The organism is Shimazuella soli (assembly GCF_022511585.1).
Taxonomy (GTDB): domain Bacteria; phylum Bacillota; class Bacilli; order Thermoactinomycetales; family Thermoactinomycetaceae; genus Shimazuella; species Shimazuella soli.
Map to the genome: position 1 here is coordinate 288,358 of NZ_JAKWBN010000002.1, position 115,343 is coordinate 403,700.

Below are 115,343 nucleotides of genomic sequence, written 5' to 3' on the forward strand. Positions count from 1 at the left end.
CGAAGAAATAAAGTCTTTTTTGATCAAACAATTGCTGGAAAAAAGCTACATGTTAAAATTGTCTTTCGAAGATCAGTTCCAAGGACAAAAACACGACCGTCTTGTTGTAGTTGAAAAAGAGATTGATGATCTCAAAAACAAAGCAACAAAGCTGATTGACCTGCACTTAGAACAAATGATTAGTAAAGAAGAGTTTAAACAAAAACGTAATGAAATAGATTGGAAAATCAACAACCTAGAAAATGAAAAGATTGAGTTGTCCAGACAGGAGTATACAACGAAGAAAATTGAGAGTATAAAACAGGCGTTTGATGTGTTGAGTAGCGATAGTCAAAACTTACATCATGCGTTTAGAACACTGCTTGATAGAGTAGTGGTACATCCTCAAGGGGAAATGGATATTTACTATACATTTAATGTTGTGTAGTTTTTTTATTCTTTTGGAATGCATTGTGAGCTATCTTTTAATGTCTCCTTTCGGGACATTGTGGGAAAAATACCCACTATGGTATAATATTTTGACAATATCCAACTGGGCTCTAGGAGTGAAGGATGCCTCAGGATTCTGTTGATAAATTGGTCGAGCTTTGGGAGAAAGGGGATGCAGCCGCAATAAAAGCTGCAGCTACCGGAGACCGGACGGAACTCGAAGAGTTCTCAAGGAGATCAGGGATCTGAAGGAGTAGTAGTCCCTCCCTAACAGGGAACCCAAGCTCTCTGGTGATAGATAGAGAAACTCTACCACCAGAGAGCATCACAGGAATGACGAACAATTTAAATATAAGTTAGTAATGGAGAAAATATGAGACTAACGTTTCCCGCCTATACCTGATGACAATAAGAAAAACTATTTTAGTAATCTCTAAAATGTCCGTTTTAGAGATTACTTTTCATTTAAGGGGGTTGGGGATAGTGGATAAAAGATTGGAATTTGTCAAGACTTCGACCAAGATCAGTTGGTGTTTAGATGAATTTATTAATGGTGATGATCGTTATCTTGCTTATGTAGAAACATCTTTTGAAATAAAGGGGGACTTTCTAGAAATAAAATCAGTTAGTAGTGCTTTCTATGAGGGTGATCATACTAAACGAATTCGATTGAAAGACATTTCAACCGTGACTACGAGCAGCGGGGGGCTAAATCCAAATCAAGATCCTAACATAAAGAATCCAGTAGCAAGAGCACACTTTACCCTCAATATTATTGGTGCTGGAATTATGCTTACGAGCTATAGTTCTCATTTTGGGTTTAGACGAAGAAATTCTGTTGAAGATCCCGCATTAAGTATGGAACATAAAAGACGAAATGCTGCATTAAAAAAAATATTCGATATAATGATCAATGAATTGCCAATGTTTATTTTAACTGCGGCGGATGCTAAAAAGTAATAGCGGTTATTATTTGCAATTGGTACGCATAGCAAATGTCATGCAGAAGTTGGCAGTAAAAGGTCGTTCTCAAGCAGTCGTGGAATTAGTCCGTTTAGGAGAGCTCAAAATATAAGGAAAAATCCCTACCCCCAATTTGTTTGGAAGGTAGGGTTTTTATTGTAGGTACTTCGTCATTTGTCAATATACTGCTGCCGGTACTCGTGTTTCAGTATGCTCATGATAATGGAGTCATGATAATAGTGATCATAAAACAATGCTTCTCGTTGAATACCTTCCTTTTTGAATCCCAATTTTTCGTATACATGTACTGCTTTTTGATTATAAGTAAAAACATTTAGTTCAACTCGATGTAAATTCAAAATACCGAAGGCATAATCAAGCATGAGTTTCATTGCTTCTGTTCCATAGCCTTTTCCTTGATTTTCATTGTTGTCAATGGAAATGCGAATATAGCAATTTCGATTGATTGTATCAATATCGAGTAATTGGATGTCACCTATGATTTGATCCTTTTCTTGTAATCCAATTAGTAAAAGAATACTTGACTGATCTCGTGATTTGGATTCGATGTAATGTCGTACACTTTCTCTTGTGAAACATTTTTGGGTGCCTGTAAGCCTTCTCGTTTCAGAATGAAAGAGCATGGAAAAGTAAGTGTCTGTATCATTTGCATCGATTGGGCGAAGATAAACTTTGCTTCCTTGTAGGAATTTCATGTTTCTATGTCCTTTCATCCAGCAGATTTCAAGTCGTATTCTGTTTTAGGTGCATTATGTTTTGGTTACTTCTGTTTCAGTTTCTTGGTACTCTTTCGAAATAAGACCAAGTTTCTCTAACCGAGACCGGATGCCACCATTTTGTCTCCCTAGTGTCTGCGCGATCTGGGCAATATCTAAACCTTGTTGAAACAAAGTTTCTAACTCCTCTTCTTCCTCTTTTGTCCAAGGTGTATATGCTTTAGGATGTGTTTTTTGAATTTCCGCTAATGTGGAAGTAGTTTTTGATTTATATTGTTGTAATAATTCCAGAAATGCATCACCAAAACGGTTTTGTCTACTTTCACCCCAGCCTTTTATCCGTAACATCCCGGCTTCATCTTGTGGAATGTAGGTAGTCATTTCGCGGAGAGTAGCATCGTTGCAGATAACATAAGGCGGAACATTTTCTTCTTCAGCTATTTTTCTGCGCAGTTGTCGCAATGCATCAAAGATCGGATTATCAACGCTAGTGTTATCTTTTGCAGGTACAGGTTCTTCTGCTAGATGCAATGTTACTTTTTCTTCCCCTTTCAACACAGCAACTGCGGATACATCCAATTTTGCTACAGGATACATTCCTTCAGATAATGGTTCTAGCCTTATGTATCCTTCATCTACTAACGATTTGCATATCTGCATTACTCTTTTTTCACTCTGTTCTTTCATTAATCCGTATGTAGAGAGACGATCATAACGAAAGTCCGTAATTTTTTTACTCTTTGAGCCTCTTAATATTTTGGTGAGAAAAGTTAGACCTACTTTTTCGTTTACTCTGCGTATACAGGAGAAAATCATTTGTGCTTCTGTAGTGACATCAACAGTATTTTTGGCTTTATTTGGGTCACAGTTATCACACATTTGGCAGGGTTTGCTATCTAATTCGCCAAAGTATTGTACAATTGTATGAGAACGGCATTGATTTGTTCGGCAATAATTGATCATGGCTTGTAATTTTTTGTTGTCTAATGCCTGTCGATCAGGATTGGATTGTTCGATGAAGTATTTTTGCAGGTAGATATCACTAGGTTCATAGAGTAGAACGCAATTGCTGTTTTCACCATCTCTGCCAGCGCGACCCGCTTCTTGGTAGTAAGCTTCTAGATTTTTTGGTAGATTATAATGAATAACAAACCGAACATCGGATTTATCAATACCCATACCAAAAGCATTTGTCGCTACAATGATAGGAGTACGATCATAAGAAAAAGCTTCTTGTGCTGTATTGCGTTCTTCTTCGCTCATTCCAGCATGATATTTGCCCACTTTGTATTTTTGCTTATGTAAAAATTGATGGAGCATATCGACATCTTTTCGAGTACCAGCATATATGATACCTGACTGATTGGGATGAGTACGCAAATATTGGATGATGAAATCTTTTTTATTTACATTTTTTTGCACCGTAAAATGTAAGTTTTCCCGCCGAAATGTAGTACGGTAGGTGTTCTCAACAGGAATATGCAACAGATGGAGAATATCGTCTTGTACTTGTTTCGTAGCTGTAGCAGTCAAAGCTAAAATGATAGGCTTTTTTGAGAGAGTATGAATTGCTCGCGGTATCAATTGATAACTAGGTCGAAAATCATGTCCCCATGTAGAAATACAATGGGCTTCATCAATTGCAAGTAATGCTACTGGCAGTTGGCGAAACAGCGATAAAAAATACTCCGTTTCCAGTCGTTCTGGTGCTACATAAATAATTTTATATGCATGGTTATGTATCTCTGAGATTCTTTCGCGTAATTCTGTAGCTGTCAATGAACTGTTAATATAAGTAGCAGGAATTCCTGTTTGTTTGAGTGAGTCTACTTGATCTTTCATCAATGAAATAAGCGGGGAAACAACAACAGTTATTCCATCAAGTAGTAAAGCAGGTATCTGATAACAAATCGACTTACCTCCACCTGTAGGTAAAATACCAAATGTATCAAGACCAGCTAATACACTTTCTACAATTTGCTGTTGTCCGTTGCGAAAGGTAGAATAGCCAAAATATTTTTGTAAATAGGTTTGAGCTTGTGAGATATTCATAGAAACCTCCTGACAAGCTCTATTGTAATCGAACTATAAGGGAATAGGAAGAGATTAGGAGAGGACTACTCATGATTGTAGAGATGAAAAATGTTTCGTGGCGTCGTGATCAGCGGCTGATCTTAGATCAAATTAACTGGGAGATCCACAAAGGTGAGCATTGGTGTCTTGTCGGCTTAAATGGTTCTGGTAAAACGAGTATTCTCGATTTGATCAACGGCTACCATTGGCCAACAAGTGGAGAGATAACAGTATTGGATCAACGTTTTGGTGAAACAGACCTAAGGGAGTTACGAAAAAAAATTGGTTGGGTAAGTACATCTATGCAGCAAAGATTACATGGATATGAAACAATTGAAAACGTTGTACTAAGTGGCAAATTTGCATCTGTAGGAGTTTATGAGAAACCAATAGAAGATGATTATGAACAAGTAAACACATTGCTCCAAGAATGGAGATGTGGTCATTTACAAGGAAGAATCTATCAAACATTGTCCCAAGGAGAAAAACAAAAAGTGTTGATAGGAAGGGCATTGATGGCTTCTCCAGAGCTGCTGATTTTAGATGAACCTTGTACAGGATTGGATATTTTTGCCAGGGAGCAAGTTCTTCACATGATTGATCAAATTGCAAAAAGTCCTAACGCCCCTACTCTTATTTATGTAACACACCATATCGAAGAAATACTTCCATGCTTTACCCATACGCTTTTGTTGAAACAAGGACAGGTTGCACAAAAAGGATGGACCAAGGATGTGCTAACAGAGCAAAATTTAAGTGAATTCTTTCAAACCTCCTTATCAGTGGAGCAAAAAAATGGACGAAGTTGGTTAATGCTGACTTGACAATTCAAGAACAAGTAAATCTCAAAAGAAAAGAGGCTTCATATCGTGATCGATCAAAAATTCCAATTACAAGATGTAATCGATAATCTTTCCAGAACACCAAAAGTATTACGTTCCATGTTAGAAGGACTGCCCCAAGAATGGATACACAACAACGAAGGAGAAAATACTTGGTCAGCTTATGATGTTGTGGGGCACCTGATTCATGGGGAAAAAACGGACTGGATGACTCGAATTCAAACGATACTCGATTATGGAGATACAAAGGAATTTGAACCTTTCGACCGGCAAGCCCATTTAAAAGCGAACCACCACAAATCACTTGATCTGCTGCTAGATGAATTTGAAACGATCCGGCAAGAGAATATAAAGCTTTTATCTGCATTAGTAACGGAAAATGATCTGGATCGCAAGGGACAGCATCCAGACTTTGGAAGCGTGACACTTCAAGAGTTACTAGCTACTTGGATGGTACATGATTTCAATCATATCGGTCAAATCTCCAGAGTGTTAGCCAAATACTGCCAAGATGAAGTAGGACCGTGGAAAGCTTATCTTGGAATTCTCCAGCCTAGAAAATAAAAATCTGCGTACTCTATATTTTCTTGATTCAAACCTTGATCAGAAAGATAAGCAATATCTTGATTAGAAGATACACATATGAGAGGCTATGGATAGGACAGTGCTGATAGAAGGAGTAGAAATATGAAACAAACTGCAACTTACACGGTAGAGGTTACTGCTGAATTTGCCTTTGAATGGTTATTGCACGGCAACTTCCTGCTTGCAGGATTAGACCTCCAATCCTTTCAGTTTGATGAACTGGACGAGGGCGGCAGGTTTCTCGCATACGAGGAGATTAACGATCATAAATTTGTCCCGATAAAAGGGAAGTTTTTAGCTCTAAAAAAGCCACATCAGTTTCAGCTGGAAGTGTATTTTCCTGGAGGAGAGCAGATTGTAGACTATCGTATCTTCGAAGAAGAGCGTACTTCTAAAATACAAGTATCATATACAAACCGATACCGTTCTTTGATGGCTGGCTGGTGGAGCAAAGCTTTTCCAAAGAAATCAGAAGCCCTTTTTTCGCAGGCTTTGGAAACAGAAAAGACTAAGTTGCAAGAGTCGTTTCATCTTAATCGCCTAAATACGAGAATTTCAGGAGTGAAGATAGATCAATATGAGATGGAGGAGAAATGGAAAGTGTTCTCCCCGAGTAATCCTTATTTGAGATGGGTTCGACCAGAGGTTTAGATAATTAGTAGGATTGTTATAGAAGAGGGGAACAAGCAGTTTCTCTCTAATTTTTATTTTAGTCTCGCTTACTAAAAAATACATAATGGAGTCGATATCTCATGATCTCTTTTCGAAAATTAAGTGATTGTACTTGGAATGAGATGACTACTATTTGGAACAAAGGATTCGAAGGGTATTTTGTTCCTCTCCATTTTAATGAAGCACAATTAAATATCCATCTGGTAAAAGGAGATATCTCTCCGAAACATTCTTTCATTGCTTTTTATAATAACGAACCTGCTGGGTTCGTATTAAATGGGTTTCGTCAAGTCGGTGACAAGAAAGTAGCATGGAATGGGGGGACTGGTGTAGCAAAAGAATTTCGTGGATTTGGGATTGGAAAAGCTATGATGCAAAAATGTATGGCTATTTATAAAGATGAACAAGTAGATATTGCAACACTAGAAGCCATTGAACGAAATGAACCAGCAATTAGACTCTACGAGAAATTCGGTTACTCTATCACAAATCAGCTTTATTTTTATGATACAAAAAAAGTTCCAACTTCTTTACCAGTGAGGAAAACGGATTATCGGTTAGAAAGAATTAGTAGCAAAGCAGTCAAAAAGCTTCCATTTTGGAACAAATGGACCCCATGGCAAAATCAAATAACAAACCAACCAGATGATAGCCAAGCAATTATAGTAAGTGATATAAATGGCAACCCGATAGGATATGCCCACATTCGAGACATTTTTGATAGCAACGGAGAAAAAATACAAACCATCTTATGTCATTGTGAAATAAAACCTGGGTTTAATAAAAAAGAAACATTGGAACAACTATTATTAGAGGTGTTTGCTTTTGAAAGAGTTTCATTAAATAAAAATCCATTTACGTTTTCCACCTATAATCTTTTGCTAGATGATTGTGTAAAGGAAGTACTAGAAAGTTGGAACTTTGAGAAAAAAATGGGTCAAGTTTGGATGCAGCAAACTTTTCATTAAAAAGATGCTTTTTTAGGAGAATAGCAGCAAAAATGTAAGTTTTAAGTTTGAAAGGAGCTGCTTTTTCCGTCAGGAAAGTGTAGGATGCTTTTTTCTTCAGGGCATCGACAAGATATTTTACACATCTTTGTTATGGAAAAATAAAACAAGAGAGAAACATTGAGTAATGAGAAATTGTTTCTCTCTTGTTTTCATTTATTCGTTTTTAAATTCCGCATGCATAGTAGATGAACTGGAGGAAGAAGGGATCACGATCGAACTCAATTCTGCTGCTCCTATTATATTCTACAAGTAATTTCAAGAGAATAAGCCTATGTTACGACCGTAGGCTTGTGTAGCAAGGGATTAACTATTTCTTATAATTTACTTTCTTCTCCATTCGATTCAACTAGGTTCCATTTTCAATTTCCTCTCAATAAACTGAATGATCATTCAAGTTGTTATAAAATAGCAAAATCATACATAATGAGGTATAATAAAAAGAACAAACGTGCTACTTTTATATTGAAAATGACACAGCAATTTTTTTCAATATATTTTTTCAGTAGTTTTTTCGGTCTTAAGGAGTTAGGGAATTATTTGAATTATACTTATATTTGTAGGTTCCTTCATTAGAGAACGATAGATATTTTTGAGCTGAAATATAAAAGCAAGGAGTCAAAAAAAGTCGTATGATCAAGATGAAGCATTTTATTGGAAGAGGTGTACAAATGAAAGGGTTGGAAGAAAAAAAATACCGCTTAAATCTTCTGAAGTTTGTTGGAGAAAATAAGCGAATGATGATGCTTAGTATGATAGTCATGCTGATTACGACAGGACTAGGTGTGATTACGCCTTGGCTGATGTCCTTTTTGGTTGACAAAGCACTACCTAAACGAGATGTAAACTTGCTAATCCTTTGTGTCGCTGGGATTGCAGTTATTCCGATTTTAAATATGTTGATTTCTGCTTTAGAAAATGTATATAAAAGTAATGTACAGACTCAAATAACTGTAAAATTGCGATTTCAATTATTAGAAAAGTTACTAAAACTTTCTCCCATTACGTTGAGTAAATATCAACAGGGAGATATCACTGGTAGATTGGTACGAACTTGCGATGATATTTCCGGGTTTGTTACAAAATTGCTCAATGGATTTGACAACGTGATCTCGTTTTTGTTTGTTGGTGTAGTTATGTTGACGATGAACTGGAAATTATCGGCCATTGTTCTGTTTTTTGCACCATTGATGGTTTATTTTTATTATCGTCGAATTCGTTTTTGGCGGACAACTTACAAAGATATTAGCGTAGCCCAAAAAGAATACGATGTTTTTATTACCGAAGTTGTCCCTGGGTTAAAAACAGTTCAGACTTATCAACAAGAAAAACATGAAATAGCTCATGGTGAAGAGCTCAATCGAAAGTATCGAGAATTGCAAAATCAACTGCAAAAACAGCGCAGTTTTCAAGGGCGGTTATTTTGGGAATTACAAGACTCTTTGAGCACTAGTCTCGTTTATGCAGCTGGGATCTATTTTATTTTTCATCAACAGATGACTATTGGACAATTATTAGCATTTGCAGTTTATGTGCCTCGGTTTTACGGGGCGATTAATTCATTGTTTATGCTTTATATGGATCGAGATCAATTGAAACCAGAAATTGAACGATATGAAGAGATGATGGAGTTTCCAGATGAGAATATTGATGATGAAAAGGCAATTGTTTTGGAACAAACGAATGGAAAAATTGAATTTCAACATGTTTCTTTTGGGTACTCAGATGAAAGAGAAATCTTGCAAGATGTCTCGTTTTCTATCCAGCCTGGTGAATTTATTGGAGTTGTAGGAGCAACAGGTGGTGGAAAATCTACTATTATCGATCTGCTGCTCCGATTTGGAAAACCTCGCTCCGGCCAAATACTTTTAGACGGACTTCCTTTATCTTCGTATCGTTTAGAAGATTATCGCAAACATGTAGGTTTGGTTCCCCAAGATATCTTTTTGTGGAATCGAACCATTCGGGAAAACTTGCTCTATGTCAATCCACAAGCTTCGGAAGAGGAAATGCTGAAAGCAGCGGAACAAGCACAAATGATGAATTTGATTGAAAATTTACCTGAAGGATGGGATACCTTAATCGGTGACCGTGGTGTTCGCTTGTCTGGTGGAGAAAAGCAACGGTTGGCAATTGCTCGAACATTATTACGGAAACCATCTATTTTATTGTTAGACGAACCAACTTCTGCATTAGATGCGAAAACGGAATTTTTACTGCAAGCGTGTTTGGAAGAAGTGTATATAGATAAGACGATTATTGTAGTTGCCCATCGTTTGGCGACTATTCGCAATGCGGATCGCATTTTGGTGGTGAACAAAGGTCGGATAGAAGAAGCAGGTTCGCATGAAGAACTGATGTCTAAGCGAGGTTATTATTATGAGTTGGCCAAACAACAATTGGAAGTGTCTACTTTGGTAGGATAAGTATGATAATAGTTAAAAGCGAAGGTCTTTCGATTGCACTAAACAGAAACAGTCTCTGTTTCCAACAGGGTAGCAGTACCAAAGAATTCATGAATTCGTTCTTGTTTTACCCAAATAGCTTCTAATGAATCCTTAACGCATCGCATAAAAGGAACAGGTCCACAGAAGTATATATCAGCTTCTTGTGTTGGGAGTATTTGTTTCAGCCAAGGTAAATCAATAAATCCTTCCTTATCAAACCTTTTTTGCTCATAGTCTGTTTGAGTTGGCCGTTCATAACAGATATAAGATTTTAGTTGTGGAAACTGTAAATAGACATCTAAGGAAAAATTCCTAGGAGAAAAGACAATAGACACCGTAATGATGTCATGATATAGTGAATTTCCTTATATAATCGTCCAACCATGAACTTACTGCAAGCCAGCTGTAATCATGGTTTATTTTTTTGGAAAGAGATGGGGGTGCATCTCATGGATTCGATGGAATTTGAAGAGAAAAGATTAAAGCAGACATTAGAAAAATTGGAGAATATACGAGTCTCCCTGCAAAAAATACCTCGTTATTTTGGCAAAGATATTGTGGAACAACTTCTGGATGATCAGCGCCAGCAACAGTTAAAAAACATGGAAATCGCTCAAGTAGAGCCTTATTTTGGACGGCTTGATTTTGAAGAAGCAGGAAATAAACCGATTACTCCGCTTTATATTGGCAAGGCAGGTATTCAAGATGAAAATACGAATGAGCTTATTGTCATAGACTGGCGGGCTCCTGTTTCTAGCATGTTTTATTCTTTTACTGGATCAGATGATCCAATCTCGTATGAATCTCCAGATGGGGAAGTGTGGGGTAAAATACATCTGAAACGAAATATCGCTATCCGCAATCAAGTGTTACAGCGTGTGGTAGATAGTTATGTTCGAGGTGTAGAGAACTTGGGGGTAACAGATGAGTTTCTCCTTTATCGGTTGAGTGATAGCAAAGACAGCAGGTTGCGTGACATTGTTTCCACGATCCAACAAGAACAAGATTTGATTATTCGAGCTGACTATGATCGGGTACTCCTAATTCAAGGTGTTGCTGGCAGTGGGAAAACGACAGTAGCACTTCATCGATTAGCGTATTTATTGTATCAATATCAAAATAAAATCAATCCACAAAAAATCATCATTTTTGCTCCCAACCACATGTTTTTGGATTACATATCAGAAGTCCTTCCTGAACTGGGTGTAGGAGAAATCCAGCAAACAACTTTTGAAGAATGGGCTTTGACAATACTGAAAGAAAATATCACCTTAAAAGACCGTCATCATGAACTGGTAGAGTGGTTTGACCCTGACATGGATCATCAAACCATAAACCCGAAAGGGAGATATTTATTTTTGCAAGAGATAGAAGACGAACTAAAAAGATATGAGACCAATTTTTTCCCAGACAAAGGCTTTGCTGCATGGGATAACAAATTTCTTTCTGCTGAGGAAATAGGCCATTGGTTTTATGAAGAGTATAAACATTATCCGTTGATGAAAAGAAAAGAACGTGTAATGGCACGGATAAAACGATGGATTGAAATGGAACACAAAGAAATTCGCGAGCGTGATCCGAAAGGATTAAAGAAGAAACAAGCAAACAAGCTGTTTACAGCTTACAAAAAAACATGGCCCAATCACTCGGTGCTTGAATGGTATCGTCTATTTATCCAAAAATCCAAACTTTTAACAGGAAAACTACAAGAAAAAGGAAAAAAGCGGGAAGTTGCTTATGAGGATTTAGCACCATTGGTTTATATTCATGATCGTTTATATGGCATAGAAGGAGACCAGAAGTATGATCATATTGTGATCGATGAAGCACAAGATTTTTCTCCTGTACAAGTAGCAGTATTGCAAAAACATTGTCCTAGTAATTCTTTCACTATTTTGGGTGATATATTGCAAAATATATATTCTTTTCAAGGAATAGGGCAGTGGGATGATTTTTCCACTTTGTTTGACAGCCAAAAACTCCGTTTCCATCAATTAGAAAGAAGTTATCGTTCCACGATGGAGATCATTCACTTTGCAAATGGGGTATTAGGTCAGTATGCAGGAGACGTAAAACAAGCAGAACCTGTTTTTCGCAGTGGGCAAGCAGTTCAAATTGTGCAAGTGGTAAAAGAGAAGAGAATGGATTGGATCAAAGAAACCATCGAGAAGTTAGAAAGGGATCAAGTAAAAACGATTGCTTTGGTTACAAGAGATGAAGAGACATGCTCTATCATCCATGAAGCGCTTCAAAACATTGGGGTTTCTGCCAATCGGATAACGTTTGACCAGAAAGAATACTTAGGAGGTATTTCCATTGCCCCTGTATATTTGACGAAGGGAATGGAGTTTGACGCTGTTATTTTATTGGATGTCGATAAAGAACAATACCTCGATGATGCCCTGCATGCGAAATTATTATATGTAGGTTGCACACGTGCGCTGCATCAGCTCATTCTCACTTATAGCAAGTCCATGTCTTCTCTTGTAGAAAGAGTTTCGCCGGAGTTATATCAGGCAAAAGCCTATGTTACATAAGAAGAAACACGCGCGCCCCAGAGAGATGCCTCCCTGGGGCGCTTGATTCTGAAGCAGAGTTTTACTGTTTGTAAAAGGTTAGATAAAGAAAATCTTATAAGTATAGTAGGGATCATCGTTTTATCTTATAAAATAAAAAACTAATCACAAGTGAAATGAGAGAAAATAACACAGCTATACTAGAAAAAGCGAGTAGATATGCATTATATTCCGTAAACTGCTTGATCATGCTATACGTATCTACTTGATACAGTGGGGTAATCAAGTTAATCAGGATGAGAACAGATAAAAGGCTGAGTAAACCTTGGGACGAATTTTCAATGTCTGGTTTGCTTAATGCAATATGAGAAGAGATGCAAATTGCCAAAATCACAAAAATCCAAAATGTGGGTTGAGTGAAATTCTCAGTGGTAAATAAACTCTCACCCATCAGAACTACAGCTTTACCTAGTGATTGAAACATTTGTAAGTCTAGCGTTTGATTGGTTGCAGAGTTTTGATGGATTTGGTTTTGCAGCGTAGCAAAAGATTGAGGTACAAGCAGGTACATCGCTAATATAATGGTTCCTACTCCACTGATAATCGGTCCGATACCAATGAAAAAATTACCAATTCGTTGATATACGCTGTTGGGGTTATATTGATGTTCGACATATCCCAATACTCCATTAAGATCTTTTGTTTGTAATAATTTGACCGACTTTACTTTATGTAACCAGATGACACACTGAATCCAGTGTCCTATTTCATGAATTGGAGTTCCAATCCAAGCAGTAATCAAAATTCCCCGTCTTCCAAACGTTTTGGTCAGATAGATTTGGGATTGCTTCTCCAAAACTCCTAAAATAAACCCGATTACAATTAATACACCGACCAAATAAATCAATTCTACTACACTTACAAATAAAGCATTCCATAGAAATGTGATCAATGCCATTTATGATGTCCTTTCATGATCTTACTTTTTAGTTGTTAGTTTGATTTTACATCATTTCGTTTGTTTATAACGAAAGGCATAGAGAAAATTCTATTCATTAGCTTATTAAAAAAAGGATAATGGCGGAGGTTTGTTGCTTATTATCTAAAATTCTACATTTTTAAATTGATAAATGAAATGAATATATTTAAAATGGGTATAATTATTATGAAGTTGAAATCCATAAAACAATTGAAAGGAAGAGGTCTCTTGCAAAAGCGATTACTGATTATTTTAACTAGTCTTGTTCTCTTAGTATCTGGATTTGTATCTGGCATTTTTTTCGTTCAAAGGTCTGATGCAGACACTTATCAAAATCCTCAAAAGTCTCGGCTGGATCAAATTATTGCCCAAGGTAAAATTCGTGTGGGAACGACAGGGGACTACAAGCCATTTACTTACTGGAATCCGACTACAAAACAATATGAAGGCTATGATATCGATGCAGCTAAGATGTTAGCAAATGATCTAGGCGTGAAAGTAGAATTCGTCAAAACTACTTGGTCAACGATGATGCAAGATTTACAAAATAATAAATTTGATATTGCAATGGGTGGAATCACAAGAACGTTGTTGCGTCAAAAGACAGCTAACCTTTCAGATCCTTACATCCAAGATGGGAAATCACCATTGATTCGAAGTAGTGATAAAGATAAATTCAAAACATTAGCTGATATCGATAAGCCTGATGTGAAAATAGCTGTAAATCCTGGAGGTACGAACGAAAAATTTGTGAAAGAAAATATCAAAAATGCACAAATTATTACTGTCCAAAATAATTTGGAAATTCCGAAGATGGTAGCCGAAGGGCAAGTAGATGTAATGATTACGGATACAACAGAAGCTCGATACTATGCTAATCAAGACAATCGACTACTTGCCATCTTAACGGAAAACCCTTTCAACCTTCATGAAAATGGATACTTGATGCAAAGAGGAGACCTCGATTTTCAAAATTGGATTAACTTGTGGATGGATGAGATGAAGTTGCATGGCAAATTTAAAGAATTAGAGAAAAAGTGGATTTCGGGTTAAGCACTCACTTAAGAGCAAACATAAAAAACGCTTGATCCTTGAATCATAGGATCAAGCGTTTTATCTAATAATTTATTTTACACGGACTGAGGACACTACATCATTCCATGTTCCGTTTCCTAGTTTACGTTTCGTAAAGTCTGGATAATTCCCTGGTGCCAAGTTCCATTGATGTCCTTTGTAGTTGATATGTTCATAAAGAACAGCACCGCCACCTCTGGATACTTTGGCAGATGATGCGATATCGTTCCAATTATTGTTAACCAAAGTGCTGTCGTTCGAACAAATCTTGATGTGCTTCCCTTTGAAGTTAACATGCTCATACAGTGTCACACAAGATTTTTGGTGAGCTGCAAAAGCCGAGACTGGAATCAAAGCAATCGCAACTGCAAAAGCAAATAACATAGCGAAACACTTCTTCATCAAAACATCTCCCATGGTTTATTGGGGTAATACCCCTTTTGTAAGTATATGCATCCAATAGGAACTAGTATGATACACTTAGAAATAAATAAACTTTTTTATATTATTATCCACCATGCAACTTACCCAGTTTTTTTGCAGACAGTAATCCATCCTTGAACTACATTACCCCCATGCCCCCGGTGATTTATCCCATATACTGTAAACCGATGAGCGAGATTACGACAGAGTTTTTCATAATCATACGTACTTCGAAACTTTCCATGGAGTACGACAAGCGAAGGTCCTTTTCCAACAACACGACAAGGAATATTAGTTCCGTTCAGAGATACTACATTATTTTTTTCCACCATACTGTATGTTTTTCGTTCCAAGTTGTGATATGTTCTTTGCTTTATCAATCGATATCCTCCCTATCAATTGGTTGCTTTTTTGATGTGTACAGAACAAACTTTCTTATTTATTTTATCTATTTGCCGAACAAAAATCAAACATACGTTTCCTGTTCGTAGGCACATTTGCTCTCTAATATTCGTCTATTCCTTTACCGAAAAATGCAAATATGAGACAAAGATTGTATCTTGAATGACAAGGTAATACTTAGTATTAGACTAATTTGCTACATATTGAGGAATATATATTCGCATAAAGTCGATCGTTTGATAAAATAGAACTAATATTTTTTCATTTGGTTAATAGAGGAGCACATAGGGATGAAATTTGTATCCTGGAATGTAAATGGATTGCGATCCGTCATGAAAAAAGGAGATTTTAGGCAATACTTGGAAGAAGCAGATGCAGATATTGTTTGTCTGCAAGAAACCAAGATACAGGAAGGACAAGTGGATCTTGATCTAAAAGGTTATCATACATATTGGAATTATGCGGAGAAAAAAGGATACTCTGGAACTGCTATTTTCACCAAACAAGAACCACTTGCTGTTACCTATGGATTAGACTTAGAGGAATATGACCAAGAAGGCAGAGTTATCACCATGGTCTTTGAAAACTTTTATTTGTTAACTGTTTATACACCAAACTCGAAACGCGGTTTGATCCGATTAGATTACCGGATGAAGTGGGAAGAGGTCTTTTTGGACTACATCGAACGACTAGATAAACATAAACCTGTTATCTTTTGTGGCGATCTCAATGTAGCCCATCAAGAAATCGATATCAAAAATCCAAAAACAAATCGAAAAAGTGCTGGTTTTTCAGATGAAGAAAGAGAGAAATTCAGCATTTTGTTGTCAAAAGGTTTTATTGATACTTATCGTTATCTCTATCCAGATCAAGAAGGTGCTTATACATGGTGGTCGAACTTTTCCAATGCACGAGCAAAAAATAGTGGCTGGCGTCTTGATTATTTTGTTGTGTCAGAACGACTGAAAAATAAGATCAAAGAGGCGGGAATCTGTAACCAGGTCATGGGTTCCGATCACTGTCCGATAGAGTTAGAGATAGATATATAAAAGAATGTCCCTTAAAACGATACTCGTTATAGGGGACTTTTTATTAGGTCTATCGTTAAGTTTGATTAGATATGGTATATTAGTTAATGACTAATTAATTTAGGTTATACCTAATAAAAAAGGTGATTATTATGCTCATATGGATGTTACGAAAACTCATGGCAGATCGTGGGATATGGAAAGGCTCTGAATTAGGACGATTATTGAAAGAAAAGGCAGGATATCAGCTATCAGCTCCATCCATCAGTGCATTACTCAATGGTGAACCAAAGCAGATGAAGATGGAGACATTAGATGCGTTATGCACAGCATTAGAATGTACTCCCAATGATCTATGGATGCACCAGATTTCAGAAGAGAGATAGGAGCGGGATGAAAGTATGGCTGAAAGAACTATTTTACCATTTGGGGAAGCAGTCCTCCGTAAAGTTGCAAAGCCAGTAACTCGTTTTGACGAACGCACTTGGAGGTTACTGGATGACATGGCAGATACGTTGCAAGCTGATGAAGGACGTGCAGGATTAGCAGCACCTCAAATCGGAATATTGCGCCGTGCGATTGTGATGGTAAGTGAAGATGGCATCTTAGAGTTAATTAATCCAGAAATTTTGGAAATGAGTGGAGAACAAGTTGGACCTGAAGCTTGTCTATCCTTTCTGGGCTATGCAGGTATTGTAAAACGTGCAAAGTATGTAAAAATAAAAACACAAGATAGAAATGGAAAAGAACATATTTTAGAGGGAAAAGGTCATTTAGCTCGATGTATTCAGCATGAAATCGATCATTTAAATGGCATTCTATTTATCGATCATGTTAAAGAAGATCACCTTTATCATCAGAGGACAAAGAAAACCATCAGTCTACTGGATGTGATTCGTTTGTCCAATAGTCAGACATAATAGAAAAATACAAAAAGCTGATTCCGGTCATCAGAATCAGCTTCATCTCCTCTAATAAAAATCCCAATCTGCCTGTTGCTTGTTATTTCTCCTTACTTTTGGCATCCTTACCTCCAAAACTCCATCATGATAGGAAGTTTTCATCCCTTCATGAGACACAGGGCTAGGCAGTGGTAAAGAACGGTGAAAACGTCCTGCATAACGCTCTCGACGAAACATATTTTCTTCCCTGATATCTACCATTTTGTTGATGGAAGCCCTGATCATTAAGAGATCATTTTCGATCTGAATGTTCACATCTTCTTTTCTTGTCAGGCCAGGAATTTTACAAGTGGCGATAACCTCTTTTTCTGTTTCCTGCACATCAACCTGCATCTCGCCAAATTGCTGCTCTTTGCCAAGGATGGAAGGGAAGTCAGAAAACAATCGATCAAACTGTTTGCTAAGTTGTCGAAATGGGTCATAAGGTAGCAATGACATATTACATCTCTAGCCTCCTCTGTATGATTTTTGTCTTTTTATACAGTGATATTCAAAATAAAGGGAAAAGTGCATTCCTTATAGGATATGTAGAAGGAAACTACAAACTTGTAGTATACTTGTCTTATAAATCGATTAATTCAGCTATTTTTCCGAACACCTTATGCGTCGGATTTTCCCCTAGGGGTCGTCGGAAACGTCAAACTCTAGGGATAATAAGGGATTTGATCATTGTCAGAATTCGATTTTGGTAATTTTATTCCAGTTATTAGGGGGTGGCTCCGGGGTGTTCGGAAATTCTATTTTGGAGCTAGATATACCAAGGGATTTGAGCCACGCGATTACAAAGCAAAACACTTCAGTAAGAAGATTGAAACTTGATTAAGTGATCTAACAGATACATTCCAATTAGTTACAAAGCAAAACACTTCAGTAAGAAGATTGAAACTTGATTAAGTGATCTAACAGATACATTTCAATTAGTTACAAAGTGAAACACTTCATTAAGAAGATTGAAACAAGTGTTCCTTGGAATGCTGGTTATTTTTATAAAACCGTTACAAAGCGAAACACTTTTTACGAAGATTGAAACTGTATCAGACCATATTTAACTATTTCTTCCATATGAAGTTACAATGTGAGACATTTCAATTGGAGACCGAAACAAGTCAAATCTTCAACTAGATATATAGCATAAAAAAACACCAACTCGTTACAGTTGGTGTTTGAAAAATCGGCAAATTTGTTGCCAAATTAATCGTTAATATCTTCATCATCATTTGGACCCATTATTAGATTATGCAATAACATAAATATCGTCATCACCTTTCCAATCCATTTCCTTTTGCAAATAAAACAGTTCTTTGTTTAAATGGATAAAATCTTGCTCATTTTTTAGTATATCATGGCATTCTAACAAGTGAAATAAAGCCTTAAACTGCCTATGTTTAAAGCGATTTGCTTTTGCAAGGGAGTATGCTTCTATATACAATGGGATTGCCTCAATAGTTTGATGCTGGGATTGATAAAAGTATCCGTTAACAATAAGTGCTTTTGTTAAACGATAAATATCTTTCGTTTCTCTTCCAATTTTAATAGCTTTGGTAACATAATCATTAGCCAAATCCCAGTTTTGTTGACTATTATAAAGAATAGCTAGATTGGTGTAAGCATCAACATGTCTACGAGGAAATTCCATGTTTTTATCTAAACAAATAACAGTGTGGAAATATTCACTTGCTGCATCATAATTTTTTTGTCGTAGATAAATCAAACCCAAAATCATTAAAAAGTCAAAAGTGAAGCGATTCCAAGGATTGCTTTGCGCAATTTCAAATCCTTCCAAAGCAAAATGAATTGCTTCCTCTAACTGGTTTCCTTTTAATAAAAGATTAGCTTTTGATTTATAAAGGTTAAGTTTTACCGGATGACTTTCTACATTGTGAATGGAGTTCCAAACCTCATGAACTAACTGAAGTGCTTGAGCATTTTCACCTTGTTTTTCTAGAAAAATAATTTTGTTTCCTAGTAACATGTACTTTACTTTATTATGGGAGATAGATTCATTTAATTGAGTTAATCCTTGTTCTGCTAAGATCAGAGCCTTTTCTATATCGTTTTGTTTATAACTGCTAGAGCTTAATAGGCAAAAACAATCAGATAGAAAATTAGGTTTTGGATTCAGATGATATTGCTTACAAATACTCATCGCATGGTGAAGGGTCTGCTCAGCAGTTTCATATTTTCGTTTGTAATAGTAATAATATGCTTGAAAATAGAGAACAAGTGGGTGTAAGGGATGGTATTCGGCTAAGGTAAACTGATCGATTTTAGCCTTTGCCTCAGATAAGCTCTGTCCATTTAACATCGCTTCGATTAATTTAAGAGAGTTTTGATATTTGTGGATTGCCTTCATTTCTGCTTCTATGCGTTTTGGCAGTTCTTTTTTGCTGATCCCGAGTTTCTCTAAGATGTGGATAATTTTAATCTCTTTTACAGGTGCCGTTTGGTTCTCGATATTGGAGATCGTACTTAACGATACCGTTTTATCTGCTAAATCTTCCAGCCTCCAACCTCGTAAACTTCTTTCTGTCCGTATTAGATAGCTGATCAAATCAGCATGTTCCTCAAAGTAGGTTTTCATGTCTCACACTCCGCATACTCTGTTTGAGCAATAGCGTACAAGATCATGGAAAAATAATCAAATGATTTCCATTTTAATTTTTATTTTGAAATGGAGTTTTGATGTAAGCTAGCCACAAAGTCAAACATAGATAGTAATATCTATTAATAATAAGAAGGTATAAACAATAGCTAAGAAGAGATTACTAACTTTCTTTTCATGCTCAGAAAAGAAATCGAGAAAATAAACAATAGCAAGCATACCAAATAAAATAGTGCGTAAATAATGGCTGTACATCGAGTTTTCATTATCGAAAAACAGAAAGTAAATGAGACCTAAAGCTAACCCTACAGCCGTAATTCTGATGATTCTTCTGACTTCTTTCAAAGGTATTCCTCCATTTCATCAATACTTTTCTATCATGGCTGGAGTGAAGAAAGGAAGACAATAACAAGATTTCATTCGTATTTATGTTTGCTTGTGCTTATTTAACTAGAGAACTGGAGAGTTATTTTAATCCGCGAATTGAAATGCAAAAAGTGATTATATTAACATTTTTTGGTTTATAATTTCAGCAAACACAGAGGAGGTTTGATTCATGAAACAAGAAACAGGCAAAATCAGTAACCCTTTACTCCCCTCGATCCTGCCAGATGAAGTTGTTCAACTTACTGTCGCAGGTACTGGGAAGAAAGTAAAAGGATTTTGGGAATTTATGAATCATTGTCCGTACTATCAGGTGGATAGCGATTTACATAAAGTTTTTGATACTCGAGATCACAAAGAAAAGATGCATATTGTGATGCAGCTTACGGAAACTGCTGATCATGCAGCAAGTCAAGACAGGACGATGAGCAAAGTACAGATACGAAGTCAAAATGGACAAGATATTATGTTTACCTTACTCGATGCGAAGATCATTGAGATGTTAGATGGCATTGTTTATATCCATGGGGCGAACTTCGATATTTTTGCATGTCCAACTTATACGGGACAAAAAGATAGAGAAGTGGTGGAGATAGAGGAGATTAACACAATCAGCGAACAGTAATTGATATTTTAATAGAATATAAAGTTAATGGAAATTGTAGTATACTTAATTTTAGAAAATAACGAATGATTACTCTTCTTCCGAACACCCAAAGCGTCGGATTTTCCCCTAGAGGTCGTCGGAAACGGCAAATCCTATGAGTACCAAGGGATATGACTATTGTCAGAATTTGTTTCTGGTCATTTTAACCCAGATATTAGGGGCTTGAAATGAGGTGTTCGGAAATAGTATTTTGGGATTAGTGATACCAAGGGATTTGAGCCGCGCGATTACAAAGCGAAACACTTCATTAAGAAGATTGGAACCTTGTTAGATAACTGAAATCAAAGAACTAATCACTTAAAAATTACAAAGCGAAATACTTCAAAAAGAAGATTGAAACCTCCAATGTCCAAATAGCACTTCATTCATTCGATTCACATTACAAAGTGAAACACTTCATTAAGAAGATTGAAACCTGGTAATAACATTGCGAACCTTGTTAATACGCCATATTACAAAGCGAAACACTTCATTAAGAGGATTGAAACAATATGAGAACTAGGGTTATCTTCATAATAAATTGAATTACAAAGTGTAACACTTCATCAAGAGGATTGAAACATTTGTCCGCTGTAGATAGCTTTGATAACGTGGATTACAAAGATACACTCAATAACAGTTATTATTGTGGTTTTGTGAGTTGATAGAGAAAATGAAATGAAAAGAGATACCATGTACACGTTAACCCTAACTCTAAAACTTCTTAGAAAAAAAGAAATTACCGGCGTCCATTACCGTCGTCTGCATGCTTTTGTACTTGGATTAATCAAGCTGAGTGATCCTGCATTATCAAAAGAAATCCATGGGAGAAAGGATCGGCAAATTTTTTCTATCTCTTATGAGAAAGAGAAAATAAGGATTTACACCCCTAGTAAGCGGATTATATCTTGCTTACAACAAGCATTACTCGACCGCCATCAAGTAGATTTGTTTGATTGGCAGGCAAAAATTTTACAGGTCGCTGCTAATTTCACTACTCCAGAGGAGATACAAAATAAATTTTGTGAAAAGTTCATCCTCCGCTTTATTACCCCAACAACTTTTTATCAGTATGGCAACTACTATCCACTGCCTGAACTTAACAGATTATTATCTAGTGCTAGTAAAGTAATGGAGATTGTAGAAGGAGTAGAAATAGACAAACATCAATTGGAAACGATGGTAAGAATGATTCGAATTGAATCAGCAAATATAAAAACAGAGCGTGTGTCGTTTGGTAAATTTAACATCATCGGGTTTTGTGGAGACATTACGTTGCAATGCAAAGTATTTCCAAAAGAAGATCAATATGTGGTGTGGAAATTGGTAAACTATGGAGCAATGATGGGATTTGGCTACAAAACAGCATGGGGACTGGGACGGGCAAATCTTATCTCTACATCATCAGCAAGTGTAAGCTTTCTTTAGCTTTCATTTTTCTTTTACTCAAAAGGTTTAGGGAGATAGTAGTGAAGAGAAATTCGTAGTATACTGGAATTCAAGATGACAAACAATTCAATCATTCTTATTGCTTTTCCGAACACCCCATGCGTCGGAATAAACCCCGTAGGTCGTCGGAAAAGCGAAACTCCTTTAAAATCAAGGGATACAACAGTTGTCTGGATTTGGTTAGTTTCTGTGATTACCAGAAATTAGGCTCTGATCAGGAGGTGTTCGGAAAAGTTAATTTGAGGCAAGGGATAGCAAGGGGTTTGACCTGCGCGGTATCAAAGGAAAACACTTCATTAAGAGGATTGAAACTGATCTTTTTACTGTATGCTTTTTTCTCTTTTGCGTATCAAAGGTAAACACTTTCATTAAGAGGATTGAAACAATCCTATGTTAGACAATGAGGAACTCAGCCTGGAAGGTATCAAAGGAAAACACTTCATTAGGGAGATTGAAACCGATGACTTTTCTCGGAATGGTAACCCACTCTAACCGTTTCAAACATAAACATGCTTATGGGGTTTAAAATTTCTTGAATTTTCATAATTCCCGATTAGCGAGAGTTCCAATCATGGTTCTGATTTTTGTCCAATAAAGTTGGAGATGATATATAAGTCGTAGTGGTTTTAGTTATCACACAATCCAAACGAAATACAAAGAGGTGAGACTTAATTGAATAAAATCCAAGAAAGACGTACATTTGTTGCTCTTCCATTGCCGACATCTTTTCGAGAACAGCTAGGAGAATGGATAAAAGAAACTCAAAAAGAGCTGCCTTTCCGCAAATGGATACATCCACAAGACATACATATTACGCTTCACTTTTTGGGGAGTACTTCGCAAGAACAATTGGAAGAGACGATACAAGCTTTAAGGAGGGTATGTCAGCAGCAGGTTCCATTTGAGCTGTCTATTGATGGTTTGGGGACTTTTGGTAAATCGGATCAACCTCGTATTTTTTGGGCGGGTGTCAGGGGGCAATTAGATGAGCTTCGACAACTGCAAAAAAAGGTTACAACTGCCTTAACGCCTATTGGTTTTCCTCCAGAAAGTCGTCCTTACAATCCCCATATCACCTTAGCTCGAAAATACACTTCCAGTGACTTTGATCGTAGTCAATTAGCTTCGCTGCATATTGGAAATTTCAAGTGGGTAGTGGATCGTGCTGTACTATATGAGACGATTTTGGGACAAGGGCCAATGTATCACGAAATAGGTACTTTTTCTTTTGTAGATTGAGGATTTAAGGAATACGAAGAGGAACATTAACTTCTTAAGAGCGAAGGACAAAATCTTGTGGACTAGAGCAGGGAGCAGATCCTCTTCAACAGAAAGGAAAGTTTTATGTTTATGATGTTAGTAATGATATTACCGTTGGCTGTTATTACATCGTTAATAGGTATGATATCGTATAAATTTTATGTTCAACAAAAAACGATAGAAACAGTTTACACTCCATTTGATTATATAACTGGGCAAACCTCGACTGAATTTCATGAAGAAAAAGAAGAGAAGGAAGAAAATCAAGATAACGGAGACGACAAAGACAAAGGGCTATAGCGTAATCCAAAGTAAAGTTTTTTTGCTTGATAAAAGCATCCAAAGGAAAAAGAGCTGAAATTCATACCATCAGCTCTTTTAAACTACTTCCACACTATTACCATTCATTACGAACACTTCTTGAAGAAAAGTACTGACTTCCTCTTCATATCGCTTTTTATTTCGCCGGAAGGCATCACCATGACCAGCTCCTTCTGCGATGTATAAACGTTTTAATCCTCTTTGTTTTGCTTCGTATAAATTTTTGCTCATGTAGGCAGGAATATAGTGATCGCGGTTACCATGAATAAAGAAAATAGGGACATCGCTATTTGCAACTGCTGAAATAGGTCGGACGTCTGCAAGTCGGAAGCGGGCGAATATTTTCACAAGCAGGCCAATTGTATGATAAAAGATGAAAGTAGGAGCCTTGTAGATATGTTTTATTTGATATCGGATAAGTTCTGCGAGGTCAGAGTAGGGACAGTCTGCTATGATGAATTTGGCGTGTTGGTTGATATGAAGGTATTCGAGCGCTGTTCCGCCGCCTAAGGATATACCGTGGAGTCCGATGAGGGTATCAACTCCGATATGCTCTCGAATCCAGTTTACCCAGCTATCAATATCATATTTTTCATAGTAACCATAGCTGGTATGTTTTCCTTCACTCTCTCCATGAGCACGATGATCAATCGCTAGTAAATTAAATCCATGTTTGATATACAGTTCAGTAAATTGCATAGACATCGGATATGCCCTTGTATATCCATGTAGTAAAATCATTACTTTTTTCGAAAGTGGATTTGTTTCAATATAGTAGCTATGAAGCTTTAATCCATCTTTATTTTCTATCACAATTTCTTGTTTAGACAGTTTTTCAAACTGTGTTTTTGTAAATAGTCCTCGTTTTTCCACCACTTCAAAACATTCTTCTGATGTGAATTTTTTCTTTTGAGTTATGTTCCGGTAGCCAAATAGTGAAATACCAGAGATTCCGATAAAAACCAGTAAAAATATAGCAGCAAGAACCCACCAACCGATCATTACGATGCCTCCTTTGTTTCATTCAATATTATAAGATTATAAGCAATATTAAAAATGGTTTTATACTAATATTAAAATATATTTTGACAAGATGCTTCAAGTGTAATTTGGATAAGTTTATAAAAACTTTAAGATTAGAAAGTTGATATAAATTTCCCATTAATATGATTTAAATTCGTTTTGAAACCTGATTAAAAATATAACAACGCTATATTTGTCTGGGAATCAATCAGAATTGAATGTTTATTCGGTGATAAATTATTAATTATTTAAAAATTATAATGGAGATTAGTTTCTAAAGGATCATAAGGGAAAAAGGAAACAAAGGATAAAGAGAAGCAAAAATGCACATCATGAAATTATTACTCAAAGGTAAAGGAAAGTGCATATGGTGCGATATTTTCATTTATTTACAGCGTTACTATTAGCTAGTGTTTCCACTCTAATGGGTTTTTCTAACTCTCCTCCGTCCACAAAACGAGTTGCTATTATTATTGATGATTTGGGCAATGGCTTAAAAGGAACAGATAAAATTTTTTCTATAAAGGCTCCATTGACAGTAGCAATCATGCCATTACTCAGAACCTCAAAAGAAGATGCGATTCGAGCAAGGAAGGCTGGTTTTGAAGTAATACTCCACTTGCCAATGGAGTTTTATCACGGGAAAAAATCTTGGCTTGGTCCAGGTGCGATCACTACTGACATGTCGACGGAAGCGATCAAAAAGCAAGTCCGTGCTGATCTTGATAGTGTGCCATATGCCAAGGGGATCAATAATCATATGGGTTCTAAAGCGACAGCAGATGAGAGGGTCGTCCGTGCTGTGTTGGAGGTAGTGAAGGAAAGGAATTTGTTTTTTGTGGATAGTGCAACAAGCTCAGACTCTAAGATTATTCGTGTAGCAAGAGAATTGGGAGTGCCTGTTACCAAGCGGGATATTTTTTTAGATAATATCAATAGCAGACATGATATAAATCGACAGTTAAACCGTCTGATCAAAAGAACAGTGGAAAAGGGCGATAGTATTGCCATTGGTCATGTTGGGATTCAGGGCGACAATACTTCCCGTGCAATAGAATCTTTTTTGCCGGCCATTCAACATGCAGGTATTCAAATTGTTCCGGTGTCTTCACTTCTGACCATAGGAGATAAAAATAAATAGAATCGAATAATGATTTGTTGTAAAATTATTCGATGTATTGATATTATAATATCGATAAGAAGGCTCGTATTGGATAGAATAAGAAAAAAGGGAGAAAAATCCAAAATAATCAATCCGTTTTTTCTAGATATTTAAAGGCTAAATGCACATATGTATGCATTTTCCAAAAGATTACAGTTTACAGATGCTTTATCTTTATTTTAAAATAACAAATAGAGCTTTAATATATTTGTGAATGACCATTCATTCAGAAAATTTCCGAGTTTAAGACCATTTGGTCTTGACTATATAATCCAGCAGTACTAATTCGAGGAGGATAAGGAATGAGCAAGAAGAAATGGTCTTTATTTACTGCCATTATCTTGGTTCTTAGTATGGTATTAGCCGCTTGTGGCGGAGGTGGCACAGATGAAGCTTCCAAAAATACGTTAGTATTGACGGATAAATCAGAGCCGCCAAATTTAGATAGTGCGAAATCGACTGACCAAGTATCCTTTCAAATCTTGACGAACTCGCTTGAAGGATTAATGAGACTGGATAAAAATCTAAAACCAGCACCTGGTATTGCGAAAAGTTATGAAGTAAGTTCAGATAAATTAACCTATACGTTCCACCTTCGTGATGCAAAATGGAGTGATGGAAAAGCCGTAACAGCAAATGATTTTGAATACGCATGGAAACGCGCATTAGATCCAAAAACAGCTTCTGAATATGCTTATATTCTCGAACCTGTAAAAAATGCTATGGAATACAATGCAGGTAAAGCAAAAGCAGAAGATGTAGGAGTAAAAGCACTGGATGCGAAAACGCTTCAAGTTACATTAAAAGCGCCATCACCCTATTTCTTGGAATTAACAACATTTTCCACCTTTATGCCACAACGTGAAGATATCGTTAAGAAATATGGCGATAAATTTGCTCTAGAAGCTCAGAACATGGTGTATGATGGGCCATTTTCTATTGATAAATGGGAACACGGTGTAAGCGTTCACTTAACCAAAAATAGCAATTATTGGGATGCTAAAAATGTAAAACTGGCAAACGCAGAGGTTAAGTTCTTAAATGAAGAATCTACTCGTGTGAACTTATATAAAACAAATAAAATCGATTTCACAGAGATTACCAAAGATTTTGCTGACGCATTCAAATCTAATCCTGAAAGATTCGTATTAAAAGAATCTTCTGCATGGTATCTTGAGCTTAACCAAAGAGAAGGCTTCTTGAAAAACAAAAAACTTCGTCAAGCTATCGAACTAGCAATCGATAAGAAAACATTGACGGATGCAGTATTGAAAACTGGTTCTACTCCAGCAGGAGCTTTAGTACCACCAGATATTCATGCAACTGGAGATAAAAAATTTCGCGATATATCAAAAGAACAAGTAACTTATGATCCTAAAAAAGCGAAGCAGTTATGGGAAGAAGGATTGAAAGAGGAAGGCCTCAAAAATCCTGTAAAAATTGATCTGCTTGGTGACAATACAACAAATGCCAAAGACCAAATGGATTTCATTTCTGACCAATTGGAAAAAAATCTTGGTGTTAACGTCACTGTTTCTGCGGTTACCTTTAAAGAGCGTCTCCAACGAGGAAAAGATGGCAACTTCCAATTGCTCTTATCCGGTTGGGGTGCAGACTATAACGATGCTATGAGTTATTTAGACATCTTCACTACTGGCCAAAGTTATAACCGTGGAAAATGGAGTAACGCAGAATACGATGCTCTCATTCAAAAATCGAAAAATAACCCAAACTTTGAAGCTCGTATTCAAGATCTAGCTAAGGCTGAAAAGATTTTGATTGATGATCAAGGAATTGCTCCACTCTACTACCGTACTCGATTAAGCCTTCTAAAACCTTACGTAAAAGGTGCAGTTTGGAACACAACATGGGGATTCTTTGACTTAAAAGGCGCATATCTAGACGGCAAGTAAAAATGACCTAATAAGGTATATGTCATTAGGGCATATACCTTATATTTTTGTCATGGTGGGGAGGAGTGAGGTAACTTGGTAAAATATACATTAAAAAGATTTGGATTAATGCTTCTTACTCTGTTTATTATTACAACGGTAACTTTTTTTCTCGTTCGAATGCTTCCGGGGACACCACTAGCAAATGAAGAAAAATTACCAGCAGAGATACGAGAGCAAATTTTACAACAATATGGGCTAAAAGATCCATTATATATTCAGTATTTCAAGTTTATGGGACACCTCGTTCAAGGTGACTTAGGGATGTCACTCAGTCAAAATGGGCGATCTGTCAATGAGTTGCTAAGTGACCGTATAGGCCCTTCAGCAATTATCGGTTTCCAAGGAATTCTTATCGGTATCGTTATCGGATTGTTATTGGGAATTGCTGCTGCTTTAAAACGCGGGACATGGGTGGACAGCTTAGCATCTGCTACAGCAGTATTTGGAGTTTCTATACCAAACTTCGTTTTAGCAGGATTGTTATCTTACTGGATAGGGGTTAAGTTTGGTTGGCTGCCTCCAGCTCTATGGGGTGGTTATGAGTATACCATCTTACCTTCGCTATCTTTGTCTGTTTATGTCATTGCACAAGTATCGAGGTATATTCGTACCGAAATGGTAGAAGTACTCGATCAGGATTATATTCGTACAGCCAAAGCAAAAGGTTTGGCTTGGAGAAAAATTATTACGGGTCATGCATTACGCAATGCCATGATTCCTGCTGTTACGGTATTAGGTCCGTTAACCGTTAATATTTTGACTGGATCGCTTGTAGTGGAAAATATTTTTGGTGTTCCTGGGATCGGAAATCTCTTTGTAGAATCGATCATGGTCAATGACTATACCACTGTTTTAGGAACTACGATTTTCTACAGCATCCTGTTTTTAGGTGTTACTTTTATCGTCGATGTTTTATATGGGGTTATTGACCCGCGTATTCGGATTTCAGGTGCTAAGGAGTGATGCAACGATGAATTCAACAAAAAAACTGCAAAAAAGTTGGTTTGAGCCCCTTGCTCCATCCGAAAAGAATAGTGAGGTCTTAGCTCCACAGACGGGATACTGGAAAGATGCTTGGAGACGCTTCAAAGCAAATAAGGGAGCTCTAATTGGACTTGTGTTAATCATTCTATTACTACTGATTGCATTTATTGGTCCTCTATTGAATGGTTTCGACTATTCGACTCAAAACTTATCCATATCAAATCAAGAGCACCTGTCTGGTCATTTTTTAGGGACAGACAGTCTGGGGCGGGATTTATGGCAGCGTGTTTGGTACGGCGCTAAAGTCTCCTTATTAATCGCCTTTATCGCTGCCTTTTTAGATGTAGTAATCGGGGTTACATTTGGGGGAATTTCGGGTTACTTTGGTGGCCGTGTGGACAGCGTGATGCAACGTATATTGGAGATTATGTATTCCATCCCAAATATCGTCGTTATCATTCTGCTCATGATGTACTTAGAACCTGGAATCTTGCCTATCGCTGTTGCCTTAGCTTTTACAGGATGGGTACCGATGGCTCGAGTAGTCAGAGCGCAGATATTAAAATTAAAAACACAAGAATACGTTTTAGCAGCTCGTACCATGGGAGCAAGTCACTTTCGTATATTGTTTAAGCATTTGATTCCTAATGTGGTAGGGCCTATTATTATCGCTGTAACGTTTTCTATTCCATCCGCCATTTTCTTTGAAGCTTTTCTAAGTTTTATTGGATTAGGGCTTCGTTCGCCAGCTGCTAGTCTAGGGATTCTGGTAAATGATGGGTATCGCACCCTGCAACTATTCCCTTACCAATTATTCTGGCCGGCTCTTGTCCTATGTATTATCATGCTTTCTTTTAACCTGATCGGAGATGGATTACGCGATGCACTTGATCCAAAAATGAAAAAGTAAGGAGGGAGCAAGGATGAAACCAATATTGGAAGTGTCTGATCTTCATGTCACGTTTCGTTCGGAACATCATGAAGTGAAAGCAATTCGTGGTGTGGATTTTACCATTCATGAAGGTGAAGTTGTCGCATTTGTTGGAGAATCCGGTAGTGGGAAAAGTGTTACGTTTCAATCCATTATGCGTCTTCTTCCACAGCCGCCTGCTAATATAGATAAAGGTACGATTCTTTATAATGGTCGAGATATAACCAAAATATCCGAAACAGAAATGCAAAAAATTCGCGGGAAAGAGATCGCGATGATTTTCCAAGATCCGATGACCTCTTTAAATCCTACTATTCGAGTTGGAAAACAGATTGCAGAAAGCTTGATGAAGCATCAAAAAGTAACCTACCAAGAAGCCAAAGATCGTGCAGTGGAATTATTAAAAATGGTTGGTATACCTAGTCCTTCTGAACGTGTGAATCAATACCCTCACCAGTTTAGCGGCGGGATGCGTCAAAGAGCGATGATTGCCATGGCATTGGCTTGTTCGCCCAAATTATTGATAGCTGACGAACCAACAACTGCTTTAGATGTAACGATCCAAGCACAGATAATTGATCTATTAAAAGATTTACAGACTGACACTGGTTCTTCTATTGTCTTCATCACTCACGATTTGGGAGTAGTCGCAGAGATCGCTGATCGGGTAGCAGTGATGTATGCAGGGAAAATAGTAGAAACAGGAACATTGGATGAAATTTTTTATAATCCGCGACATCCATATACATGGGGATTATTAGCATCGATGCCAAGATTGGATCAGACTAGAGATCAAGATTTAGCTTCTATTCCTGGCTCACCACCAAGTCTGGTAAATCCGCCAGTTGGTTGTCCGTTCACAGCTAGGTGTCCTTATGCGATGAAAATATGTCAAGAGCAGATGCCAGAGACAACAAAAGCATCTGATTCTCATCAAGTTGCATGCTGGCTACAGCATCCTGATTCACCTAAAGTAGAAAATCCAATTGTTTCGAGGAGGTGAGGAGATTGACTAAGCCAATCTTAGAAGTGAAGAATTTAGAGAAAACCTTTCAAATAGATCGAAATAGAGTACTAAAGGCAGTAGATGGTATCTCTTTTGAAGTTTTTCCAGGTGAAACATTTGGTTTGGTGGGTGAATCAGGCTGTGGTAAATCTACTGCTGGAAGAACAATTATTAACCTTTATGATGCATCTAATGGGGAAGTTTTATTTGATGGTAAAAATGTTCATCGATTAAAAGGAAAAAATCAAAAGAAATTTCGCCGCGAAATGCAAATGATATTCCAAGATCCCTATGCTTCTCTTAATCCGCGCAAAACAGTTATGGATATTATAGCGGAAGGTTTGGATATCCATGAGATAGCCAATGGAAGATCTAGAGAAGAGGTTGTCTATGAGCTGTTAGAAACTGTTGGGTTAAACAAAAGCCACGCAACCCGTTATCCACACGAATTTAGTGGTGGTCAGCGTCAGCGGATTGGTATTGCTCGTGCACTTGCAATGGAGCCAAAATTTATCATTGCTGATGAACCAATCTCCGCTCTAGACGTATCGGTTCAAGCTCAAGTAGTCAATTTGATGCGAAAGCTGCAAAAGGAGAAGGGATTGACCTATCTCTTTATTGCCCACGACCTTTCCATGGTGAAGTATATCAGTGATCGAGTGGGAGTAATGTATCTGGGAAGGATGGCAGAGTTGGCAGATAGTGAAGAACTTTACGATGACCCACTCCATCCTTATACACAAGGATTACTTTCTACTGCGCCAATTCCAGATCCAGTACAAGCTAGACAACGAGAAAAAATCCGGATTAAAGGAGAACTGCCATCTCCGTTAGATCCACCAAGTGGATGCCGCTTTCGAACACGTTGTCCTCACGCGATGGCTGTCTGTGCCCAAGTAGATCCTTTATGGGTTGAAGCAAAGCCAAACCATTGGGTGGCTTGTCACTTGTATCCCAAATCAAATCCTCAGTAATGAGGATTTTTTTGGTAGATAAGAGAGTATAAATTTTATCTTATCTGAGGTTGTTGCATAAATAGATTTGAACACTCGATAAGGTCGCTGATCCACCCCAAAAAGTATTACTTTGGAACCTCCGGTTCCGCTTCGCGAGCGGGGAACCCCGGGATGTGTGTGTTTTCCGCGTCTGTTGTTGAAAAAACACAAAGGACGCTCCACCCACACAAAGCGAGACTTGTGCCCAAGGCTTAGGTGCACATCTGCGCTTTTGAGACGAATAATGCAACAGGCTCTATCTGTATAAGTGCATCGGCAAGTTTTCTTCATCATGACCAAAGCTTTCTTTTTTCACAAAAATTGGTATGATAGGTTAGGGTTTGATGGATATGAAGCGGAAAGGCGATCGTGATGCAGTTTGTAGTAAATACCACAGAAAGTGGAAAAATGTTAAAGCAGATATTGCAAAACAGGTTTCATTTTTCTCGCCGAATGTTTCGTCGCCTGCGAGAAGAACAAAGAGTAAGTGTAAACCAAAAGATTGTTTACTATACATCTAGGCTGATAGAAGGCGATGTTGTAGAAGTTCGATTGGAAGAAACAAATGAGGATTGCTTTATTCCGCCGCAAAAAGTCGATTTCACGGTTGTGTTTGAAGATGATGATATTTTATTAGTGGATAAGCCAGCAGGATTAGTTGTTCACCCGACGATGGGATATCAGGATGGTACACTCGCAAATGGGATTGCTTACCATGCTAAAGAACGAGGTGAATTCTATCTTTTTCGCCCTGTAACAAGGCTGGACAAAGATACATCTGGAATTATGGTGATTGCAAAGCATGCCCATGCTCACGCTATGCTGTCAAAACAAATGAAGAAAAAACGGTATCAAAGAACATATGTGGCCATTTGTCATGGTCATATTGCTCCATCAAGAGGTACCATAGATTTACCAATCGGCTTGTCCACTTCAAGTATTATTGAACGAGTGATTGATCAGGAAAACGGAAAAGAAGCTATTACCCACTATGAGACTCTCAGACGACTAAAGGATGCAACAATGGTAAAACTATCATTGGAAACAGGGAGAACTCATCAAATTCGTGTCCACCTAGCTTCAATAGGGCATCCCATTATTGGAGATACGTTGTATGGGGCAAAAGACAAACACCAGTGGATTTTACGTCAGGCTTTACATGCCAAAGAAATTGAGATTTTCCATCCTAGTCGTTATGAGTGGTTTAAATGGTCTATTCCAATGGCGGAAGATATGCAAAGGTTAGCAGAAAAATTAACAGTTAGGCCTTGATGATATAGTAAACAATTTTTATTAAAAAGTTGACATTTCTATTTGTTTTATAAAGCTTTCTATTCTATAATCTTATTACTGTTTTGTATATAAATAGTTTTTAAGGGGAGTATTATGGATAAAAACCAGCCCATCCTGCCAGATACTGTGAGTGAGATCGAGTTTTTTTTACGGGAAATTAGCGTGATCATGAAGCGGAAAGGCCGCGATATTCTCGCAGATTTTCCGATCACCCCTCCACAGTTCTCTGCACTTATATGGCTATACAAGGATGGGGATATGACAATAGGTGAGCTAAGTCAAAAAATGTACATTGCTTGTAGTACAATGACAGATTTGATTGATCGTATGGAGAAAAATAAGTTAGTAACACGTATTCGAGATGAACGAGATCGAAGAGTGGTCCGGATTCAAATGTTGGATTACGGGAAAGGCATTATTCAAGAAGTTTTATCTGCAAGACGTGCCTATCTGGACCGTATACTTGAAAAATTTACCCAAGAACAAGCACAGCAGACAGAAGATGTTTTGCGGTTAATATATAAACAAATGCTAACTACTAATTAGTTTCTTTCCCCCTTTGTTCACCAAAGGGGTTGCTTTTTTGTACATTAGTAATATCCTCATGTATAGGTGGTAAACCGGAGGGAGCTAAAAACATACATGAATAACCACGCAATTGGTGTTTTTGATTCAGGAGTAGGCGGAATAACGGTTGTAAAAGAAATAATGAGACAGCTTCCACACGAGACAATTTATTATTTTGGAGATACCTTACGCTGTCCATACGGAGAACGCAGTAAGGATGAAGTAAAGCAGTTTACTTTAGAAGTTATTGATTTTTTATTAAAATTCCCCTTAAAAGCAATTGTTATCGCTTGTAATACTGCTACAGCCGCAGCTTTAAATGATGTTCGAAAGCATGTATCGATTCCCGTTTTAGGTGTTATTGAACCTGGTGCCAGAGCTGCGATAAAAAGCACTACCAATGGCGAAGTAGGGATTATTGGAACCGTTCGCACAATTGATAGCGGTGCATACGAGCGTACACTTAGACGTATTCATCCAGATATTACTACTCATTCGTTGGCATGTCCCACACTAGTGCCCTTAGTAGAGAGTGGATTACATCATTCATCGGAGGCAGATGAAATTGTTGCGAAAGCATTGACTCTGCTTCGCGGATTAAGGATGGATACTTTAATTTTAGGATGTACCCATTATCCACTGCTTGCTTCTTCGATTCAAAAAGTGATAGGAGATAAGGTGAAGTTGATCAGTTCTGCTGAGGAAACAGCGTCAGAACTGAGTACGATTTTGCAATATGGTAGCATGCTTGCTACAAGACATCAGAAACACCGCTTCTTTACCACTGGTGATACGAGCAAATTTGCAAGTTTAGCCGGGGCTTGGCTTGGTTTAGACATTGAACCAGAGCAAGTATCCCTGAGTTATGCTGCAAAAGCGGATTGAAAATAGTTGTGATGGGCCATGTTGTGTGAACAACATGGTTTTTTTATGGAAAAAAGTTGTCCTAATTTTCTCTGAAGGCTCGTATACATGAGGTAAATAAACAGTCCAATGGGAGGACAATTATGCGAAACAAAGCAAAAGCTATGGTATGTATGTTACTTTTTCCAGTCGCACTAACTGGTTGTTTTTTCGACCCAAATGTAAAAGCTTCCAAACCGATTGATCCACCACAAAGTGAAGCTCAAGTTGTCCATGCAAAAGCAGAACCAAAGAAAGAGACACAGGGTCATTTGACCGAATTGTATACCCTGAACCAAGATGGTTATGTCATGCCATATTCTGTGAAGTTATCGGGAAAATCCCTTGCAAAAAGATCTCTAGAGAGTTTAATAGAAGGTAGTCAAACAGCTACACTGCTTCCTAAGGGAACGAAGAGTGTTCTACCAAAAGGAACAAGAGTACTTAGTGTAAAGATTAAAAAAGGTGTAGCAACAGCAAACTTCTCAAAAGAATTTAAAAACTATAAGCAAGAAGATGAAACGAAAATTTTGAATGCTATCACTTGGACGCTTACTGGTTTTAGCAACATCAAATCTGTTAATTTGCAGATAGAAGGTAAAAAATTAGCATTGATGCCAAAAGGCAAAACAGTGGCTCAAGGTTTGACCCGTGCAGATGGAATAAACGTAGAAGTGGCTAATGGAGTAGATATAAGTGCAAGTATGCCAGTAACACTTTATTTTTTAAGCCAATCAGACGATGATTCGATCAGCTATGTTCCTGTTACTCGACTAGTTAATCGCTCTAGTAATATTGGAGAGACAGTTGTAAAGGAATTAGTAAAAGGGCCAATGGAAAACAGTCATTTAATAGGCCCACTAGATACAGCAACAACCATCAAAGGTGTAAAAATTGAAGGGAAACAGATTACAGCCAATTTTGGGAAAGATATTTTACAGTATAATGATCAAACAGCAGCTTCTAAAAGTGCTCTTGAATCCATTGTCCTATCTTTGACACAAAATATAAATGTGAGCAAAGTAAAAATTGTTGTCGATGGTAAAACGACAATCGGGGTAATAAATAATCAAGGAAATAATGTAGATTTACCCGTTTCCAGACCGAAACAAGTTAATCCGAGTGGATTATAGCATTGTGAGCGAGTAGTCAAAGAAAAGAGGTACAGACTAAGAAGTAGAGGTTTGCAAATAAAGCCTCTACTTTTTTTGATATCACTTCAAATGTATAATTGGTAGGTCAATTCTAATTTTTGAAGTTTGATATGGTATACTGAGTTATCTAGAAATTGGGGGGAAAGACCTTGCGAACGGACGGAAGAAACTATGATCAATTACGCAGAGTGGAGATTGTTCGAGATTATATAAAACCAGCTGAGGGCTCCGTCCTTATTTCAATAGGAGACACACGAGTTATTTGTACAGCAACCATTGAGGAAAAAGTTCCTCCTTTTCTTCGCAATTCTGGCAAGGGATGGATTACTGCTGAATATTCCATGTTGCCTAGAGCAACTGGGGTAAGAACGATCCGTGAATCAAGCAAGGGGAAGGTAACTGGTAGAACGATGGAAATCCAAAGGCTCATTGGTAGAGCTCTACGTTCCGTTGTTGATCTTAAGGCTTTAGGGGAAAGAACCATTTGGATTGATTGTGACGTAATACAAGCTGATGGCGGTACGAGAACTACATCTATTACTGGAGCTTTTGTTGCGATGGTAGATGCTTTGATTCCCCTCTATCAAAAACAGGTTTTTAAACGTTTCCCAGTAAAAGATTTTCTTGCTGCGACGAGCGTTGGAGTAGTAGGAGATAAAATTTGTTTGGATCTCTGTTATGAGGAAGATTCTACAGCTGTAGTAGATATGAACGTTATTATGACTGGAAAAGGTAGATATGTGGAGATCCAAGGTACAGGAGAAGAAAATCCATTTAGCCCAGAACAACTGCAAGAGATGCTTACGTTAGCCAAAAAGGGCACAGGTGAGCTGACAGTTATCCAAAAACAGCTTTTAGGCGATTATGCAGAATTTATTGGAGGAAAAAATGGATAAACAAAAATGGCCTTTTTTATCCATCATTATTGCTACTGCCAATAAACATAAACAAAAACAATTTGTGGATCTATTTGCGCCATTAGGATTAAAGGTGAAAGGATTAAATGATCTACAAGATGTTCCGGAGATCGTAGAAGATCAGCCTACTTTTGAAGGGAATGCCGCTAAGAAAGCAGAGATTATTTCCAAATGGCTGGATGGTCCAGTTATATCAGATGATTCAGGTGTTGTTGTTCCAGATCTAGGTGGAGAACCTGGTGTTTATTCCGCTAGATACGCAGGGGAAAATGCTACAGATGAAGCAAATAATCAAAAACTTTTAAGTGAACTCCAAAAAAGGGGTATAAATAGACCTCATGCTTTTTATGTATGTGTAATGGCAGTAGCTATACCCAATCACTCCACACAGTTATTTCGTGGGGAATGTCATGGAAACATCATTACAACTCCTCAAGGAGAAAATGGTTTTGGCTATGATCCTATTTTTTATTTACCAGAAGAGAAGAAAACGATGGCACAATTATTAAACGAACGGAAATATATGATAAGCCATCGAGCTAAAGCTACTGAAAAGCTGGTAGAATGGCTCCAAAAAACATACGTATTTTCGACTTAAGTCAGTGCGTGAGAAAGGTGTGGAATAGATGAAGGTACTTGTAACAAGTGATTCACATGGAAAAGCAACGTTGCTCGCACATATTGTGGATCGAGTTCAAGCAGATTACGTGATTCACTGTGGTGATTTTTGTACTGAGAAGAAACAATTGCCTTCCGTTCCTATGACGGTAGTGAGAGGGAACTGTGATTTTGAGGAAGTTGCCAATGAAGAAGCAGTGACTCTGGCAGGTTATCATTTCTTTGTCACACATGGTCATCGCCACCAAGTTAAATCTAGTCTTCTACCCCTTTCGTTACTTGCGCAGGAAAGAAGAGCAGACATCATATGTTTTGGTCACTCTCATTTTCCCTTATGTGAGCAGGAAGGAAACACATTATTTATCAACCCAGGCAGTATTACCAGCCCGCGGGGCTATACCGTGCCTACCTATGCGATTGTTAACTTGGATGATGATCGACATGTTCAAGTGAGTTATTTTCAACCAAATGGAAACAAAGTTCCAAATCTAGGCGGTTCGTTCGACTTATAGTGCGAACCGTCATTTTTTTGTTGACAAATAAGATAATATGCTTTAATATAGTCCATGTTATGTCTCCGTAGCTCAGCTGGATAGAGCAACAGCCTTCAATTAGGAGCCTCTATAAGGAAACAGAAACTTGTAGAGTGGATGACACTATATCGGTGAAACCTTAACAGATAATGCTGATGGCAATACCGAGGAAACTTACGATCTCTGTGATATAGTAAGAGATTAAGGAGTTTTGAAGGTTCAAGTAAAGTACTTGAGGGTAAAAGCTCCAAAGAATAATCAACTGTTAAATGTTAAATTTGCAGCTGATTATCGTGAGGTTCCGTAGAGACTACACGTGTCACACCTGAAATGGTGAAGATATAGTCCAGACCACAAACATGGATTGGTGACGAAAGTCATAGTGGTATGCTAAGCTGTGGGTCGGGGGTTCGAATCCCTCTGGGGACGCCAAATGGAAACCCAACACTTCAATGTGTTGGGTTTTTGCATGTACAATTATGTATGATCGATTCTGTATTTTCTATAATAGCGACTCAAGGTAATCAATGGCCAAACATAAGGATAACTGTGGTAATACACATAGAATTGACCTGCTAAACCACTGCCCACGGGATACTCCCAAGCATTTCCTTTCTCTTCCGCTAGTTTCAGTAAACAATCGACACCCGCACGGATTTCTTTTGTCGGCTTATCATGAAAAGCAATCAGAGCATCTAATGCCCAAGCTGTTTGAACAGGAGTGGAGAAAGGCAACTTCACATATTTCATCTGTTGATCACTGTAACAAGATTCACCCCACCCGCCATCCGAATGTTGTATAGATAAAAGCCATTTCAATCCTTTTTGGACAGTTAAATCTTCTTTTGGTGTTTGAATAGCGGCTAATCCCGTCAATGCAGCCCAAGTCCCATAAATATAGGCAACTCCCCACCTGCCAAACCATGAGCCATCTTTCTTCTGGTTTTTTTCCAGCCATTTACGTGCTGTATTGATTGTAATCGATTGATTTGCATATGTAGTATAATTCCCTAAAAGTTCCAACGTTCTGCCTGTGAGATCAGCCATAGAAGGATCTCCCCAGATCTTACTGCCTAGATCAGGTAAAAAGGATTGCCAAGCTTTTCCGGTGTCTTTTTCAAATGCAGGCCATCCACCATCCTTATTTTGCATAGTCAGAAGCCATGTGACACCGCGTTTCCAAGCTTTTTTGTTGGATTCATTTCGATAAGTGTATGTGAGAACACGTAGTGCAATGGTTGTATCATCTACATCTGGGTTTATCGTGTTACAATCAGAAAATCCCCAACCTCCCGGTTCTACTCCTCGATTATGTATAGCCCAATCCCCTAGGCGAGTATATTGCCTTGATAAAAGGTAGTTTCGGCCCTTTTTTATCGTCGAATGCTCAAGGTCAATTCCAGCTTCGATTAGTGCATGAAGGACCAATCCCGTATCCCAGACATTTGCATTTGCTTCTTGTATATGTGCTCCGAAGTTTAATGGATATACATAATGGTTTACTAATCCGTTATATGCCTTTTCGATAATAGGATGATTTTTTGGGTATCCGAGAGCAAGCAGAGCAAAGATAAGCAAAAAAGTAGTAGTCATATAGTTGTACAATGTACCATCGGGTTCAATTCGATCCAATAAAAATTTTTCTCCATACTCTGTTGCATAATGATGAATATTTTCTCTTAATATATCGCGGGGAAGGAATGGAGTAATCTTTTCTTCCAGTAGTTGGGAAAATCTTTTGTGTGATTTGGTTTGCGGCATCCATTCATTTACTTGATCATAGTTAGGTAAATGGATCATCCATTGTCGATCATGAATGATCATGATTGGTGCTAAATGAGTACGTGCATATCCGACAAAATCAAAAAAATGGACTGGTCCCCATTTAGGAAGCAGGAAAAATTCTATTGGTAATTTAGAAAGATGATTCCAAGGGTAATGACCAAAAATAGCTAAGATTGTTCGAGTTAAGGGATTTGCTTGATCAAAGTGGTCATTTTTTGATAAATATTTTCTCGCTTTTTCCAGTAGATAAGGATTATGAAATTTACTGCTATATAAAAGAGCCAAGCAAGCTTCAACAGTCGCAGAAGGGTTGCCTGCTTTTTCATCAGGAAAGGATGTCCATGTTCCATTTGGAGTTTGTAAGGCCAATATTCGATCGACTAATAATTGTTCCAATGTATCATCTTTTTTATCTAATACTTTCATGAGTAAGATCATGTATGCATCTGTCATAATGCCACTTTCAAAGCAAAAAGCCCATTTTCCATCGGCTTGTTGTTTTTGTATCAATTCATGCATCAAATGATTGATCATAAATTCAATCTGTTCCATAACATAATCCTTTCATTTTATATAAGAAGTATTCGTGATGAACAGGGTGAGATTCTTCCTAGAGAAAAAATTACCCCATAGCATAATGTGCTATTGGGGTAATGGTAATTATCTGCCAGATGTAATAGAGGATACTTGGTCATTCCAATTTGTTCCATTAGGCATATTATAATCCGTTAAATTTTGGAACCAATAATCCCCGCCATTATTGGCTAATGTTAAATAATAGCCTTGGTAGTGCCAATCTTGATAAAACGTTACATAAGAAGAAGGATATATATGTGTGGAGGAAATGCGATCATTCCAACTATTTCCCACATAGTAGTAACTGCTTCCAACCGAGAGGGTAATGTAAGATCCAAGTCCTCTGCTGTCAAAGGAGGCATTTTCATAAAAATAGTTAGTTCCAGCTGCGTTTTGCGGCTTAAGGTATTGTTTTTGAAAGGCTCTATATTTTTCAACTGTTGAAAAACCGAAAACATGGTGTCCATTTACAGCATTGCGGAATAGGATGATTGCTGCAATTTTTTTGTGTGATTGGGGTGAATATGTTTTTCCATCAACAGTGTCTACTTTCAAGGTTTTATTTGCATTTGAAACAGGATTAGCCATAGCTTGAGTAGTGATCATGCCAAAGCTTAGAGAAAGGATAAAAGCAAATACAATCATAGGAATTAATACAACCAAAAACTTTCTTGTCATTCAAATCCCCCTAGATAGTGAATGGTAATAACATTTCATTATATATAGGCAAATTCGCAATTATTCGCCTTTTTATATTTTTAATTAAGAAGTGGAATGAACATTACTTTGTTCTTTTGAATATATGTATAGTCAAACATCCAGTATAGGCTTGATTATTTGGCGGTTTTTAAGGAGACGTGGAAAAGGCGATGGTACATAATACAATTGGAATGGTCAATGTTCGCAATAGCAATTATTTGTCTTCTGTATTTCTCGGAGATTCAACTGCATCTGGATGGACCGTCAATCAAAAAGAAATGCCGGGAACTGCAATGCTCAGAGGAAATGGTAATTTGGTATCTGCAAACTTTAATCTTCAGACTGATATAGATGGAGTAGATACACCTTGGAGCATTCCTGTAGTAAGAAGGGGCTTTGGACTTGGATAAGAGGGAAACTGGTGATTCTAAACATTCGATTAGATGAACCAAATGACTTGTCAAAGAATACAGTAGCATAGACAAATATCTATGGGGAGTTGGATGAGATGCAGGAGAAAAATTTTGGGTCATTCAATTGGGATGAATTTATAAAATCATTCCAGCAATCAGCATCAAGTCCGAATACTACATTTGAAATGGATTTTTCTAAAGTTGAGGATTTTATTAGTAAATCAATGAATGATATGTTTAAAGCTAATACATCTATGGGGCAATTTAACAGTACATCTTCCAAACGGGAAGTTTTTGAGACACATGATTATATGATTGTAAAATTACCTATTCCTGAAAACATCAACCCCAGAGATGTTAGTGTATTTTTAGATACAAATATATTGATGATATCCGGACTTGGAAAGGACATGGAAAAGATCACCTTACCGATGAATGGAAGCTTTACAGGGTGTCAAGGATATGTCAAGAATGGGATCATGGAGATAAGAGTTCCTAAAAACGAAAAAAAGAACTTTCGAGAAATTATGATCAAATATCTTTGACCATGTTTCATTGGAGGATGATAGCTCGTGCCTGTTCTAAATAACGTAGGATTTGTAAATGTAACAAATGCAAATACACAATCATCCATTTTTTTAGGGAATACAACGGCTTCCGGTTGGAGTGCCAATCAGAAGAAAATGCCAGGAATTGCCTTGATAAATGGTAACTGCAACTTAGTGGCTGGCAATTCTACTGTACAGTTTGATAATGATGGATTAGACACTCCATGGAATAGCCCAGCAAGTAGACAGGGAGTTTTATTAGGCTAAAAAAAGGAAGTCTGATGAAAAGGAAGAAGATCATGTCGAAACAAAAATCGATGAACCAAATAACAGTAAACATACATGGAATTGCTGTAAATGTTATGGATAATACTTCGGGGATTTTTGTGGGAGAAACAACAGCATCGGGATGGTCTTCTAAATACAAATCAAGTACATTTTTTCGGATAGGTGGAAATTATAATTTCGTTTGCAAAAATAGTAATATAGGTTTTGATAATGATTTGATTGATACATATATCAGCTGAGTCCGCTTCGCTGTTTATTTACTAAATTTTCCACCCATTCAGGTATTGCCCCTGCTAAATTTGGTGAATCTAACGTATCGGGGTCATGTAGCATGGAGCGGGTTCCTTCAAACTTATTGTTGTCTCCACCAACTGTTCCAAATCCTTGGTTGTGTTTTTTATGGCTCTCAAAATGATTGGGTGTGTTGTTTCCCAAATTGATACAAGAAGCTCCCTCTACACTTCCTACACGAATATTTCCGATAATAAAGTTGTTCGTTATATTTGTCATTTGGTTGTCACCACTCATTTTTTCTGTCCATATTTAATCGGAAACCGGAAGCAGTTTTGGTGAATTTATGGAAATTTGCTTTTTTGTCTGGAGAAGTAGCGCTTTTTTTTGTTTTTATTGCACGATGGCTCTTATTGCTAACTTCTTTTACTCCGAAATTATTGCCTAAATTTAAAGATCCACTGATTTCCTCTACATCAAGTGAATCCATTCGAAAAACTAAATTCTCCAGTTTAGGATTATCAATCGTAAGATGTTCAATATGAATGGGTGGTGTTTGGTTATTTTTTAAACTGATCTCGAGTGTGCTTTCCAATCTTTTGAGTTGTTCCGTCAGTTTTTTTAGATCTTCCTGAACGTCTTTTTTACCTCTCCACCATGAGAATAACATTTCATTATTCCTTTTTTTTCGTATTTAAGAAGTCAAAGGTATCCGGATCTTCTAAAATAGTGATGGAATGTGATAATTGATTACCATCCCCTAATATAGTTCCAAATCCTTCGTTCCGTTTGGATTGATGTTTCCAATAGTGCATGGTATTTTCACCAGAGAAAACACCAGAAGAATTAGCTATTTCTCCCACTTCTAATTTTTGTAATGATATATTATTCAAATTAGCCCTCCTGTCGATGAGAACTTTTACCCGTTACTTTTATAATATATACCTATGAAATAAATGTCTGGCTTATTCCAAAGGTTCAATTGAATACTTCTTTGGATGGATACTTCCGCTTTGTTTCTGAGCCTGTTATAAGGAGAATTATTTAGAGATCTCTTTTCTCCCTTTTACCATGTAATCACGTATGGTAACATTCACATGATAATGAATAGGAGCTTTGCTAAAGCGTTTATCCCAATTTTTCTTCATGTGGTTCCATTCTTTTGGATAATGAATACGCAGTTGTTCGCCAAACCCAGCTGCATCAATTTGATATGTTTTTTGTAGTTTGGTCAGTGTTTGTTTTATTTGTCGTTTTATTTCTTCTGTGGCAGCGATTTCGGCTCGTTTGATAAATTTATTGGAAAAAGCATTACCTGCAAGAACCCAATCTTCATTCAATCGACCTATAGTATCAATGTTTACATCAAATGAAACATGACCACCTTTTACATGGGGAATAATTTTGCTTTTTACGGATGATATCTCATACAGGATAAGCCCATGTGTTTTTGGATCTTTTCCTTTTACAAATCCACCTTTAATTTTACCTGTAATCCAGTTTAAACCTTCAACCTCTTCTTCACTTAGAATTCCAATTAACTTTTTAGTGTCTCCTTTAATTAGTGCTCCACCATTAAATTTAATCTCTTTGTTTTGAGTGCGTACGCTTTGAACAGCAAAACTAGTATTTGCTTCTAAAAGGTTTTGTAATTTTCCATGGGTAACAGGTGGGAGTAATCTATTTGTTTTATACTGGTTATCACTGATGCCAATTAGCTCAAAAGAAGGAATATCAGCTGCTATTTTTAATGTGTCAGCTGCAGAACCTTGTGCTATCAGCATAATGCAACTATCTCTGACTTCATAAGTACGGGCATGGAAACTGAGTAATAGTTCTAAATTCATGTCCCTTAACAAACTTTCACTTATAACCGATACTTTTAAATGTGCTCCGACTCCTGCATTCTCTGTCTTTAATGCGAATTGACGTATAATTTCTAATCTGGAATCACCTGTACCAGATACATTTTGGTATTGTTTTTGCTGGTTATTTCCTTGGCCGGATTGCGAGCTGCCTGGTTGATGGGAGATTGTTTGTATTGTTAATTGAACACGTTTTTTCTGACGGTTTTTTTCATCAGAAGTCGTAGGAGGAGCTTTATCAAATGCCGATCCAACGATAAAATTGACTTGTTCAATGTCTTTACTATCCCAGCACCCGGTTGAAAATAGGAGAATGCAAAAAGCGAGAGCAATTTTACGTAATCGGTACATTTGCTTCACCTCCTTGAAGCTGTGCGAATGCGGTATCTGCTATTTTGAGATTTCTTTTCTTCCTTTTACCATATAGTCACGTATCGTAGTGTGAATATGATAAGTAATCGGAACATGGCTAAAACGTTTATCCCAATCTTTTTTCATGCGTTTCCATTCTTTTGGATAATGAATACGAAATTGCTCATTAAAACCAGCCACATCGATTTGATATTTTTGTAATTTGGTTAAAGTCTGGTGTATTTGTCTGCGTACTTCTTTTTCGGTAGCAATTTCTGCTCGTTTGATAAATTTATTGCTAAAAGCATTACCTGCTAACACCCAATCTTCATTTAAACGGCCGACAGATTCAATGTTTACATCAAAGGAAATATGGTCCCCATTTAAGTAGGGGGTAATTTTATTTTTAACTGATACTATTTCATACATAATCAGTCCACCCGTTTTTGGGTCTCTTCCCTTTATGATTCCTCCTTTTGCCTTACCCATCAACCAGTTAAGCCCTTCAATTTCTTCTTCGTTTAAAAATCCAACAAGCCGATTTGTCCCCCCTTTTATAAGAGCTGCTCTGTTAAAGTTGATTTTCCCTTTTTTAGTTTGAACGCCTTGAATAATAAAGTCTTTATGAGCTGCCATCTTGCTGACTGCTTTTCCGATTGTAAGTGGCGGCAGCAATTTAGCCGTTTTGTATTGATGCTGATCTATGTCAATAAGGGTGAAGGAGGGAATATCTGTATGGATATTTAATGTATCGGCTGCTGAACCTTCGGCGACCAGTAAAATGCAACTGTCTCTTATTTCGTAGGTTCGGGAATGTTGATCAAGGATTTCTCCGATATTCATGGTCTTCGCCAATGCTTCGCCGATCACGATAACTTTTAAATGTTGCCCATAAGAGGGATGTTCATTTTCTTGGGAAAAGGATTGTACGATTTCAATTATCGAATTTCCAACACCAGATATATTTATATATTTTTGTGGTTCTTGGTTTGCTTGATCTGATTCGGTAGTAGGTTGAGTATTAAAAATAGATTGGGTCGTCAATTTGATTGCATTTTTTGATTGTTGTTTTCCATTGGAAGTAGAAGAAGAGGCTTTATCAAGTGCCGTGCCGACGTGAATATTTAATTGCTCTATATCATGACTGTCCCAGCAACCAGTTAAAAATAAACAAAAACAGATAATGAGAATCAAATAACGAAATCGGTACATGCGTTTCTCTCCTTTCTATTTCCAGTTCATTGATCAATCCGATATTTCTTTTTTTCCTTTTATCATATAATCACGTATCGTAATGGAAACATGGGATTTGATCGGTGCTTGACTAAAACGTTTGTCCCAATCTTTCTCTAACTGCAGCCATTCTTTTGGAAATTGAATGCGCATTTGCTCATTAAAACCGGCCACATCAATTTGGTATTTTTTTTGCAGCTTGTTTAGAGATTGATGAACTAGGTGCTCTACTTCCTTTTTTATAGCCATTTCTGCTCGTTTTAAAAATTTATTGGCGAATGCATTTCCTGCATGAACATGTTCTTCATTTAAGCGGCCTTCCGATTCAATATTCACATCAAAGGAGATATGTTCTCCATCTAGATGAGGAATAATTTTACTTTTAACGGATGATATTTCATAAGAAATAAGCCCATGTGTTTTTGGATCTCTTCCTGTTATGATTCCGCCTTTTATCTCACCAGTGATAAAATTTAATCCTGCAACCTCATCTTCATTGAGGAATCCTATTAATCTATTGGTATTTCCTTTGATAATGGCCCCGCCATTAAATTTGACTTTTCGTTTTTTCGTGCTGGTACTTTGGATGATAAAATTAGCATGATCAGCCATATTGCTCATTACTTTTCCAAGTCTTATTGCGGGTAACATTTTTACTGATCGATATCGGTTCTTTTCGATACCAACTAAAGTGAAAGCCGGGACATCTGTAGCTAGTTTTAATGTTTGAGCAGCGGAACCTTTAGCGATCAAAATAATACAACTGTCTCTCACTTCAAAAGTACGGTCAAATAGGGCAAGTAAGATTTGTAAGTTTTTTTCTTTCACAAGTTTCTCCCCAATGACAAGTATTTTTAAATGTGCCCCATAAGGAGGGACATCTTTCTTCAATGAAATTTCACGAAAAATTTCCAGTATGGAATCCCCTGAGCCTGTTACGTTTTCATATTTTTGTTGCTGTCCGCCTTTGTCCGATTGTGGGCTGGATTTTGGAGAAATATTTTGCAGCGTCATTTTGATTATATTTTTTTTGCGGTATCCTTGATCTAGAGACGATATAGGAGCATTTGTTTTGTCAAGTGCGGCGCCAACCTCCATTGCTAATTCTTCAATATCTTTACTATCCCAACATCCTGAGATGATAAAGAGAGAACAGCAAACAAGAAATATTTTAAGAAGCTGGAACATGTTTTTTCCCTCTTAACATCGCAATAATGATCATGATACTAGGAACAACAATGATGAAAGCGATACCTACATACCCAAGAAAATCACCAAGATGAAAAAAATCATTGATGTTTTTGGGAGAAAGTGAGATCACATACATAAATGGCGCTAAACCGAAGATGAATGGTTTTATCTCTTTTTTAAATATTTGAGAGAATCCAAGAGCAGATACATATAAACAGGTTACAAAGGTGGTGAAAATTTGTAAAATCCAAATGGCTAGCATAAAAGTTTCAAATCGTTCAAAAATGATTCCGGTATATTCGAACTGGCGAAATAAACTTAGGACAGGCCATGTTTTGGTTTGAACTCCTGCAACACCTAACGATCCTAAGGTAAAAATGGTAGTCATAATATAAAAGAACAATGGAGTAGCAATTCCAAGGGTAATTGCTTTGATACCTTTTTGTGGTTCTTTCATAAAAGAAAAGACAACCAGCATCGTCTCTGGCCCTGTCAAGGCTAAAGCTGTAGGCTGCATACCTTTGATTACTGGCAAAATTCCTTGACCCAAAACAGGTCGGATATTATTTGGTTCAAATGTCTTTAAACTTAATAGAATAACGATGATAAAAATGAGAATAGAAGGGGTAAACAATACTTCAAATAAACGAACAAGAGGATTAATACCCCCTACGGTTAAATAAACGCCTAAACAAATAAAAGGTATGATCGTTGCCATGAATGGGGTACGGGGTAATAAATACAAATGTGTTACTTCTGCCATTCCCCGGATTTCGAATGAACCTAGTAAGATAAAATAAGTTATTAAGCTAAAACTCAGTAAAATGCCGAACCACTTCCCAATGATTTTTGGATTGTACTGATAAAATGATTCTTGAGGGAACCGCTGGCAAAGTTTTACTAATACAATAGCGAATAGATTAATAACCAGCCCGGAAAGGAGGACAGAAATCCAGCCGTCAGGAGTTTGTGTTGTCGCGGTAACTACCCTTGGTAAGGTGAGGATTCCTAGAGCTGTCATATGAGTGGATACATAGATAGCCATTTGGGTAGTGGTTATTCGATCTTTTTGCTTCATCATGGATATTACCCCCCATCTATTCAACTATTCCCTTTTTGGCGTTTGTCATCTAAGGTGCGCATCATTTGAGGCCGTTTTTTCATTATTAGTAATGGGAACCGGAATATAAAATCTTTCCAATCACGCAAACGGTAAGGAGCAGCAGGAGAGATATAAGGGACTCCAAAGCTCTTTAATTTGCACATATGAATGGCGAGTAAAAGGAAGAAGAGAATAACCCCATAAAGTCCCCAAATTCCAGCGCAAATCATCGCCCCAAAACGCAGCATCCGAAGAGCAATACCAGCACTATATTGAGGGATGGCGAAAGAGGAGATGGCAGTTATCGCAACGATGATGACCATAATAGGACTGACAATGCCCGCTTTCACTGCTGCTTCACCAACTACTAATCCACCTACTAGCCCTACTGTCTGACCAACAGGTCGCGGCAACCGTAATCCTGCTTCTCTTAATACTTCAATAGCTGTTTCCATGAGTAATGCTTCAATAAGGGATGGGAAAGGCACACCTTCACGTGTGGCAGCAATGGAGATTGCTAGTTTTGTAGGAATAAGTCCTTGGTGAAACGAAATAAAGGAAACATAAATAGATGGGACAAATACCGTAATAAAAGCAGCGAAATAACGAAGAAGACGGATAAGGGAACCAGGAATCCAGCGTTCATAATAATCTTCTGGAGATTGTAGCATCATGGAAAACGTAACCGGAGCAATCAATGCAAATGGAGTTCCATCCAATAGTATGGCTACTCTGCCTTCTGTTAGTGCTGCGATAACCCGGTCTGGACGCTCTGTACTTTGAACTTGCGGAAACAGGGAAAAATGATCATCTTGAATAAATTGCTCGATATACCCAGATTCTAAAGCGAGGTCGAGGTCGAATTTTTCTAATCTCTTTTTTACGATCATGAGTAAATCAGGATTGGTGATTCCTTCCATATAAACAAGCAGCAATTTTTTTTTCGATCGTACTCCCATTTCATATTCCAGCATGGTGAGAGCAGGGTCTGGCAGCCCTCGTCGCAGCAGTGCTCGATTGTCTGCTAAGCTCTCGTTGAATCCCTCCCTAGGTCCCCTTACTAAGGACTCGGTAATGGGTTCTTCAATGGAACGTGTTTTATAAGAAGTAGTTCCCAATATAAAAATGGTATTGATATTGTCTATTAATAAAGCGGTGGAGCCAGTAAGAATCGAAGTGATGACATTATCAAAACTTTTTTCTTCTTTTACATCACTTACAGAGATAACATTGTTGTTTACCCAATCTTTTAAATGATCGTGATCAGAAAGCTGTTCTTCTGAGTAAATGGAAGATAAGTCATAGATCATGGATTTTAAAATTTGATCTTGAATCAAGTCTTTATCTACTAAACCATCTACATAAACAATAGCTGCTTTTAATTTTGTTGTGCCAAGTTGAAAGGAACGAAAGATTACATCTGTATTATGGCCAATGTTTTGTTTTATTTGTTCTATATTTGTATGGATATCATCAGTTACGTGTTGAGATTTCGCTTGCTGTGGTTTTTCTTCGGTTTTGTTGGTGTTTTCGCCTTTATTTGTAGAATTTTTTTGCGAGCCTTTCATCGTAATCCCCCTTTCGTTTCAATAACGAAAATATTTATTCTGAAGTAGAGTCATTCAAGCTAGCATTCAACAAATCATATATCTTTTGTATTCCTACTGGGATGATAAAAGTAACCAATGCACCAACCCAAATGTTCCACTTGAGTAGATTTGAAAAAAAACTTTCGAACATGTTTTTTGCACCTTTTTCTTTGCTGGAAGATATATAGAATAATATTTTTTATCTTGCGCTATGAATGAACGCTTTATGTAAAAAGGATAAAAAATTTTGAGAAGACTAGGGAAACCAAAAGTAAAAGGTTAATTTGTCTGAGTAGACCGCTATTCTTAAAGGAGGAGGGAAATCGTAATTTGTCAAAGGAAAGTTAAGCACCGATATAACATAACCTGTAGTGAATACAAATGGAGTTAGTGATGCTGGCTACGGAGATTTTGTTGCTTTTTTATCGGTGAAAACAAAATAATAGGGGGCAGAAAATTGTTCCATCTTCTCACTTACCTATATTTGTTGTAAAATAAACGTTATCTGGCCATATACATACTGCTAAAAAATACCCATTGGGGTTAATTTATTGCGCAAAACCTACAACGTGTTTATAATGGAATGGTTGTAAGTGCTGATACGGCAAGATTTTATGGACTTGTAGGAGGTTCTTTTGATGACAGCTAGTTTTGTAAAGAATGATAATAACCAAGTGGTTTTAACGGTAGAAGCACCAGAAGAAAAGGTGTCGCAAGCTCTAGACCAAGCATTTAAGAAAGTTGTAAAAAAAGTAAATGTGCCAGGATTTCGTAAAGGGAAAATCCCACGCCAAATATTTGAAAAACGATTTGGTGTAGAGTCTTTGTATCAAGATGCATTGGATATTCTTTTGCCTGAGGCATACGAAAATGCGATCAAAGAAACGGGAATTGAACCAGTTGATCGTCCAGAAGTAGATGTGGAACAATTGGAAAAAGGAAAATCCCTGATCTTTACAGCGACTGTTACAGTTAAACCAGAAGTAAAATTAGGGGAATACAAAGGAATTGAAATCGAAGAGAAAGATTTCTCTGTGACGGAAGAAGCAGTGAACGAAGAACTGCAAAAAATGCAAAAGCAACAAGCAACATTAGAGCCTGTTGAATCCGGAGAAGTAGAAAATGGCGATACTGTTGTCATCGATTTCGAAGGATTTGTTGATGGAGTTGCATTTGAAGGCGGCAAAGGCGAGAACTATTCTTTAGAAATCGGTTCTAATACTTTTATTCCTGGCTTTGAAGAGCAGCTCATCGGTCTGGGACTCGGAGAAGAAAAAGACGTAGATGTAACTTTCCCAGAAGATTATCGTGCAACAGACCTTGCTGGTAAACCTGCTACGTTCCGAGTGAAATTGCATGAAATTAAGCGTTTAAATCTTCCTGAGCTAGATGATGAGTTCGCTCAAGATGTTAGCGAAAAAGAAACATTGGCAGAACTAAAACAAGATTTGGAGCATAAACTAGAAGAACGACTCCAAAAAGAAGAAGAAGAATACATTCGCAATCAAGTGGTGGAAGTTGCCTCAAACAATGCAGAGGTAGATATTCCAGAAGCGATGATTAATCATGAAGTAGACCATATGTATGGTCACTTTGTACAAAATCTAGGTTACCAAGGTCTTAACATCGAATTGTATACTCAGCTTACTGGTCAATCTGAAAGTGATATTAAGGCTCAAATGAAAGAAGATGCGAGCAAAAAAGTACGTGCTGATCTCGTAATTGAAGCTATTTCTCATGCAGAGAACGTAGAAGTATCCGAAGAAGAAGTAGAGGAAGAAATCGTCCAAACAGCAAAAGAAATGAATCGTGATGTAGAAGAGGTAAAAGATATTATCAATAAGCAAGGTAATATTGAATCATTACGTGAATCTCTAAAGCGTAAGAAAACAATCGATCTACTTGTATTGAACCGTAAAAATACGGCATAATGGAATAAGGAGATTGTTCATTTCAAGGCACGTTCTCGCGTGCCTTGTTCTGTAGCATTGTCGCATTTCTTAAAAATGAGGTGTTAACCTGTGCCCTTGGTCCCAATGGTAGTGGAGCAATCCAACCGTGGCGAACGAGCTTACGACATTTATTCCCGTTTGCTTAAAGATAGGATTATTTTTATCGGTAGTCCGATTGATGACAACATAGCAAACCTAATAGTTGCGCAACTCCTGTTTTTAGCAGCAGAAGATCCAGAAAAAGATATCCACATGTACATAAACTCTCCAGGTGGAAGCGTAACAGCAGGGATGGCTATTTTTGATACGATGCAGTTTATTGCACCGGCAGTATCCACGATGTGTATTGGTCTTGCAGCAAGTATGGGAGCATTTTTGCTTGCAGCCGGCGAGAAAGGAAAACGATTTGCATTGCCAAACAGTGAAGTTATGATTCATCAACCACTTGGTGGTGCAAGAGGACAGGCATCAGATATTAAAATTCATGCAGATTGGATTCTTCGTACGAAAGACCAATTAAATCGTATTCTTTCAGAGCGCACAGGACAACCATTAGAACAGATCGCCAAAGATACAGATCGAGACAATTTTATGAGTGCAGAAGAAGCAAAAAAATATGGACTAGTAGATGACGTACTAGTACGTATCTAACATCGAAAGGGGTGAACCGATCTTGTTCAAGTTTAATGAAGAAAAAGGTCAATTAAAGTGCTCTTTTTGTGGAAAGTCCCAAGATCAAGTACGAAAATTAGTTGCTGGACCTGGTGTCTACATTTGTGATGAATGTATCGAGCTTTGTAATGAGATTGTGGAAGAGGAGCTGGGTAGTGAAGAAGAATTAGATCTTAAAAATTTACCTAAACCTCAAGAAATCAGAGATATTCTGGATCAGTATGTCATTGGTCAAGATTTAGCGAAAAAGTCACTCTCTGTAGCTGTATACAACCATTACAAGCGAGTAAACTCTACATCAAAAACAGATGATGTGGAGCTGTCAAAAAGTAATATTTTATTACTTGGACCAACAGGTAGCGGAAAGACCTTGCTAGCGCAGACTATGGCTCGTATTTTAAATGTTCCATTTGCCATAGCAGATGCTACTTCTCTTACTGAAGCAGGGTATGTAGGGGAAGACGTAGAGAATATTTTGCTTAAACTTATCCAAGCTGCTGATTTTGATGTAGAAAAAGCAGAACGTGGAATCATTTACATCGATGAAATCGATAAAGTTGCTCGTAAATCGGAAAATCCTTCTATTACTCGTGATGTTTCTGGTGAAGGGGTACAACAGGCACTTCTGAAAATTTTAGAAGGAACAGTTGCTAGTGTTCCACCTCAAGGTGGTCGTAAGCATCCACACCAAGAATTTATCCAAATAGACACCAGTAATATTTTGTTTATCTGTGGTGGTGCTTTTGATGGATTGGAAACACTGATCAAACGCCGCATTGGTAAAAAAGTTATTGGTTTTGGATCAGATATGCAAAATGCGAGCCTAAAACCTGGAGAATACCTAAAAATGGTTCTTCCAGAAGATCTTTTAAAGTTCGGGTTAATCCCAGAGTTTGTAGGTCGTCTGCCAGTTGTTTCTACTTTGGAACCATTGGATGAACATGCGCTCATTCAAATATTGACAGAACCGAAAAATGCTTTGGTCAAGCAGTATAGTAAATTGTTAGAGATGGACAGCGTGGAACTCCATTTTGAAGAGGAAGCATTAGAAGCTATTGCTGCTGAGGCGATTAAACGGAAAACAGGTGCTCGTGGATTGCGTGCGATTATCGAATCCATTATGCTTGATGTCATGTTTGATTTGCCATCGCGTGACGACGTGACCAAGTGCTCCATCACAAAAGAGTCTGTTGTAAACAAAGAAGCACCAAAATTAACTACCCGAGAAGGTAGAGTTGTCAATAAAAAGAAAGAAGAGTCCGCTTAAATTGTTTCTAAGTGATCCTATTTAAGGATCGCTTTTTTTTAATTCTTATGGTCAGATTTTTTTGACATTTTTTCCGTAGGGGATTAAAATAAATCACTAAAAGAGGAGTTCATGATGAATACTGACAGATTGCTGAAATACGGATAGAAATTGATAATCTGGATGAGCAAATCGTAAAACTGCTAGCAAAAAGAAGCGGTTTTGTAGAGGAAGCTGCTAAATACAAAAAAATTTAGCAGATGTATCCGCTCTTGCTAGAGTGGAAGAGGTGATTGAAAAGGTAACGAAACTTGCTGAATTGCATGGATTAACGCCTACCATTACAGAACAAGTATACCTCACTATGATTGGATGCTTTATCCATGTAGAAGCAAAAGTGTATGAATCAATCGTTACTAACCAAAATATAAAAAGATCTAAAAATGGTTAAATCATGAAAATTAATTCAGATTTTAGCGGATATTGGTCGATATTGGTAATAATGGAAATATACTCGGAAAACTCATTTTAAACAGAAAGAGAAAGAATATTCTTCTATTTGTAGTTGGATTTGTAGGTTGTGAATAGGATGCTGTTCATTTTTTGTGTCCAATTTGTGTATGATGTGCTAAAATGAAATAGCTATTTACAGACAAGTACAAATAGCAGTTCTACCTAATAATCGGGTGAACTGTTTTTTAATGGTATTAAGGGATAGAAGCAACTGCATCAGAGAAAGGCGTGAAATCGTTGTTAAAATTAGTGGTGGTCGACCGAAACAGTTATATGAATTTCGTAGAAAATCACCCATTGCGTAACTTTTTACAGTATCCTTCATGGTCTGATTTAAAATCAGAGTGGAAGTGGTCAAGCGAGTTCTTAGGTTGGATGAACAAGGAAGGGAAAATGGTTGGTGGAACAAACGTACTATATCGCAAAGTACCTGGATTGAATAAATTTTTAGCGTACATACCACGTGGTCCCTTGATTGACTGGTTTTCAACTGAATATAGTTTGAAAGATTGGTTTCACATCTTGTTTCGTCATTTGAAACAACGAAATGTTTTTAGTGTAAAAATTGATCCGCCTCTAGTAAGAAAAAAATGGTCCAGTGATAGTATTACCAATGGAATGCTTCAATTTCAAACGCATGGTTTAAAAAATAAAAAGATAACCGATTTACCTCCCAATCAGGTTTTTCGTGAAGTTGAATTTATTCAACAAGAACTAAGTGAGATGGGTTGGCGCCAGAAGATCGCTCAAGATAGTTTTGATACAGTACAACCTAACTTTGTCTATCGTTTGGATTTAGCAAACAAAGGACTAGATCAAATATTTGCATCCTTTCACCCCATTTGGCAAAAGAAAATTAACCAAGCAGAATGGGAAGGCGTGGAGGTTAGTGTGGGGAGTTTGCAGGATATTCACGAATTTCATGCTCTTCTGGCACAAGAAGCAAAACATGATCAAAAAGAATCCCGGGATATTGCTTATTTCCAAAAAATGGTCGAAAAATTATCCAAAGAAGATCCGGGGCGAATTCGCATTTATTATGCCCGTCAAAACGACCAGTTACTAAGTGCATCTTTGGCAGTCCGTGTAAGTGGACAAGTATGGGACCTGTATAGTGCTCAGCTTAGAAAGACAGATCATGCTGCGAGCTATTTGCTCCGTTGGAAAATGATTCAAGATGCACATTCCAAGGGTGATCATACTTTTGACTTTCGAGGAGTCAGTATCTGGCTTGATGAAAAACACCACCAATTTGAACTGCTTAAGTTCAGAGTTGGTTTTAATGGTGATGTCTGTGAATTAATTGGAGAATGGGACTATCCCGTCATTCCAATGTTGCACTGGGCGTTTGATATGTACATGAAAAAACGGTAGTCCATAACAAAGATCATTTATTTTAAGGAAATATTCTTTCCCTTTTCGGTGATACTAAAGGAAGAGAAGGACTTTAGGGGAAAGGATGTCCTATATGAATTGGACTACCATTGTAATGGTGTTACAAGTATTCTTTTCAATTGTAATTGGGTTATATTTCTTCAATCTCTTAAAAACACAGCAATCAAGTAAAAATGCAGTTGATAAAGAATCCAAAAAAGAAGTTGAAAAATGGACGAAAATGCGGAGTATCTCGCTTACGGAACCACTCGCAGAGAAGACTAGGCCTGTAGGTTTAACCGACATTGTTGGACAAGAAGAAGGACTTCGAGCATTAAAAGCAGCACTTTGCGGTCCTAATCCACAACATGTTATTATTTATGGACCACCTGGGGTCGGAAAAACTGCTGCAGCTCGTGTGATTTTAGAAGAAGCGAAGAAAAATGACCATTCGCCTTTTAACGAGAGCTCAAAATTCGTGGAACTAGATGCAACCACGGCCAGATTTGATGAACGTGGGATAGCAGATCCGCTGATTGGTTCTGTGCATGATCCTATTTATCAAGGTGCAGGAGCAATGGGAATGGCTGGAATCCCGCAACCAAAGCCGGGTGCTGTTACAAAAGCACATGGTGGTATTTTATTTATCGATGAAATTGGCGAACTGCACTCCATTCAAATGAATAAGCTTTTAAAAGTATTAGAGGATCGTAAGGTGTTTTTAGAAAGCGCATATTATAGCCGTGAAGATAAGAACACTCCTCATCACATTCATGATATCTTTCAAAATGGTCTACCAGCTGATTTTCGTCTTATTGGCGCTACTACACGAACACCAGATGAGATCCCAGCTGCAATTCGTTCGAGATGCATGGAAATATATTTTCGTCCATTATTAGCTAGTGAGATTCGAAAAGTAGCAGAGCAGGCATTAGAACGTATCTCGTTCGCTTATGACCCTGATGCGATACGTGTATTAGAGAGATACGCTAGCAGTGGACGGGATGCTGTGAATATGGTGCAAACTGCTGTAGGATTAGCGATGACAGATGGACGTAAACGCATCGAAACATCAGATTTAGAATGGGTGGTGCATGTTAGTCAATTGAGTCCACGACCAGATTTAAAAATGCCAGCCAAAGCTCACATTGGACTTGCTACTGGGCTAGGTGTGTTTGGTCATCATACTGGTATGATTTTGGAAGTGGAAGTGACAGCTACCAGAGCTAAAAGTGGATCTGGATCTCTCCAAATAACCGGGGTAGTAGATGAAGAAGAGCTCGGAGGTAACAGAAGAACATTACGGCGAAAAAGTATGGCTCGCGGCTCCATTGAAAATGTGCTTACAGTACTCAGAAAAACGGATATTAACCCAGAAGCATACCATCTGCATGTTAATTTTCCTGGCGGTATACCACTTGATGGTCCTTCGGCAGGCATTACAATTGCTACTGCTATTTACTCTGCTGTAAAAGGAATTCCGATTGATAATGATTTAGCGATGACGGGCGAACTGAGTATTCATGGAAATGTGAAACCAGTAGGCGGTGTTATTGCGAAGGTAGATGCTGCAAGGCAAGCAGGAGCAAAGCGTGTTTTTATCCCAATTGATAATATGCAATCGCTTTTTGAAGAGCTGGATGATATCAAAGTAATTCCTGTCAAAACTTTGGAACAAGTGATTGGCCTTGCTTTTTCATCCCCGCAAAAAGAACTCAAAGATATTACGAATTTAGGGAATGCTTGGGCAACAGATGGTATTATTCCTTCTATGGAATCTACCTTTGATTGGACAAACAAAAACGAATAAGATAAAATTCTTCAAGATAAAGCTGGCAGCATGGAGGTGCAGAAATGGCTCAACAAGAACAAGAAAAAACCTATCCACTTCTCCCATTACGTGGACTATTGGTTTTTCCCAGTATGGTACTCCACCTAGATGTAGGTAGAGAAAAGTCAATAAGCGCGCTGGACCAAGCAATGGTTGAGGAGAACCACATCTTGTTAGTAACTCAACAAGATGCTCAGATAGAAGAGCCAGCTCAAGAAGATTTGTTTGCTGTCGGAACGATTGCAAAAGTAAGGCAGATGTTAAAATTGCCTAATGGTACGGTTCGAGTTTTGGTAGAAGGTATAACTCGTGCTTCTATCCAATCCCTAACCAATAACGAATCTTATCACGAAGCAAATGTGGTGGAACTCTCCGATGATGTAGAAATCGATCAAGATATGGAAGCATTAATGCGTTCTGTACTCGATCATTTTGAACAGTATTTGCGTTATTCCAAAAAACTATCTTCAGATACTTATCAAACTGTGGAAGATATAGAAGAACCAGGGAGATTAGCAGATACTATTGCATCTCACCTTCCGCTCAAATTGACAGATAAGCAAGCGATTTTAGAATTACCAACCGTAAAAGAACGTTTGGAGAAGTTGCTCAGTCTCCTTCATAATGAGAAGGAAATTTTGCAACTAGAGCGTAAAATACATGCGCAAGTAAAGAAACAAATGGAGCAGGCGCAAAAAGAATACTATCTTCGAGAACAGATGAAAGCCATTCAAAAGGAATTGGGAGAAAAAGAAGGTCGTTCTGGTGAAGTAGAAGAACTTCGTGAACAATTATCTAAATTGATGGCACCAGATATCGTAAAAGAAAGAGTATCCAAAGAAATTGATCGACTAGAGAAAACCCCCACAACTTCAGCTGAAGGGGGAGTAATACGCAATTACATCGATTGGCTTTTGGATCTGCCTTGGGAATATCAAACAGAAGATCGACTAGATATTAATGCAGCTGAAAAAATATTAGATGAAGATCACTATGGTTTGGAAAAACCAAAAGAGCGAATTCTGGAATATTTGGCTGTTCAGCAGATGGTGAAGAAGCTAAAAGGACCTATTTTATGCTTGGTTGGCCCTCCTGGAGTAGGAAAAACCTCATTAGCAAAATCTATAGCCCGCTCTTTAAATCGTGAGTTTGTTCGTATTTCTCTTGGTGGTGTACATGATGAAGCGGAAATTCGCGGACATCGACGAACTTACATTGGTTCATTACCTGGACGTATTATCCAAGGAATGAAAACAGCAGGTTCTGCTAATCCAGTATTCTTACTAGATGAGATTGATAAAATGTCTAACGATTTTCGTGGGGACCCAGCTTCTGCATTATTAGAAGTATTGGACCCAAATCAAAATTCTACTTATAGTGATCACTATATTGAAATTCCATATGATCTATCGAAGGTAATGTTTATTACTACTGCAAATACAATGTATAGTATCCCACGTCCTTTGTTGGATCGAATGGAAGTCATCAATCTTTCTGGTTATACAGAATTGGAAAAAGAACAAATTGCCAAAACCTATTTGATCCCAAAACAACTCAAAGAGCATGGATTAACAGAAGAAATGCTAACAATTGATCCGGAAACTCTTTTAGCTATTATTCGCTATTATACGCGTGAAGCAGGGGTTCGTAGTTTAGAGCGCGTTATTGGTACACTATGCAGAAAAGCTGCTAGAGATATTGTCTCAGGCAAAACGGATCACATTGTGGTGGATGAAGAAAAATTACAAGATATGCTTGGACCTCATAAATTCCGCTATGGTCGCAGAGCATCAAAAGATCAAGTTGGAATGGCTACAGGTTTAGCGTGGACGGAAGTTGGTGGCGATACGCTAGCGATCGAGGTTACACTGCTTCCTGGAAAAGGTAAACTGACCTTGACTGGCCAACTTGGAGATGTGATGAAAGAGTCGGCTCAAGCTGCATTTAGTTATATACGTTCACGTGCCAAAGAATTGCACATCCCTGAAAACTTTCATGAAGAAAACGATATCCACATTCACATACCAGAAGGAGCAATCCCAAAGGATGGTCCATCTGCAGGGATTACGATGGCAACAGCCCTTGTTTCTGCCCTTACCAATACTCCTGTATCTAGTAAAGTTGCGATGACAGGGGAAATAACACTTCGTGGACGCGTGCTTCCGATTGGCGGTTTAAAAGAAAAATCTTTAGCCGCACATCGTGCAGGGATAGAGCATGTTATCATCCCAGAAGAGAATCAAAAAGATTTAGTGGACATCCCAGAGAGTGTACAAAAAGATCTTGTTTTTACACCAGTATCTCATTTAGATGAAGTATTGAAGATTGCACTAATGAGGGAATACGATGAAAATCACACAGGTTGAATTTATGACCAGTGCAGTATTACCAGAACAATACCCAACGGAAAATAGGCCAGAGATTGCACTCTCTGGCCGTTCCAATGTCGGTAAATCCTCTCTGATTAACTGCTTGGTCAATCGAAAAAATATTGCTCGAATTAGCTCCAGACCAGGAAAAACACAAACCATTAATTTCTTTTTAGTAAATGAAGAGATTGTTTTTGCAGATGTTCCTGGATATGGATTTGCGAAGGTATCCAAAAAGATTCGGGAGTCTTGGGGTAAAATGATGGAAACTTATTTTACCAGTCGGGAAAATCTTATGAGTGTTATCCAAATTGTTGATTTGCGTCATCCTCCGACAAAAGACGATCAGAGCATGTATCAATTTTTAAAACATTATCAAATTCCAGTGATTATTGCAGCTACTAAGGCAGATAAGTTGCCGAAGAGTAAATGGCATAAACATTTAAAACAAGTAAAAGAAGTTTTGCAGATGGATTCATCCGATACTTTAATCCTATTTTCATCCGAGACAAGAATGGGTAAAGATGAACTATTGGCGGAAATCGAAAAGCGAATAGTTGGATCGATAGCAGAATAACATTAAATATTAGTAGGAGAAAGTTGGGGAATCATGAGCAAAAAAAAATGCGTAGCTATTGTTTTTGGGGGTAAATCTGGGGAACACGATGTGAGTCTATTGTCTGCTTCTTCTGTACTCCAAGCCCTTGATCGATCCAAATATATACCATTACTAGTAGGTATCAGTAAAACTGGTGAATGGCTTACGGGAGAAGAAGTATTTACTTATTTGAGTAATCATTTAGATGCAGCGTTTCTGGACCAATTAAGGCTGGAACTACCAGATGTTGAAACTTATCGAGGTAACACTTTTCCATCTGTAACTTTTGAGATGGCTGATGTTGTATTTCCAGTATTACATGGAACTTTTGGAGAGGATGGAACCATACAAGGAATGCTTGAGATGTTAAATATTCCATATGCGGGAGCAGGAGTGTTGGCATCTGCGACTGGTATGGATAAAGCAATCAGCAAAGTGCTATTCAAAGATGCAGGTTTAGCCCAAGCGAAATATCTCGTAGCTCAATTTTCTGAGACATCCGAAGCGATTATTCAAAAAGTGGAGCATCAGCTAGGTTATCCATGTTTTGTGAAGCCAGCAAATTTAGGTTCTAGTGTAGGTATTTCCAAAGCTGAAAATCGAGATGCATTGGAGACCGCGATTTCTACTGCTCGAGAATATGATCGGAAAATCGTGATCGAAGAATTTGTTCCAGCACGTGAAATTGAAGTAGCAGTATTGGGGAATGAGAATCCAAAAGCATCCAATCCAGGTGAGATTATCTCTTCTAATGACTATTACGACTATGAAGCAAAATACATAAGTGGTACATCACAGATGCAGATACCTGCAATTTTACCTGAGTCTACATTGGAACAAATTAGAGAAATGGCGATTACCGCATTTCAGGCAATAGACGGAAGCGGACTGGCGCGAGTAGACTTTTTCGTTCATAAAAATAGCGGTCAAATTTATATTAATGAAATCAACACGATGCCAGGTTTTACTGCGTATAGTATGTATCCGAAAATGTGGGAGGAATCTGGTTTAGCCTATACAGACCTTATCACAGAGTTGATTGAATTAGGGATACAGCGCCATCGTTTAAAATTAGCTTTAAATACAAGTAGATGATGATGTAAGTATGTGTTTTAGACTTAAATAGGGTTCCATTCGGAGCCCTTTTTTTGTAGGATGTAAAAAAGGAGACAGAGGGGTTTTTGAATGACAAAGCAACCTGTTGTGCAATTAGAAAATATATCAAAAGTAATTGGAAATAAAACGATCATTGATCAGTTATCATTTGAGTTATATCCAGGAGAAGTAGTTGGTTTTTTGGGCCCAAATGGAGCAGGAAAAACAACTACTATCCGAATGATAGTAGGGCTAATGGCTCCAACATCAGGGAAAATATTGATCGAAGGGATCGATATTGACCAAGAGTTTGAAAAAGCAATTCGTCATGTAGGAGCGATTGTAGAAAATCCAGAGCTATATAAATATATGTCTGGTTACAATAATTTGGTGCACTATGCAAGAATGGTAGATGGAGTTACAGACGAGAGAATAGAAGAAGTTATCGAGCTAGTTGGCTTACAAAATAGAATTGAACAGAAAGTAAAAACATATTCTTTAGGTATGCGTCAGCGTCTAGGACTAGCACAAGCCCTTTTACATAAACCAAGACTGCTTATATTGGATGAGCCGACAAACGGGCTTGATCCTGCGGGGATACGTGAATTTCGAGACTATTTACGATATGTTGCAGATCAAGAAGGAGTTTGTGTACTTGTCTCCAGCCATTTGTTGTCTGAAATTGAATTGATGTGTGATCGTACACTCATTATTCAATCAGGAAAATTAATTGGAGAAAAGCAAATTCAAGTAAAACAAGAAAAATCACAAGGGCAAAAGATTGTTCGTTTTGAAGTTTCCCCAGTTGACAAAGCTGTTTCCTTATTGTCTTCTACCTATCAAGCTGTTTCAGATGGGTTTGAAGTGGAAATGGGCCGTGAGGCTGTTGCCGCTCTGGTACAAAAGTTAGTAGCAGAGAATATCCAGATATACGCGATTGAAACACGTGTAAAATCGCTAGAAGATGAGTTTTTGGAGATCACAGGGGGGAAATCGGTTGATTAAATTTGTTCGTCTCATTCAAAATGAAAATATGAAGATGTTTAGCCGAGTTAGCAACTGGGTGATGGTAGGTTTCTTTTTTCTTGTCATCCTGTTCAATGTAGCGATGACACCAGCTGATTTACCTAATGCATCAGTGGAAGATCAGTTCTCTTATTTTTTGAGCGGTTCAGACTCTCCATTGTTGGTCATTACAGCTCTTTCGATTATTTGGGCTTCAAGTATTATGGCGGCGGAGTTTTCTTCTGGTACTATTAAGCTGCTCCTCATTCGTCCTGTAACTCGAGTAAAGATACTTTGGTCGAAATATACATTAGTCGTTCTGTATGCTTTGGGACTGACTATTATTTATTTCTTACTGACGCTTTTGTTCGCATACATTCTCTATCCAGGTGTTTCGTTTCCGAATGAATCGATAACGATTTTTGCTAAAATGTCCGGGCTTTCTTTTATCGAATCTTTATTTATGATTACTCTCACCTATTTTTTAGCGGTTACGTCTTACAATCGATCCCTGGCTCTGGGTGTCTCCTTGTTTCTCTATCTCATGAGCTCCGTACTTGCTTTTGTGTTACAAACCAAGCCATGGTCTAAATATTTGTTCTTCACCCAATTAAATTTGACCAAATATGCATCCTTTGACGGTGGTATCTCAGCGATGAATACGTTGTCTTTTTCCTTGTGTGTGCTCGGTGTATATTTTATTTTATTCATTGTAGCAACTTGGATTACATTTGCGAGCCGGGATGTAGCGAGTTAACAAAAAACTTGTGCCATTGATCTATTCGGCACAAGTTTTTTATTATTGTTCTGTTAAAATAATGGGACCATCTTTGGTGATAGCGATCGTATGCTCATATTGGGCCGATAAACTTTCATCCACTGTTACCGCTGTCCACCCATCTCCTAGTACACGGACATGATGCTTTCCTAGGTTTAGCATAGGTTCAATGGTAAAAACCATGCCTTCGGTAATCAGCGGACCGGTGTGTGGGGTGCCATAGTGTGGAACTTCAGGCGGTTCATGCATGCGTTTGCCGATCCCATGTCCGATAAAGGGGCGTACGACGGAAAGTCCATTGGATTCCGCAAATGATTGTATGGCATGGGAAATATCTCCGATTCGGTTTCCGATTTGAGCTTGTTCAATCCCTTTATATAATGATTCTTTGGTTAATTGAAGTAATCGATCCGCTTCCTCACTTACCTCTCCAACTGGATAGCTCCAAGCAGAATCTGCTAACCATCCATCTACGTTTACCACCATATCGATAGTGACAATGTCGCCATTTTGAAGAGCTTCTTTTCGCGGAAATCCGTGACATACTTCATGATTGATAGAGGCACAAGTAGCATATGGGTAGCCTAAGTATCCTTTTTGTTCAGGAGTAGCACCATGTTGTTCCAAGTAATTTTCGACAAACTGGTCGATTTCCCAAGTCGTGATGCCTGGAACAATGCGTTTGGAAATTTCCCGATGGCAGGAGGCGAGTAGTTGACCAGCCTGTTTCATTTTATTAATTTCTCCCAAAGACTTAATTCCCATTGTACTCCTCCTATTTTTTTACAATAAAGATTGCTCCAAGCCCAACAATGAAAATGGGCCAATATACATTTGTAAAAGTGGCGATTGGAGCTAAATAAGTAATGTCTTTTAATCCCGGCCAAGCAAATACACCACTTAGCAATAAGACGATACCGATAACTAAAGTTATGTTATTCTGATTCAAGATATATTGTAACATCAATGTTGCTCCAATCATAATGACGATAATACTCCAGTGTCTGGGCCATGCAGCTACATATTGAAATCCCCATACGGTTATTCCGATCGTCGCAAAGATGCCGCCGAGTAATGTCAAATGACTTTGTTTTTGTATAAATGAAAAGAAAATAAGGAATATACCCACCACAAATAACAAAAAAGACCAGCTGAGAAATGAAGTCAACTTCGCCCAGTTAGCCTCTACGATCAATAATATAACACCCATTAGCACGAGAAAAAAACCAATCACACGGTTTTGCATGAGTAAGTCTCTCCTTAAGAAAAACAATTATGAAAGTTTCTTTTCATCATATCACAGATGCGTCATCAGGTGTTCACAGTTGAAGATGGAGTTTGGTAAAGTTTGTGTTATAATGATGAATGGTTTTATGTGCGGTTTTTATGTTCATTCTAAAGAATTGAGGTGAGAAAAGATGCATACCCTTGTTGTTGGTCTCAGTCATCAGACTGCTCCAGTTGAGCTTCGAGAGAAGTTTTCTTTCGATCCAGATCGCATTGCCATTGCCTTACGAGCCCTTCGCGATATGAAGAGTATGTTGGAATGTGTGATTGTGAGCACCTGTAACCGAACAGAGTTATACATTGTAGCTGACCAGCTTCACACCGGGGAATACTATGCCAAAACTTTTCTCGAGAGCTGGTTTCGTGTCTCACGAGAGGAATTTGTTCCTCATTTGTATGTGAAGACTAACACGGAAGCAGTCAGGCATTTGTTTCGCGTTGTCTGTGGTTTGGAGTCTTTGGTTATTGGAGAGACACAAATTTTAGGTCAAGTCAAACAAGCTTTCCAGTCAGCCCTACAAGCAGGTACGACTGGCACTCTTTTCAATCATTTATTCAAACAAGCAATCTCGCTGGGCAAGAAAGCACATACACAAACGGAAATTGGACAAAATGCTGTTTCCGTGAGTTATGCAGCAGTGGAATTAGGAAAAAAACTATTCACTTCTTTTGCTAAGAAAACCATTTTATTGGTTGGAGCTGGGAAGATGAGTGAACTAACCGCAAAACATTTTAGGGCTTCTGGAGTAAAAAATGTTATTGTTGTCAATCGAACATTTACCAAAGCACAAGAATTAGCTGCCGTATTTCAGGGGACTGCTTACCCATGGGAAGACCTTTCTCGGGTATTAGAGGAAGCGGATGTGGTAGTAAGCTCCACAGGAGCAAAACAGTTTGTCATCACTCGTGAAATGGTACAAGCGACATTAGTAAATCGTAAGAAACCTTTATTTTTTATTGATATCGCAGTACCAAGAGATATTGATCCAGATGTGAATCAACTGGATAATGCATTTCTCTATAATATGGATGACCTTGAAGAAATCGTAGCTGCAAATGTAGGTCTGCGTGAGCAAGAAGCGATCCGCGTGGAAGTATGGATAAAAGAGGAACAAGCATCATTCCAAGAATGGTTAGACACCCTTGGTGTAGTTCCTGTTATTCGTGCATTGCGCAGTAAATCATTGCAGATTCAAACTGATACGATGACAAAGATCGAGCGAAAATTACCTGATCTTACTGAACAACAAAGACGAGTGATCAATAAACAGACCAAAAGTATTGTGAACCAAATGATGCATGATCCGATTATGCGCATGAAAGAATTAGCTAGTACAGAGGAAAAAGAAGCAGCATTACGATTATTTCAGCATTTATTTGCACTTGAAGTCGACGATGAGCCAAAAGACCAAGAAGCCAAGAGCGTGATGCCAAACGGTTTACCACTTCCGATGAACTAGGGGACATGTTATGTTTACCGAGCGATGGGTTTTTGATTTTGTCCTTTATGCATATGTTTTAAGTTTGCTTTTTTCTTATGCAACCCTGCTCCGTCCCAACCGACAAGCAAGGATACTATCGAGTTCCTTGCTTATTGTCGTATGGCTTACCTTAACATTGGATATCGTTCTGCGGTTTTGGGACAAAGGGAATATATACGGACATTTGGAGCCGCTATTGTTGTATACATGGGCTTTAATCACGATCACCTTATGTATTTCCCTTGTATTTCAACTCGACTTGTTTGTTTTTTGTGCTGGTTTGATAGGAATAACGGTGTTAACCATTCATTTGTTTGTCTCCAAAGAAGTAGCACTTACAGCACCGCCTGGAGTGATTTCAGAATTGACGTTTGTCCATATCACCTTAGCCATCAGTGCATATGCAACTTTTTCTCTGGCTGGAATCTGTGCTATGTTGTACTTGATCAGCAGACGATTGCTAAAACAAAAAAAATGGAATTTACTTATGCGTAGATTGCCAAGCCTTGATCGGTTGGAACAGTTTATGCTCTGGTTTGTTGGAGTGGGTGTAATGCTTTTGTTGGTATCCCTAATTTTAGGTACAATATGGGCATACCAAGTTTATGGACAACTTCACTGGATGGATATAAAAGTTATTGGTTCACTGTTTCTATTTCTTCTTTATGCGGTTCTTTTTGGCATGGCTTGGAGAAGATGGATAGCAACACAAAAAGTTGCATGGTGGGTACTCATTTCCATGCTTTTCGTAATTAGCAATTATTTTTTGTCAAAGGTTTACTTTTCTTTTCATCACTGGATTTCATAAAAAGAGGGGTACTTCATGGCACATTCTTACCCGATGATGGTTGATCTACAAGAGAAAAACGTATTAGTAGTCGGTGGTGGCAAGGTCGCAGAGCGAAAAATCCGATCTTTGTTACCTACAGGTGCTAACATTATGGTAGTCAGTCCTACCATTACAGATGAAATTCGAAGGCTCGCCAAGCAAAAGAGAATTCAGTTACAATTGAGGGAGTATCAGTCTCCGGATGGTAATGACTGCTTTTTTGTTATTGCGGCTACAAATCAAGCATTGGTTAATCTGCAAATCTATGAAGATGCGCAGAAGCGTAATCAATGGATCAATGTCGTCGATCAGCCTTCTCTTTGTAATTTTACGGTTCCATCTGTATTCAAACGGGGAAAACTGACCATATCAGTTTCAACGGAAGGTGCTAGTCCCTCTTTATCAAAGCAAATAAGACATGATTTAGAATCTCAATTTGGTGATGAATATGCATTATTATTAGAAATAACTCAAGAAATTCGATCAAAATTGCAATGGGAGATTGATGATTCGCAGACCCGTTACCGATTAATGAAAGAACTAGTAAACGATAGATGGATTGAAGTCTGTCGTTTGCGTCCTCAATCTGCAAGATCGGAAATGCTGGATTGGATAGACACACAGATACATATGAAAGGAGGAGCAAAATGCGGGAATTAATAATCGGAACCAGAAAAAGCCACTTGGCTATTACCCAATCCAATTGGGTGCGTGCAAAATTACTCGAATATAAGCCAGAACTCTCCATTGAATTGGAAAAAATCGTCACCAAAGGCGATAAAGTATTAGATGTCACGCTTTCAAAAGTTGGAGGAAAAGGATTATTTGTTAAAGAGATCGAACAAGCCCTCTTAGCTAAACAAATTGATTTAGCAGTACATAGTTTAAAAGACATGCCTGCCGAGTTGCCAAGAGGATTAGTTATTGGTTCGGTTCCTATTCGGGAAGATGTGCGAGATTGTTTATTATCGCGCGATGGGCTTACTCTAGAAGAACTCCCAACGGGTTCTGTTGTGGGGACAAGCAGTCTTCGTCGGCAAGCACAAGTCTTAGCCATTCGACCTGACTTAGTAGTAGAACCGATTCGTGGTAACTTGGATACACGAATTGCCAAATTGCGTGATGGAAAATTTGATGCCATTGTTCTTGCTGTAGCTGGATTAAAACGATTAAATTTATGCGATGAAATTAGTGAGTATTTATCCATTACTACCATGTTGCCTGCTGTAGGACAAGGAGCATTGGCGATCGAGTGTCGTGAGGATGATCAAGAGATTTTAACTTTGCTTCAAGGTATCCATGATGAAGCAACCGGAAATGCTGTAAAAGCGGAACGTGCTTTTTTACAAGCAATAGAAGGAAGCTGTCATCTTCCTGTGGCAGGATACGGAGTTTGGAAGGAAGATAAGGTTCACCTGACAGGATTAGTTGCTTCTCCAACAGGTAAACCTGTTATTAAAGGGACAGAAATCGGTACAAATCCGCTAGAAGTTGGGAAACAACTAGCTAAAAAGTTAATGGAACAAGGTGCAAAAGAGATTTTGGCCGCGGTATAGAGGAGTGCTTACAGATGAGTGCTATGGTTTATTTGGTAGGTGCAGGTCCTGGAGACCCAAAATTGATCACGGTTAAAGGAAAAGAAGCGATCGCAAAAGCAGATGTAATTGTATATGACCGTTTGGCAAGCCCGCAACTATTGCAAAATGCCCGTCCTGAAGCAGAGCGGATTTATGTAGGAAAGTTGCCAGATCGCCACACTTTAACCCAAGAAGAAATCAATCAGCTATTAGTAGAAAAAGCAAAAGCAGGTCTTATTGTTACTCGCTTAAAAGGGGGAGACCCTTTTATTTTCGGTCGTGGAGGAGAAGAGGCAGAGAGTTTAGTAGATGCAGGGATTCCTTTTGAAGTTGTCCCAGGGATAACTTCAGCCGTAGCAGTTCCAGCATATGCAGGTATCCCAGTTACGCACCGAGATTTTAATTCCTCCTTTTCTATTATTACGGGTCATGAGCGACCAGAGAAGACGGAGTCATCAATCAACTGGGAAAAGCTAGCTACTGCAACAGAGACGCTTATTTTTTTGATGGGTGTATCGAATTTATCTTTTATTGTGAAACAACTCACGAAATACGGGCGTGCTTCACAAACTCCAATCGCTCTGATCCGTTGGGGCACAAGAATCGAACAGGAGACATTAGTTGGAACCTTATCCGATATCGTTGAAAAGGTAGAAACTACAGGGTTTAGCTCTCCAGCGATCATTATTGTAGGAGAAGTAGTGAAACTTAGAGAGAAGTTATCATGGTTTGAACAAAAACCACTGTTTGGTAAGCGAATTTTGATAACGAGGGCGAGAAGTCAAAGCAGTGAGCTGGCAGAAATGATAAATGAGCTTGGTGGCGAAGCGATTGAATTTCCAGTAATTCGGTTAGTCGAACCTCACCGCGGGGAAGTTTTCAATGAGGCACTGCATCATATTTCCGATTATAATTGGGTGATCTTCACTAGTGTAAATGGGGTAAAGTACTTCTTTGATCGGATACGCAAGCAAAAGATAGATATTCGTCAAATGACAAATGCAAGGCTGGCAGCCATAGGTCCAAAAACGGCTGCTGCGTTAGAAGAGAAAGGACTCCTTGTAGAATCCATACCTGAAGAATACAAAGCTGAGTCACTAGTCGAACGGTTGCGCCCGCTCGTAAAGGAAAACGATAAAATCCTTTTACCACGCGCAGATATCGCTCGTGAGGTATTGGCTGAAGGACTCCGTGAAATGGGCTGTGACGTAACTGAAGTCGATGCTTATGATACAAAAATTGATGCTACCAATGCCCATGGCATCGTAAAAATGCTTCAACGGCAGCAGATTCAGATTATAACGTTTACTAGTTCTTCTACAGTACGTAATTTTATTCATGCTATTCGCCTTGCCACAACGGATATCCAAACCGTTTTGCAACATACACAAATCGCTTGTATCGGTCCTATTACAGCAAAAACAGCAGAGAGCCTTGGGCTAAAGGTAGATGTAGTGGCAAAAGAATATACCATCGATGGTTTAGTACAAGCAATACAAACATTATAATCGGGGGAGGACTTCCTATGCAGTTTCACCGCCATCGTCGTCTGCGACGCAATCAAGCAATTCGTAACATGGTTAAGGAAAACCATATTCGGGTTGAAGATTTTATCTACCCTATCTTTGTGGTAGAAGGGGAAAATAAAAAAGAAGAAATTTCTTCTATGCCTGGTGTATATCATTTTTCGTTGGATCGCTTAAATGAAGAAGTAGATGAACTAGTTTCACTTGGAATTTTATCGATCATGATCTTTGGTGTGCCTCATGATAAAGATGAATGTGGATCATCAGCAGATGATGCTCACGGTATCGTACAAAAGGCAATTCGCCAAGTGAAAGAAAATTTCCCTGATTTATATGTGATGGCAGATACCTGCCTCTGTCAATATACTTCCCATGGACATTGTGGTGTTGTAGAAAATGGTGAAATTGTCAATGATGCTTCGCTGGAGCGTCTAGCAGCTACCGCCGTTTCCCAAGCTAAGGCTGGAGCAGATATGATCGCACCATCCAATATGATGGATGGATTTGTTGCTGCAATTCGCAAAGGATTAGATGAAGCAGGGTTTGAAGATGTCCCGATCTTATCCTATGCAGTAAAATACGCATCTGGCTTTTATGGTCCTTTTCGCGATGCGGTGCACAGTGCTCCGCAATTTGGTGATCGCCGCACTTATCAGATGGACCCGGCTAATGCAAGAGAAGCATTGCGTGAAGCTGCATCTGATATTGCAGAAGGTGCAGATATGTTGATGGTAAAACCAGGATTAGCTTATCTCGATATCATCCATCGAGTCCATCAAGAATTCCATTTGCCAGTAGTAGCTTATAATGTGAGCGGAGAGTACGCCATGGTCAAAGCAGCTGCAATTAACGGATGGATTGATGAGAAAAAAGTTGTAGTAGAGACACTTACCAGCTTCAAACGTGCAGGAGCAGAATTAATTCTTACTTATCATGCCAAAGATGTAGCCAAGTGGCTAAAGGAAGGGAGTATTTAAACATGGATCATCTGGATCAAGAACTGCTGAACATACTCCAAGCTGGATTAGAGCTCGTTCCACAGCCTTTTCAAGTAATAGCGGATAAACTTGGAATACCGGAAGCAGAAGTATTAGAACGCACCAAGCAATTAAAAGGGGATTCCATTCGTCAGTTATCTGCGATTTTTGATACTCGAACACTAGGATATAAATCAAGCCTTGTTGCAGCAAAGATTCCAGAAGATCGCTTGGATCAAGCAGCACAAGTAATCAATCAACACCCGGGTGTCACTCATAACTATAAGCGGAATCATGATTATAACCTCTGGTTTACGATTGCAGTTCCTCCAAACAGCAAATTGGGGCTAGAAAAGACAGTAGAACTATTGGGAAAACTAGCAGGCGTTGAAGTGATTCGTCTGATGCCTACGTTGAAGCTTTTTAAAATTGGTGTGCAGTTAGACATGACTGGTAAAGAAGACGGTACCAAAGCAAAAGCAAAACCTCAGTATACCGAAGCAGACAGACAAAATGCAGTAAAAGAGATCACAGATTTTGATATCGCCGTCATTCGTCAATTGCAAAAAGACTTACCAATCATCTCTCGTCCATTTGATGGCTGGGCAGAAGAGTTAGGAGTTTCTACGGAAGAGCTGCTCGCAGCTGGAAAGCAAATGATTGAACGAAAACAAATGCGCAGATTTTCCGCTGTCCTCAATCACCGGAAAGCAGGATTTCGCTTTAATGGGATGGGAGTATGGGCAGTACCAGAAGACAAAACAGATGAAATCGGATATGAGATGGCAGCATTCAAAGCAGTAAGCCATTGTTACTTGCGCCCTACTTATCCGGATTGGCCTTATACCATTTTTACGATGGTACATGGTCGAACACATGAGGAATGTGAAGAAATCCTTCAAGCGATTGAAGATGAAACAGGTATCAAAGAAAGAGTAACGCTATACTCTACAAAAGAGTATAAAAAGACAAGAGTTTCCTATTTTACACCAGAAATGGAAGTATGGGAAGGAAAAGTTATCGAAGAAGGACTACATGTATAGCAGGAAAAACACCACCTTTTCGCTTTAGAGAAGTTGGTGTTTTATTTTCTTACAATGATCCGCATTTTTCTGATAAAATGTAAATAACCCCGAAAGATGGGAGAAACGACATGCAGAAAAGGACAGGTGAGTTCAAAGGCGCCATCGAAAACAAGTGTCAATTTACCAGAGTAGATGTAGTGAACAACTCCTTTGGGGAAGATGTTTACTACGGTGAGAGGGACAAAGTTGTCTACTGCGGCAACGAAGCCTGCAAAGAACACTATTCAGAAGGGAGCCAAGCTGCCTGATTCTGCACAAGCTGGATTTGTGCTCCTGTATAAGGGAACACAAATCCAGCACAGAAAATCAATGTTATTGAAATAGATAGGGAAATCCACTGTAGTGGGTTTTCTTTTTTTATTTTGAAATGAAAAATTATAAAAAATTAATGTAATCTCCCCCATGGGAGACAAAGTTACGGTGCTAAAGTTATTTCAACATTTTGCAGCTATTCATATAATCTTAGAATCATTTAATTTTTAAGTTGGAACTTGACGTTTCTATCTGTCTTGGCATATGATATTTACAAATGTAATTGTTGTGAACAAATGTAAATATCCTTTTGTTAGGTGAGGTAGGAGGAAAAATGATGATTTCAAAGGAGATTCCAGCATCACTAACAACCAAACAAATCCTAGAGCTATATCATCAGATGTGGCTTATTCGTTATTTTGATGAAAAAGTAGATGAATTTTTTGCTCGCGGTGCCATACATGGGACAACTCATTTGTGTGTGGGACAAGAAGCGACAGCAGCAGGAGCTTGTTTTGTTTTAGCAGAGGAAGATAAAATCACCAGTACACACCGTGGTCATGGGCATTGCATCGCCAAAGGTGCAGATGTCAATAGAATGATGGCTGAATTATTCGCCAAAGAAACAGGATACTGCAAAGGGAAAGGTGGGTCTATGCATATTGCAGATGTCGACCGAGGAAACTTGGGGGCGAATGGGATTGTCGGTGGAGGTATCCCAATTGCTGTAGGTGCAGCATTGACCTCTAAAATGAAAGATTTAGGCTATGCAGTATTGTGTTTTTTTGGAGATGGCGCAGCAAATGAAGGAAGTTTTCATGAAGCGCTTAATCTTGCTTCTATTTGGAAGCTGCCTGTTGTTTTTTTCTGTGAAAATAACCAATATGGTATGTCTGGACCAGTGAAAGAAATGGTCAACATTGAAAACATTGGAGATCGGGCAAGCAGCTATGGTATCCCTGGTAGAATCATTGAAGGAAATGATCTATTTGCTGTGATGGAGGCAACGGGAGAGGCTGTTGAAAGAGCAAAAGCAGGAGAAGGCCCCACGTTGATAGAGGCAAAGACATATCGCTGGAAAGGGCATTCCAAAAGCGATGCGAAAAAATATCGAACAAAAGAAGAAGAACAATATTGGAGAAAAGAAAAAGACCCAATTGCCCTTCTAGCTGTTCGTATTATAAACGATGAACTCGCAACGAATGATGAATTGGAAGCGCTTCAATTACAAGCGAAGAAGCAAATAGAGGACGCCGTAGAGTTTGCAGAAAAAAGTCCAGCTCCTTCCCTGGCAACACTAGAATTGGACGTATACGCTTAAAGGGGTGAAGGATATGAATACCAAAGATATGACCTACTCGGAAGCAATTCGAGATGCTATTTCCTTAAAAATGAGAACAGATGAAGATGTATTTATGTTAGGTGAAGATATCGGGGTCTATGGTGGAGCATTCGGTGTTTCCAGGGGTCTAATCGAAGAGTTTGGGCCAGAGAGAATCCGTAATACTCCTATCTCCGAGTCTGGAATAGCTGGTGCGGCAGTTGGTGCAGCACTTACTGGGATGCGTCCTATTCTGGAGTTGCAGTTTTCCGACTTTATTACGATTGCAACAGACCAGATTATCAATCAAGCAGCTAAAATTCGTTATATGTATGGAGGAAAAGGAAAAGTTCCCATGGTATTACGTACACCTGGGGGTTCGGGTACGGGAGCTGCCGCACAACACTCTCAAAGCTTAGAAGCTTGGATGGCTCATATTCCTGGATTGAAAGTAGTTCAGCCTTCAAGCGCTTACGATGCAAAAGGGCTGCTTATTTCGGCGATTGAAGATGATAATCCAGTTATCTTCTATGAACATAAGCTGCTTTATGGGATGAAAGAACCTGTACCAGAAGATCTTTATCGTATTCCTTTAGGAAAAGCTGTGATCAAAAAAGAAGGAACAGATGTCACTGTTATTGCTACTTCTGTGATGGTGCATAAAGCATTAGAAGCAGCAAAGTTATTGGAAGCAGAAGGCATTGAGGTTGAGGTGCTCGATCCCCGTACGCTCGTTCCTTTAGATGAAGCATCTATTATTGCATCGGTAAGCAAGACGGGACGTGTTGTCATTGTTCATGAAGCGGTAAAACGTGCTGGATTTGGTGCGGAAATTGCAAGCGTGATTGTGGAAAGTGATGCATTTGACTTCTTGGATGCTCCTATTGAACGTTTAGGAGGAAAAGCAGTACCGATTCCCTACAATCCTGAGCTGGAAAAACATGCTGTACCTCAAGTTTCAGATATAGTGGAAGCAGTTAAGCGAACACTTCAACGGGGAAAAGAGGTGTAGAAAATGGCCAAGGAAGTGTTTATGCCCAAACTAGGGATGACAATGGAAACAGGTACGATCATGAAATGGCTTGTAGAAGAAGGAGACTCTGTCACTGCTGGAGACATTATTTTAGAAGTGATGACAAATAAGATCAATATCGAAGTAGAAGCTTATGAGACAGGAACTATGTTAAAAATCCTCTATGAAGAAGGAGAGGAAGTACCTGTCAATCAAGTGATTGCTTATATTGGCGAAAAAGGTGAAAAAGTAGGCGAATCTGCTAACCCAAAATCCGAAAAGGATTCTACGTCAGAGGAACCTATTGAGATAAGGGAAGCAAAAATTGAGCAAAAAGCTGATAAACCACGAGCTACACCTTCAGCACGAAAACTTGCACGTGAACATGATATATCTTTATCTGTTATTTCTGGAACTGGACCAAAAGGACGAATTCATCGAAAAGATGTCGAAACCTATCTCGCTAATCAAGTCTCTCCTTCTAATGCACCAATAGATGATATATCTACGGCGAAAGAGCTCACATCTGCTGCTGCAAAAGCAATCAAAGTGAAGGGTATGCGAAAAGTAATAGGTGACCGCATGCAGCAAAGTTTTTCTGAGGCGCCGCATGTAACCTTGCATAGTGAAGTAGACATGAGCGAAGCGATGCGTCTGCGCGGGCAACTGCTGCCAATGATTGAACAGAAAACAGGATTACGGCTTTCGTACACGGAGATTATTCTCAAAGCAGTTGGAGTGACGTTGCGGGACCATCCTATGGTGAATGCTACTTTGGTAAAAGATGAAATTCATCTGTCCGCTCAAATTGATATAGGACTAGCAGTCAGTCATCCAAACGGGTTACTTGTACCAGTCATTCGAGAAGTAGATAAATTGGGACTGGCAGATCTTACCGAGCAGAGCAAAACAATTGCTCAGGCAGCTCGAGAAGGAAAACTCCTTCCGAATCAGTTACAAGGTGGTACCTTTACCGTAAGTAATTTAGGGATGTATCGTGTTGATCAATTCACTCCGATTATCAATCTGCCTGAAACGGCTATTTTAGGAGTAGGACAAATAAAAGAGCGTCCTGTAGGAGTAAATGGTGAAATTGTTTTAAGACCGATGATGGCTCTCAGTCTTTCATTTGATCATCGGACTATTGATGGAGCTCCGGCGGCTGCTTTTTTGACCCAGTTAGTAGAGACACTGGAAAATCCTGCGCATCTATTGATCTGATGTAAACAGGTGACTGGCAGATATGGTAAGATCGAATTACATTTCCAAAGATTTGAAGGTGTTTCTATGATTAATGATGATGAGAAAAAGAAGCTGATTAAGGTTGCCAAAATGTATTATCTAGAAGAATTAACTCAAGCAGTAATCGCCAAAAAAATAGGAGTTTCCCGCCCTATTATTTCGAAAATGCTGCAACAAGCAAAAGAAGAAGGCATCGTGAAAATTAGTATTTTGGATGATGGATTTGATGTAATTGAACGAGAACAAAAAATTGCGGCGAAGTTTGGTTTAAGGGAAGTAATCATCACTTCTACGGAAAATATGAACCAAGAGCAAGCTCTGCGAGCTGTTGGGAAAGCAACTGCTAACTATGTGAGTAAATCGCTCCGATCCATTAAACGGCTTGGTGTATCATGGGGAAAATCGCTGTACGAAATGGTGAGAGAATACCCAATTGAACAAAGAGATGTGAGCGTGATTCCCCTAGTTGGTGGAATGGGACCAAAAGAAGTGGCCTTACATGCTAATCAAATTGCTTATGAATTTGCAAAAAAAATAAATGGGCAATGCGAGTCACTTTATGCACCAGCCATGGTTGCGACGGTTGAACAAAAAGAAGGACTCACAGGTCTTCCGTTTATTGCTAGTGTGCTAGAACAAGGAAAGCAATGCGATATGGCAGTTGTCGGGATCGGAAATCCATATGAACACTCAACCATGTATGAGATAGGCTACTTAAGTGATGAAGATATTGAGGAATTAAAAGAGGCAAAAGTAGTTGGAGATATCAGTTCGAAATACATTCTGGAAACGGGAGAAATTGCAGCTGTATCGATTAATCAAAGAGGGATTGGTATTGAATTAGAAGACTTAAAGAATATTGACAAGGTGATAGGGGTAGCAAGAGGAGTTTATAAAGTAAAAAGTATTTTAGCTGCTTTAAAAGGTGAATATGTGGATGTTTTGATTACTGACGATGAAACTGCAAACGCGTTGATCGAATCATTTGAAGATAAAAATTAGGTCATGTACTAAAATTAAGCGTTTTCATTTCCTCTAAGATCCCGTATAATAATATTTACAAATGTAATAGAATCGAACATTTGAAAAGGGTGATTCTATGGATCAATGGGGAATACTGATTATCTTTTTCGTTTGTGCATGGATTCTTCAAGTGATTTTAAGTTACTACCAAAACAGGCATTATGGACAAACCATCCGCCAGATGAGTGCAACTCATGATTCTGGATATCTAGGAGTAGGAGTTGTAAAAAAACGATTCGGTATCGGTTCCGTAGTCATACTCGTCTCGGATTTGTCTGGTTCGGTAGTAGATGCAAAAGAACTAACAGGTGTCACTGTCTTTTCTCGCTTTACCTCTAATCTCGAGTTACATGGGAAGAAAATCGAACAACTCTTCACCCTGCCTGGCAATGATCATCGCACCAAAGCCATTCAAATGGCAGCAGATCAGATTGTGAGCAAAAAAAATGAACGAGAGCAGGAATAGTAGATCGATAAAGGTTTAAGAGATAAAACTTGGGGAGGTTTGGTCAGATGGATTTTTTAGTACACCTAGCTAAAGGATTTATTGGAATGTTTCAAGCTGGTGGAGCCCAATTTATGGGACTAGCAAAAGGAATTTTACCCACCTTGATCTGTTTGATTGTAATTGTAAACGCTTTAATAAAATTTATAGGAGAAGAGAGAATCAATCGTTTCGCTCAAAAAACAACCAAATATGCAATTTTACGTTATACGATTTTCCCAATTTTAGCCGTCTTTTTTCTGACCAATCCCATGTGTTATTCCTTCGGAAAGTTTTTACCAGAGAAACAAAAACCAGCTTTTTATGATGCGGCGGTATCTTTTGTTCATCCGATAACTGGTTTGTTCCCTCATGCAAACTCAGCTGAATTATTCGTTTACCTCGGTATTGCCAGTGGATTGACGACATTGCACCTCTCCTTGGAACCATTAGCAGTTCGTTATCTATTAGTCGGAATTATTGTCATCTTGATCCGTGGATTAGTGACAGAATGGATCACGAATATGATGCTAAAACGTCAAACACAATCCACTGAAACAACCCAAACAACCACCTAAAACGGAAAGGGGTAAATCCAAATGGCTAATTATTCAGCAGTAAAAGTGAGCAAAGGAGCAGGTGGTTGGGGTGACGGGTTGATCATTCAACCAACTGAACAGAAAAAATATATCGTTTCCGTTACAGGCGGTGGAATACATCCAATCGCACAAAAAATTGCCGACTTGACGGGTGCCGAAGCTGTAGATGGCTTTCGAAACTCGATAGATAAGGAAAATATGGCTTGTGTCGTTGTAGATTGCGGGGGTACTGCTCGTTGTGGGGTATATCCAAAAATGGGTGTACTAACTATCGATGTGCTGCCTGTATCACCATCAGGACCTCTGGCTTCCTTTATCAATGAGCAAAATTTTGTCTCTGGCGTAACCGAACAAAATATTTCGTTGACAGATGATGCTGCTCCTCCTACTACAGTAGAGACGAGAAGCACAAAAGAAATCAAAGAAGACGCTAAGAAAAGGGCAGCCGAAATATATCCACAGAAATCCAATTTCTTAGTCAAAATTGGCAGAGCAATGGGAAATGTTGTCGGGGTGTTTTATCAAGCCGGACGTGAAACGATTGATATGGTAATTCGAAATATTTTACCATTTATGGCATTCGTCAGTACAATTATTGGGATCATCACATATACCGGAATTGGCGATTGGATTGCCCATGTAGTAACGCCATTAGCAGGAAATATTATTGGGCTGATCATTCTGTCCATTATCTGTGCGATTCCGATCTTATCTCCGATGCTAGGGCCTGGAGCAGTTATTGCCCAAGTGGTAGGGGTGCTGATCGGGGTGGAGATTGGGAAAGGGAATATCCCTCCACAACTTGCTCTGCCTGCGCTGTTTGCGATCAACCCGCAAGTAGGGTGTGATTTTGTTCCAGTAGGATTGACACTGGGAGAAGCAAAACCAGAAACGATTGAAGTCGGGGTTCCAGCAGTTCTTCTCTCCAGACAGTTTACTGGTCCTGTCGCTGTACTAATCGCTTATGTATGCAGTTTTGGTTTGTATTAAAAAAGAATGGGCTGGTTTTCACAACTGATTCCAGCCCTGATATCCAATATGGCAGGTGAGTTTATGAGTGTACTTTTTGAAGCAACAGCAACCAAAATAGGAGAACTCGTCTCGAAGTTTGCAAAGGAGAAATTACTTATTTTATTTGACGAAAATGCACCAGAAGAACTGCACGATATTACCGTATTGCATACGGATCGGAAAAATGCAGGAGAAATCACACCAAAAGATGTGTTAGTTATCGATGGTCAATCGTTTCAAATTTCATTTGTTGGGGATACCGCCAATAAAACCATGCAGGAAATGGGGCATGTCACCATAAAGTTTGATGGCGGGCAAGGAGATTTGCCAGGAACTATCTGCGTGGAAGACAAGCCTGTTCCAAATGTACAAGTAGGCTCAAAGATTCAATTCATACGTCACGACTAAAACTACAACAAATGGGGTCGTCTTATGCCAATTTATCACAAACTTGAAGCACTTGGGCAAGAAGGAAATTTCATTCGTGTGGGACTTATTGGCGCCGGACAAATGGGTAGAGGTATGATCTCACAAATCGCAGCAATGAAAGGAATGGAAGTAGTCGCCACAGCAGATATCCAGACACAAAATGCTGTACACGCTTATGAAAATGCCGGATATGCTTCCTCACAAATCGTACAAACAGAAGAGATCGAAAAAGCAGAGCGAGCCATTGCTTCAGGGCAAGTTGTTGTTACTTCTAATATGCAGCTCGTATTGCAACTGCCAGCAGTCGATGTGATCGTAGATGCAACAGGGATTCCAAATCTGGGAGCAGAAATAGCTTGGAAATCCATATTGGCAAAAAAGCATATTGTGATGCTGAATGTGGAAACAGATGTCACGGTGGGGCCGCTTCTTCACCAGATGGCACGAGCTGCAGGTGTCGTTTATACAGGAGCTTCTGGTGATGAACCGGCAGCCATCATGGAGTTATATCATTTTGCAAAAACAATTGGTTTCAAGCCTCTGGTTTTGGGAAAAGGAAAAAATAACCCGCTAAATCTTGAGGCCAACCCAGATTCTGCAAGAGATCAGGCTTTAAAAGTAAATATGAATCCTAAAATATTAGCTTCTTTCCAAGATGGAACAAAAACGATGATTGAAATGACGGCTGTAGCAAATGCTACAGGTTTCCTTCCAGACGTAGCCGGTATGCATGGACCATCGGCAACCGTTGATCAATTGACGAAAGTTCTGCGGAAAAAAGAAGAAGGCGGCATATTGCACTCCTATCAAACCGTAGAATTTGTTAACGGTATCGCACCAGGGGTTTTTGTTATCGTTACTTCCGAACAGGAGGAAGTACACCGGGAAATGCAGTATTTGAAAATGGGTGATGGCCCAAATTACGTCCTCTTCCGTCCTTATCATTTAACGAGTCTGGAAACGCCTATCTCCATTGCAAAAGCGTATTTAGATAAAGAGGAATCCATCGTTCCTTATCATGGACTTGTTGCTGAAACCGTCACCGTCGCCAAGAAAGACTTGCGTGCTGGAGAGAGGTTAGACGGATTAGGCGGTTTTACTTCATATGGACAGATTATGAATGCGTCAGATGCCAAGAAGACTCATGCTCTTCCCATTGGATTAGCGGATTCTAGCCTTGTTGTCACAAGGGATATAAAAAAAGGCGAAGTCCTCACCTTTGATGATATTGAACAGACCAAAGTACAAATGATTTGGGAACTGCGGCAATTGATGGAAAGAGATGCTTCTATTCGAAAGTCTTAACTTCTTCGTATGATGCTGTATAATAAGAGTATTCTATTTGGAAAGTAAATGGAGGGATGATAGGTGAAAGAGACACAAGAAACAACCGAATTTTTTTGCATCCGCTGCTCGGACGACACCCCTCATCGGATCACCTATTTTAATAATTCTATTTCCCATATCCATTGTGAGGTTTGTGGACGGAGTATGGATGTGAAAGTCGATTTGAAACATGAAATCTATGAAGAACTAAAAAACCGCCTCACCACCAAACCGTCCCGAATCATGAAAGAATACCAAGTCAACCGCGCATATTTTTTACGGAAGATTCCACGCAGGATGCTTAAGAAGCCATTTCGCTTGTACAAAGAAGCCAAAGAAGTGAAGTATTTTATTGGGAAGTATGCGAAGTAAGATAAATGAATTTTTGAATGTAACTGGAAATAATGACACACAATTTCGAAGAGGGAGTTGTGTGTTTTTTGTTTTTATGGGGAATGAGGCAGGAGTGAATTTGTGAAAGCATGAAGCTTTATAAAAGTGTTTTAAACGAGCGGCAGACTGCGCGCTCCCACAATGTGGAAGTTCACAGCCTGCCGTGGCGCCCGAGATCAGTGCGTTACTTCTCCGTGGTGGAGGAGTCGTCGGGGTTCACCTTGTTGGAGGTGTCGTCCTTGGTCTCGGCCGCCGTCTGGCTCTCACCGAAGTTCCCGTCGATGATGACGACGTAGAAGGTGATCACGCGGCCGCGGAGCTCCAGCGAGCTGAGCTTCCGCCGCTGGGACTCAAGGTCTCGTCGAACGGAGCTGACGCCCTGCTGGATGCTGCCGAGGTTCTGCTGGACGGTGCCCAGCCTCTCCCGCGTCGTGTTGATCATCTGTCGGAAGTTGCCGAAGTTCTTCCACAGTCGGTCGACCTGCTCGTCGTGTCCGTCGGCCTGCCTTTCGAGCTCCTCGATGTAGTCGAGCTGGTCGTCGAGCCGCCCCTCGTGCCTGATGAGAAGCCGATCGTGTCCGTCGAGCCGCTCCTCGTGTTCGACGAAGGAGCCAGCGAGCTCATCGAGTCGGGTCGTGTGGCTCGCGATCGCCGTCTCCAGCGAGTTGAGTCGCTCGTTCTGGTTGGCGATCTGGGCGTCCTTGACTCGCAGCTGTTGGAAGACAACGTACAGCGCGATCACCAGACCGACAATCGAGAAGAGAAGGGCGATGATCAAGCCCAACTGCATGCCGGTCTGCCTGCTGAGGTCGTTAACCTTGTCGCTGAGGTCGTTGAGCCGCTCGTTCTGGTTGTAGAACTTCCAGTCGAGGTCACGAAGCCACTGCCACGGGAAGTTACCCATATCGGGACCTTGCCTTTCGGTGTTGAGTGCCAGTGTTGTATTCACATTATAGCAAACAAAATTCAAAAATAATAACGAATTATTATATTTGTTATGTATATGGAAAAGACGATGAATATCTTTATTCGATAAAAAATGAGTTGTTTTGCACAAGGTTGTTTTACAAAAGGCATAACCATCTATTTCTTGGGTAGGGGATTTCTTTGTTAAATGGAAGGAAATAAAGAGGGAAAAGTGGTTAAAACGGGCGGCGGGCTGTGTCCTCCACGTATGTGAAGTTCACAGCCCGCCGTGGCGCCGAAGAGGTCAGAGTTGCTTCGGTTCCTCCGGGTTGGAGGAACCGCCGGTGGTCTCCGTGTCGGAGTCCTGCCCGGTGCTGCCCTCGGTCTCTTCGTCCGCCTCCTGGTTCAGCCCGGCGGATTCCCGGACGTCCTCCGAGAGTCCGTCGACCTCAGCCGCGAGTCCGTCGACGTTGTCCGCGAGGTTCTGCACGTTGCCTCCGAGCCCGTCGATGGAGTCCTTGACACCCCGGAGAGTTCCCGCAATGTCCTGGAGGGCACCGAGGACCTTCATCTGGGTCAGGTCCGTGTTCTGGGGTTGATTGGCTTCCAGAGCGGAGATCCTGTTCTCGAACTCGTTCTTCAGCTTCTCGCAGCCGGAGAACAGCTTGAACACCGCGAAGCACAGGACGATCACGATGATCAACAGGATCGTCACCCACTGGGTGAGGTTGTCGATCCGGTCGTTGATGCCGTTGAGCAGGTCGCGATGGCTGTCGAGCCGGTCGTCGATCCAGGAGAGATTGTTCGTGAGCCATTGCCACGTGGTGCTGTCCATGAGAGGACCTTACCTTTCGTCGGTTGGGTTGACCAGTATGTACCCACATTATATCGGAAAAGGTTTTAAAAATCTATTCAATATTGAAAATAAATACAAGCGAGTAGTCACTCTTTCCCTTTTCCTCACACAAAATGTTACAATGAATTTATCATGTAAGGCATTTGAGAGGAAGTGTAGAATCATTGGATAGAATGTATGATCGATCAAAAGAGCAATTTGAAAAAGTACTCCCCCTGATACCTGGTGGTGTGAATTCTCCTGTGCGGGCATTTCGTTCCGTGATGGAACATCCGGTCTTTGCGGAAAGCGGTTCAGGTTCGAAGTTAACTGATATTGATGGCAATACATACATAGATTATATTTGTTCTTGGGGGCCGTTGATCTTAGGTCATTCTCATCCTGATGTAGTGGCAGCATTGCAAGAAGCAGCGGTGAAAGGGACAAGCTTTGGCGTGCCAACTATGTTAGAGACCGAAATGGCAGAGTTGGTCAGAGAACGTGTGCCATCTGTAGAAGTGGTGCGGATGGTGAACTCTGGAACAGAAGCGACAATGAGCGCTTTGCGGTTAGCTCGGGCCTATACAGGAAGGAAAAAAATCCTCAAGTTTGAAGGGAGTTATCATGGGCATTCCGACAGCTTGCTGATCAAAGCAGGGTCAGGCGTAGCGACATTAGGACTGCCAGATAGTCCTGGAGTGTTAGAACATACTGCTCAACATACGTTGACAGTTGCCTATAACGATCTAGCGAGTGTGGAGCTTGTTTGTGAGCAAGTAGGAGAAGATATTGCGGCTATTATTGTGGAACCAGTCGCAGGAAATATGGGTGTTGTGCCGCCACAGCCTGGCTTTTTGGAAGGCCTTCGCAGTTTGACGGAGCAATATGGGATTGTCTTCATTTTTGATGAAGTGATGACTGGTTTTCGTGTAGACTATCACTCAGCACAAGGCAGATATGGAATTACACCGGATTTGACAACGATGGGCAAAGTAATCGGTGGGGGATTACCTGTCGGAGCATTTGGCGGAAAAAGAGAGATCATGCAGATGATTGCTCCTGCTGGAACCGTTTATCAAGCTGGAACTCTTTCTGGAAATCCCTTAGCCATGGCGGGTGGAATTGCAACCCTGCAACAATTATCGCCACAGTCCTATGAGCAATTAGAACATCTTGGTCAGAAGATGGAACAGGGGTTGAGACAAAATGCGGAAGAAGCTGGTGTTCCGCATCATATAAATCGAGTCGGTTCGATGGTCTGTCTCTTCTTTACCAATGAAAACGTAGTAAGTTTTGACCAAGCAAAAACAGCAGATACTAAGTTGTTTGCAAAATATTATTGTAATATGTTAGCAGAAGGAGTACTATTGCCGCCATCCCAATTTGAAGGAATGTTCCTCTCACTTGCTCACAGTGAAGAAGATATCAACCAAACATTGGAAGCAAATCGTAATGCATTAAAAAATCTATAGAAAAAATCCGATAAATTGGCTGTTTCTCTTTTAGAGACAGCCAATTTATGTTTTTGTTATGCTGAATTTGTATATTTTTATATTGATTTATTAAATCGATTATAGTTTAATGATAAATGTGTCTTAGATTTGAGATTACTTTACAGGGGGTTAATTGTAAGCGCATACTTTTTTGCGCATATATGAAAATTTTATCAACTTATACGTGTGACTGATTCGATCAGGCATGAGTAGAAAATATCATTGTGGTGAACGCTAAAGGGTATATGACTACCTTTGGATCTTAGCCAATTGATTTTACTCGTGATCTGGTTTTTTTGCATTTATTTCCTATTTGCATTTTTCCTTCAGAAAGGGTGTTATATTCGTGTTTAAAAAGCTTTTTGGTCAATTACAAAAAGTTGGGAGAGCACTGATGCTGCCTGTTGCTATTTTGCCAGCAGCTGGTATTTTGCTCGGTGTAGGTACTGCCTTACAAAATCCCACATTGATACAATTTATTCCTGCCTTGAATTCCACATGGATTCAGCTTGTTTCCAACGTATTGTCATCAGCTGGAGATATTATATTCAGCAATCTCTCACTTTTATTTGCTGTTGGGGTTGCCGTTGGACTCGCAGGTGATGGAGTAGCAGCTCTTGCAGCAATTGTAGGCTATCTCATCATGAATAAGACAATGAGTACCATTTTACTTGCTACTCATCAGTTGGACCCTGCGAAAATCGCCAATAACCCGGCGTTTGCAAATGTACTCGGAATTCCGACGTTGCAGACAGGTGTATTTGGAGGAATTATCGTGGGAGCCTTAGCAGCGATTATGTTTAATCGTTATTACAAAATTGAACTTCCTTCCTATCTAGGTTTCTTTGCTGGAAAGCGATTTGTTCCTATTGTAACTGGTTTCTTTGCAGTAATCTTAGGTGTTCTCTTAATCTTTATTTGGCCGCCGATCCAGCATGCTTTAAATGCATTTTCAACCAATATGGTGAATGCTAACTTAACTTTATCCGCGTTTGTGTTTGGGGTTATCGAACGTTCCTTGATTCCATTTGGGCTCCATCATATTTTTTACGCTCCATTTTGGTTTGAGTTTGGTACCTATGTCACCAAAGCAGGGCAAGTAGTACACGGGGATCAAAATATTTTCTTTGCTCAATTAAAAGACGGTGTAAAACTAACTGCTGGTACATTTATGGTTGGGAAATTCCCATTTATGATGTTTGGACTGCCAGCAGCCGCTCTTGCTATGTACCATGAAGCCAGACCAGAACATAAAAAATATGTTGCTGGGATTATGGGCTCAGCTGCTTTAACTTCTTTTTTAACCGGGATCACAGAACCAATTGAGTTCACTTTCTTATTTGTAGCGCCTGTCTTGTTCGCCATTCATGCAGTGTTTGCAGGTTTATCCTTTATGGTAATGCAATTGCTCAATGTGAAAATTGGGATGACATTTTCAGGTGGTGTGATTGACTATCTCTTATTTGGGGTACTTCAAAACCGGACTGCATGGTGGCTTGTTATCCCAGTAGGTCTTGTATTTGCGGTTATTTATTACTTTGGGTTCCGCTTTGCAATTCGTAAATTCGATCTCAAAACTCCTGGACGTGAAGATCCAAAAGAAGAAAACAATCCATCCACCGCCAAAGCCGTTACTGGAAAGAATGAATTGCCAGTTCAAGTACTTGCTGCGCTAGGCGGGAAAGAAAATATTACTCACTTAGATGCATGTATTACACGTCTGCGTGTATCGGTCCATGATGCAAAAGATGTGGATAAAGACAGACTCAAAAAGCTTGGTGCGGCTGGGGTGTTGGAAGTTGGTAACAATATTCAAGCAATCTTTGGTCCAAAATCGGATACACTAAAAGGGCAAATCCAAGAAGTAATGGAAGGTCGTGCTCCTGCTAATCCGATAAATTCGGAAGAAATCGCGGATACGATGACGACTGAACCTGTCGAAGGTAAACTTGATGAGTTTGTAGCTCCAATAGAAGGAAAGGTTGTGCCATTATCTGAAGTTCCGGACCAAGTATTTTCGCAGAAAATGATGGGCGACGGATTTGCAATCGTACCTTCAAATGGAAAGATAGTAGCTCCATGTGATGGGAAGATCGAAACACTATTTCCGACCAAACATGCAATTGGGATTACTTCTACGACAGGACATGAGATTTTGATTCATATAGGAATTGATACAGTGGAACTGAAGGGAGAAGGTTTTACTGCTTACGTCTCTCAGGGAGATCAAGTAAAAAAAGGCCAGCATCTGCTTGATGTCGACCTCGACTTGTTGAAACAGAAAGCTCCATCTACTATTACTCCGATCATTTTTACGAACCTAAAAGAAGGGGAAAAAGTAATCATCTTAAAACAAGGAACAGTAAAATTAGAAGAAAATCAAATCGTAAAGATAGATTAAGGTAGAATAGGGGAAGGAAGACCTGCTGCACGGGTTTTCCTCTTCCTATTTCTTTTGTTAGTATTCACTTTGTGGCAACACGAAAAAGACTGACTCTATTTGAGCAAAAATAGATACAAACAATCCCAAGCTGGATCAGCGAATTTGGATAAAATGCTCATTTAGAAAGCTTATTCTTTCTTATCAAAATGAGGTGTAAAACTTTATGTCAACTCAGCCAAAAGCAATTGTGGTGATCTTTGGTGCTACAGGTGACTTAGCGAAGCGCAAGTTGTTTCCTTCTCTTTACAAACTGTATAACGCTGATAAACTTTCTGAAGACTTTGCGGTAGTAGGAGTAGCGAGAGGCGAGATGTCCAATGAAGACTTTCGTCAAAGTGTAATACGTTCTACTGAAAAAACCGAAGGAAAGATAAAAGATATAAATGATTTTGCTTCCCATTTCTACTTCCATCCGGCAGATGTAACAGACAAAAAATCATTTGATACGCTGCAAACTTTAATACAAAAACTAGATGATCAATATCATGCAGAAGGTAATCGCATGTTCTACCTCGCCATGGCTCCAGAGTTTTTTGGTACGATCTGCGAGAACCTAAAATCGAGTGGTTTGTCGTCAACAGATGGTTGGAGTCGTGTAGTCATCGAGAAGCCATTTGGTCATGATTATGAATCAGCAAAAGACTTAAATGATCAAATTGGCCGTGTATTTAACGAAGATCAAGTGTATCGAATCGATCACTATCTAGGTAAAGAGATGGTGCAAAACATCACCGTCATTCGCTTTGCAAATGCTATTTTTGAAGAACTGTGGAACAACCAATATATTTCCAATATCCAAATTACTTCCAGTGAAACATTAGGGGTGGAAGATCGCGGCAGATACTATGAATCATCTGGAGCGCTTCTTGACATGGTGCAAAACCATATGCTGCAAATGGTGGCACTTTTAGCCATGGAGCCTCCTATCAATTTGACACGTGATGAGATTCAAAGCGAAAAAGTGAAGGTGCTGCGCGCATTGCGTCCATTTACGGAAGAGGAAGTAGAACAATACTTTGTTCGAGGACAATATGGAAAAGGTCACATCGAAGATCGTGATGTAATCGCTTATCGAGAAGAAAATAATGTTGACCCTAACTCTACAACCGAAACATTTGTTGCTGGAAAATTGATGATCGACAATTATCGTTGGGCAGGTGTTCCCATCTACATTCGTACCGGAAAACGTATGAAAGAAAAATCAACAAAAATTGTCGTGCAGTTTAAAGATTTACCAATGAATCTCTACCGTGATAAAAATCATCCTCATCCTAATTTACTGGTAATACATATTCAACCAGATGAAGGAATGACCCTGCATCTCAATGCTCGTCAGCGTGCTGGAGAAGAAGATTCTCTGCCCATTCAACTGCATTATTGCAGCAACTGCGATGATAAAATGAATACGCCTGAAGCGTATGAGAGACTTTTGTATGATTGTCTATTAGGCGATGCCACTCACTTTACCCACTGGGATGAAGTATCCATCTCATGGAAGTTTGTCGATACAATTTCCAAAGCGTGGAACAAAGAAAATGACGTTTCGTTTCCAAATTATGAAGCGGGTTCGATGGGACCGATGGAGTCCGATCAACTGCTGGCAAGAGATGGCTTCTTCTGGTGGTCGGTTGCAAGCAGACCATCTAATTCTTAAGGTAAGACAAACTGGAGTCATGAGTTAAAAGGCTATTTTTGCCCAACCCCTGAGAAAATACATGAAGGAGTACTTCCCTAAATTGAAACAATTCGGGAGGTGCTCCTTCATGTTGTTCAGATCGAAGTTGGGTCGAAAATCAGCCCGTCCAACCAACATTTGAATGGCTTATCTGACGGTTAATTATGAAGACAAAAAGAAGTAATGTGGAGAGTTTTCTTTCCGCCGTTTGAAAAGTATAACGTATATTGTCCTTTCCCTATTTTTTTACTAGATAAAACTAATGTCTTTGTTTGTTTTTTAGTACTGTAGTAATCGCCTTTTCCACCAGCGACAATTAGACCTTCTTTATTTTCTACTGAAGGGATGTATGCACCTTTAGCATCCCCATACAAGGTAATATCAAGTTTCGGAGCAAATGAGTTTGTAGCATTAAATTTAAAGTCTTTTGAGAATTTCCCTGATGCTATGTTTGTACTTCCTTTGACCAAGCATTTTGGCTGTGCGTGCGTTTCATGAGGAAAACTGATTCCTCCTAGTAGGAGTGTACCTGCTATAGCCATAATACCAATAGATTTGGATAAAGTTTTCATCTAGCATCTTTCCTTTCATTCTAGGGTAATTTTTATTATATCCACAGATATTTCCGAAATATTTCCAAAGTATTTCAGCTTATTGAACAAAATTAGTAGGAACCAGTGTATTTAGAATATTCGAAAATATGGCAATTTGGACCACAAGCATTTGGTTTTATAATTTGAACAGATGCATGGGAAGTATTTGGATTTAAATCATATACCATCCCGCTATAACAAGTTGTCTGTCCTGGTAAAATATCACCATTACCACCACTAGTTGAACAACCCATGATTTTTTGATCCTTCGTTCGATTAATCCATCCCTGAACGTTGTATCCTTTTGGGAGAGCTTTATTTAATTTTACAAAAGCCCAAGCAGTTTTACAGGAGCTACTAAACATTAGATATACAGTGCCTGATATACCATTGTAGGAGAATGTGGTGGATTTTGGTGACCAACCTGTATTGTTACACCCAGTTGCCACTGGACTTTTCCCATCATAGTAGTAGTTAGCAGCACTAACACTATGAATACTTACAAACAGACCAAGAACACTAACAATGGATACGAGCATACTAATTCTTAATTTATGCCACAACTAAAATCACACTCCTTATAAATCATCCGATTTTAATATATAGAAAATAGAATCAAAAGCCGAGGGAGAAATGTAACCATATACTAGAACCCCATCTGACGGAAAAGTTAACCTTTTTTCATCCTAAATAGCTTCTTTATTGAGAAGGTGTATAATTGATGCAAGTTTTCTCCCTGTGTTTGCCTTTCGTGTCATTGGGTATCCATTTTTCGTTTTTATCCGAGTAACCACAAGCCTGTACAATCTTTTTTGACTCTTTTTCTTGTAAAAAATAATAAGTTATACCTGGCTCGTTAACAAATTCGGCATTAAAAATAACTGCAAACTTACTGTTTTTAGATGGGTATTCAGACCCATAATAAAATTGATCAGATTCTTTATATCCTCTTTGTATCATCCAATATTTTACTTGACGGTCACTTGGGCAGTATGTTTCTCTATGTTTTCTCTCTGGTCTACCATCCAGCAACTTTCCATGGAATAATTCTTTTTTTCTGCTCGTGATCTGTGATCCATTTTGATCATAATAATCACAGTCTTGCACGATTTCACCTGAATCTCCATATGCGGAGTATTTATAACTAGCTTTTGGTTCATCTTTATAAGTCACAGAGGTGATATATTGATCTGTCTTCCAATTGTAGTCTGTTTTTAATGATGAAATTTCTGAATCCTTAACACCTTTTTGGTGGAGCATATTTTTTACCTCATTGGTTTGTTTTGTTATCAAATTTGTATCTCCCTTCGCACTAAAATGAAAAAGGATAAAAAACACACCAACAGAGACAACTATCAGTATTAACAATGTAGTTAAAATCCATTTGGTTATTTTCATTTGAATCTCTCCTAATTTTTGATTTGTGAGTTTCCCAAATTGCTCCCGGATGAACATTTCTTCCATGAACTAAACCAACAAAAAATGGTTCTCATCCAAATACGATAGTGGGTTCGTAATCTTATTTTTCTGTAAATAAACTCATTCTTTTCCACCCGCCAAACCTTCCCGCCTAAAGTTTAAAAACTTCGGTTCTCACTAACTTAAAGTGTTGCTTTAACAATACCAAGTGCTTCTATTCTTTCCCATTGATTAAGCTTAAGAAAAACTTACACTTTTGTAAGGAAACCTATAATGTTTCGCTGTGAGTTTGAGGAGTGGAAATCCTTAAGAAAATACAACAAAAAAGAGGTTATAGGGATCGTCCTACAACCTCTCTTGTATACAATTTTTATTTCTCCATCCATTCTGTATGGAAGGTTCCTTCTTCATCAATCCGTTGATACGTATGAGCTCCAAAGTAATCTCTTTGTGCTTGCAGAAGATTTGCAGGCAGCGTTTCTGTCCGATAGCTGTCATAATAAGCCAAAGCACTGTAAAAGGATGGAGTTGGGATGCCATTTTCAATTGCAACGGTGATGACATGTCGAAGGGCAGATTGGTATTCTTCAGCAATATTTTTAAAGTATGGATCTAATAACAAGTTGGTCAAATCCGGCTCACGCTCATATGCGTCACTGATTTTTTGCAGGAATTGTGCCCGGATTATACATCCTCCACGGAAGATCATCGCGATATTCCCATATGGCAAATCCCAGTTGTATTCTTTGGCAGCAGCACGGAGCTGACTGAAGCCTTGGGCATATGAACATATTTTGCTCAAGTATAATGCTTTACGAATCGCTTCAATCAAGCCTTCTTTGTCCCCGTTATATCGTTTGATTGCTGGACCTTGTAACACTTTACTCGCTTTTACTCGTTCTTCTTTCATGGAGGAGATGATGCGGGCAAAAACCGATTCGGTAATGATGGACAGTGGTACCCCAAGTTCCAATGCATCTTGACTTGTCCATTTTCCAGTTCCTTTTTGGCCGGCTGTATCTAAGATGACGTCGACTAGCGGTTTACCTGTTTTCTCATCTATTTTTGTAAAGATATCAGCAGTGATCTCGATGAGATAACTATCCAGCTCGCCTTTGTTCCACTCTGCAAAGACCTTATGTAATTCAGGTGCTTCAAGGCCTAATACATGTTTGAGAAGGAAGTAGGCCTCCGAGATCAATTGCATATCCCCATATTCAATCCCATTGTGAACCATCTTCACATAGTGACCAGCACCGTCAGGACCAATGTAAGTACAGCATGGATCACCATTTACTTTTGCGGAGATGGCAGTCAAGATCGGTTCTACTAATTCATAGGCTTCTTTTTGTCCGCCGGGCATGATTGAAGGGCCGTGCAGTGCTCCTTCTTCTCCGCCTGATACTCCTGTTCCAATAAAATGAATTCCATCTGCCTCTAATTCTTTATTCCGGCGGATGGTGTCATGGAAATAAGTGTTTCCACCATCAATCAAGACGTCGCCTTTATCTAATAGGGGTTTTACTTGTTCGATCGTAGCATCTGTAGGGGCACCAGCTTTGATCATCATTAAGATTTTGCGGGGTTTTTCGAGGCTCTGCACAAATTCTTCTATACTATATGTACCAACGATATTTTTACCTGCAGCATCTTTTTGGATAAAAGGATCGATCAAGTTTGTAAAGTTATCAAAAACTGCGACCGAATATCCGCGGCTTTCCATATTTAAGGCAAGGTTTCTGCCCATAACACCTAAACCGATAACACCCATCTGTTGTTGTTTCATCTGTATTAACTCCTTCTTGATCAAGTAAATCAAGTGCTCATTTCTTGAAAATAACATATTGCCATATGAAGTTTCAAGTGAGTATGCAGCGCAAAAAGACAAGTGGAATCTAAGCAGAGTGCACCACTTGCTTATGTTTTGAAGAAGATAGGAACTTTATACCAAGCATATTTGCCATATAAGTAATCTAGATAAATAGGTACGAAGAATATAGATATCTTCGTACTTATTATTTATCGAATTACAGGATCTTCTAAGTTTGCCTCGCTATATATGTGATTATTTTCAATAGGTGGGGAGTAGACATGGAAAGTGATCAAAGGTTGGTTGTTCGGATTGTACATGGAGTGAATTTGGTCTTGGGTTACTACAAAATAATTGTTTTGTTCATATCGCTCTTCTCTTATCTGCTCTAGATCCCCAGAGGTTTTGTCTATATGGTAGACTCGGTTATATAACACGCCATCAACTACTTTTACACTACAAAAAGATTCCCCATGGTCGTGTATTGGGGTTTCGACATATGGTGGGATTTGCAATACGATTACTTCAAAAAGCTTGGTTCGAAAGATAACATTTCTTCCATAGTGTAGAGGGGGAACGGGGGATGTGATATATGGTGAAACGTTTTGATATGTAATATTCCACCTGCGCATTTCTTCTTTTATTATCGAAGGGCTTGGATGAGTAATAAGTGATAACCATGTAGGTAATTGAGCGGTCAAATCCATACTAGTTCCTCCTCATATTTCAACCAAGAAATCCATATACGTCTAATGTATGTGGATGAGATGAAATCATGATTTGGCTTCCAAGTGATGAAAAGACAATTTTACATAGCTGTTAACATTTTGTCCGATCTAGTGATAACTCTTTTATCTCGTACATATATTTCAGCATAAGGGCTTGAAAGATAGAAGGAGGGAGAATAGGTGGAGCAACTTCGCTTTAATATTTCAGAAAAGATTCGTCTGCATCCACAGCAAGCAGGGATAAGTTCGCTTTTGGAATTGGATTTGTATCCAGATGTGGAGATCAAAGACGAAGGGCAGCATCTTAAAATTCATGGTTATCTTCGGCTAAATGGCACGTATGAAGGGGATATCGGTGAAGAAGTAGATGTTTCCGATTATGAACTTGATGAACGGGGAGGGGAAGAGATTGCCTATGTAATTCCTGTAGAGATTACGCTGCCCCGTGATCGTGCAGAACTAGCAAATGTCTGTGCAGAAGTAGAATCTTTTGATTACCAAATTTTATCACCATTTGAATTACAGATTGAAGCAGTTTTGATGATAGATGGGATATTACCAGAAGCCGAGGAAGAAGAACTGATCACAGAGGTCTCTGAAGATCAGCAAGAAGGCACAGAAGAGAAAACAGAGATCGAATCCCCTACTTTTGCGGCTCAGTCTGCCCTTGGAGTCGAGCAGGTGGAGGAAAAAGAAGAGAAATCAAAAGCACAGGAGCAACTAGAAGCAAAAGAACAGCAAAAAGCAAAAGAGAAACCAAAAGTAGAAGAACAATCCAAAGCCGAAGAAGCTGTACCTGAACGCACTATACATCGGGAGACGAGGAAGATAGCAAAAGAACAAGTAGACAAAGAACCATCTTCACAAGAAACGCTGCAACCTCAGCTTGTGATTGAAGAAGAACAACAAGAAGAGGAATTTCAGGAACCAAGTAATACAGAGGAAGAAGTTCGTGGCAGAGAATGGAGCAGGTGGTTGGTAGGAAATAGAGAAGAATCGTTTGCTTCCTTAAAAATGGTCATCGTTCAAAAAGACGAAACGATCGATACATTAGCTGCCAAATATGATGTTACGTGTAATGCGATCATAAGAACGAATCAGTTTGCAACTGATCGTTTAGAGGAAGGCCAAATCGTAAAAATTCCGGTGAAGCGGAGCTAGGGGAGGAGGACTTTCGATGTGGGAAGTGATTCATGCATTTGGATGGGACCCTTCTTCTGTGCAACATCGGGCTGGAGTATGGGAAATCGTAGATGGAGATCAAAAATTTGCGTTGAAAGAAAGCCATGCACCAAGAGAAAAGTTGTATGTATTGCACCGCATGTTAGAGCAAGTTCGCACAGCTGGATATCCTCATCTCCTTCCATGGGTCCCTACAGAGGATGGAGAAATAGTCGTTTCTGCTTATGGAAGCCAGTGGTATGCCACTCCTTGGCAAGAACCTGCCGACGAGTATGTATCAGCAACAGAGCTGGCGGCATCCTTAGGGCGTTTTCATCGTTTAGCAGAACCTATAGCAGCACAGTTTCCTAAGCTCCATCAAGTCATCGATCCTGATCTAAAAGAAACTTGGCAGCAGAGAAGTACGCAAATAGCAAATTGGCAAGAGACATTAGAAGAAGGAGAAGCAAAAATATCCGAGCAATCTGCTCAACTTTCCCAAAATGGATTTACGTTTGCTATCCAAGGGATTGATCGCTATCTCCAATCGGAAAAAGGAATTGCTCCAAGATACACGATTTGCCATGGCCGGATTCATCCTTCGAATGTACTCACAAGTGAAGAAGGATTATATTGGATCGATTTTGACCACGCAGAGTTAGATACACCTATAAAAGACCTTGCTACCTTAATACATCGCTACCCAGAAGAATCCCCCGCAGAAATACTAGCTGCTTATGAACAAGAAAATAAACTATTGCCCAAAGAAAAAAGACTTCTCTCTGTCTTTCTCTCCTATCCCGAACGATTGGTTCGTGCGGTAGAAAGACAAGAAGATTTAGTAGATGTTTCAAGAGAATACGCCCATATACAGGACTGTCAAAAGTTAATTAAAAAGCTGTGGCCCGTGAAGAAAAAGAAAACAAGGCAAAAGCGAAATCGATGAACAGACGAGGGAAACCTCGTTTTTTTATTTAGAGATGTTGACACACAAATAGATCTCTTTAAGGGAGATCACCTGTAAAAGCTTTACCGGCTCAAAGACTTAGAGATATACTAAAATAGCAGATGAAAGATTCACTCTTTTCACCTGCGTGGGTGAGAAAAAAAGAGTGACTACCAGATAAGAGGAGCGGCATGTCCCGCAAATTTCGAAAATGGAAACGCCCCGAGTGGTTGACCCTGCCAGTAATGATGGCGATGGCTGCGACAAATACCTATTTGTCGCAAAACCACTTCATCAATTCTCCCTTCTCCATGCTGATGCAGCAGCATGGGCTGGAGAAGGAGATTGCGAGCCTAAACACCGTCATTGCTGGTGTGGCTATCCTTTCAGCTTTGGTGACAATGATCACCCGGGGTTCTTGGGTGAAACTGGTCGTCATGATCGCCTGTTTGGGTAATGCGATCATGATGTTTTTTTACCCTTGGTCGTTGTCGCAGTCAGAGTCGACGATGCTCTACGTCATTCGCTGTATCCAGATTCTCCTGGACAATATGATCTATGGAGGCGTGTATGCCCTGCTGCGAATGGTGGCGAGTGAAGACCGCCAGGAACACAAAAAAACAATGGCCTTGGATGGAGCACTATTGGCGGTATCTACCTCCATTGCCAAATTCCTTGGCTTTTGGCTGATCGATAACCCGATGAGCTGGGCTGTCTTCGGTGCAGTACTCAATCTATTTATCATTCCTAGCGTCTGGCGGGTAAAACTCAGTGAGGTAAGAGAAAAAACAGAAGAGAAAACACCTAGTACCAAGCAGAGTGTACGATCAGGACGAAGGCAATGGTTTACCGTTGTGCAATCGGAGAGCAAACAATGGGGCCTGGCTTTTGGTAGGCAAATCCCTACTGTTGGAAATAGCCTCGTCTTTATCCTCATCGGTGGAGGTGGTTATCTCCCCCTGTTCATCCATGAGGCATGGCTGGCTGGTGCCGCACTCACCACATTTTCCCTCGCTAGTACAGGAGGGAATTGGTTGTCTGCGTACATCCCGAAAGCATGGGGCGAACGAGGTGTCATCGCAATTGCCAGCATCTTTTCCATCGGAAGCTTTCAGTGTCTCTATTGGACTGGTACCGATCATAGCTATTTCCTTTTCGTCACGGGCTTTTCTGGAATCACCTATGGGGTAGCCTCCAATTCTTATGGGTTCCTGATGAATCGCTCCACTGATCCTGATCGCAGGGGAATCCAAGTTGGATCACGTAATCTATTCTTCGCGGGAAGCAGTATGCTAAGTGCATTCCTGTTTGGATGTACTGGTATCCACCGCGATCTCTGGCTCTGGGGATCGGTGATCCTCGCTGGGAGCCTATTGACCCTTCCATTCATCAAATATCCCCCGTTTGCTAGCGCGGCGGGGAATGAGGGAGAGGCTGAGGACAAGGTCATCTCCTCCAACTGAGTCACAACACCCGCCCCCCTAGCGAAACACCTAGGGGGGATGATTTTGTGATCCTTTCTGTTGTCTTCTCTTTGTGCAGGGGCAGAACCAGCCTAAATAAATTTTCCCGATGAACGAAAGTTGACTTAATTCCTTTTTTGTAGTAAGGAACTTTACCATAAACAGATTCTATCAGTTGGTAAACTATTATGCTGTTGATAAAAGTAAAAAATGACTTAGGATAGGAAGATATAAAGAATGAATTTTGAAGAGAATGGCTTGAAAATAAAGAAAGAAGGGATAAATTATCCCTTCTTTCGTAGAAATTTGAGGTTTTTACATATCAGGTGGATCACTTTCAAAAAAGAGTCTGGTTGCTAGAGGTTGAAAAGTAATCATTGATCACCTCTCACTGTAACATTCGATCATTTTAAATATCTGGAGGATCAGCTTCAAATATACGTTCAGTTGTTAATGGTTGTAGTTTCGTTGTCATTTTTGGATCACCTCCATTCAATAATAAACTATTCTGATAAAAAATAGTCATGTATTTGAAGTGTTCCTTTGAATTTTTATGTTCATAAAACTTGGTCAACTCTAATGCGATATCGCGTTGCTGTGTACGAAAGGAGTGTTGCTCCGCTATTTGTAAAGCTTGTTCGTAGTGCTGGATAGCTTCTGATGTCATGTTTTGTTTCCGCTTACACTTTGCTAAACCGAGGTGAGATTCACAAAGATTTAGGACATCATTTTCCTCTTTACTTATTTTCAATGCTTTGCGTAGTGTTTCTTCTGCACGATCGATATCTCCTTCTTCAAAGTAAAGTAAGCCCAGTTGATAATGGTTAGTTGCAGAAAGAAATTTGCGCTGGATTTTCCCTTCTAAGCTTGAAGCGGTTTGGAAGCATTTCATGGCCATCTGATACTCACCAAGGTGATTGTAGGAAGTTCCTAAAGTTGTCCACAGTTCAAAACAGCGATCATACTTTTTTTCTCGCCTCGCGATATCGATTCCCTCACTTGCATAACGGATCGCTTTATCATACATTTGATGTTTGTTATAAAGCTTTGCTTGTAGATCATACATGTTAAGTTGGATTTCGGTATCTATCTCATTAAGATGTGGCCACATTTCATCTAAGATTTTCATCGCTTCATTGTCTCGATCTAATTTTTCAAGGTAAATCGCTTTACTAAGCAGTAAACTATAAATGAGAAATTTCCTTTCCCCACTTGAATCAAAAGCTTCTAAACCATTTTCCACGCATTGTACAGTATTATCAAGCTTATTGAGACGATAAGCAATCCTAGCAAGTTCATAATAACTAGCAGCCTTGATATTGGTAGCCTGAATCTCTGGGTAGTCGTCCACCATTTGAATAGCACGAAGAAAGTGGAGATGAGCCTTTTGCCAGTTTTGCCCTTTGTAATAATATTTTCCTTTTAAATATTCGGTGACAGCTGTATAGGGATGATCCGTAGGCAGTTGGAGTATTTTTACCGCTTGCATCGCTTTTTTGTAATCTCCACAATCCATCTCCGTTTCAATTGCCTTTAAATCTAGTTTTAGTAGAGTCAAAGCGTCTCTTTCTCTCTGTTTTTCCTCTCTTAAAAGAAGTGGCAGGTCTTGCTTATTTACTCCTATTTTCTCAAATAGACGATAGATTTTATCCATGCTTACATTTTTCCTGCCATGCTCAAAGTTACTCACGGTGGTTGCGGAGATGCCTTTTTCTTCTAAATCTCGTTGTTTCAACTTCTTTTCTTTCCGAATGGAGCGAAAGAGCTCCCTGAGTTTTGTGTGATCCAAATCTTCCACTTTTGAACCCCCTTTGTGGCTCTATCATAAAATATTTTTTTAAAAAGAAAAATAGGACAATTCTGTGTTTGATCGACCTATTTTGGAAAAATCATGCATTACTATGGTTTTATCAAACCACCTAGCCTCGAGCACGATTCGATAGGTGTTTTATCAAACCAGAAACAGAAGCAGATGAGTAAAATCCCACATATTTGTCAGAAAATTTAAATTTTGTTATGCTCTGTTTAGACGAGAAACAACGAGGAGCGACATCAGCTACTGATAAATATGAGGGGGATTAGGGATGAAAGAAAAGCATACAGCTCTGCCATCTTTAGTTACAAGTAAATCCAGTCTGTTACAACTGATCGTTGCTGGAAGTGTGAACAGGGTTAAGCGATTTTGGCGGTTTTTGAAGTCTGTTTCCGGATATCGCTTTTCGACGGATTACCGCCTGTTATTGGATCATTTGGATCAGCAGGAAGAAGAGCATGTTGTGATGCAGTTAGAGGAAACACCATATTTGCCAACAATATTAGACCGGAAAGAAAGTATCGTTCAGATTGAATCGATAGAAGGAAAGCGGATCACGTTTGCATTGCTCGATCCGTTGGTAGTGGAGATGAGTGGGGGTATGGTTTATATCCATGGGAAATCGTACGATATTTTTGCCAATCTGATCGACAAACAAAGAAATAGAGAAGTAGTAGATTGCAGGGTAATAGATTCACAGGAAGTATGTCCGGAATGGAACTAAAAGAAGCGATACAAGCAGGGAGGGAACTTGCGGAATATATTGTCTACTGTTGTGGAGAAGGAGAGGACTATGTTGCTCTTGTCGACCAGCTGCGGCAAGCAAATACACGGTCTGCGCTGATAAAAGCGGTTTATCTGCTTTTATGCTATGGAGATGTATGTTTGAAGCAAAAAATGAAGGGGATGAGCCAAAAACGATTGGATGATCTCTTTCAGTTTTTCCGAACAGGAGATATCGCGAGCTTAAGCCATTTTCGCTCTGCACTCATCGCCAATATATCCACTTTTGAATTAGAGAAGATACATTACCAAGAGAAATATTTAATGGAATTGCTTCGTGTCTAATAAATCCTGATAAATAGCAGATACAGGTTGTCTGAGTGACCTCAAACAACCTGTACGTCCCCACATCTCAATCGATGGGTGAAATGGATGCGGGAGTTTTTTCTTGATTTGTCTTTACAGAAGTGAGAATGATCCCGATCAGAATACATCCCACTCCCATCCATTGGATAAGAGAAACGTTTTCTTTCAGGATGGTGGAGGACAAGAGGATGACCATGGGAAGTTCGATGGATACCAAAACACCAGCCAAACCAGGACTGATTTGGGGCATGCCTTTGTTGTAGGCAAATGTGGTAGCTACGATGCCAATCATTCCGAGCAATCCGATCCAAAACCACAAACCTTGTCCCATTGATGCAGTGAACAAGACAGTTGGCGGATAGACAAGGAAGATAAAAAGCATCTGCCCTGTCACCATAAAGGAACTGCGCAATAGGGAGGGGACTTCTGTAGTTACTGATCCACTTACCACCATGGAAGCAGTGTAGGACAATGCACTACAAAGTCCCAAGGCTACTCCAACCATATTCAATCCCTTTAGGTCGTGCATGCTGAACCCAGAGGCACAGATTGTACCTAGCACAATACTCATCAGCGAGATGGACAGTGCTTTGCTAGGCCAAGTTTTCTCTTGGATCATCTGGACGATTTGTGTCATCCAAATGGATTGGAAAAGCAGGATGACAGCGATAGAAGCAGGAATCTTGCTCAGACACAGGGTGTAAAAGATTTCAGTGAGTCCAAATACTGCACCTGTCAGCGTGAGCAAGAAGATGCTCTTCCTTGGAACGCACCGAAGTTTCTTCCACATGGGCAATGCAAACAGCCACAAAACCAAGCATCCAAAAGTTACTTGTCCACTGGAGATTTCAGCAGGAGAAAAGCCCCGTTGAAAGGCGAGTTTTGTGATGGTAGAGATTGAACCATAACACATCGCTCCCAGTAGTACGTATCCACTTGCAAGCCAACGATTCACGTGACTTTCCTCTCTCGATGTTTTGAGAAATCGTTCTGAACTTTATCTTAGCACGGATATTTTGAAATTTGGGAAATGACAAACGATTTATTTCCAAGCTTTTTTCCTTATTCTTTTTTACCCTTTGTCCACATAAGTTGAAGTAAAGGATAGTGGAAAAGGATGAAGAGACGTGAAAGCGCTATTGGTTACGCACAAAAAACGCTTATTCATTATATTTTCGATTGCATTGTTCGTTTTGATCGCGTTGCTCGGTCGCCTTACTTTTGTGCAGTTGATTCAAGGACCTTATCTGACGGGAAAAGCGGAAAATCTCTGGGGCAGGGATATTCCCTTTGCTTCTAAGCGCGGGCGTATACTGGATCGCAATGGGGAATTGATCGCGTATAATATCAGTTCCCCTTCGGTGATGGTCGTGCCAGCACAGATTAAGGATAAAGAAGGAACTGCTTATAAGCTGGCAAAAATATTGGGTGTACCGGAAGAAAAGGTTTTGCCGTTTGTGAAGAAAAGACAGCTAATTGTTCGAATTAATCCCTATGGGAGAAAAATATCTGAAGCGAAAGCGGAAGAAATTCAGGGGTTACAATTACCGGGGGTAGTAGTAGCAGAAGATAGTAAACGTTATTACCCTTATCAAAGTTTAGCTTCCCATATCCTTGGATTTACCGGAATCGATAACCAAGGATTAGCGGGATTGGAATTGGAGTACAACAAACAATTACAAGGCACACCAGGATATATTTCGTTTAGTGCCAATGCACGTGGTGAAAAGTTACCTGGAGGGGTAGACCGTTTTACACCGCCAAAAGATGGGATGGATTTAAAGCTTACGATTGATCTAAATATCCAGCAAATCATCGAACGGGAATTGGATCAAGCAATGGCACAGTATCATCCAGAAAATGTAATCGCCATTGCGATGGACCCTAAAACGGGAGAAATACTCGGGATGAGCAGTCGACCCACGTATCGGCCAGACCAATATAGAACCACAGACCCGTTGATCTATAACCGCAATCTACCGATATGGAAAACGTATGAGCCGGGTTCGACGTTTAAAATTATTACCTTAGCAGCAGCTTTACAGGAACACAAAGTAAACTTAAAACAAGGGTTTTTTGACCCCGGATTTATTACTGTAGGCGGGGCACGACTTCGATGCTGGAAGTCCGGCGGACACGGTTCACAAACTTTTTTGGAGGTCGTAGAAAATTCCTGTAACCCCGGATTTGTCACCTTAGGTCAACGGCTTGGAAAACAAAAACTGTTGTCTTATATCAACCAATTTGGGTTTGGACAGAAGACAGGAATTGACCTTAATGGAGAAGCAAAAGGAATCTTGTTTAAACCTTCACGGATGGGACCCGTTGAACTTGCCACTACTGCATTTGGCCAAGGGGTAGCAGTGACTCCGATTCAACAGGTTGCAGCTGTGGCAGCAGCTATCAATGGTGGAAAATTGATGGTTCCGCATCTTGCTAAGCAATGGATAAATCCAGAAAATGATCAAGTAGTCAGCACGATCAGCCCTACAGTAAAAAGAGAAGTAATCACAGAAGAGACTTCGGCTGCTGTGCGTGCGGCGTTAGAAAGTGTAGTTGCCAAAGGATCAGGTCGTAAGGCATTTGTAGACGGTTATCGTGTTGGCGGGAAAACCGGAACAGCGCAGAAAGTTGGACCAAATGGAACCTATCTCCAAAACAATCACATCGTTTCGTTCATTGGATTTGCTCCTGCTGATGACCCAAAGATTGTGGTTTATTTAGCGGTTGACAATCCAAAAGGAATTCAGTTTGGTGGAGTTGTTGCGGCTCCTATTGTCGGTAATATTATCGGAGATACCATGCGGTATATGAAGGTACCAAAACGTAAAAATCAAATTGAACCAGAAGAAAATCCACTTTATGATACGATTGTCACCACCCCGAATTTTGTTGGTCAAGATATCGAAAAAATCAAAAATAGTTTGTATACCACACCGATTGAAACAGTTGGAAAAGGAAAAGTGGTCATCAGTCAAATCCCACGTCCGGGAGAGCGAGTAAAAAAGGGTACCTTGATTCGGATGTATTTAGGAGACAAATAAAATAGCGGCTTCCATCTAGGTTTTTACAATGAGGTGGAAGCCTATTGTTGTTTCACAATATAGTTATATTTCGATTCGTTGCTTGTTTCGTCACTCTCCCTCAAAGGATTTTTTGCGTGAATTATGTTAAAATGGGTGTCATGATTACCAGGACCCCCAAACCTGGTTTTTCTATTGTTACACTTATCATTTATATAAGTGTAGTTAAGCCTCTTTCGGAGTCTTAAAGGCAAGACACAATGCCAAGTTTTCTTGACAAGTGGAGTGGGAGGTTTACCTGACAATGAAATTAAGTGAACTAGTAGATGTATTACATGTAAAAGAATGGTCAAATCCAAGTGATAGACAGATCACCGGAATCGAAACAGATTCGAGAAAGGTGAAGCAAGGCAATTTGTTCATTGCGCTTCGTGGATTTACAGTGGATGGTCATGACTACATCCAAACTGCTGTGGAAAATGGTGCTGTAGCAGTACTCGTTGAGGAATCTGTGGAAACGACTGTTCCGGTGATTCGAGTGCCAGATACCAGAAGAGCAATGGGCTTTTTGGCAAACACCTTTTACCAATTCCCATCAAGACAATTAAAATTAATCGGAATAACTGGAACAAACGGTAAAACTACTACTTCCCACCTGATTGAACAAATTTTAACGTCTGTAGGGAGGGAGACCGGAATTATCGGCACTATTGGGGTAAAGATCAAAGATAACGTTATCCCAGTTAAAAATACCACCCCCGATGTGGTCGATCTGCAAAAGAGCTTACGTTATATGGTGGATGAAGGGGCCGAATATACCGTAATGGAAGTTTCATCCCATGCCCTGCATTTGGGAAGAACGAGGGGCTCACATTATCATATCGCCGTTTTTACCAATTTAACGCAAGATCATCTCGATTATCATGAGACGATGGAACAATACCGAGAAGCAAAAGGGCTCTTATTTAGCCAATTGGGTAATGATTACACTCACGAAAAAGAGAAAAGCCAAGTAGCTGTGCTAAATGTGGATGATGCCGCTTCCAGTTATTTTGCTACGATCACACCAGCTCAAGTCATCACATATGGCATTTCGAAACAGGCGGATGTCCGTGCAGTGAATATCGAGCATCGAGTAGATGGTGTGTCGTTTGAGCTGCATACCTATCAAGGCAATGTGTCCATTCGTCTGCCCCTATTTGGTACTTTCAATGTCTATAATTCACTAGCGGCTGCTTCTGTGGCTCTAGTAGAGGGGATTTCTTTGGCGAAGATTAAGCAAGCTTTAGAATCGCTCACAGGAGTAGATGGCCGCTTTGAATCAGTGCAAGCCGGACAGGATTATACAGTATTGGTCGATTATGCCCATACCCCGGATAGTCTTCAAAATGTTCTAACAACTGCTAAATCCTTTGCAAAAGGAAAAGTAATTTGTGTAGTGGGATGTGGAGGAGATCGGGATCGTGGGAAAAGACCATTGATGGCAAAGATAGCGACTGAAATTAGTGATTATGCGGTAATAACATCCGACAATCCTAGGACAGAAGAGCCCAAGGCGATCATTGCAGATATGGTTGAGGGTATTCCTTTTTCTGCAACACAGTTCTACACAACAATCGAAGACCGTAAAGCTGCTATTGAATATGCAGTACAACTAGCTAAGACAGGTGATGTGGTGCTTATAGCGGGAAAAGGACACGAAACCTACCAAGAAATAAATGGTGTTCGCTATCCATTTGATGATCGAAAGATAGCTTATGAGGCAATAAAGGGTGAACAGCATGGAACGTAGAATAAATTGGATACTAGAGACTGTGTCAGGAAGCTATGAACACAAAGAGGATATAAGAGAAACTCTTTTGGCAGCGGGAGTATCAACGGATACCCGAACACTGACAGCAGGGAATCTGTATATCCCACTTATTGGAGATGTGTTTGATGGGCATCAGTTTATCGATAAAGCAGTAGAAGCAGGTGCAGTTGCGTCATTGTGGCAAGAAGATCATGCCCTGCCGGATGTATCGATTCCACTGATTGTCGTGCCAAGTACTTTATTGGCGATGCAACAAATGGCAGAGCGTTACCTGACAGAAACTTGTTGCAGGGTAGTTGCGATTACAGGCAGCAATGGCAAAACAACGACAAAAGATTTGGTAGCGGGTGTTTTAGCAACAACTTTTGAGGTACATAAGACAGTGGGTAATTATAACAATCATATCGGACTTCCGCTGACAGTATTGCAGATGCCAGAAACAACAGAAGTTGTCGTACTTGAAATGGGAATGAACCACGCAGGCGAAATATCAGAGCTCTCCAAATTGGCCAGACCTGATATCGCAATGGTGACAAATATAGGAGAATCTCATATCGGTTATCTCGGCAGCCGAGAAAAAATTGCTCAAGCAAAGTTAGAGATTTGCGATGGATTATCCAAAAATGGAACTTTATTATTGGATGGAGATGAGCCGCTGTTAAAGAAGGACATTCCATTTGGTAATATCGTTTCGATTGGCTGGGACAAAAAGTGTAAAGAGGGTCCAGAAGAGGTACAGAGCCTAGGACTTGCCGGCTGGACTTTTGCATCCCGCAAGACTGGACATCATTTTACTCTGCCATTGTTAGGAAGACATAATATCAAAAATGCTTTATTTGCGATTGAGACTGGGAGATTACTAGATATCCCGGAAGAAGATATAGCAAAAGGTTTACAAGATATTCCTGTAACACCGATGAGGTTAGAAGCGGTAGTGGCGAAAAATGGGATGAAAATAATCAATGATTCCTACAATGCAAGCCCTACTTCGGTATATGCAGCAGTAGATATTTTAGCAGAAGTAGAGCCTGAGTTAGAAAAATGGGCACTTCTCGCGGGAATAGAAGAGTTGGGAGACGAGGAAAAATCCTATCATGAGCAAGTTGGAGAATATGCTGTTACCAAAAATCTTGCAGGATTGATAACAATAGGGGCAAAAGGGTTATGGATTTATGAAGCTGCCAAGCTTGCTTCTCCTAATCAAATGCAACTGAAGCATTTTTCGACCAATGAAGAAGCTTTCTCCTATCTTGTTCAGGAAGGAAATGAAAACATTCTTCTTTTAGTAAAAGCTTCAAGAAAAGCTGGATTAGATCGTATTGTGAAACAATTAGTAGAGGGAGCGTAGAGTGGTGGCAAATATCGATATACGAATTATACTTATTCCACTCGCAGTAGCATTTGGGATTGGCGTACTTCTTGGTCCAATGATTATTCCAACACTACAGCGATTGAAATTTGGTCAAAGTATCCGGGAAGAGGGACCAGAAGCACACTTAAAAAAGGCTGGAACACCGACAATGGGTGGGACGATTATCCTCATGTCGGTGGTGTTGACAGCACTGCCATTTAGTAGTTTTATTCTCTTAAATAATTCGAAACCGATTGTAAACTCAGACTTATTCTTTCTATTGTTTGCAACTCTTGGATACGGAATTATAGGCTTTTTAGATGATTATATAAAAGTAGTAATGAAACGCAGCTTAGGATTGACTGCCAGCCAAAAATTACTTGGCCAATTATTTATTGGTATTGTATTGTTTTGGGTTTTGATTGAAGTACGGGTACTTCGTATCGATTCAGGAGGAAATTCTAAATTTATCTTTAATGTAGATATCCCAGGGACAGATTGGACAATCCAACTTAACTGGCTCTACTTACCATTGTTGTTAATTATGATGATTGGTGCTTCAAACGCTGTTAACTTGACAGATGGATTAGATGGGTTATTAGCAGGGACCGCTGCAGTGGCATATGGTGCTTATGCCATAATCGGGATGGTACAAAGCAATTATACTGTTGCTATTTTTGCGATTTCCGTAGTTGGAGCACTTCTTGGATTTCTGGTGTTTAATGCACATCCTGCAAAAGTATTCATGGGGGATACAGGTTCACTTGCACTTGGAGGAGGACTTGCAGCTCTGGCTGTTATCACCAAGACGGAGTTATTGTTACCACTGATTGGCGGTGTATTTGTAGCTGAAGCGTTATCTGTCATGTTACAAGTTCTTTCTTTTAAAATACGTGGAAAACGGATTTTCCGCATGAGTCCCTTGCATCACCATTTCGAACTTACTGGCTGGTCTGAGTGGCGTGTTGTTACGACGTTTTGGTGTGTCGGTTTATTCTTAGCTGGTGTTGGAATATACCTTGAGGTGTTTGTTCGATGATCAAAAAAGAAGATAGAGTCTCTGTACTTGGACTAGGAAAGAGTGGAGTTGCCGCAGCCAAGCTGCTGGCCAAAATGGGAGCAAAAGTAGAGGTTTTTGAACAGAAAAAGGCTCCATCTGACAGCCCTGAAGCGATAGAGCTCCAAAACCTAGGTATTCCTGTTCATTTTGGGGCACAGGTCGATCAAATCGTTCATGAACAGAGTGATTGGCTGGTAAAAAATCCTGGTGTACCATACCATAACCCAGCTATTCAAAGAGCAGTAGAACGATCGATTCCTGTCATAACAGAGGTGGAATTAGCATCATCTGTATTAGATGTTCCTATCATTGGTATAACAGGTTCAAACGGCAAGACTACCACTACTACTATCGTTGGTGAAATGCTGGATAAGTCGGGTGTACCTGCCTTAGTTGCCGGCAATATCGGACGTGCCCTCTCAGATGCAGTGGAAGATACAGCAGGAAAGAAATGGATCGTTACTGAATTGAGTAGTTTCCAATTAAAAGGGACCAAAACTTTTCATCCCCAGATTGCAGCATTACTCAATGTCGTTGCTGCTCATTTGGACTATCATCAAAGTCTTGAAGATTATGTGGAAAGTAAAGCAAAATTATTTCGGAATTTAGATAAGAACGATATCGCTGTTTTTAATTTTGATAATGATCTATGCAGGAAAGTAGCTGATTTGCAAGAAGGTACCATCTACTGGTTTTCGATCAAGGAAGAAGTCGACAGAGGATTGTTTGTGCGCGATGGATGGATGATTGCTCGTATGAATGGGGAAGAACAAGCGATTATGCCGCTGTCCGAAATAGCTCTGCCAGGGGACAAAAATCTGGAAAATGCTTTAGCGGCAGCGGCTATTTCCTTAGCAGCAGGGGCAAATAAGGAAGCAATCCGCAGTGTATTACAATCCTTTACCGGAGTAGAGCACCGTTTAGAATATGTTTCAACCAAAAATAATGTACGTTACTATAACGATTCAAAAGCAACAAATGCTGGGGCTGCTATTACCGCACTGACAGCGTTTAGTGAACCATTGATCTGGATTGGCGGTGGTTTAGATCGGGGTGTAGATTTTCAAGAATTGGTTCCTTTTTTACGCGAGCATGTAAAAGTTGCGATTGTTTACGGTGAAACTGCATCCATCTTAGCTGATCGGGCAAATGATGCTGGAATTTCTAAGATTGTGCATGCAACGGATGTAGAAGATGCTGTTCGTCATGCAAGTAAAATCGCTACGGATGGAGATATTGTTGTATTATCCCCTGCATGTGCCAGTTGGGATCAATATCCCTCTTTTGAAGTGCGAGGAAGCATTTTTAAACAAGCTGTGCATACCTTGTAATAAGAGCAAGTCCTTTAGAAGAGGTGTTGCCGTATGCACAGTAGTCTTAAAAACCCTGATAAGCTGATTGTAGCAGCTATTTTCTTGTTACTTATCATCGGGGTAGCAATGGTTTATAGTGCAAGCGCTGCTTATGCTTATCACCGTTTTGGAGATAGTTTTTTCTTTGCGAAACGGCAAATATTGTTTGCGGCCTTAGGTGTATTTTGCATGTTTATGATCTCAAGAATGGACCCGGATAAATTTTATTTTGCAGCAAAACCCATTTTGATCGGATGTTTTATCCTGCTTTTGATCGTTTTGATTCCTGGTGTTGGGATATTGCGAAATGGGGCGAGAAGTTGGCTCGGTATCGGAGCATTTAGTATTCAGCCTTCAGAGTTTACCAAGTTAGGGATGATTCTCTTTTTTGCCCGTTGGTTTTCGAAGAAATCTTTTCAGATAGAGAAGTTTCAAAAAGGTTTTATGCCGGGTATGCTACTTCTTTGCTCTGCTTTTGGCTTGATTATGTTACAACCAGATTTAGGAACAGGTACGGTCTTGATGGGAACAGGTCTTATTCTCATCTTTGTTGCAGGAGCACGGTTACAGCACTTAGGAAGTTTTTTGATGTTAGGAATTGCGGGCTTTGTCGGTTTGGTTCTAGCTGCTCCTTACCGGATTCAACGAATCGTTGCTTTTTTAAATCCATGGGAGGATCCGCTAGGAGCTGGTTATCATCTGATTCAATCCCTCTTTGCCATTGGTCCTGGCGGATTACTGGGGCTCGGGATTGGTATGAGCAGACAAAAGCATTTGTATCTGCCTGAACCACATACTGATTTTATCTTTTCGATATTAGCTGAAGAGCTCGGATTTGTCGGTGCAGCAAGTGTAATCCTTTTATTTGCCATACTGATCTGGCGGGGTTATCGTGTTGCTATGTCGATGCCAAATCAATTTTACAGTCTGATGGCTGCTGGTGTTACTTCTATGATAATGATTCAAGCAGGGATCAACATTGGAGTAGTGTCTGGTGCATTTCCCGTTACAGGGATCACGCTTCCGTTTTTAAGCTATGGCGGGTCATCATTGACACTGACGCTCGCAGCTGTGGGAATTTTACTTAGTTTATCACGCTTTGTTAAACAGTGAGGGAGGAGCAACTATGAAACGCATCTTACTAACCGGTGGAGGTACTGGGGGTCATATCTATCCTGCACTGGCAATTGCTCGGGCAGTTCGAGAAAAATACCCAGAAGTAGAGATTGGATATATTGGTACAGATAACGGTCTAGAATCCAAAATTGTTCCCAAGGAAGAGGGAGTACAATTTTTCACCGTTGAAATCCAAGGGTTTAAACGCAGCCTGTCTTGGGAGAATGTGAATACGGTTCGCAAATTTATACGTGCTGTGAGCAAATCAAAAGAATACATAAAAAAATTTCAACCAGATGTAGTAGTAGGTACAGGCGGGTATGTGAGTGGACCCGCAGTCTTTGCAGCACATCAGTTAAATATTCCAACGATGATTCATGAACAAAATGCCGTTCTTGGATTGACAACGAAGTTTCTTGCTCGTTTTGCAGATGTAGTAGCAGTGAGTCTAGAAGATACTGCCAAACATTTGACGGGCGCTAAAAAAGTTGTGTACACTGGAAATCCACGTGCAACCGAAGTAATTCGAGCAAACAGAGCGAACGGAAGAGAGTCATTAGGTGTGATGGAAAATACACCTGTCGTACTCATTTTTGGCGGGAGTCGTGGTGCAAAATCCATCAACCAAGCAGTTCTTGGAATGCTTCCAAAGCTAAAAAACCTTCCAGGAGTACGTTTTGTTTATATAACTGGAGAAGTCCATTATCAAGATATTACTGCGAAAATAAATACAGAAGAATATCCCAACTTAGATGTAAAGCCTTTTGTTTATAATATGCCTGATGTTTTGGCGAAAACGGATCTTGTTGTAGCTAGAGCAGGTGCATCCACTTTGGCAGAATTGACTGCACTTGGAATCCCATCTATCTTGATCCCATCTCCTTATGTGACCAATAACCACCAAGAAGCGAATGCCCGTGTATTAGAAGAACAAGGTGCCGCCCGGTTATTGTTGGAGCGAGATTGTAATGGTGAGAACCTATGGGATAAGATAGAAAATCTCGTTCTTGACCCAGAAGAGAGAAAAGCAATGAGTGCAAATGCCAAAGCATTAGGTCGTCCAGAAGCAGCCACTCTCATCGTAGAAGAACTGGAACAACTTACAACAACAAATGTCCACTCCTAGAAGAAAGTTGGTGAACAGGGAACGATGGAAAAACAGCTATTAGAAGAGTTCCAAAAACATGGAGTAACCCATATCAAACAGAACGAAGCCCTTTCCCGACACACCACTTGGAAAGTGGGAGGTCCCGCAGACTTTTATATTGAACCTGCCGATAAAGAAGAACTAATGAATGCGATGAAAGTCGTCTCTGAGCATAAATTGCCTTGGCGTGTGATCGGAAGAGGCTCCAATCTCCTTGTAAAAGACGGGGGAATTCGCGGAGTTGTCTTTCAGCTTCAAAAAGCATTTGACTATTTGCAAATAGAAGGAACATCAGTTACTGCTGGTGGGGCTTACTCCACTATTTTATTAGCGGGCAGAACAGCAAAAGCTGGTTTAACCGGTTTAGAGTTTGCAGGGGGGATTCCCGGTAATGTCGGTGGAGCCGTCTATATGAATGCAGGTGCCCATGGTTCCGAGATCAGCAGAGTGCTAAAGAGTGCAGAAGTACTCACAGAGTCGGGAGAATGGTTACAACTGAGCAATGCAGATTTGCATTTCCGGTATCGAACCACTATCCTCCAAGAAGAGATCAAAGGTATTGTTACCGGAGCAACCTTTGAATTAGAAAAAGGGGACGCTAACGAAATAACATCGTCCCTCGCAGCTTTTAAAGATCGGAGACGCAAAACACAACCTTTGCAATACCCTTGTGCCGGGAGTACCTTTCGTAACCCGCCAGGAGATCATGCTGGCAGATTGATCGAAGCTGCTGGGTTAAAAGGGTACCGAATTGGAGATGCAGAGTTCTCTACGCTGCATGGGAACTTTATCATCAATTTGGGACAAGCCAAAGCAAGTGATGTGTTAGATTTGATCGATTATGCGAGAAAAACGATTGCAGAAAAGTATGGTGTGACACTTGTTCCAGAAGTAGAGGTTATTGGGGAAGACTAGCTTGCTTTGAAACTATTCTTATTTCATAATAAGGATAGGATTGGAACTATTAAGGGATCACCGTGAAAGTTATCTTTTGGGTCACCGTCATCTTCGGTGTTATGGCTGGCTTGGGCTTTTGGTCCGCTGCCAAGCTCCGGGAGAAGTTCAGCGATGACCAAAGCGAGCTGGTCAACATCCTGAAGGTCATCAGCTACTACCGATGGGACTTTACTTTTTGGGCTGTTTTGTTTGTACTAATCGGTACGTGGCAGTGGCTGTTCTGAGTCCGCCTCTCTTCGTTGTGTTCTATACACGACTTGAAGAGAAGCCCATCATAATGATGGGCACAATATAGCGAGAAATGTAATTTCATATAAATGGAAAAAAGAGGAGAATTCATTGTTTTGGATCTCCTCTTTTCAGTTGTGGAAATGATAGAAAATAAAGACCATTGCGGATATTTTTTAAGTGGCTTTTTTTAGCTAAATAACATGTTATAGTAAGAGTATTGTTCATACGGTCTTAGGAGCTTGCTTTGCACGGATTTGGGATTGTCCTTCTTGTTGTTGTCCTTATTTTGACCTACCCTCTCTGGTATCCAGTTCTCACGAAGGTGAGCAGGCCAGCTACTAAGGTGGAGATGGTTGGGGCCGCCATCGGCTTGGGACTGTTGATACTTGCAGGCAAAATCCTGAGCCATTGACAGACATCTTTGTCTGCTGCTGACATTGACTAATTTGATCAATGTCAGCAGCGACCCACCACATCCAGTGGTGGGAAACGAAAATAAATAAATTTTATAGATAAAAAATGGAGATAATTTCCAATTGCTTTATCTTTGGGATTCTCTCCTTTTTTCATTTGTGGTAGTATAGAGGGAAGAAATTGGACAAAGGAGAAGGTGACATGGTGGAAAGGGTTCCTCCTTTTCGCATCAGAGTCGAGCACAAAGCTTCATCATTATGGGCAGTTTTGTTTATATTTTTGTTTTTCATAGGCATTCTATTTGTACTCTTTCTACGCTCCCCACTCAGTCACATTTCCAAGATTACCATTACTGGTAATCAGATATTAACCAAACAGGAAATTTTGCAGCAATCGGGGATTCGCCTAGGAATGTCTTTTTTTGGTGTAAAAACAAAGGATGTAGAATCCAATCTTCATCGAGTAAGTGCAGTCAAACAGATAACTTTGGATAAACAGTTTCCCAATACTATCATGATCAAAGTAGAGGAATATCCAGTTATCGCTTACATAGATGATGAGCAAGCTCTCATCCCCCTTTTGGCTAATGGAGCTTTTCTCCAAACTTATCCTGTCACCTCTATGTTGAGAACAATGCCCGTAATGGAAGGATGGGACAAAGAAAAAGCATCTTTTTCGAAACTTACATCACAATTTGCTCACTTACCGGCTTCTACACGCAGTCAAATTTTGACCGTACAACCGTTGGAAAATAAGCCGGCATATGCTGTGCTTACGACACGCAGAGAGCATAAAGTGGAGGTTCGAATTGATCAATTAGCAGAAAGAATGAAATTATACCCCAAATTTTTGAAGCAGCCCCCTGGAACGGTTCACTTATTGGAGAGCGTATGGTTTACACCTGAACATTAAAATCAGTCTATTTTCCATTACTGTAATATTATGTAATTTACATACCAGAAAAAGGGGATTTGTCTTTACTGTTGAATTATCACATGGAAGAGATACTATCTTATCCCGCTTTTCGATACTCTTCGGGCAAGGAGGTGCCCAAGACATGAGCAATGGATATCTAGTAACGTTAGATATTGGATCTTCGCAAGTACGAGTTGTTGTTGCGGAATTAACGAAGAATGGAACATTTCCTATCGTCGGTGTTGGTACTGCTGTGTCTCAAGGCATAAAAAAAGGAGCCATCGTCGACATTGAGCAGGCAGCAGGGGCAGTACGTCTTGCAATAGAACAAGCAGAGCAAATGGTTGGGATAGAGATTACCGATGTATATGTAGGTTTATCAGGTAACCATATCTCCATCCAGCATAGCCATGGTGTGGTCGCGACTTTAAATCAAGATCGAGAAATCGAGGCTGTTGATGTGGAACGTGTGTTACAAGCAACAAAAGTTATCGCACTTCCACCAGAGCGCGTTATTATAGAAGTAGTTTCGAAACAGTTTATTGTGGATGGTATCCCTGAAATTCGTGACCCGATCGGCATGGTTGGGGTACGATTAGAAGTAGATGCCATGGTTATTACTGGTTCCAAAACGGTAGTCCACAACGTTTATCGCTGTATAGAAAAAGCTTCTCTACATATGGCAGGATTCGTCTTTTTGCCACTTTCTATTAGTGAATTCACCCTGACAGCAGATGAGAAAAATTTAGGAGTTGTTCTAGCCGATATTGGCAGCGGAACGATTAAATTAGCATTTTATTCCCAAGGGAACTTGGCTGGTACAGCAGTTATCCCTATGGGTGGAGAATATATTACTACAGATCTAGTGTATGTTCTTCAAACCCAAAAAGATGTTGCCGAAGAGTTAAAGTGTAAACATGGAATTGCAGTAAAGGCACATGCAGACAAACGGGAATCGATCCCGATTCCGATGATGGCAGGTAAAGAACGATATTCTTCACAGTTAGAACTGGCGCAAATTATGGAACCACGCATTATGGAAATTTTCCAGCTGATCAATCAGCAAGTCAAAGCAATGGGTTTTGCAGCAGAACCTGCCGGTGGTTATGTATTAGTAGGTGGAGTAACGGAAACTCCCTATTTATTAGAAGCAGCTAAATCCCAGTTAGGACAAGCAGTTCGCATTGCTAGATCAAAAGAAACTTCCATTTCCTCACCTGCTTTTTTAGCGAGTGTTAGCATGATCCATCATTTAGCCAAACAGGGAAGTATTTTAGTAAACAAACCACCTCGTAAAGAAACAGTGCCTCGGACGAAAGAAAAGAAGCGGCCATCTGCATTCCAGAGGATGAAAAATTGGTTAAGTGAATTCATATAGTGTTGGAGGGAATAGCATGCTAGGTTTTGACTTAGAGTTCGATATTGAACAAATCGCACAGATTAAAGTAATTGGTGTTGGAGGAGGAGGAAGCAATGCTGTCAATCGCATGATTGAAGCGGGTGTACAAGGTGTCGAGTTTATTGCTGTAAATACGGACGCCCAAGCGTTGAATCGCTCCAAAGCTCCTATCAAATTGCAAATTGGAGAAAAATTGACTCGTGGTTTAGGTGCAGGAGCTAAACCAGAAGTAGGTAAAAAAGCGGCAGAAGAAAGTCGTGAACAAATAGAAAATGTACTCCGTGGAGCTGACATGGTGTTTGTAACTGCGGGAATGGGCGGAGGAACAGGAACAGGTGCTGCTCCAGAAATCGCTCTAATCGCTCGTGAGCTCGGTTCTTTGACAGTTGGGGTAGTAACAAAACCATTTAGTTTTGAAGGAAGAAAGCGTTTGGTACAAGCAGAATCAGGGGTAGCTTCATTAAAAGAGAATGTCGATACTTTGATCGTAATTCCAAATGATCGTCTGCTGGAGATTGTAGATAAAAATACACCGATGTTAGAAGCTTTCCGCGAAGCGGACAATGTATTGCGTCAAGGTGTTCAAGGTATCTCTGACTTGATCGCTGTACCTGGATTGATCAATCTAGACTTTGCTGACGTGAAAACCATCATGACAGAGCGAGGTTCTGCTCTCATGGGAATCGGGACAGCAGCAGGTGAGAACCGGGCGACAGAAGCTGCGAAGAAAGCAATCTGTAGTCCTTTACTTGAGACTTCCATCAATGGTGCGCGCGGGGTATTGATGAATATTACAGGTGGAGCAAATCTCAGTCTCTATGAAGTAAATGAAGCTGCTGATATTGTTACACAAGCTTCTCATGCTGAAGTAAATATGATCTTTGGGGCAGTAATCAACGAAGATTTAAAAGACGAGATCCTCGTTACGGTTATTGCTACTGGATTTGATAATCAAGCCCAAGAAACAGGTGGAACAGCACAATCCAAAAAACCTATTTTCCATGAACGGGAAAATGAATTTACTCCACTTTTTAAACACAATAACATTCGTCTTCAAAATGAAGAAAAGAATAACAAAAACACCAATCCTGTGATTGATGAAAGCTATGAAATCCCAACATTTTTGAGAAATCAATTTAAAAAGTAACGTTATTGAAATCACTCTTTTTTATGATGTGCACCCCTTAAAGT

At 39.5% G+C, this 115,343-nt stretch carries 116 protein-coding genes and 1 pseudogene (1 of these 117 running past the window's edge); 85 read left to right on the plus strand and 32 right to left on the minus strand.

Annotation, left to right across the window (positions count from 1 at the left end; genetic code table 11):
• From MK805_RS06415 to MK805_RS06425, 4 genes and pseudogenes are all read left to right on the plus strand, one after another.
• Positions 1-427 carry the final stretch of a recombinase family protein gene (locus MK805_RS06415; protein ID WP_240874763.1) on the plus strand. It extends 1,040 nt beyond the left edge of the window, so the window shows 427 of its 1,467 coding nt (coding positions 1,041-1,467); its start codon lies beyond the left edge, outside the window; its stop codon occupies positions 425-427.
• A gap of 125 nt (positions 428-552) precedes the next feature.
• On the plus strand, positions 553-678 hold the full coding sequence (locus tag MK805_RS17810; RefSeq protein WP_255724528.1) for a hypothetical protein: 126 nt from the start codon (positions 553-555) through the stop codon (positions 676-678).
• 234 nt (positions 679-912) lie between these two features.
• A complete protein-coding gene (locus MK805_RS06420; protein ID WP_240874764.1) occupies positions 913-1,389 on the plus strand; it encodes a hypothetical protein in 477 nt (158 codons plus the stop codon).
• 28 nt (positions 1,390-1,417) lie between these two features.
• Positions 1,418-1,504, plus strand: a pseudogene (locus tag MK805_RS06425) (helix-turn-helix transcriptional regulator); the annotation flags it as partial.
• 58 nt (positions 1,505-1,562) lie between these two features.
• Here MK805_RS06425 and MK805_RS06430 read toward each other — a convergent pair.
• Together MK805_RS06430 and recQ are read right to left on the minus strand one after the other, a co-directional pair.
• Positions 1,563-2,108, minus strand: coding sequence for a GNAT family N-acetyltransferase (locus MK805_RS06430; RefSeq protein ID WP_240874765.1), 546 nt, complete (start codon positions 2,106-2,108; stop codon positions 1,563-1,565).
• A 54-nt stretch (positions 2,109-2,162) separates the two neighbouring features.
• The gene (recQ, locus tag MK805_RS06435; RefSeq protein ID WP_240874766.1) at positions 2,163-4,181 is read right to left on the minus strand and encodes a DNA helicase RecQ; all 2,019 of its coding nucleotides are present in this window, start codon (positions 4,179-4,181) and stop codon (positions 2,163-2,165) included.
• A 71-nt stretch (positions 4,182-4,252) separates the two neighbouring features.
• Here recQ and MK805_RS06440 point away from each other — a divergent pair, with 71 nt between their 5' ends.
• The 5 genes from MK805_RS06440 to MK805_RS06460 all read left to right on the plus strand — a co-directional run bounded on the left by MK805_RS06440 (position 4,253) and on the right by MK805_RS06460 (position 9,734).
• Positions 4,253-5,026 carry an ABC transporter ATP-binding protein gene (locus tag MK805_RS06440; RefSeq protein ID WP_240874767.1) on the plus strand — a complete coding sequence of 258 codons (774 nt, stop codon included), beginning with the start codon at positions 4,253-4,255 and terminating at the stop codon, positions 5,024-5,026.
• Positions 5,027-5,071: 45 nt separating this feature from the next.
• A complete protein-coding gene (locus MK805_RS06445) occupies positions 5,072-5,608 on the plus strand; it encodes a DinB family protein (protein WP_240874768.1) in 537 nt (178 codons plus the stop codon).
• 123 nt (positions 5,609-5,731) lie between these two features.
• Entirely contained in the window at positions 5,732-6,280 is a 549-nt protein-coding gene (locus tag MK805_RS06450; protein ID WP_240874769.1) for a hypothetical protein, read from the plus strand.
• A gap of 101 nt (positions 6,281-6,381) precedes the next feature.
• The gene (locus MK805_RS06455) at positions 6,382-7,269 is read left to right on the plus strand and encodes a GNAT family N-acetyltransferase (protein ID WP_240874770.1); all 888 of its coding nucleotides are present in this window, start codon (positions 6,382-6,384) and stop codon (positions 7,267-7,269) included.
• A 680-nt stretch (positions 7,270-7,949) separates the two neighbouring features.
• The gene (locus MK805_RS06460) at positions 7,950-9,734 is read left to right on the plus strand and encodes an ABC transporter ATP-binding protein (RefSeq protein WP_240874771.1); all 1,785 of its coding nucleotides are present in this window, start codon (positions 7,950-7,952) and stop codon (positions 9,732-9,734) included.
• Positions 9,735-9,772: 38 nt separating this feature from the next.
• Here the strand turns inward: MK805_RS06460 and MK805_RS06465 are convergent, their stop codons facing one another.
• Positions 9,773-10,090 (minus strand): NO-inducible flavohemoprotein, encoded by a 318-nt coding sequence (locus MK805_RS06465; RefSeq protein ID WP_240874772.1) that lies wholly within the window; start codon positions 10,088-10,090, stop codon positions 9,773-9,775.
• A gap of 114 nt (positions 10,091-10,204) precedes the next feature.
• Here MK805_RS06465 and MK805_RS06470 point away from each other — a divergent pair, with 114 nt between their 5' ends.
• On the plus strand, positions 10,205-12,292 hold the full coding sequence (locus MK805_RS06470; protein WP_240874773.1) for a HelD family protein: 2,088 nt from the start codon (positions 10,205-10,207) through the stop codon (positions 12,290-12,292).
• 112 nt (positions 12,293-12,404) lie between these two features.
• Here the strand turns inward: MK805_RS06470 and MK805_RS06475 are convergent, their stop codons facing one another.
• Positions 12,405-13,229: a hypothetical protein gene (locus tag MK805_RS06475; RefSeq protein ID WP_240874774.1), complete on the minus strand. Its 825-nt coding sequence runs from the start codon at positions 13,227-13,229 to the stop codon at positions 12,405-12,407.
• Between the two features lie 213 nt (positions 13,230-13,442).
• On the opposite strand from MK805_RS06475, the gene MK805_RS06480 reads away from it, so the two are divergent.
• Positions 13,443-14,303, plus strand: a complete 861-nt coding sequence (locus MK805_RS06480; protein WP_240874775.1) for a transporter substrate-binding domain-containing protein — start codon at positions 13,443-13,445, stop codon at positions 14,301-14,303.
• Between the two features lie 72 nt (positions 14,304-14,375).
• Here MK805_RS06480 and MK805_RS06485 read toward each other — a convergent pair whose 3' ends face one another.
• Positions 14,376-14,726, minus strand: a complete 351-nt coding sequence (locus tag MK805_RS06485; protein ID WP_240874776.1) for a beta/gamma crystallin-related protein — start codon at positions 14,724-14,726, stop codon at positions 14,376-14,378.
• 122 nt (positions 14,727-14,848) lie between these two features.
• On the minus strand, positions 14,849-15,127 hold the full coding sequence (locus MK805_RS06490; protein ID WP_240874777.1) for an alpha/beta fold hydrolase: 279 nt from the start codon (positions 15,125-15,127) through the stop codon (positions 14,849-14,851).
• Positions 15,128-15,439: 312 nt separating this feature from the next.
• On the opposite strand from MK805_RS06490, the gene MK805_RS06495 reads away from it, so the two are divergent.
• From MK805_RS06495 to def, 3 genes are all read left to right on the plus strand, one after another.
• Entirely contained in the window at positions 15,440-16,198 is a 759-nt protein-coding gene (locus MK805_RS06495) for an exodeoxyribonuclease III (RefSeq protein ID WP_240874778.1), read from the plus strand.
• Between the two features lie 131 nt (positions 16,199-16,329).
• Positions 16,330-16,563, plus strand: coding sequence for a helix-turn-helix domain-containing protein (locus MK805_RS06500; RefSeq protein WP_240874779.1), 234 nt, complete (start codon positions 16,330-16,332; stop codon positions 16,561-16,563).
• Positions 16,564-16,578: 15 nt separating this feature from the next.
• A complete protein-coding gene (gene def, locus MK805_RS06505; RefSeq protein WP_240874780.1) occupies positions 16,579-17,097 on the plus strand; it encodes a peptide deformylase in 519 nt (172 codons plus the stop codon).
• A 51-nt stretch (positions 17,098-17,148) separates the two neighbouring features.
• Here def and MK805_RS06510 read toward each other — a convergent pair whose 3' ends face one another.
• From MK805_RS06510 to MK805_RS06520, 3 genes are all read right to left on the minus strand, one after another.
• Positions 17,149-17,577, minus strand: a complete 429-nt coding sequence (locus MK805_RS06510; RefSeq protein WP_240874781.1) for an Hsp20/alpha crystallin family protein — start codon at positions 17,575-17,577, stop codon at positions 17,149-17,151.
• A gap of 796 nt (positions 17,578-18,373) precedes the next feature.
• Positions 18,374-19,720, minus strand: coding sequence for a helix-turn-helix domain-containing protein (locus MK805_RS06515; RefSeq protein WP_240874782.1), 1,347 nt, complete (start codon positions 19,718-19,720; stop codon positions 18,374-18,376).
• Positions 19,721-19,840: 120 nt separating this feature from the next.
• On the minus strand, positions 19,841-20,086 hold the full coding sequence (locus MK805_RS06520; RefSeq protein WP_240874783.1) for a hypothetical protein: 246 nt from the start codon (positions 20,084-20,086) through the stop codon (positions 19,841-19,843).
• A 211-nt stretch (positions 20,087-20,297) separates the two neighbouring features.
• On the opposite strand from MK805_RS06520, the gene MK805_RS06525 reads away from it, so the two are divergent.
• The 4 genes from MK805_RS06525 to MK805_RS06540 all read left to right on the plus strand — a co-directional run bounded on the left by MK805_RS06525 (position 20,298) and on the right by MK805_RS06540 (position 23,780).
• Positions 20,298-20,750 (plus strand): hypothetical protein, encoded by a 453-nt coding sequence (locus MK805_RS06525; protein ID WP_240874784.1) that lies wholly within the window; start codon positions 20,298-20,300, stop codon positions 20,748-20,750.
• A 699-nt stretch (positions 20,751-21,449) separates the two neighbouring features.
• Entirely contained in the window at positions 21,450-22,199 is a 750-nt protein-coding gene (gene cas6 / locus MK805_RS06530; RefSeq protein WP_240874785.1) for a CRISPR system precrRNA processing endoribonuclease RAMP protein Cas6, read from the plus strand.
• Between the two features lie 693 nt (positions 22,200-22,892).
• Positions 22,893-23,459 (plus strand): RNA 2',3'-cyclic phosphodiesterase, encoded by a 567-nt coding sequence (gene thpR / locus MK805_RS06535; protein WP_240874786.1) that lies wholly within the window; start codon positions 22,893-22,895, stop codon positions 23,457-23,459.
• 123 nt (positions 23,460-23,582) lie between these two features.
• The gene (locus tag MK805_RS06540; protein ID WP_240874787.1) at positions 23,583-23,780 is read left to right on the plus strand and encodes a DUF3951 domain-containing protein; all 198 of its coding nucleotides are present in this window, start codon (positions 23,583-23,585) and stop codon (positions 23,778-23,780) included.
• A 78-nt stretch (positions 23,781-23,858) separates the two neighbouring features.
• Here MK805_RS06540 and MK805_RS06545 read toward each other — a convergent pair whose 3' ends face one another.
• A complete protein-coding gene (locus tag MK805_RS06545) occupies positions 23,859-24,803 on the minus strand; it encodes an alpha/beta hydrolase (RefSeq protein ID WP_240874788.1) in 945 nt (314 codons plus the stop codon).
• A 388-nt stretch (positions 24,804-25,191) separates the two neighbouring features.
• Here MK805_RS06545 and MK805_RS06550 point away from each other — a divergent pair, with 388 nt between their 5' ends.
• The 13 genes from MK805_RS06550 to MK805_RS06610 all read left to right on the plus strand — a co-directional run bounded on the left by MK805_RS06550 (position 25,192) and on the right by MK805_RS06610 (position 37,821).
• Positions 25,192-25,965, plus strand: coding sequence for a divergent polysaccharide deacetylase family protein (locus tag MK805_RS06550; protein WP_240874789.1), 774 nt, complete (start codon positions 25,192-25,194; stop codon positions 25,963-25,965).
• Positions 25,966-26,288: 323 nt separating this feature from the next.
• Complete coding sequence (locus MK805_RS06555) at positions 26,289-27,899, plus strand: peptide ABC transporter substrate-binding protein (RefSeq protein ID WP_240874790.1); 1,611 nt, start codon at positions 26,289-26,291, stop codon at positions 27,897-27,899.
• A 75-nt stretch (positions 27,900-27,974) separates the two neighbouring features.
• On the plus strand, positions 27,975-28,904 hold the full coding sequence (locus MK805_RS06560) for an ABC transporter permease (protein WP_255724530.1): 930 nt from the start codon (positions 27,975-27,977) through the stop codon (positions 28,902-28,904).
• 7 nt (positions 28,905-28,911) lie between these two features.
• Positions 28,912-29,835 carry an ABC transporter permease gene (locus MK805_RS06565; protein WP_240874791.1) on the plus strand — a complete coding sequence of 308 codons (924 nt, stop codon included), beginning with the start codon at positions 28,912-28,914 and terminating at the stop codon, positions 29,833-29,835.
• A 13-nt stretch (positions 29,836-29,848) separates the two neighbouring features.
• Positions 29,849-30,859, plus strand: a complete 1,011-nt coding sequence (locus MK805_RS06570) for an ABC transporter ATP-binding protein (protein WP_240874792.1) — start codon at positions 29,849-29,851, stop codon at positions 30,857-30,859.
• Positions 30,860-30,864: 5 nt separating this feature from the next.
• Positions 30,865-31,836, plus strand: coding sequence for an ABC transporter ATP-binding protein (locus tag MK805_RS06575; protein ID WP_240874793.1), 972 nt, complete (start codon positions 30,865-30,867; stop codon positions 31,834-31,836).
• 393 nt (positions 31,837-32,229) lie between these two features.
• Positions 32,230-33,129 (plus strand): RluA family pseudouridine synthase, encoded by a 900-nt coding sequence (locus MK805_RS06580; RefSeq protein WP_240875148.1) that lies wholly within the window; start codon positions 32,230-32,232, stop codon positions 33,127-33,129.
• Positions 33,130-33,243: 114 nt separating this feature from the next.
• Entirely contained in the window at positions 33,244-33,696 is a 453-nt protein-coding gene (locus MK805_RS06585; protein ID WP_240874794.1) for a MarR family winged helix-turn-helix transcriptional regulator, read from the plus strand.
• Between the two features lie 96 nt (positions 33,697-33,792).
• Positions 33,793-34,602 (plus strand): glutamate racemase, encoded by an 810-nt coding sequence (gene racE, locus MK805_RS06590; RefSeq protein ID WP_240874795.1) that lies wholly within the window; start codon positions 33,793-33,795, stop codon positions 34,600-34,602.
• Between the two features lie 122 nt (positions 34,603-34,724).
• On the plus strand, positions 34,725-35,753 hold the full coding sequence (locus MK805_RS06595) for a GerMN domain-containing protein (protein WP_240874796.1): 1,029 nt from the start codon (positions 34,725-34,727) through the stop codon (positions 35,751-35,753).
• Positions 35,754-35,923: 170 nt separating this feature from the next.
• Positions 35,924-36,670 carry a ribonuclease PH gene (gene rph / locus MK805_RS06600; RefSeq protein WP_240874797.1) on the plus strand — a complete coding sequence of 249 codons (747 nt, stop codon included), beginning with the start codon at positions 35,924-35,926 and terminating at the stop codon, positions 36,668-36,670.
• The gene (locus MK805_RS06605; RefSeq protein WP_240874798.1) at positions 36,663-37,289 is read left to right on the plus strand and encodes an XTP/dITP diphosphatase; all 627 of its coding nucleotides are present in this window, start codon (positions 36,663-36,665) and stop codon (positions 37,287-37,289) included. The genes rph and MK805_RS06605 overlap by 8 nt, the downstream gene beginning before the upstream one ends.
• Positions 37,290-37,317: 28 nt before the next feature.
• Complete coding sequence (locus tag MK805_RS06610) at positions 37,318-37,821, plus strand: metallophosphoesterase (RefSeq protein ID WP_240874799.1); 504 nt, start codon at positions 37,318-37,320, stop codon at positions 37,819-37,821.
• 498 nt (positions 37,822-38,319) lie between these two features.
• Here the strand turns inward: MK805_RS06610 and MK805_RS06615 are convergent, their stop codons facing one another.
• Both MK805_RS06615 and MK805_RS06620 read right to left on the minus strand, forming a co-directional pair.
• A complete protein-coding gene (locus tag MK805_RS06615; protein ID WP_240874800.1) occupies positions 38,320-40,179 on the minus strand; it encodes a prenyltransferase/squalene oxidase repeat-containing protein in 1,860 nt (619 codons plus the stop codon).
• Positions 40,180-40,287: 108 nt separating this feature from the next.
• A complete protein-coding gene (locus MK805_RS06620) occupies positions 40,288-40,881 on the minus strand; it encodes a hypothetical protein (RefSeq protein WP_240874801.1) in 594 nt (197 codons plus the stop codon).
• A gap of 191 nt (positions 40,882-41,072) precedes the next feature.
• Here MK805_RS06620 and MK805_RS06625 point away from each other — a divergent pair, with 191 nt between their 5' ends.
• The 4 genes from MK805_RS06625 to MK805_RS06640 all read left to right on the plus strand — a co-directional run bounded on the left by MK805_RS06625 (position 41,073) and on the right by MK805_RS06640 (position 42,390).
• Positions 41,073-41,312 carry a hypothetical protein gene (locus MK805_RS06625; RefSeq protein ID WP_240874802.1) on the plus strand — a complete coding sequence of 80 codons (240 nt, stop codon included), beginning with the start codon at positions 41,073-41,075 and terminating at the stop codon, positions 41,310-41,312.
• 98 nt (positions 41,313-41,410) lie between these two features.
• The gene (locus tag MK805_RS06630; RefSeq protein ID WP_240874803.1) at positions 41,411-41,860 is read left to right on the plus strand and encodes an Hsp20/alpha crystallin family protein; all 450 of its coding nucleotides are present in this window, start codon (positions 41,411-41,413) and stop codon (positions 41,858-41,860) included.
• Positions 41,861-41,887: 27 nt separating this feature from the next.
• On the plus strand, positions 41,888-42,130 hold the full coding sequence (locus tag MK805_RS06635) for a hypothetical protein (RefSeq protein ID WP_240874804.1): 243 nt from the start codon (positions 41,888-41,890) through the stop codon (positions 42,128-42,130).
• Between the two features lie 32 nt (positions 42,131-42,162).
• Complete coding sequence (locus MK805_RS06640; RefSeq protein ID WP_240874805.1) at positions 42,163-42,390, plus strand: hypothetical protein; 228 nt, start codon at positions 42,163-42,165, stop codon at positions 42,388-42,390.
• On the opposite strand, the gene MK805_RS06645 is transcribed toward MK805_RS06640, so the two are convergent.
• The 9 genes from MK805_RS06645 to MK805_RS06685 all read right to left on the minus strand — a co-directional run bounded on the left by MK805_RS06645 (position 42,383) and on the right by MK805_RS06685 (position 49,864).
• The gene (locus MK805_RS06645; protein WP_240874806.1) at positions 42,383-42,661 is read right to left on the minus strand and encodes a hypothetical protein; all 279 of its coding nucleotides are present in this window, start codon (positions 42,659-42,661) and stop codon (positions 42,383-42,385) included. The two genes, MK805_RS06640 and MK805_RS06645, sit on opposite strands and share 8 nt — an antisense overlap.
• A 7-nt stretch (positions 42,662-42,668) precedes the next feature.
• Positions 42,669-43,052, minus strand: coding sequence for a hypothetical protein (locus MK805_RS06650; RefSeq protein ID WP_240874807.1), 384 nt, complete (start codon positions 43,050-43,052; stop codon positions 42,669-42,671).
• A gap of 4 nt (positions 43,053-43,056) precedes the next feature.
• Complete coding sequence (locus MK805_RS06655; RefSeq protein WP_240874808.1) at positions 43,057-43,275, minus strand: hypothetical protein; 219 nt, start codon at positions 43,273-43,275, stop codon at positions 43,057-43,059.
• 147 nt (positions 43,276-43,422) lie between these two features.
• Complete coding sequence (locus tag MK805_RS06660; RefSeq protein ID WP_240874809.1) at positions 43,423-44,598, minus strand: Ger(x)C family spore germination protein; 1,176 nt, start codon at positions 44,596-44,598, stop codon at positions 43,423-43,425.
• Positions 44,599-44,637: 39 nt separating this feature from the next.
• Positions 44,638-45,810, minus strand: coding sequence for a Ger(x)C family spore germination protein (locus tag MK805_RS06665; protein ID WP_240874810.1), 1,173 nt, complete (start codon positions 45,808-45,810; stop codon positions 44,638-44,640).
• 33 nt (positions 45,811-45,843) lie between these two features.
• A complete protein-coding gene (locus MK805_RS06670) occupies positions 45,844-47,019 on the minus strand; it encodes a Ger(x)C family spore germination protein (RefSeq protein ID WP_240874811.1) in 1,176 nt (391 codons plus the stop codon).
• The gene (locus MK805_RS06675) at positions 47,003-48,103 is read right to left on the minus strand and encodes a GerAB/ArcD/ProY family transporter (protein WP_240874812.1); all 1,101 of its coding nucleotides are present in this window, start codon (positions 48,101-48,103) and stop codon (positions 47,003-47,005) included. Before MK805_RS06675 ends, MK805_RS06670 begins: the two co-directional genes overlap by 17 nt.
• A gap of 20 nt (positions 48,104-48,123) precedes the next feature.
• Positions 48,124-49,692, minus strand: a complete 1,569-nt coding sequence (locus MK805_RS06680; RefSeq protein ID WP_240874813.1) for a spore germination protein — start codon at positions 49,690-49,692, stop codon at positions 48,124-48,126.
• Between the two features lie 34 nt (positions 49,693-49,726).
• Positions 49,727-49,864, minus strand: coding sequence for a hypothetical protein (locus MK805_RS06685; protein ID WP_240874814.1), 138 nt, complete (start codon positions 49,862-49,864; stop codon positions 49,727-49,729).
• 487 nt (positions 49,865-50,351) lie between these two features.
• On the opposite strand from MK805_RS06685, the gene tig reads away from it, so the two are divergent.
• The 12 genes from tig (at position 50,352) to MK805_RS06745 (ending at position 63,125) form a co-directional block, all read left to right on the plus strand.
• Positions 50,352-51,644: a trigger factor gene (tig, locus tag MK805_RS06690; RefSeq protein ID WP_240874815.1), complete on the plus strand. Its 1,293-nt coding sequence runs from the start codon at positions 50,352-50,354 to the stop codon at positions 51,642-51,644.
• A gap of 90 nt (positions 51,645-51,734) precedes the next feature.
• Positions 51,735-52,316, plus strand: a complete 582-nt coding sequence (gene clpP, locus MK805_RS06695) for an ATP-dependent Clp endopeptidase proteolytic subunit ClpP (RefSeq protein WP_338057484.1) — start codon at positions 51,735-51,737, stop codon at positions 52,314-52,316.
• 22 nt (positions 52,317-52,338) lie between these two features.
• Positions 52,339-53,604: an ATP-dependent protease ATP-binding subunit ClpX gene (clpX, locus tag MK805_RS06700; RefSeq protein ID WP_240874816.1), complete on the plus strand. Its 1,266-nt coding sequence runs from the start codon at positions 52,339-52,341 to the stop codon at positions 53,602-53,604.
• Between the two features lie 149 nt (positions 53,605-53,753).
• Positions 53,754-53,840 carry a chorismate mutase gene (locus MK805_RS18125; RefSeq protein WP_420833057.1) on the plus strand — a complete coding sequence of 29 codons (87 nt, stop codon included), beginning with the start codon at positions 53,754-53,756 and terminating at the stop codon, positions 53,838-53,840.
• Positions 53,841-53,872: 32 nt separating this feature from the next.
• The gene (locus MK805_RS06710; protein ID WP_240874817.1) at positions 53,873-54,034 is read left to right on the plus strand and encodes a hypothetical protein; all 162 of its coding nucleotides are present in this window, start codon (positions 53,873-53,875) and stop codon (positions 54,032-54,034) included.
• Positions 54,035-54,324: 290 nt separating this feature from the next.
• On the plus strand, positions 54,325-55,470 hold the full coding sequence (locus MK805_RS06715) for a lipid II:glycine glycyltransferase FemX (RefSeq protein ID WP_240874818.1): 1,146 nt from the start codon (positions 54,325-54,327) through the stop codon (positions 55,468-55,470).
• Between the two features lie 94 nt (positions 55,471-55,564).
• Positions 55,565-57,280, plus strand: a complete 1,716-nt coding sequence (gene lonB, locus MK805_RS06720; RefSeq protein WP_240874819.1) for an ATP-dependent protease LonB — start codon at positions 55,565-55,567, stop codon at positions 57,278-57,280.
• Between the two features lie 44 nt (positions 57,281-57,324).
• Entirely contained in the window at positions 57,325-59,667 is a 2,343-nt protein-coding gene (lon, locus tag MK805_RS06725) for an endopeptidase La (protein WP_240874820.1), read from the plus strand.
• Positions 59,648-60,247 carry a ribosome biogenesis GTP-binding protein YihA/YsxC gene (gene yihA / locus MK805_RS06730; protein ID WP_240874821.1) on the plus strand — a complete coding sequence of 200 codons (600 nt, stop codon included), beginning with the start codon at positions 59,648-59,650 and terminating at the stop codon, positions 60,245-60,247. Before lon ends, yihA begins: the two co-directional genes overlap by 20 nt.
• Positions 60,248-60,280: 33 nt before the next feature.
• Complete coding sequence (locus MK805_RS06735; protein WP_240874822.1) at positions 60,281-61,363, plus strand: D-alanine--D-alanine ligase family protein; 1,083 nt, start codon at positions 60,281-60,283, stop codon at positions 61,361-61,363.
• A 90-nt stretch (positions 61,364-61,453) separates the two neighbouring features.
• The gene (locus MK805_RS06740) at positions 61,454-62,368 is read left to right on the plus strand and encodes an ABC transporter ATP-binding protein (protein ID WP_240874823.1); all 915 of its coding nucleotides are present in this window, start codon (positions 61,454-61,456) and stop codon (positions 62,366-62,368) included.
• Positions 62,361-63,125 carry an ABC transporter permease gene (locus MK805_RS06745; protein WP_240874824.1) on the plus strand — a complete coding sequence of 255 codons (765 nt, stop codon included), beginning with the start codon at positions 62,361-62,363 and terminating at the stop codon, positions 63,123-63,125. Before MK805_RS06740 ends, MK805_RS06745 begins: the two co-directional genes overlap by 8 nt.
• Before the next feature lie 42 nt (positions 63,126-63,167).
• Here the strand turns inward: MK805_RS06745 and map are convergent, their stop codons facing one another.
• Together map and MK805_RS06755 are read right to left on the minus strand one after the other, a co-directional pair.
• Positions 63,168-63,911 carry a type I methionyl aminopeptidase gene (map, locus tag MK805_RS06750; protein ID WP_240874825.1) on the minus strand — a complete coding sequence of 248 codons (744 nt, stop codon included), beginning with the start codon at positions 63,909-63,911 and terminating at the stop codon, positions 63,168-63,170.
• 10 nt (positions 63,912-63,921) lie between these two features.
• Positions 63,922-64,392 carry a hypothetical protein gene (locus tag MK805_RS06755; RefSeq protein ID WP_240874826.1) on the minus strand — a complete coding sequence of 157 codons (471 nt, stop codon included), beginning with the start codon at positions 64,390-64,392 and terminating at the stop codon, positions 63,922-63,924.
• Positions 64,393-64,564: 172 nt separating this feature from the next.
• Here MK805_RS06755 and hemA point away from each other — a divergent pair, with 172 nt between their 5' ends.
• The 18 genes from hemA to MK805_RS06845 all read left to right on the plus strand — a co-directional run bounded on the left by hemA (position 64,565) and on the right by MK805_RS06845 (position 80,979).
• Positions 64,565-65,893, plus strand: coding sequence for a glutamyl-tRNA reductase (gene hemA / locus MK805_RS06760; protein ID WP_240874827.1), 1,329 nt, complete (start codon positions 64,565-64,567; stop codon positions 65,891-65,893).
• 10 nt (positions 65,894-65,903) lie between these two features.
• Positions 65,904-66,722, plus strand: coding sequence for a cytochrome C assembly family protein (locus tag MK805_RS06765; protein ID WP_240874828.1), 819 nt, complete (start codon positions 65,904-65,906; stop codon positions 66,720-66,722).
• Positions 66,723-66,737: 15 nt separating this feature from the next.
• The gene (locus MK805_RS06770; RefSeq protein WP_240874829.1) at positions 66,738-67,403 is read left to right on the plus strand and encodes a precorrin-2 dehydrogenase/sirohydrochlorin ferrochelatase family protein; all 666 of its coding nucleotides are present in this window, start codon (positions 66,738-66,740) and stop codon (positions 67,401-67,403) included.
• Positions 67,391-68,299: a hydroxymethylbilane synthase gene (gene hemC / locus MK805_RS06775; RefSeq protein WP_240874830.1), complete on the plus strand. Its 909-nt coding sequence runs from the start codon at positions 67,391-67,393 to the stop codon at positions 68,297-68,299. Before MK805_RS06770 ends, hemC begins: the two co-directional genes overlap by 13 nt.
• 14 nt (positions 68,300-68,313) lie before the next feature.
• The gene (gene cobA, locus MK805_RS06780; protein WP_240874831.1) at positions 68,314-69,828 is read left to right on the plus strand and encodes a uroporphyrinogen-III C-methyltransferase; all 1,515 of its coding nucleotides are present in this window, start codon (positions 68,314-68,316) and stop codon (positions 69,826-69,828) included.
• Positions 69,829-69,845: 17 nt separating this feature from the next.
• On the plus strand, positions 69,846-70,823 hold the full coding sequence (gene hemB, locus MK805_RS06785) for a porphobilinogen synthase (RefSeq protein ID WP_240874832.1): 978 nt from the start codon (positions 69,846-69,848) through the stop codon (positions 70,821-70,823).
• A 2-nt stretch (positions 70,824-70,825) separates the two neighbouring features.
• A complete protein-coding gene (ahbA, locus tag MK805_RS06790) occupies positions 70,826-71,866 on the plus strand; it encodes a siroheme decarboxylase subunit alpha (RefSeq protein ID WP_240874833.1) in 1,041 nt (346 codons plus the stop codon).
• A gap of 228 nt (positions 71,867-72,094) precedes the next feature.
• Positions 72,095-72,232: a hypothetical protein gene (locus tag MK805_RS06795; protein ID WP_240874834.1), complete on the plus strand. Its 138-nt coding sequence runs from the start codon at positions 72,095-72,097 to the stop codon at positions 72,230-72,232.
• A 262-nt stretch (positions 72,233-72,494) separates the two neighbouring features.
• The gene (locus MK805_RS06800) at positions 72,495-73,481 is read left to right on the plus strand and encodes a thiamine pyrophosphate-dependent dehydrogenase E1 component subunit alpha (protein ID WP_240874835.1); all 987 of its coding nucleotides are present in this window, start codon (positions 72,495-72,497) and stop codon (positions 73,479-73,481) included.
• A gap of 13 nt (positions 73,482-73,494) precedes the next feature.
• Entirely contained in the window at positions 73,495-74,493 is a 999-nt protein-coding gene (locus MK805_RS06805; RefSeq protein WP_240874836.1) for an alpha-ketoacid dehydrogenase subunit beta, read from the plus strand.
• Positions 74,494-74,496: 3 nt separating this feature from the next.
• Positions 74,497-75,714: a dihydrolipoamide acetyltransferase family protein gene (locus tag MK805_RS06810; RefSeq protein ID WP_240874837.1), complete on the plus strand. Its 1,218-nt coding sequence runs from the start codon at positions 74,497-74,499 to the stop codon at positions 75,712-75,714.
• Positions 75,715-75,780: 66 nt separating this feature from the next.
• A complete protein-coding gene (locus MK805_RS06815) occupies positions 75,781-76,737 on the plus strand; it encodes a sugar-binding transcriptional regulator (RefSeq protein WP_240874838.1) in 957 nt (318 codons plus the stop codon).
• Between the two features lie 97 nt (positions 76,738-76,834).
• Positions 76,835-77,224 (plus strand): transcriptional regulator GutM, encoded by a 390-nt coding sequence (locus MK805_RS06820; RefSeq protein ID WP_240874839.1) that lies wholly within the window; start codon positions 76,835-76,837, stop codon positions 77,222-77,224.
• A 47-nt stretch (positions 77,225-77,271) separates the two neighbouring features.
• Complete coding sequence (srlA, locus tag MK805_RS06825) at positions 77,272-77,820, plus strand: PTS glucitol/sorbitol transporter subunit IIC (protein ID WP_240874840.1); 549 nt, start codon at positions 77,272-77,274, stop codon at positions 77,818-77,820.
• Between the two features lie 21 nt (positions 77,821-77,841).
• Positions 77,842-78,831 (plus strand): PTS glucitol/sorbitol transporter subunit IIB, encoded by a 990-nt coding sequence (srlE, locus tag MK805_RS06830; RefSeq protein WP_240874841.1) that lies wholly within the window; start codon positions 77,842-77,844, stop codon positions 78,829-78,831.
• Positions 78,832-78,894: 63 nt separating this feature from the next.
• Complete coding sequence (locus MK805_RS06835; RefSeq protein ID WP_240874842.1) at positions 78,895-79,260, plus strand: PTS glucitol/sorbitol transporter subunit IIA; 366 nt, start codon at positions 78,895-78,897, stop codon at positions 79,258-79,260.
• Positions 79,261-79,284: 24 nt separating this feature from the next.
• Positions 79,285-80,586 carry an NAD(P)H-dependent oxidoreductase gene (locus tag MK805_RS06840; protein WP_240874843.1) on the plus strand — a complete coding sequence of 434 codons (1,302 nt, stop codon included), beginning with the start codon at positions 79,285-79,287 and terminating at the stop codon, positions 80,584-80,586.
• A 63-nt stretch (positions 80,587-80,649) separates the two neighbouring features.
• Positions 80,650-80,979, plus strand: a complete 330-nt coding sequence (locus tag MK805_RS06845; protein ID WP_240874844.1) for a bh protein — start codon at positions 80,650-80,652, stop codon at positions 80,977-80,979.
• A 205-nt stretch (positions 80,980-81,184) separates the two neighbouring features.
• Here the strand turns inward: MK805_RS06845 and MK805_RS06850 are convergent, their stop codons facing one another.
• Positions 81,185-81,904: a hypothetical protein gene (locus tag MK805_RS06850; RefSeq protein WP_240874845.1), complete on the minus strand. Its 720-nt coding sequence runs from the start codon at positions 81,902-81,904 to the stop codon at positions 81,185-81,187.
• Positions 81,905-82,210: 306 nt separating this feature from the next.
• Positions 82,211-82,741 (minus strand): hypothetical protein, encoded by a 531-nt coding sequence (locus MK805_RS06855; protein WP_240874846.1) that lies wholly within the window; start codon positions 82,739-82,741, stop codon positions 82,211-82,213.
• 194 nt (positions 82,742-82,935) lie between these two features.
• Between MK805_RS06855 and hemL the strand changes: the two genes are divergently transcribed.
• The 3 genes from hemL to zwf all read left to right on the plus strand — a co-directional run bounded on the left by hemL (position 82,936) and on the right by zwf (position 88,331).
• Positions 82,936-84,213: a glutamate-1-semialdehyde 2,1-aminomutase gene (gene hemL / locus MK805_RS06860; protein WP_240875151.1), complete on the plus strand. Its 1,278-nt coding sequence runs from the start codon at positions 82,936-82,938 to the stop codon at positions 84,211-84,213.
• Between the two features lie 415 nt (positions 84,214-84,628).
• Positions 84,629-86,635, plus strand: coding sequence for a glucose-specific PTS transporter subunit IIBC (gene ptsG, locus MK805_RS06865; RefSeq protein ID WP_420833058.1), 2,007 nt, complete (start codon positions 84,629-84,631; stop codon positions 86,633-86,635).
• Positions 86,636-86,840: 205 nt separating this feature from the next.
• A complete protein-coding gene (gene zwf, locus MK805_RS06870) occupies positions 86,841-88,331 on the plus strand; it encodes a glucose-6-phosphate dehydrogenase (RefSeq protein ID WP_240874848.1) in 1,491 nt (496 codons plus the stop codon).
• Positions 88,332-88,510: 179 nt separating this feature from the next.
• Here zwf and MK805_RS06875 read toward each other — a convergent pair whose 3' ends face one another.
• The 5 genes from MK805_RS06875 to MK805_RS06895 form a co-directional block, all read right to left on the minus strand.
• Positions 88,511-88,924, minus strand: coding sequence for a hypothetical protein (locus tag MK805_RS06875; protein WP_240874849.1), 414 nt, complete (start codon positions 88,922-88,924; stop codon positions 88,511-88,513).
• 92 nt (positions 88,925-89,016) lie between these two features.
• Positions 89,017-89,508, minus strand: coding sequence for a DUF2690 domain-containing protein (locus tag MK805_RS06880; protein ID WP_240874850.1), 492 nt, complete (start codon positions 89,506-89,508; stop codon positions 89,017-89,019).
• A gap of 136 nt (positions 89,509-89,644) precedes the next feature.
• Positions 89,645-90,409 carry a DUF3139 domain-containing protein gene (locus MK805_RS06885; protein ID WP_240874851.1) on the minus strand — a complete coding sequence of 255 codons (765 nt, stop codon included), beginning with the start codon at positions 90,407-90,409 and terminating at the stop codon, positions 89,645-89,647.
• A gap of 325 nt (positions 90,410-90,734) precedes the next feature.
• On the minus strand, positions 90,735-92,150 hold the full coding sequence (gene gndA / locus MK805_RS06890) for an NADP-dependent phosphogluconate dehydrogenase (RefSeq protein ID WP_240874852.1): 1,416 nt from the start codon (positions 92,148-92,150) through the stop codon (positions 90,735-90,737).
• A gap of 233 nt (positions 92,151-92,383) precedes the next feature.
• On the minus strand, positions 92,384-92,881 hold the full coding sequence (locus MK805_RS06895) for a cysteine dioxygenase (protein WP_240874853.1): 498 nt from the start codon (positions 92,879-92,881) through the stop codon (positions 92,384-92,386).
• A 201-nt stretch (positions 92,882-93,082) separates the two neighbouring features.
• Here MK805_RS06895 and MK805_RS18015 point away from each other — a divergent pair, with 201 nt between their 5' ends.
• From MK805_RS18015 to MK805_RS06910, 3 genes are all read left to right on the plus strand, one after another.
• Entirely contained in the window at positions 93,083-94,063 is a 981-nt protein-coding gene (locus MK805_RS18015) for a LysM peptidoglycan-binding domain-containing protein (RefSeq protein ID WP_240874854.1), read from the plus strand.
• A 16-nt stretch (positions 94,064-94,079) separates the two neighbouring features.
• Complete coding sequence (locus MK805_RS06905; protein WP_240874855.1) at positions 94,080-95,009, plus strand: phosphotransferase; 930 nt, start codon at positions 94,080-94,082, stop codon at positions 95,007-95,009.
• A 191-nt stretch (positions 95,010-95,200) separates the two neighbouring features.
• Positions 95,201-96,472, plus strand: coding sequence for an MFS transporter (locus MK805_RS06910; RefSeq protein WP_240874856.1), 1,272 nt, complete (start codon positions 95,201-95,203; stop codon positions 96,470-96,472).
• Positions 96,473-96,881: 409 nt separating this feature from the next.
• On the opposite strand, the gene MK805_RS06915 is transcribed toward MK805_RS06910, so the two are convergent.
• On the minus strand, positions 96,882-98,270 hold the full coding sequence (locus MK805_RS06915; RefSeq protein WP_240874857.1) for a tetratricopeptide repeat protein: 1,389 nt from the start codon (positions 98,268-98,270) through the stop codon (positions 96,882-96,884).
• 286 nt (positions 98,271-98,556) lie between these two features.
• Between MK805_RS06915 and MK805_RS06920 the strand changes: the two genes are divergently transcribed.
• Together MK805_RS06920 and MK805_RS06925 are read left to right on the plus strand one after the other, a co-directional pair.
• On the plus strand, positions 98,557-99,009 hold the full coding sequence (locus MK805_RS06920; RefSeq protein ID WP_240874858.1) for a hypothetical protein: 453 nt from the start codon (positions 98,557-98,559) through the stop codon (positions 99,007-99,009).
• Positions 99,000-99,353, plus strand: coding sequence for a hypothetical protein (locus tag MK805_RS06925; RefSeq protein WP_240874859.1), 354 nt, complete (start codon positions 99,000-99,002; stop codon positions 99,351-99,353). Before MK805_RS06920 ends, MK805_RS06925 begins: the two co-directional genes overlap by 10 nt.
• Before the next feature lie 67 nt (positions 99,354-99,420).
• Here the strand turns inward: MK805_RS06925 and MK805_RS06930 are convergent, their stop codons facing one another.
• Entirely contained in the window at positions 99,421-100,329 is a 909-nt protein-coding gene (locus tag MK805_RS06930) for an EamA family transporter (RefSeq protein WP_240874860.1), read from the minus strand.
• 172 nt (positions 100,330-100,501) lie between these two features.
• On the opposite strand from MK805_RS06930, the gene MK805_RS06935 reads away from it, so the two are divergent.
• The 12 genes from MK805_RS06935 (at position 100,502) to ftsZ (ending at position 115,299) form a co-directional block, all read left to right on the plus strand.
• Positions 100,502-102,418 (plus strand): stage V sporulation protein D, encoded by a 1,917-nt coding sequence (locus MK805_RS06935; RefSeq protein ID WP_240874861.1) that lies wholly within the window; start codon positions 100,502-100,504, stop codon positions 102,416-102,418.
• A 283-nt stretch (positions 102,419-102,701) separates the two neighbouring features.
• On the plus strand, positions 102,702-104,189 hold the full coding sequence (locus MK805_RS06940) for a UDP-N-acetylmuramoyl-L-alanyl-D-glutamate--2,6-diaminopimelate ligase (RefSeq protein ID WP_240874862.1): 1,488 nt from the start codon (positions 102,702-102,704) through the stop codon (positions 104,187-104,189).
• On the plus strand, positions 104,179-105,558 hold the full coding sequence (locus MK805_RS06945; protein WP_240874863.1) for a UDP-N-acetylmuramoyl-tripeptide--D-alanyl-D-alanine ligase: 1,380 nt from the start codon (positions 104,179-104,181) through the stop codon (positions 105,556-105,558). Before MK805_RS06940 ends, MK805_RS06945 begins: the two co-directional genes overlap by 11 nt.
• 79 nt (positions 105,559-105,637) lie before the next feature.
• A complete protein-coding gene (gene mraY, locus MK805_RS06950; RefSeq protein ID WP_420833059.1) occupies positions 105,638-106,600 on the plus strand; it encodes a phospho-N-acetylmuramoyl-pentapeptide-transferase in 963 nt (320 codons plus the stop codon).
• Positions 106,597-107,952: a UDP-N-acetylmuramoyl-L-alanine--D-glutamate ligase gene (gene murD / locus MK805_RS06955; protein ID WP_240874864.1), complete on the plus strand. Its 1,356-nt coding sequence runs from the start codon at positions 106,597-106,599 to the stop codon at positions 107,950-107,952. Before mraY ends, murD begins: the two co-directional genes overlap by 4 nt.
• A gap of 33 nt (positions 107,953-107,985) precedes the next feature.
• Entirely contained in the window at positions 107,986-109,086 is a 1,101-nt protein-coding gene (spoVE, locus tag MK805_RS06960; protein ID WP_240874865.1) for a stage V sporulation protein E, read from the plus strand.
• 13 nt (positions 109,087-109,099) lie between these two features.
• Positions 109,100-110,215 (plus strand): undecaprenyldiphospho-muramoylpentapeptide beta-N-acetylglucosaminyltransferase, encoded by a 1,116-nt coding sequence (gene murG, locus MK805_RS06965; RefSeq protein WP_240874866.1) that lies wholly within the window; start codon positions 109,100-109,102, stop codon positions 110,213-110,215.
• 24 nt (positions 110,216-110,239) lie between these two features.
• On the plus strand, positions 110,240-111,151 hold the full coding sequence (murB, locus tag MK805_RS06970; RefSeq protein ID WP_240874867.1) for a UDP-N-acetylmuramate dehydrogenase: 912 nt from the start codon (positions 110,240-110,242) through the stop codon (positions 111,149-111,151).
• A 62-nt stretch (positions 111,152-111,213) separates the two neighbouring features.
• Positions 111,214-111,417 (plus strand): hypothetical protein, encoded by a 204-nt coding sequence (locus MK805_RS06975; protein WP_240874868.1) that lies wholly within the window; start codon positions 111,214-111,216, stop codon positions 111,415-111,417.
• A 601-nt stretch (positions 111,418-112,018) separates the two neighbouring features.
• Positions 112,019-112,750 carry a cell division protein FtsQ/DivIB gene (locus MK805_RS06980; RefSeq protein WP_240874869.1) on the plus strand — a complete coding sequence of 244 codons (732 nt, stop codon included), beginning with the start codon at positions 112,019-112,021 and terminating at the stop codon, positions 112,748-112,750.
• Between the two features lie 145 nt (positions 112,751-112,895).
• Complete coding sequence (gene ftsA, locus MK805_RS06985) at positions 112,896-114,131, plus strand: cell division protein FtsA (RefSeq protein WP_240874870.1); 1,236 nt, start codon at positions 112,896-112,898, stop codon at positions 114,129-114,131.
• 16 nt (positions 114,132-114,147) lie between these two features.
• Positions 114,148-115,299 (plus strand): cell division protein FtsZ, encoded by a 1,152-nt coding sequence (gene ftsZ / locus MK805_RS06990; protein WP_240874871.1) that lies wholly within the window; start codon positions 114,148-114,150, stop codon positions 115,297-115,299.
• Positions 115,300-115,343 lie beyond the last annotated feature (44 nt).

Coding starts and splice junctions, on each gene's coding strand:
- recQ (WP_240874766.1), bottom strand. CDS start 4,181: ATGAATATCTCACAAGCTCAAACCTATTTACAAAAATATTTTGGCTAT.
- MK805_RS06555 (WP_240874790.1), top strand. CDS start 26,289: ATGAGCAAGAAGAAATGGTCTTTATTTACTGCCATTATCTTGGTTCTT.
- hemA (WP_240874827.1), top strand. CDS start 64,565: ATGCATACCCTTGTTGTTGGTCTCAGTCATCAGACTGCTCCAGTTGAG.
- gndA (WP_240874852.1), bottom strand. CDS start 92,150: ATGAAACAACAACAGATGGGTGTTATCGGTTTAGGTGTTATGGGCAGA.
- MK805_RS06685 (WP_240874814.1), bottom strand. CDS start 49,864: ATGTTCGAAAGTTTTTTTTCAAATCTACTCAAGTGGAACATTTGGGTT.
- MK805_RS06670 (WP_240874811.1), bottom strand. CDS start 47,019: ATGTTCCAGCTTCTTAAAATATTTCTTGTTTGCTGTTCTCTCTTTATC.
- MK805_RS06660 (WP_240874809.1), bottom strand. CDS start 44,598: ATGTACCGATTACGTAAAATTGCTCTCGCTTTTTGCATTCTCCTATTT.
- MK805_RS06920 (WP_240874858.1), top strand. CDS start 98,557: ATGAAAGAAAAGCATACAGCTCTGCCATCTTTAGTTACAAGTAAATCC.
- MK805_RS06615 (WP_240874800.1), bottom strand. CDS start 40,179: ATGGAACAGATTGAATTTATGATCAATCATTTGATGCATGAATTGATA.
- MK805_RS06455 (WP_240874770.1), top strand. CDS start 6,382: ATGATCTCTTTTCGAAAATTAAGTGATTGTACTTGGAATGAGATGACT.
- ftsZ (WP_240874871.1), top strand. CDS start 114,148: ATGCTAGGTTTTGACTTAGAGTTCGATATTGAACAAATCGCACAGATT.
- hemB (WP_240874832.1), top strand. CDS start 69,846: ATGCAGTTTCACCGCCATCGTCGTCTGCGACGCAATCAAGCAATTCGT.
- MK805_RS06585 (WP_240874794.1), top strand. CDS start 33,244: ATGGATAAAAACCAGCCCATCCTGCCAGATACTGTGAGTGAGATCGAG.
- MK805_RS06910 (WP_240874856.1), top strand. CDS start 95,201: ATGTCCCGCAAATTTCGAAAATGGAAACGCCCCGAGTGGTTGACCCTG.
- MK805_RS06470 (WP_240874773.1), top strand. CDS start 10,205: ATGGATTCGATGGAATTTGAAGAGAAAAGATTAAAGCAGACATTAGAA.
- MK805_RS06565 (WP_240874791.1), top strand. CDS start 28,912: ATGAATTCAACAAAAAAACTGCAAAAAAGTTGGTTTGAGCCCCTTGCT.
- MK805_RS06510 (WP_240874781.1), bottom strand. CDS start 17,577: ATGTCATTGCTACCTTATGACCCATTTCGACAACTTAGCAAACAGTTT.
- lon (WP_240874820.1), top strand. CDS start 57,325: ATGGCTCAACAAGAACAAGAAAAAACCTATCCACTTCTCCCATTACGT.
- MK805_RS06765 (WP_240874828.1), top strand. CDS start 65,904: ATGTTTACCGAGCGATGGGTTTTTGATTTTGTCCTTTATGCATATGTT.
- MK805_RS06630 (WP_240874803.1), top strand. CDS start 41,411: ATGCAGGAGAAAAATTTTGGGTCATTCAATTGGGATGAATTTATAAAA.
- MK805_RS06820 (WP_240874839.1), top strand. CDS start 76,835: ATGGATCAATGGGGAATACTGATTATCTTTTTCGTTTGTGCATGGATT.
- MK805_RS06450 (WP_240874769.1), top strand. CDS start 5,732: ATGAAACAAACTGCAACTTACACGGTAGAGGTTACTGCTGAATTTGCC.
- MK805_RS06810 (WP_240874837.1), top strand. CDS start 74,497: ATGGCCAAGGAAGTGTTTATGCCCAAACTAGGGATGACAATGGAAACA.
- lonB (WP_240874819.1), top strand. CDS start 55,565: ATGAATTGGACTACCATTGTAATGGTGTTACAAGTATTCTTTTCAATT.
- murD (WP_240874864.1), top strand. CDS start 106,597: ATGATCAAAAAAGAAGATAGAGTCTCTGTACTTGGACTAGGAAAGAGT.
- MK805_RS06680 (WP_240874813.1), bottom strand. CDS start 49,692: ATGAAAGGCTCGCAAAAAAATTCTACAAATAAAGGCGAAAACACCAAC.
- MK805_RS06460 (WP_240874771.1), top strand. CDS start 7,950: ATGAAGCATTTTATTGGAAGAGGTGTACAAATGAAAGGGTTGGAAGAA.
- murG (WP_240874866.1), top strand. CDS start 109,100: ATGAAACGCATCTTACTAACCGGTGGAGGTACTGGGGGTCATATCTAT.
- MK805_RS06735 (WP_240874822.1), top strand. CDS start 60,281: ATGAGCAAAAAAAAATGCGTAGCTATTGTTTTTGGGGGTAAATCTGGG.
- MK805_RS06545 (WP_240874788.1), bottom strand. CDS start 24,803: ATGATCGGTTGGTGGGTTCTTGCTGCTATATTTTTACTGGTTTTTATC.
- MK805_RS06595 (WP_240874796.1), top strand. CDS start 34,725: ATGCGAAACAAAGCAAAAGCTATGGTATGTATGTTACTTTTTCCAGTC.
- MK805_RS06855 (WP_240874846.1), bottom strand. CDS start 82,741: ATGGACAGCACCACGTGGCAATGGCTCACGAACAATCTCTCCTGGATC.
- map (WP_240874825.1), bottom strand. CDS start 63,911: ATGGGAATTAAGTCTTTGGGAGAAATTAATAAAATGAAACAGGCTGGT.
- cas6 (WP_240874785.1), top strand. CDS start 21,450: ATGAAAAGAGATACCATGTACACGTTAACCCTAACTCTAAAACTTCTT.
- MK805_RS06620 (WP_240874801.1), bottom strand. CDS start 40,881: ATGACAAGAAAGTTTTTGGTTGTATTAATTCCTATGATTGTATTTGCT.
- MK805_RS06945 (WP_240874863.1), top strand. CDS start 104,179: ATGGAACGTAGAATAAATTGGATACTAGAGACTGTGTCAGGAAGCTAT.
- MK805_RS06875 (WP_240874849.1), bottom strand. CDS start 88,924: ATGAAAACTTTATCCAAATCTATTGGTATTATGGCTATAGCAGGTACA.
- ftsA (WP_240874870.1), top strand. CDS start 112,896: ATGAGCAATGGATATCTAGTAACGTTAGATATTGGATCTTCGCAAGTA.
- murB (WP_240874867.1), top strand. CDS start 110,240: ATGGAAAAACAGCTATTAGAAGAGTTCCAAAAACATGGAGTAACCCAT.
- MK805_RS06740 (WP_240874823.1), top strand. CDS start 61,454: ATGACAAAGCAACCTGTTGTGCAATTAGAAAATATATCAAAAGTAATT.
- MK805_RS06665 (WP_240874810.1), bottom strand. CDS start 45,810: ATGTACCGATTTCGTTATTTGATTCTCATTATCTGTTTTTGTTTATTT.
- hemL (WP_240875151.1), top strand. CDS start 82,936: ATGTATGATCGATCAAAAGAGCAATTTGAAAAAGTACTCCCCCTGATA.
- def (WP_240874780.1), top strand. CDS start 16,579: ATGGCTGAAAGAACTATTTTACCATTTGGGGAAGCAGTCCTCCGTAAA.
- MK805_RS06800 (WP_240874835.1), top strand. CDS start 72,495: ATGATGATTTCAAAGGAGATTCCAGCATCACTAACAACCAAACAAATC.
- yihA (WP_240874821.1), top strand. CDS start 59,648: ATGAAAATCACACAGGTTGAATTTATGACCAGTGCAGTATTACCAGAA.
- MK805_RS06895 (WP_240874853.1), bottom strand. CDS start 92,881: ATGGATTTGACCGCTCAATTACCTACATGGTTATCACTTATTACTCAT.
- MK805_RS06675 (WP_240874812.1), bottom strand. CDS start 48,103: ATGATGAAGCAAAAAGATCGAATAACCACTACCCAAATGGCTATCTAT.
- MK805_RS06625 (WP_240874802.1), top strand. CDS start 41,073: ATGGTACATAATACAATTGGAATGGTCAATGTTCGCAATAGCAATTAT.
- MK805_RS06580 (WP_240875148.1), top strand. CDS start 32,230: ATGCAGTTTGTAGTAAATACCACAGAAAGTGGAAAAATGTTAAAGCAG.
- MK805_RS06815 (WP_240874838.1), top strand. CDS start 75,781: ATGATTAATGATGATGAGAAAAAGAAGCTGATTAAGGTTGCCAAAATG.
- MK805_RS06645 (WP_240874806.1), bottom strand. CDS start 42,661: ATGACAAATATAACGAACAACTTTATTATCGGAAATATTCGTGTAGGA.
- MK805_RS06525 (WP_240874784.1), top strand. CDS start 20,298: ATGAAACAAGAAACAGGCAAAATCAGTAACCCTTTACTCCCCTCGATC.
- MK805_RS06755 (WP_240874826.1), bottom strand. CDS start 64,392: ATGCAAAACCGTGTGATTGGTTTTTTTCTCGTGCTAATGGGTGTTATA.
- MK805_RS06905 (WP_240874855.1), top strand. CDS start 94,080: ATGTGGGAAGTGATTCATGCATTTGGATGGGACCCTTCTTCTGTGCAA.
- hemC (WP_240874830.1), top strand. CDS start 67,391: ATGCGGGAATTAATAATCGGAACCAGAAAAAGCCACTTGGCTATTACC.
- MK805_RS06885 (WP_240874851.1), bottom strand. CDS start 90,409: ATGGAAGAAATGTTCATCCGGGAGCAATTTGGGAAACTCACAAATCAA.
- MK805_RS06940 (WP_240874862.1), top strand. CDS start 102,702: ATGAAATTAAGTGAACTAGTAGATGTATTACATGTAAAAGAATGGTCA.
- cobA (WP_240874831.1), top strand. CDS start 68,314: ATGAGTGCTATGGTTTATTTGGTAGGTGCAGGTCCTGGAGACCCAAAA.
- MK805_RS06495 (WP_240874778.1), top strand. CDS start 15,440: ATGAAATTTGTATCCTGGAATGTAAATGGATTGCGATCCGTCATGAAA.
- MK805_RS06605 (WP_240874798.1), top strand. CDS start 36,663: ATGGATAAACAAAAATGGCCTTTTTTATCCATCATTATTGCTACTGCC.
- MK805_RS17810 (WP_255724528.1), top strand. CDS start 553: ATGCCTCAGGATTCTGTTGATAAATTGGTCGAGCTTTGGGAGAAAGGG.
- MK805_RS06515 (WP_240874782.1), bottom strand. CDS start 19,720: ATGAAAACCTACTTTGAGGAACATGCTGATTTGATCAGCTATCTAATA.
- spoVE (WP_240874865.1), top strand. CDS start 107,986: ATGCACAGTAGTCTTAAAAACCCTGATAAGCTGATTGTAGCAGCTATT.
- MK805_RS06925 (WP_240874859.1), top strand. CDS start 99,000: ATGGAACTAAAAGAAGCGATACAAGCAGGGAGGGAACTTGCGGAATAT.
- MK805_RS06440 (WP_240874767.1), top strand. CDS start 4,253: ATGATTGTAGAGATGAAAAATGTTTCGTGGCGTCGTGATCAGCGGCTG.
- MK805_RS06540 (WP_240874787.1), top strand. CDS start 23,583: ATGATATTACCGTTGGCTGTTATTACATCGTTAATAGGTATGATATCG.
- MK805_RS06805 (WP_240874836.1), top strand. CDS start 73,495: ATGAATACCAAAGATATGACCTACTCGGAAGCAATTCGAGATGCTATT.
- MK805_RS06500 (WP_240874779.1), top strand. CDS start 16,330: ATGCTCATATGGATGTTACGAAAACTCATGGCAGATCGTGGGATATGG.
- MK805_RS06475 (WP_240874774.1), bottom strand. CDS start 13,229: ATGGCATTGATCACATTTCTATGGAATGCTTTATTTGTAAGTGTAGTA.
- srlE (WP_240874841.1), top strand. CDS start 77,842: ATGGCTAATTATTCAGCAGTAAAAGTGAGCAAAGGAGCAGGTGGTTGG.
- MK805_RS06850 (WP_240874845.1), bottom strand. CDS start 81,904: ATGGGTAACTTCCCGTGGCAGTGGCTTCGTGACCTCGACTGGAAGTTC.
- racE (WP_240874795.1), top strand. CDS start 33,793: ATGAATAACCACGCAATTGGTGTTTTTGATTCAGGAGTAGGCGGAATA.
- ptsG (WP_420833058.1), top strand. CDS start 84,629: ATGCTGCCTGTTGCTATTTTGCCAGCAGCTGGTATTTTGCTCGGTGTA.
- MK805_RS06770 (WP_240874829.1), top strand. CDS start 66,738: ATGGCACATTCTTACCCGATGATGGTTGATCTACAAGAGAAAAACGTA.
- MK805_RS06610 (WP_240874799.1), top strand. CDS start 37,318: ATGAAGGTACTTGTAACAAGTGATTCACATGGAAAAGCAACGTTGCTC.
- MK805_RS06570 (WP_240874792.1), top strand. CDS start 29,849: ATGAAACCAATATTGGAAGTGTCTGATCTTCATGTCACGTTTCGTTCG.
- MK805_RS06430 (WP_240874765.1), bottom strand. CDS start 2,108: ATGAAATTCCTACAAGGAAGCAAAGTTTATCTTCGCCCAATCGATGCA.
- MK805_RS06485 (WP_240874776.1), bottom strand. CDS start 14,726: ATGAAGAAGTGTTTCGCTATGTTATTTGCTTTTGCAGTTGCGATTGCT.
- srlA (WP_240874840.1), top strand. CDS start 77,272: ATGGATTTTTTAGTACACCTAGCTAAAGGATTTATTGGAATGTTTCAA.
- ahbA (WP_240874833.1), top strand. CDS start 70,826: ATGGATCATCTGGATCAAGAACTGCTGAACATACTCCAAGCTGGATTA.
- MK805_RS06835 (WP_240874842.1), top strand. CDS start 78,895: ATGAGTGTACTTTTTGAAGCAACAGCAACCAAAATAGGAGAACTCGTC.
- zwf (WP_240874848.1), top strand. CDS start 86,841: ATGTCAACTCAGCCAAAAGCAATTGTGGTGATCTTTGGTGCTACAGGT.
- MK805_RS06650 (WP_240874807.1), bottom strand. CDS start 43,052: ATGTTATTCTCATGGTGGAGAGGTAAAAAAGACGTTCAGGAAGATCTA.
- MK805_RS06640 (WP_240874805.1), top strand. CDS start 42,163: ATGTCGAAACAAAAATCGATGAACCAAATAACAGTAAACATACATGGA.
- tig (WP_240874815.1), top strand. CDS start 50,352: ATGACAGCTAGTTTTGTAAAGAATGATAATAACCAAGTGGTTTTAACG.
- MK805_RS06550 (WP_240874789.1), top strand. CDS start 25,192: ATGGTGCGATATTTTCATTTATTTACAGCGTTACTATTAGCTAGTGTT.
- mraY (WP_420833059.1), top strand. CDS start 105,638: ATGATTATTCCAACACTACAGCGATTGAAATTTGGTCAAAGTATCCGG.
- MK805_RS06840 (WP_240874843.1), top strand. CDS start 79,285: ATGCCAATTTATCACAAACTTGAAGCACTTGGGCAAGAAGGAAATTTC.